Source organism: Streptomyces sp. NPDC087859 (genome assembly GCF_044742595.1).
Taxonomy (GTDB): domain Bacteria; phylum Actinomycetota; class Actinomycetes; order Streptomycetales; family Streptomycetaceae; genus Streptomyces; species Streptomyces canus_F.
In genome coordinates, this window is sequence record NZ_JBIUUU010000010.1 from 1 (window position 1) to 115343 (window position 115343).

The 115343-nt window shown below is 71.2% G+C and carries 99 protein-coding genes, 3 tRNA genes, 1 pseudogene and 1 riboswitch (1 of these 104 running past the window's edge); of the genes and pseudogenes, 69 read left to right on the forward strand and 34 right to left on the reverse strand.

Going from position 1 to position 115343, the window contains the following annotated elements; translation table 11 throughout:
- Window positions 1-192: 192 nt before the first annotated feature.
- Both ACIOHP_RS24615 and ACIOHP_RS24620 read right to left on the reverse strand, forming a co-directional pair.
- Complete coding sequence (locus ACIOHP_RS24615) at window positions 193-2343, reverse strand: OmpL47-type beta-barrel domain-containing protein (RefSeq protein WP_401891485.1); 2151 nt, start codon at window positions 2341-2343, stop codon at window positions 193-195.
- A 47-nt stretch (window positions 2344-2390) separates the two neighbouring features.
- Window positions 2391-4871 (reverse strand): ThuA domain-containing protein, encoded by a 2481-nt coding sequence (locus tag ACIOHP_RS24620; protein ID WP_401890857.1) that lies wholly within the window; start codon window positions 4869-4871, stop codon window positions 2391-2393.
- Between the two features lie 189 nt (window positions 4872-5060).
- Here ACIOHP_RS24620 and ACIOHP_RS24625 point away from each other — a divergent pair, with 189 nt between their 5' ends.
- Complete coding sequence (locus ACIOHP_RS24625; protein ID WP_361543392.1) at window positions 5061-6029, forward strand: multicopper oxidase domain-containing protein; 969 nt, start codon at window positions 5061-5063, stop codon at window positions 6027-6029.
- Here ACIOHP_RS24625 and ACIOHP_RS24630 read toward each other — a convergent pair.
- Window positions 6023-6889, reverse strand: a complete 867-nt coding sequence (locus tag ACIOHP_RS24630) for a hypothetical protein (protein ID WP_401890860.1) — start codon at window positions 6887-6889, stop codon at window positions 6023-6025. The two genes, ACIOHP_RS24625 and ACIOHP_RS24630, sit on opposite strands and share 7 nt — an antisense overlap.
- Window positions 6890-7027: 138 nt before the next feature.
- On the opposite strand from ACIOHP_RS24630, the gene ACIOHP_RS24635 reads away from it, so the two are divergent.
- A complete protein-coding gene (locus ACIOHP_RS24635; protein WP_361543386.1) occupies window positions 7028-8035 on the forward strand; it encodes a LacI family DNA-binding transcriptional regulator in 1008 nt (335 codons plus the stop codon).
- Here ACIOHP_RS24635 and ACIOHP_RS24640 read toward each other — a convergent pair.
- Both ACIOHP_RS24640 and ACIOHP_RS24645 read right to left on the reverse strand, forming a co-directional pair.
- On the reverse strand, window positions 8032-9516 hold the full coding sequence (locus tag ACIOHP_RS24640) for a HEAT repeat domain-containing protein (RefSeq protein WP_401890863.1): 1485 nt from the start codon (window positions 9514-9516) through the stop codon (window positions 8032-8034). The two genes, ACIOHP_RS24635 and ACIOHP_RS24640, sit on opposite strands and share 4 nt — an antisense overlap.
- Window positions 9517-9562: 46 nt before the next feature.
- On the reverse strand, window positions 9563-10348 hold the full coding sequence (locus tag ACIOHP_RS24645; RefSeq protein WP_401890866.1) for a VOC family protein: 786 nt from the start codon (window positions 10346-10348) through the stop codon (window positions 9563-9565).
- Window positions 10349-10589: 241 nt separating this feature from the next.
- Here ACIOHP_RS24645 and ACIOHP_RS24650 point away from each other — a divergent pair, with 241 nt between their 5' ends.
- Window positions 10590-10835 (forward strand): WhiB family transcriptional regulator, encoded by a 246-nt coding sequence (locus tag ACIOHP_RS24650; RefSeq protein ID WP_199924482.1) that lies wholly within the window; start codon window positions 10590-10592, stop codon window positions 10833-10835.
- Here ACIOHP_RS24650 and ACIOHP_RS24655 read toward each other — a convergent pair whose 3' ends face one another.
- On the reverse strand, window positions 10836-13307 hold the full coding sequence (locus ACIOHP_RS24655) for a hypothetical protein (RefSeq protein ID WP_401890868.1): 2472 nt from the start codon (window positions 13305-13307) through the stop codon (window positions 10836-10838).
- A 97-nt stretch (window positions 13308-13404) separates the two neighbouring features.
- On the opposite strand from ACIOHP_RS24655, the gene ACIOHP_RS24660 reads away from it, so the two are divergent.
- The 4 genes from ACIOHP_RS24660 to ACIOHP_RS24675 all read left to right on the forward strand — a co-directional run bounded on the left by ACIOHP_RS24660 (window position 13405) and on the right by ACIOHP_RS24675 (window position 16147).
- Window positions 13405-13476 (forward strand) — tRNA-Ser (locus ACIOHP_RS24660).
- Window positions 13477-13487: 11 nt separating this feature from the next.
- Window positions 13488-13559 (forward strand) — tRNA-Asp (locus tag ACIOHP_RS24665).
- Window positions 13560-13604: 45 nt separating this feature from the next.
- Window positions 13605-14957, forward strand: coding sequence for an SDR family NAD(P)-dependent oxidoreductase (locus tag ACIOHP_RS24670; protein ID WP_401890871.1), 1353 nt, complete (start codon window positions 13605-13607; stop codon window positions 14955-14957).
- Window positions 14954-16147: a ribonuclease inhibitor gene (locus ACIOHP_RS24675; RefSeq protein WP_401890873.1), complete on the forward strand. Its 1194-nt coding sequence runs from the start codon at window positions 14954-14956 to the stop codon at window positions 16145-16147. The genes ACIOHP_RS24670 and ACIOHP_RS24675 overlap by 4 nt, the downstream gene beginning before the upstream one ends.
- Before the next feature lie 3 nt (window positions 16148-16150).
- Here ACIOHP_RS24675 and ACIOHP_RS24680 read toward each other — a convergent pair whose 3' ends face one another.
- Window positions 16151-17950 (reverse strand): AAA family ATPase, encoded by a 1800-nt coding sequence (locus ACIOHP_RS24680; RefSeq protein ID WP_401890876.1) that lies wholly within the window; start codon window positions 17948-17950, stop codon window positions 16151-16153.
- The gene (locus tag ACIOHP_RS24685) at window positions 17951-19357 is read right to left on the reverse strand and encodes a hypothetical protein (protein ID WP_401890878.1); all 1407 of its coding nucleotides are present in this window, start codon (window positions 19355-19357) and stop codon (window positions 17951-17953) included. It lies immediately after the preceding gene.
- 90 nt (window positions 19358-19447) lie between these two features.
- On the opposite strand from ACIOHP_RS24685, the gene ACIOHP_RS24690 reads away from it, so the two are divergent.
- Window positions 19448-19523: transfer RNA gene (locus ACIOHP_RS24690), tRNA-Trp, on the forward strand.
- A 14-nt stretch (window positions 19524-19537) separates the two neighbouring features.
- On the opposite strand, the gene ACIOHP_RS24695 is transcribed toward ACIOHP_RS24690, so the two are convergent.
- The 4 genes from ACIOHP_RS24695 to ACIOHP_RS24710 form a co-directional block, all read right to left on the reverse strand.
- On the reverse strand, window positions 19538-20377 hold the full coding sequence (locus ACIOHP_RS24695; protein ID WP_401890881.1) for a hypothetical protein: 840 nt from the start codon (window positions 20375-20377) through the stop codon (window positions 19538-19540).
- 81 nt (window positions 20378-20458) lie between these two features.
- A complete protein-coding gene (locus ACIOHP_RS24700) occupies window positions 20459-21433 on the reverse strand; it encodes an acyl-ACP desaturase (protein WP_361543359.1) in 975 nt (324 codons plus the stop codon).
- A 216-nt stretch (window positions 21434-21649) separates the two neighbouring features.
- Complete coding sequence (gene ddaH / locus ACIOHP_RS24705; protein ID WP_361543356.1) at window positions 21650-22426, reverse strand: dimethylargininase; 777 nt, start codon at window positions 22424-22426, stop codon at window positions 21650-21652.
- Window positions 22427-22655: 229 nt separating this feature from the next.
- Window positions 22656-24278 (reverse strand): ABC-F family ATP-binding cassette domain-containing protein, encoded by a 1623-nt coding sequence (locus ACIOHP_RS24710; RefSeq protein WP_361494514.1) that lies wholly within the window; start codon window positions 24276-24278, stop codon window positions 22656-22658.
- A 292-nt stretch (window positions 24279-24570) separates the two neighbouring features.
- Here ACIOHP_RS24710 and ACIOHP_RS24715 point away from each other — a divergent pair, with 292 nt between their 5' ends.
- Window positions 24571-25221 carry a GPP34 family phosphoprotein gene (locus ACIOHP_RS24715; protein WP_401890885.1) on the forward strand — a complete coding sequence of 217 codons (651 nt, stop codon included), beginning with the start codon at window positions 24571-24573 and terminating at the stop codon, window positions 25219-25221.
- Window positions 25222-25334: 113 nt separating this feature from the next.
- The gene (locus ACIOHP_RS24720) at window positions 25335-26171 is read left to right on the forward strand and encodes an isocitrate lyase/phosphoenolpyruvate mutase family protein (RefSeq protein ID WP_401890887.1); all 837 of its coding nucleotides are present in this window, start codon (window positions 25335-25337) and stop codon (window positions 26169-26171) included.
- An 18-nt stretch (window positions 26172-26189) separates the two neighbouring features.
- Here the strand turns inward: ACIOHP_RS24720 and ACIOHP_RS24725 are convergent, their stop codons facing one another.
- Window positions 26190-26603 carry an SsgA family sporulation/cell division regulator gene (locus ACIOHP_RS24725; RefSeq protein WP_361543347.1) on the reverse strand — a complete coding sequence of 138 codons (414 nt, stop codon included), beginning with the start codon at window positions 26601-26603 and terminating at the stop codon, window positions 26190-26192.
- Window positions 26604-26850: 247 nt separating this feature from the next.
- Here ACIOHP_RS24725 and ACIOHP_RS24730 point away from each other — a divergent pair, with 247 nt between their 5' ends.
- Together ACIOHP_RS24730 and ACIOHP_RS24735 are read left to right on the forward strand one after the other, a co-directional pair.
- Window positions 26851-27951: a WD40/YVTN/BNR-like repeat-containing protein gene (locus ACIOHP_RS24730; protein ID WP_401890890.1), complete on the forward strand. Its 1101-nt coding sequence runs from the start codon at window positions 26851-26853 to the stop codon at window positions 27949-27951.
- Window positions 27952-28000: 49 nt separating this feature from the next.
- On the forward strand, window positions 28001-28324 hold the full coding sequence (locus tag ACIOHP_RS24735) for a plasmid stabilization protein (protein WP_401890892.1): 324 nt from the start codon (window positions 28001-28003) through the stop codon (window positions 28322-28324).
- Window positions 28325-28328: 4 nt separating this feature from the next.
- Here ACIOHP_RS24735 and ACIOHP_RS24740 read toward each other — a convergent pair whose 3' ends face one another.
- Window positions 28329-28625 (reverse strand): YciI family protein, encoded by a 297-nt coding sequence (locus tag ACIOHP_RS24740; protein WP_361543338.1) that lies wholly within the window; start codon window positions 28623-28625, stop codon window positions 28329-28331.
- A 36-nt stretch (window positions 28626-28661) separates the two neighbouring features.
- On the opposite strand from ACIOHP_RS24740, the gene ACIOHP_RS24745 reads away from it, so the two are divergent.
- Both ACIOHP_RS24745 and mmpA read left to right on the forward strand, forming a co-directional pair.
- Window positions 28662-29363: an endonuclease V gene (locus tag ACIOHP_RS24745; RefSeq protein ID WP_401890895.1), complete on the forward strand. Its 702-nt coding sequence runs from the start codon at window positions 28662-28664 to the stop codon at window positions 29361-29363.
- Between the two features lie 77 nt (window positions 29364-29440).
- Window positions 29441-29587, forward strand: coding sequence for a morphogenic membrane protein MmpA (gene mmpA / locus ACIOHP_RS24750; protein WP_368082973.1), 147 nt, complete (start codon window positions 29441-29443; stop codon window positions 29585-29587).
- A gap of 7 nt (window positions 29588-29594) precedes the next feature.
- Here the strand turns inward: mmpA and ACIOHP_RS24755 are convergent, their stop codons facing one another.
- On the reverse strand, window positions 29595-30773 hold the full coding sequence (locus ACIOHP_RS24755) for a saccharopine dehydrogenase family protein (protein ID WP_401890897.1): 1179 nt from the start codon (window positions 30771-30773) through the stop codon (window positions 29595-29597).
- A gap of 91 nt (window positions 30774-30864) precedes the next feature.
- On the opposite strand from ACIOHP_RS24755, the gene ACIOHP_RS24760 reads away from it, so the two are divergent.
- The 7 genes from ACIOHP_RS24760 to ACIOHP_RS24790 all read left to right on the forward strand — a co-directional run bounded on the left by ACIOHP_RS24760 (window position 30865) and on the right by ACIOHP_RS24790 (window position 39959).
- On the forward strand, window positions 30865-31245 hold the full coding sequence (locus ACIOHP_RS24760) for an MmcQ/YjbR family DNA-binding protein (protein WP_401890899.1): 381 nt from the start codon (window positions 30865-30867) through the stop codon (window positions 31243-31245).
- Between the two features lie 105 nt (window positions 31246-31350).
- Window positions 31351-32517 (forward strand): CaiB/BaiF CoA transferase family protein, encoded by a 1167-nt coding sequence (locus ACIOHP_RS24765; RefSeq protein WP_401890901.1) that lies wholly within the window; start codon window positions 31351-31353, stop codon window positions 32515-32517.
- Entirely contained in the window at window positions 32514-33656 is a 1143-nt protein-coding gene (locus ACIOHP_RS24770; protein ID WP_401890903.1) for an acyl-CoA dehydrogenase family protein, read from the forward strand. The genes ACIOHP_RS24765 and ACIOHP_RS24770 overlap by 4 nt, the downstream gene beginning before the upstream one ends.
- A gap of 45 nt (window positions 33657-33701) precedes the next feature.
- Complete coding sequence (locus ACIOHP_RS24775; protein ID WP_361543320.1) at window positions 33702-34916, forward strand: acetyl-CoA C-acetyltransferase; 1215 nt, start codon at window positions 33702-33704, stop codon at window positions 34914-34916.
- A 35-nt stretch (window positions 34917-34951) separates the two neighbouring features.
- The gene (locus ACIOHP_RS24780; RefSeq protein WP_401890905.1) at window positions 34952-37129 is read left to right on the forward strand and encodes a 3-hydroxyacyl-CoA dehydrogenase NAD-binding domain-containing protein; all 2178 of its coding nucleotides are present in this window, start codon (window positions 34952-34954) and stop codon (window positions 37127-37129) included.
- A gap of 354 nt (window positions 37130-37483) precedes the next feature.
- On the forward strand, window positions 37484-39112 hold the full coding sequence (locus tag ACIOHP_RS24785) for a thiamine pyrophosphate-binding protein (protein ID WP_401890907.1): 1629 nt from the start codon (window positions 37484-37486) through the stop codon (window positions 39110-39112).
- A 103-nt stretch (window positions 39113-39215) separates the two neighbouring features.
- The gene (locus ACIOHP_RS24790) at window positions 39216-39959 is read left to right on the forward strand and encodes an IclR family transcriptional regulator (protein ID WP_401890909.1); all 744 of its coding nucleotides are present in this window, start codon (window positions 39216-39218) and stop codon (window positions 39957-39959) included.
- 77 nt (window positions 39960-40036) lie between these two features.
- Here ACIOHP_RS24790 and ACIOHP_RS24795 read toward each other — a convergent pair whose 3' ends face one another.
- Genes ACIOHP_RS24795 through ACIOHP_RS24805 form a run of 3 tightly spaced genes read right to left on the reverse strand, consistent with a single transcriptional unit; the run spans window position 40037 to window position 43639 of the window.
- On the reverse strand, window positions 40037-41506 hold the full coding sequence (locus tag ACIOHP_RS24795; protein WP_401890911.1) for a sugar ABC transporter ATP-binding protein: 1470 nt from the start codon (window positions 41504-41506) through the stop codon (window positions 40037-40039).
- Window position 41507: 1 nt separating this feature from the next.
- Window positions 41508-42575 (reverse strand): sugar ABC transporter substrate-binding protein, encoded by a 1068-nt coding sequence (locus ACIOHP_RS24800; protein ID WP_401890913.1) that lies wholly within the window; start codon window positions 42573-42575, stop codon window positions 41508-41510.
- Window positions 42576-42610: 35 nt separating this feature from the next.
- Window positions 42611-43639, reverse strand: coding sequence for an ABC transporter permease (locus ACIOHP_RS24805; RefSeq protein ID WP_401890916.1), 1029 nt, complete (start codon window positions 43637-43639; stop codon window positions 42611-42613).
- 151 nt (window positions 43640-43790) lie between these two features.
- Between ACIOHP_RS24805 and ACIOHP_RS24810 the strand changes: the two genes are divergently transcribed.
- Entirely contained in the window at window positions 43791-44516 is a 726-nt protein-coding gene (locus ACIOHP_RS24810; protein ID WP_401890918.1) for an SDR family NAD(P)-dependent oxidoreductase, read from the forward strand.
- Here the strand turns inward: ACIOHP_RS24810 and ACIOHP_RS24815 are convergent.
- The gene (locus ACIOHP_RS24815) at window positions 44493-45227 is read right to left on the reverse strand and encodes a MerR family transcriptional regulator (protein ID WP_401890921.1); all 735 of its coding nucleotides are present in this window, start codon (window positions 45225-45227) and stop codon (window positions 44493-44495) included. The two genes, ACIOHP_RS24810 and ACIOHP_RS24815, sit on opposite strands and share 24 nt — an antisense overlap.
- A gap of 217 nt (window positions 45228-45444) precedes the next feature.
- Between ACIOHP_RS24815 and ACIOHP_RS24820 the strand changes: the two genes are divergently transcribed.
- The 4 genes and pseudogenes from ACIOHP_RS24820 to ACIOHP_RS24835 form a co-directional block, all read left to right on the forward strand.
- Window positions 45445-46911, forward strand: coding sequence for an amino acid permease (locus ACIOHP_RS24820; protein WP_401890924.1), 1467 nt, complete (start codon window positions 45445-45447; stop codon window positions 46909-46911).
- A gap of 40 nt (window positions 46912-46951) precedes the next feature.
- Window positions 46952-47440: a macro domain-containing protein gene (locus tag ACIOHP_RS24825; protein WP_401890926.1), complete on the forward strand. Its 489-nt coding sequence runs from the start codon at window positions 46952-46954 to the stop codon at window positions 47438-47440.
- Window positions 47437-48372 carry a PfkB family carbohydrate kinase gene (locus ACIOHP_RS24830; RefSeq protein WP_401890929.1) on the forward strand — a complete coding sequence of 312 codons (936 nt, stop codon included), beginning with the start codon at window positions 47437-47439 and terminating at the stop codon, window positions 48370-48372. Before ACIOHP_RS24825 ends, ACIOHP_RS24830 begins: the two co-directional genes overlap by 4 nt.
- Before the next feature lie 64 nt (window positions 48373-48436).
- Window positions 48437-48574: pseudogene (locus ACIOHP_RS24835) on the forward strand (DUF6766 family protein); the annotation flags it as partial.
- A 28-nt stretch (window positions 48575-48602) separates the two neighbouring features.
- On the opposite strand, the gene ACIOHP_RS24840 reads toward ACIOHP_RS24835, so the two are convergent.
- Window positions 48603-50105, reverse strand: a complete 1503-nt coding sequence (locus tag ACIOHP_RS24840) for a M1 family metallopeptidase (protein WP_401890932.1) — start codon at window positions 50103-50105, stop codon at window positions 48603-48605.
- 204 nt (window positions 50106-50309) lie between these two features.
- Between ACIOHP_RS24840 and ACIOHP_RS24845 the strand changes: the two genes are divergently transcribed.
- From ACIOHP_RS24845 to ACIOHP_RS24855, 3 genes are all read left to right on the forward strand, one after another.
- Complete coding sequence (locus ACIOHP_RS24845) at window positions 50310-52265, forward strand: Xaa-Pro dipeptidyl-peptidase (protein ID WP_401890934.1); 1956 nt, start codon at window positions 50310-50312, stop codon at window positions 52263-52265.
- Window positions 52262-53506: a M14 family metallocarboxypeptidase gene (locus ACIOHP_RS24850; RefSeq protein WP_401890937.1), complete on the forward strand. Its 1245-nt coding sequence runs from the start codon at window positions 52262-52264 to the stop codon at window positions 53504-53506. Before ACIOHP_RS24845 ends, ACIOHP_RS24850 begins: the two co-directional genes overlap by 4 nt.
- A 65-nt stretch (window positions 53507-53571) precedes the next feature.
- Window positions 53572-55275 carry a BCCT family transporter gene (locus tag ACIOHP_RS24855; protein ID WP_401890940.1) on the forward strand — a complete coding sequence of 568 codons (1704 nt, stop codon included), beginning with the start codon at window positions 53572-53574 and terminating at the stop codon, window positions 55273-55275.
- Window positions 55276-55365: 90 nt separating this feature from the next.
- Here the strand turns inward: ACIOHP_RS24855 and ACIOHP_RS24860 are convergent, their stop codons facing one another.
- Entirely contained in the window at window positions 55366-56316 is a 951-nt protein-coding gene (locus ACIOHP_RS24860; RefSeq protein WP_401890943.1) for an NAD(P)/FAD-dependent oxidoreductase, read from the reverse strand.
- 66 nt (window positions 56317-56382) lie between these two features.
- Here ACIOHP_RS24860 and ACIOHP_RS24865 point away from each other — a divergent pair, with 66 nt between their 5' ends.
- Window positions 56383-57405: an oxidoreductase gene (locus tag ACIOHP_RS24865; RefSeq protein WP_361543281.1), complete on the forward strand. Its 1023-nt coding sequence runs from the start codon at window positions 56383-56385 to the stop codon at window positions 57403-57405.
- 30 nt (window positions 57406-57435) lie between these two features.
- Here the strand turns inward: ACIOHP_RS24865 and ACIOHP_RS24870 are convergent, their stop codons facing one another.
- Complete coding sequence (locus ACIOHP_RS24870) at window positions 57436-58353, reverse strand: peptidoglycan-binding protein (protein WP_361543278.1); 918 nt, start codon at window positions 58351-58353, stop codon at window positions 57436-57438.
- A 208-nt stretch (window positions 58354-58561) separates the two neighbouring features.
- Here ACIOHP_RS24870 and ACIOHP_RS24875 point away from each other — a divergent pair, with 208 nt between their 5' ends.
- On the forward strand, window positions 58562-60202 hold the full coding sequence (locus ACIOHP_RS24875) for an ABC-F family ATP-binding cassette domain-containing protein (protein ID WP_361543275.1): 1641 nt from the start codon (window positions 58562-58564) through the stop codon (window positions 60200-60202).
- Here ACIOHP_RS24875 and ACIOHP_RS24880 read toward each other — a convergent pair.
- The 4 genes from ACIOHP_RS24880 to ACIOHP_RS24895 form a co-directional block, all read right to left on the reverse strand.
- Window positions 60199-61374 carry a serine hydrolase domain-containing protein gene (locus ACIOHP_RS24880; RefSeq protein WP_401890947.1) on the reverse strand — a complete coding sequence of 392 codons (1176 nt, stop codon included), beginning with the start codon at window positions 61372-61374 and terminating at the stop codon, window positions 60199-60201. The genes ACIOHP_RS24875 and ACIOHP_RS24880 overlap by 4 nt on opposite strands.
- Before the next feature lie 237 nt (window positions 61375-61611).
- Window positions 61612-64008 (reverse strand): Tex family protein, encoded by a 2397-nt coding sequence (locus ACIOHP_RS24885; RefSeq protein WP_361543269.1) that lies wholly within the window; start codon window positions 64006-64008, stop codon window positions 61612-61614.
- Window positions 64009-64088: 80 nt separating this feature from the next.
- Complete coding sequence (locus ACIOHP_RS24890) at window positions 64089-64220, reverse strand: LPFR motif small protein (protein ID WP_310432816.1); 132 nt, start codon at window positions 64218-64220, stop codon at window positions 64089-64091.
- Between the two features lie 662 nt (window positions 64221-64882).
- Window positions 64883-65752 carry a hypothetical protein gene (locus tag ACIOHP_RS24895; RefSeq protein WP_401890951.1) on the reverse strand — a complete coding sequence of 290 codons (870 nt, stop codon included), beginning with the start codon at window positions 65750-65752 and terminating at the stop codon, window positions 64883-64885.
- A gap of 114 nt (window positions 65753-65866) precedes the next feature.
- Here ACIOHP_RS24895 and ACIOHP_RS24900 point away from each other — a divergent pair, with 114 nt between their 5' ends.
- Window positions 65867-66826 (forward strand): GlxA family transcriptional regulator, encoded by a 960-nt coding sequence (locus tag ACIOHP_RS24900; protein WP_401890954.1) that lies wholly within the window; start codon window positions 65867-65869, stop codon window positions 66824-66826.
- A 332-nt stretch (window positions 66827-67158) separates the two neighbouring features.
- Window positions 67159-67794 (forward strand): DJ-1/PfpI family protein, encoded by a 636-nt coding sequence (locus ACIOHP_RS24905; RefSeq protein WP_401890957.1) that lies wholly within the window; start codon window positions 67159-67161, stop codon window positions 67792-67794.
- Here the strand turns inward: ACIOHP_RS24905 and ACIOHP_RS24910 are convergent.
- Window positions 67781-68530 (reverse strand): enoyl-CoA hydratase/isomerase family protein, encoded by a 750-nt coding sequence (locus tag ACIOHP_RS24910; RefSeq protein ID WP_401890959.1) that lies wholly within the window; start codon window positions 68528-68530, stop codon window positions 67781-67783. The genes ACIOHP_RS24905 and ACIOHP_RS24910 overlap by 14 nt on opposite strands.
- A 68-nt stretch (window positions 68531-68598) precedes the next feature.
- Here ACIOHP_RS24910 and ACIOHP_RS24915 point away from each other — a divergent pair, with 68 nt between their 5' ends.
- Both ACIOHP_RS24915 and ACIOHP_RS24920 read left to right on the forward strand, forming a co-directional pair.
- Window positions 68599-69222: an HdeD family acid-resistance protein gene (locus tag ACIOHP_RS24915; protein WP_361543253.1), complete on the forward strand. Its 624-nt coding sequence runs from the start codon at window positions 68599-68601 to the stop codon at window positions 69220-69222.
- 174 nt (window positions 69223-69396) lie between these two features.
- Window positions 69397-69906: an ATP-binding protein gene (locus ACIOHP_RS24920; RefSeq protein WP_401891486.1), complete on the forward strand. Its 510-nt coding sequence runs from the start codon at window positions 69397-69399 to the stop codon at window positions 69904-69906.
- 10 nt (window positions 69907-69916) lie between these two features.
- On the opposite strand, the gene idi is transcribed toward ACIOHP_RS24920, so the two are convergent.
- The 3 genes from idi to galE all read right to left on the reverse strand — a co-directional run bounded on the left by idi (window position 69917) and on the right by galE (window position 72764).
- Window positions 69917-70510, reverse strand: coding sequence for an isopentenyl-diphosphate Delta-isomerase (idi, locus tag ACIOHP_RS24925; protein WP_401890961.1), 594 nt, complete (start codon window positions 70508-70510; stop codon window positions 69917-69919).
- A gap of 198 nt (window positions 70511-70708) precedes the next feature.
- Complete coding sequence (locus tag ACIOHP_RS24930; protein WP_401890964.1) at window positions 70709-71650, reverse strand: cation diffusion facilitator family transporter; 942 nt, start codon at window positions 71648-71650, stop codon at window positions 70709-70711.
- A 148-nt stretch (window positions 71651-71798) separates the two neighbouring features.
- Window positions 71799-72764: a UDP-glucose 4-epimerase GalE gene (gene galE / locus ACIOHP_RS24935; RefSeq protein ID WP_401890967.1), complete on the reverse strand. Its 966-nt coding sequence runs from the start codon at window positions 72762-72764 to the stop codon at window positions 71799-71801.
- A gap of 284 nt (window positions 72765-73048) precedes the next feature.
- On the opposite strand from galE, the gene ACIOHP_RS24940 reads away from it, so the two are divergent.
- From ACIOHP_RS24940 to ACIOHP_RS25035, 20 genes are all read left to right on the forward strand, one after another.
- Window positions 73049-74842, forward strand: a complete 1794-nt coding sequence (locus tag ACIOHP_RS24940) for a DUF5941 domain-containing protein (RefSeq protein ID WP_401890970.1) — start codon at window positions 73049-73051, stop codon at window positions 74840-74842.
- Complete coding sequence (locus ACIOHP_RS24945) at window positions 74839-75591, forward strand: sugar phosphate nucleotidyltransferase (RefSeq protein WP_401890972.1); 753 nt, start codon at window positions 74839-74841, stop codon at window positions 75589-75591. The genes ACIOHP_RS24940 and ACIOHP_RS24945 overlap by 4 nt, the downstream gene beginning before the upstream one ends.
- Window positions 75579-76640, forward strand: a complete 1062-nt coding sequence (locus ACIOHP_RS24950) for an iron-containing alcohol dehydrogenase family protein (RefSeq protein ID WP_401890974.1) — start codon at window positions 75579-75581, stop codon at window positions 76638-76640. The genes ACIOHP_RS24945 and ACIOHP_RS24950 overlap by 13 nt, the downstream gene beginning before the upstream one ends.
- Complete coding sequence (locus ACIOHP_RS24955) at window positions 76618-77397, forward strand: CDP-alcohol phosphatidyltransferase family protein (RefSeq protein WP_307023568.1); 780 nt, start codon at window positions 76618-76620, stop codon at window positions 77395-77397. The genes ACIOHP_RS24950 and ACIOHP_RS24955 overlap by 23 nt, the downstream gene beginning before the upstream one ends.
- A gap of 5 nt (window positions 77398-77402) precedes the next feature.
- On the forward strand, window positions 77403-78275 hold the full coding sequence (locus ACIOHP_RS24960; protein ID WP_401891487.1) for a glycosyltransferase family 2 protein: 873 nt from the start codon (window positions 77403-77405) through the stop codon (window positions 78273-78275).
- Window positions 78276-78375: 100 nt separating this feature from the next.
- A complete protein-coding gene (locus tag ACIOHP_RS24965) occupies window positions 78376-79314 on the forward strand; it encodes an ABC transporter permease (protein WP_401890977.1) in 939 nt (312 codons plus the stop codon).
- Window positions 79307-80083 (forward strand): ABC transporter ATP-binding protein, encoded by a 777-nt coding sequence (locus ACIOHP_RS24970; RefSeq protein ID WP_046256351.1) that lies wholly within the window; start codon window positions 79307-79309, stop codon window positions 80081-80083. Before ACIOHP_RS24965 ends, ACIOHP_RS24970 begins: the two co-directional genes overlap by 8 nt.
- Before the next feature lie 384 nt (window positions 80084-80467).
- Entirely contained in the window at window positions 80468-81370 is a 903-nt protein-coding gene (hpnC, locus tag ACIOHP_RS24975) for a squalene synthase HpnC (protein ID WP_361543228.1), read from the forward strand.
- A complete protein-coding gene (hpnD, locus tag ACIOHP_RS24980; protein ID WP_361491459.1) occupies window positions 81367-82317 on the forward strand; it encodes a presqualene diphosphate synthase HpnD in 951 nt (316 codons plus the stop codon). Before hpnC ends, hpnD begins: the two co-directional genes overlap by 4 nt.
- Window positions 82317-82457, forward strand: a complete 141-nt coding sequence (locus ACIOHP_RS24985) for a DUF6380 family protein (RefSeq protein WP_361543223.1) — start codon at window positions 82317-82319, stop codon at window positions 82455-82457. The genes hpnD and ACIOHP_RS24985 overlap by 1 nt, the downstream gene beginning before the upstream one ends.
- Window positions 82454-83848, forward strand: a complete 1395-nt coding sequence (hpnE, locus tag ACIOHP_RS24990) for a hydroxysqualene dehydroxylase HpnE (protein ID WP_401890982.1) — start codon at window positions 82454-82456, stop codon at window positions 83846-83848. The genes ACIOHP_RS24985 and hpnE overlap by 4 nt, the downstream gene beginning before the upstream one ends.
- Window positions 83848-84975, forward strand: coding sequence for a polyprenyl synthetase family protein (locus ACIOHP_RS24995; protein ID WP_327720750.1), 1128 nt, complete (start codon window positions 83848-83850; stop codon window positions 84973-84975). The genes hpnE and ACIOHP_RS24995 overlap by 1 nt, the downstream gene beginning before the upstream one ends.
- A 117-nt stretch (window positions 84976-85092) precedes the next feature.
- Window positions 85093-87084 carry a squalene--hopene cyclase gene (gene shc / locus ACIOHP_RS25000; RefSeq protein ID WP_401890985.1) on the forward strand — a complete coding sequence of 664 codons (1992 nt, stop codon included), beginning with the start codon at window positions 85093-85095 and terminating at the stop codon, window positions 87082-87084.
- Window position 87085: 1 nt separating this feature from the next.
- Window positions 87086-87727, forward strand: coding sequence for a 1-hydroxy-2-methyl-2-butenyl 4-diphosphate reductase (locus ACIOHP_RS25005; RefSeq protein ID WP_401890988.1), 642 nt, complete (start codon window positions 87086-87088; stop codon window positions 87725-87727).
- 5 nt (window positions 87728-87732) lie between these two features.
- Entirely contained in the window at window positions 87733-88755 is a 1023-nt protein-coding gene (gene hpnH, locus ACIOHP_RS25010) for an adenosyl-hopene transferase HpnH (protein ID WP_046256357.1), read from the forward strand.
- Window positions 88756-88759: 4 nt separating this feature from the next.
- Window positions 88760-89917 (forward strand): flavodoxin-dependent (E)-4-hydroxy-3-methylbut-2-enyl-diphosphate synthase, encoded by a 1158-nt coding sequence (gene ispG, locus ACIOHP_RS25015; protein ID WP_401890990.1) that lies wholly within the window; start codon window positions 88760-88762, stop codon window positions 89915-89917.
- A 26-nt stretch (window positions 89918-89943) separates the two neighbouring features.
- Window positions 89944-91902 (forward strand): 1-deoxy-D-xylulose-5-phosphate synthase, encoded by a 1959-nt coding sequence (gene dxs, locus ACIOHP_RS25020; RefSeq protein ID WP_401890993.1) that lies wholly within the window; start codon window positions 89944-89946, stop codon window positions 91900-91902.
- Window positions 91899-93284, forward strand: a complete 1386-nt coding sequence (locus ACIOHP_RS25025; protein WP_401890995.1) for an aspartate aminotransferase family protein — start codon at window positions 91899-91901, stop codon at window positions 93282-93284. The genes dxs and ACIOHP_RS25025 overlap by 4 nt, the downstream gene beginning before the upstream one ends.
- 65 nt (window positions 93285-93349) lie before the next feature.
- A complete protein-coding gene (locus ACIOHP_RS25030) occupies window positions 93350-93961 on the forward strand; it encodes an XRE family transcriptional regulator (RefSeq protein WP_361543199.1) in 612 nt (203 codons plus the stop codon).
- Window positions 93958-94080, forward strand: coding sequence for a DUF6126 family protein (locus tag ACIOHP_RS25035; RefSeq protein WP_307023556.1), 123 nt, complete (start codon window positions 93958-93960; stop codon window positions 94078-94080). Before ACIOHP_RS25030 ends, ACIOHP_RS25035 begins: the two co-directional genes overlap by 4 nt.
- Window positions 94081-94095: 15 nt before the next feature.
- Here ACIOHP_RS25035 and ACIOHP_RS25040 read toward each other — a convergent pair whose 3' ends face one another.
- Window positions 94096-94893, reverse strand: coding sequence for a tyrosine-protein phosphatase (locus ACIOHP_RS25040; RefSeq protein WP_361543196.1), 798 nt, complete (start codon window positions 94891-94893; stop codon window positions 94096-94098).
- A 170-nt stretch (window positions 94894-95063) separates the two neighbouring features.
- Between ACIOHP_RS25040 and ACIOHP_RS25045 the strand changes: the two genes are divergently transcribed.
- The 8 genes from ACIOHP_RS25045 (at window position 95064) to ACIOHP_RS25080 (ending at window position 106961) form a co-directional block, all read left to right on the forward strand.
- Window positions 95064-97148: an alpha-galactosidase gene (locus ACIOHP_RS25045; RefSeq protein WP_401890999.1), complete on the forward strand. Its 2085-nt coding sequence runs from the start codon at window positions 95064-95066 to the stop codon at window positions 97146-97148.
- Window positions 97149-97464: 316 nt separating this feature from the next.
- A riboswitch (cyclic di-AMP (ydaO/yuaA leader) is annotated at window positions 97465-97622 on the forward strand.
- Window positions 97623-97626: 4 nt separating this feature from the next.
- On the forward strand, window positions 97627-98592 hold the full coding sequence (locus ACIOHP_RS25050; protein WP_401891002.1) for a peptidoglycan DD-metalloendopeptidase family protein: 966 nt from the start codon (window positions 97627-97629) through the stop codon (window positions 98590-98592).
- 195 nt (window positions 98593-98787) lie between these two features.
- Window positions 98788-101511, forward strand: a complete 2724-nt coding sequence (locus ACIOHP_RS25055) for a Tat pathway signal sequence domain protein (RefSeq protein WP_401891005.1) — start codon at window positions 98788-98790, stop codon at window positions 101509-101511.
- Window positions 101508-102539, forward strand: coding sequence for a GDSL-type esterase/lipase family protein (locus ACIOHP_RS25060; protein ID WP_401891008.1), 1032 nt, complete (start codon window positions 101508-101510; stop codon window positions 102537-102539). The genes ACIOHP_RS25055 and ACIOHP_RS25060 overlap by 4 nt, the downstream gene beginning before the upstream one ends.
- Window positions 102539-104437, forward strand: a complete 1899-nt coding sequence (locus tag ACIOHP_RS25065; protein ID WP_401891010.1) for a hypothetical protein — start codon at window positions 102539-102541, stop codon at window positions 104435-104437. The genes ACIOHP_RS25060 and ACIOHP_RS25065 overlap by 1 nt, the downstream gene beginning before the upstream one ends.
- Complete coding sequence (locus ACIOHP_RS25070) at window positions 104421-105143, forward strand: DUF6250 domain-containing protein (RefSeq protein ID WP_401891012.1); 723 nt, start codon at window positions 104421-104423, stop codon at window positions 105141-105143. Before ACIOHP_RS25065 ends, ACIOHP_RS25070 begins: the two co-directional genes overlap by 17 nt.
- A gap of 144 nt (window positions 105144-105287) precedes the next feature.
- Window positions 105288-106073 (forward strand): SGNH/GDSL hydrolase family protein, encoded by a 786-nt coding sequence (locus tag ACIOHP_RS25075; protein WP_401891488.1) that lies wholly within the window; start codon window positions 105288-105290, stop codon window positions 106071-106073.
- 132 nt (window positions 106074-106205) lie between these two features.
- Window positions 106206-106961: an SIMPL domain-containing protein gene (locus tag ACIOHP_RS25080; RefSeq protein WP_401891015.1), complete on the forward strand. Its 756-nt coding sequence runs from the start codon at window positions 106206-106208 to the stop codon at window positions 106959-106961.
- 33 nt (window positions 106962-106994) lie between these two features.
- Here ACIOHP_RS25080 and ACIOHP_RS25085 read toward each other — a convergent pair whose 3' ends face one another.
- The 3 genes from ACIOHP_RS25085 to ACIOHP_RS25095 form a co-directional block, all read right to left on the reverse strand.
- A complete protein-coding gene (locus tag ACIOHP_RS25085) occupies window positions 106995-107408 on the reverse strand; it encodes a hypothetical protein (protein ID WP_361543172.1) in 414 nt (137 codons plus the stop codon).
- Window positions 107409-107486: 78 nt separating this feature from the next.
- Window positions 107487-108107, reverse strand: a complete 621-nt coding sequence (locus ACIOHP_RS25090) for a TetR family transcriptional regulator C-terminal domain-containing protein (protein ID WP_361491428.1) — start codon at window positions 108105-108107, stop codon at window positions 107487-107489.
- 47 nt (window positions 108108-108154) lie between these two features.
- Window positions 108155-109333 carry a Glu/Leu/Phe/Val dehydrogenase dimerization domain-containing protein gene (locus ACIOHP_RS25095; RefSeq protein ID WP_401891019.1) on the reverse strand — a complete coding sequence of 393 codons (1179 nt, stop codon included), beginning with the start codon at window positions 109331-109333 and terminating at the stop codon, window positions 108155-108157.
- A gap of 154 nt (window positions 109334-109487) precedes the next feature.
- Between ACIOHP_RS25095 and ACIOHP_RS25100 the strand changes: the two genes are divergently transcribed.
- From ACIOHP_RS25100 to ACIOHP_RS25125, 6 genes are all read left to right on the forward strand, one after another.
- The gene (locus ACIOHP_RS25100; protein ID WP_361543163.1) at window positions 109488-110327 is read left to right on the forward strand and encodes an MOSC N-terminal beta barrel domain-containing protein; all 840 of its coding nucleotides are present in this window, start codon (window positions 109488-109490) and stop codon (window positions 110325-110327) included.
- A gap of 71 nt (window positions 110328-110398) precedes the next feature.
- Window positions 110399-111634 carry an MBL fold metallo-hydrolase gene (locus ACIOHP_RS25105; RefSeq protein WP_401891021.1) on the forward strand — a complete coding sequence of 412 codons (1236 nt, stop codon included), beginning with the start codon at window positions 110399-110401 and terminating at the stop codon, window positions 111632-111634.
- Between the two features lie 581 nt (window positions 111635-112215).
- Window positions 112216-114255, forward strand: a complete 2040-nt coding sequence (locus ACIOHP_RS25110; protein ID WP_401891024.1) for an ATP-binding protein — start codon at window positions 112216-112218, stop codon at window positions 114253-114255.
- A 68-nt stretch (window positions 114256-114323) separates the two neighbouring features.
- A complete protein-coding gene (locus ACIOHP_RS25115) occupies window positions 114324-114758 on the forward strand; it encodes a roadblock/LC7 domain-containing protein (RefSeq protein WP_307023541.1) in 435 nt (144 codons plus the stop codon).
- Window positions 114759-114760: 2 nt separating this feature from the next.
- Window positions 114761-115132: a DUF742 domain-containing protein gene (locus ACIOHP_RS25120; protein WP_361491419.1), complete on the forward strand. Its 372-nt coding sequence runs from the start codon at window positions 114761-114763 to the stop codon at window positions 115130-115132.
- Window positions 115110-115343 carry the beginning of an ATP/GTP-binding protein gene (locus ACIOHP_RS25125; protein WP_046257443.1) on the forward strand. Its footprint extends 366 nt past the window's final position, so 234 of the gene's 600 nt are visible here — the first part of the coding sequence; its start codon is at window positions 115110-115112; the stop codon falls past the right edge of the window. Before ACIOHP_RS25120 ends, ACIOHP_RS25125 begins: the two co-directional genes overlap by 23 nt.

The window sequence follows — 115343 nt, forward strand, 5'->3', positions numbered from 1 at the left end:
GCTCTTCCGCATGACACTCGTACGTGGGTACGGCACACCGCCGACACGCACCGCTTCCCCTCGTCGGGCGCCGTCCTCTCTCCGGCACCGCCCCCCCCCCCCCCCCCCCCCCCCCCCCCCCCCCGGGGGGGGGGGCCCCCCCCCCCCCCCCGGGGGGGCCCCCCACCCCTGGGAATCACCGCAGAGCGGCGCTCACAGCTCCTTGATCCTGACGTCCCGGTACGAGACCACGTCCGTGGTGCCGTGCACCTGGAGTCCGAGGTAGCCGGAGGCGAACCGTCGCCCGTCCGTGCCCGGGTCGTCCGAGCGGGGCGGGGTGAAGTCCTGGCCGCCGATGTTGTCGAACTCGTTGATCAGCACACCGTTGCGGTAGACCGAGTAGTGCTGGTCGACCACCCGGATCTCGTAGTCGTTCCAGGTGCCCTTCTGGGTCACGCCCGCGCCGGCCAGGCCCACGCGGTCGAAGCCGTAGACCGAGCCCGTCTTGTACATGTCGCCGTCGGGCCGGTCCAGGACCTGTACCTCGTGCCCGTACTTGATGGCGACCCACTCCGGCCTCGACTCCTCCGGATGGTCGTGGATCCACGGGAAGCGCACGAACACACCCGAGTTGGCGTTGCCGGTGCCCGGCGCGTCGTCCCGCCACTGGAGCCGCAGCGAGAAGTCGCCGTACTTGCGCTCCGGGAACCACAGCATGCCGAGCCCGTCCTTGGTCGTGCCGGAGGTGATCGACCCGTCGGCGTTCAGCGCGAACGAACCGCCGCCCACCTGCTGCCACTTGGCGAACGACTCGGCGCTGCCGTCGAGGATCTTCCGATAGCCCTCGGTCTGCCCGGGCTTGCCGACCCCGGACTGCCGGGCGGCCTTGTGGATCGCGTTGTACTCGCGCTGGTCGACGACCCCTTCCTTGAGGAGCTTGTCGAGGACCGTCTTCACGTGCTTGACGAACAGGGCGTGGGAGGTCCACTCCTTCTCGTCCTCGATCAACTCGTTGATACGGCACCGGCTGTTGGTGAGCCGGTTGGGCACACCCGAGTCGATCTCGCCGACGATCACCGTCAACCGCTCGTCGAACTCGGGGCAGTTGGGTGCGGGGACCTGGCTGGACACGACGGTGAAGGTCACCGTGCGAGCGGCGGCGGTGTTGCCCGCCTTGTCGGTGGCCCGGTAGGCCAGGGTGTGGGTGCCGGCACGGTCGACGATCACCGGTGTGGTGTAGGCGATGTACGGTCCGCCGTCGATCGAGTACTCGATCCGGTCGACACCGGAGCCGTGCTCGTCCGTCGCGCTCACGGTCACCTTGGCGTTGCCGACATAGGCCCCGGCCGAGTTCTTCGTGCCCTCGACGGTCGCACCCGTCACCGGCGGTGTGGTGTCCGGGGTGGGTGTCGCGACGACCGTGAACCGCACGCTCTTCTCGGCGGCGACGTTGCCCGCCTTGTCGGTGGCCCGGTAGCGCACGGTGTGGGTGCCGAGCTGGTGCACCATCACGGGCGCGGTGTACGTCTGCCAGGCGCCGTCGCCGACGGCGTACTCGATGGTGTTGACGCCGGAGCCGGTGTCCGAGGCGGACACGGTCACCGTCGCCATGTCGAGGTACGCCCCGTCCGCGTTCCGCTCGCCGGTCACCGTCGCCGAGGTGTCCGGGGGAGCGGTGTCGTCGGAGGGCGGCGGGACCACCGTGAACCGGACACTCTTCTCGGCGGAGACATTGCCCGCCTTGTCGAGCGCCCGGTACCGGATCGTGTGACTGCCGACCTGGTCGACGACGACCGGGGTGGTGTACGGCAGCCAGTCGCCCGAATCGCCGACCGCGTACTGGATACCGTCGACCCCGGACCCGCCCTCGTTGTCCGTCGCGCTGATCGCGACACTCGCCGAGCCGACGTACTCGCCCTGCGCGTTCTGTGTCCCGCTCACCTGCGCCGCTGTCGTGGGCGGGGTGGTGTCCTCGCCGGTGCCCTCGGTCACCACGAGGATGCCCTGCATCTGTCCGTGGCCCGGGATCGTGCAGTGGTAGAAGTACCGGCCCGGGGTGAGGGTGACCTCGGCGGTGTGGCGGCCGCCCATGTCGTCGTTCGGGTTGGCGAGGATGTTGAGCTGCACATCGCTGTTGAACTCGGGGTCCGAGGTCACGAACGTCAACGTGTGCGGCATGCCGGTGGTGTTGCCGGTCGCCACGCTGTTCTCGAAGACGATCGTCGCCTGACCCGCCACCGCGGTCGTCGGCGCCGAGTTGTACTTGGTGATGTCGTCGCCGGCCGTCCAGGTGAGTGTCTGGGCGGCGGCCCCCTGCGCCACGGGCTGCTGGGCGGAGACGGGTGCCGTCTGCAGCCCGAGCATGATCAGTACGGCGGCCAGCAGGGCCGTCCAGATTCTTCGTCGCTGTGTCACCGAGCGGCCCCCCTCGCCAGCTGACCGGCAGCCGGAGTGGGACCGCCGCCCTTGTAAGTGACCTGCCACAGCGCCGACTTGGCGTCCGAGGTGAAGAAGCCGCGGCCGTAGTCGAGCACGTACAGCGAACCGTCGGGACCGAACTTCCAGTCCATGAGGTTCTTGATGCCGTCGTTGCCGATCGGCACGATCTTCTTCAATGACTCGGAGTGCACGGGCAGTCCGCCGTCCCCGTGCGTCTTCGGGTCGGTGATGACGGCGTTGCGCGGCTGGTCGGCGTCGTAGAAGTCACCGACGAACCACTTGCCGTCCCAGTACGAGGGCCACTTGACCTCGCTGGCGCTCTCCGTGTCGTACCGGTAGACCGGTCCGTTCATCGCGGCCTGTCCGCCGCCCTTCAGCCACGGCAGCAGATACGTCGACTCCTCCTGCTTGTAGGAGGGGATGCCGTTCGCGTCGCGCGGGAAGTCCGGTGCGCCGCCCTGGGGCGAGTACCAGATGTTGTTGCCGGTGACCGGCGGAAGGTTGACGAGGCCGTCGTTGTTCGGGGACTCGTTCTTCGGGTGGTCGCAGTCGTACCAGCCCAGCGGCTTCGTCGGGTCGGGGAGGTTGCGGTCGCGGTAGGGCTGCTTGTTGCCCATGCAGTACGGCCAACCCCGGTTGCTCGCCTTGGTGATGACGGCGAACGTGTCGTACTTGGCCGGGCCCCAGGTCGTCGAGGGCGCCGAGGCGTCCGGGCCGACCCAGCCGGCGTACAGGATGTCGGTCTTCCGGTCGACGAAGATACGGGCGGGGTTCCTGACCCCCATCACATAGATCTCGCCGCGGGTCTTGCCGCCGCCCTCGTCGGTCTCCTGCCCGGTGAAGAGGTTCCCGGCGGGCAGGGTGTACGTCCCGTCCGGCTCCGGGTGGATGCGCAGGATCTTGCCGTTGAGGTTGTGGGTGTTGCCGGCGGTGCGCCGCGCGTCGGCGAAGGAGACGCCCTTGTAGTTGGGCTCCGGGTTGTTGCCCGAGTAACCACCGCTGAATCCACTGGAGTTGTTGTCACCGGTCGCGATGTACAGGTTGCCCTTCGAGTCCCAGGTCATCCCGCCGCCCGCATGGCAGCAACTGTGGATCTGCACCGGCCACTTCAGCAGCACCTTCTCGCTGCCCAGGTCCAGCTTGTTGCTGGCCAGGTCGAGGGTGAACCGGGAGACCCGGCGCTCGGCCATGCGCGTCTCGCGGTTGATCTGCGCGTGCGGTGTGTAGTGCAGATACACCCACCCGTTGTCCTCGAACCGCGGATCGAGCTCGATGCCGAGGAGCCCTTCCTCGACCTTGACCAGTTCGTCGCCGCCGCCCTTGTTGCCGAAGACCGTCAACGCCCCCGCGAGGGTGACCTTCCTGGTCTTCGGGTCGTAGACATGGATCTCGCCCTTGCCCTTGCCGATGTCGGGGTTGTTCCAGTCGGTGACCACGGGCTGCGAGGAGTCCGCGCCGCCCCGGCCGATGTAGAGCACCCGGCCGTCGGGCGCGGTGACCAGGCCGTGCGGCTCGCCGATCTGGTCGTTCTGCCCCGCCTGGTTGGGCTGGGTGAGGCGCTCCGCCTTGTAGTTGGCGGTGATGGTCGCCTTGCAGTCGGCCTGCACCAGCCGTGAGGTCCACAGCAGGGCACCGCGCAGATGCGCACGGAAGTCGGTCTCGTCGTACGACGACACCGTGCCGCCCATGCCGGTGTAGAAGGAACGGCCGCCGTCGTAGTCGCGGCACCAACTCACCGGATGGTCCCAGCCGTTCTTGCTCGCTCCCGGCTGATACGTCGACTCGCGGACCCGGGCCACGGTGTGGACCTCGCCGGAGGGGTTCTTGGCCCAGTTGAACCACTGGTCGGGCCGCTTCCACTGCACCGGCAGATCCTTGGTCGCCGGATGCCGGCGGTCCCCGACCTCGACGACGGCCCGTTGTACGGCCGTTGGGCTGGAGGCCGCCGGACGGGCGCCGACCAGGCCCGTGAACCAGTCCGAGTACGGCTCGGCGCGTGCCGCGTCATGGACGCCGACGAAACCGCCGCCCGCCTCCATGTAGGCCTCCAGGCCGGCCTCCTGCTCCGGATCGAGGATGTCACCGCCGCCGGTCAGGAAGACGATCGCGTTGTACCGCCCGAGCTTGGTCTCGTCGGTGAAGACCGACGCGTCGTCGGTGGCCACCGTCGTGAACCGCTGCTCCGTCGGCCCGGACAGGCCGATCCTCTCGATCGTCTCGATCCCCGCGTTCACGACCGGCGACTCCTCCCCGGCCGCAGCGGAACCGTAGAAGACCAGTACGCGTACATTCGCGCCGCCCGGCGGCGACTTCACGGACATCGTTGTCAGGGGTGGTTCCGGGGCCGGACGCGCGCTGGCGGCGGGACCCGACAGCAGTCCGGCGACGACGATCCCGGCGGTCACGCCCGCCACGCCGACCCGTCTTCTCGCGCTCAGTCCTCGTAAGTGCATGGGCACCTCCTCGGTCACAGCAACAGCGCGATGGAAGCTAGACCTCTTTGCGCAACTCGCCAATACCTATGACCGAGTTGGGGCCAACTTTGTCCTGAGCGTGGAAAAACAGCGGAACGGCCGGTACCGTCTCACAGGTTCATCACAGGTGCGTCTCCGCAAGTTCCGTATCAGGGTGGGGAGTTCCACGTGGACAGACGCGGGTTCAATCGACGGGTACTGCTGGGCGGCGCGGCCGTCGTGGGCAGCGGGGCTGTCGCGACATCGTTGTCGCTGGCGCCGGACGCTGCCAGCGCCGACGGGCCGGCCAGGACCGCACCGGCCGGGGGCGAGGTGAGACACATCAAGCTGTACGCCGAGAAGCTCGCCGACGGGCAGCTGGGCTACGGCTTCGAGAAGGGCAAGGCGACGATCCCCGGCCCGCTCATCGAACTCAACGAGGGCGACACGCTGCACATCGAGTTCGAGAACACCATGGACATCGCGGCCAGCCTCCACGTCCACGGCCTCGACTACGAAATCACCAGCGACGGCACCAAGTTGAACAAGAGCGACGTCGAGCCCGGCGGCACCCGCACCTACACCTGGCGCACCCATGCCCCCGGCCGCCGCAAGGACGGCACCTGGCGGGCGGGCAGCGCGGGCTACTGGCACTACCACGACCACGTGGTGGGGACCGAGCACGGCACCGTCGGCATCCGGAAAGGGCTGTACGGTCCGGTGATCGTGCGGCGCAAGGGCGACGTCCTCCCGGACAAGACGCACACGATCGTCTTCAACGACATGCTCATCAACAACAAGCCGGCGCACTCCGGGCCGAACTTCGAGGCCACGGTGGGCGATCGCGTCGAGTTCGTGATGATCACCCACGGCGAGTACTACCACACGTTCCACATGCACGGTCACCGCTGGGCCGACAACCGCACGGGCATGCTCACCGGCCCCGACGACCCGAGCCAGGTCATCGACAACAAGATCGTGGGCCCCGCGGACTCCTTCGGCTTCCAGGTGATCGCGGGGGAGGGCGTCGGGGCGGGCGCGTGGATGTACCACTGCCATGTCCAGAGCCACTCCGACATGGGGATGGTCGGGCTGTTCCTGGTGAAGAAGACGGACGGCACGATTCCGGGGTACGAGCCGCACGAGCACGATCACTGACGGGAGAGGTCGAACAGGGTCCATTCCGTGCCGGGTTGCTCCTGGAGGTAGAGGCGGGGGCCGCGGCAGACGACACGGCAGCCTCCGAGTCGGGTGCCGTCCGTGTGGGTGAGCCGGGTTATCTCCAGGGCCTCGACGGTGGTCGCGGTGAGCCGGCCGGTGACGAGCCGGTCGTGTGTGTCGCCGGGGCCGCCGAAGAAGGCGACCTGCCTGCCGTGGACGACGACGCCGTGGGCGTACCTGACCGGTGTGGTGCGGACGCGGGTCGGTCGGCCCTCCCGGACTTCCAGGAGAGGGAAGTCCGTGTACGGGTACGCCCAGGTGGCGCGGTGATCCACGTTGAGGGCGTAACAGTCGAGGACGGGCTGGTCGCCGGGAGCCGCGTCGTACTCCCACAGCGGCCTTCCCGCGCTGCTCCACCGACGTATGCCGGGCTCGCTGAGCCGGTCGCCCAGGACGCCTTGGTCGAAGTGGCCGACCCATACGTGCCCCGACGCGTCGGTCAGGAAGTGCTCGATGCCGTCGCCCACCCGGAACCTGCCCGAAGGGCGACCCAGCGCGTCGAATACCTGTACCTGGTCGTCCCCGGCCCGGCTGCGCACATCGGCCAGCAAGAATCCGCCGTCCGGCAGGGCGTCGATCATCGGGTGACGTGGCTCCACCGCGCTCAGACGCGTCTCGTCCGCGTAGCCGTCCTCCACGGTGACCACGAGTGCGTCGTACGGACCGTGCGGGCTCCGAGTGCCGCAGAGCAGCCAATGCGCACGGCCGAAGGCGTCGACGGTGCTGTGCAGTACCTCCCGGTCGCGGTACGCGCGGGGCAGGCGCGCGTACGGGGCCAGGTGGCGGTCAGCGGGCATGGGCCCTTCTCGTGGTCATACGCCGATGGTCTGGCCGTGTCGACCTCGGGAGCAACCGGATTCCGGTCCCCGGAGAGCGCTCTCACGACTCCTCCGGCCAGGGCTATCCTGATCCGCAACCGCGAGGAGGGCCCCGAAGTGACCGAGACAGCGCCGCGTCCCACGCTGGAGGCCGTGGCCGAGCGGGCCGGGGTCTCGCGGGCCACCGTGTCCCGGGTGGTGAACGGCGGGGACGGCGTGCGGGAACCGCTCGTCGAGCGGGTCCGGCGGGCGGTGGAGGAGCTGGGGTACGTGCCCAACCAGGCCGCCCGCAGCCTGGTGACGCGCCGGCACGACGCGATCGCCGTCGTCGTCGCCGAACCGGAGACCCGGGTCTTCGCCGACCCCTTCTTCGCGCTGCAACTCAGGGGAATCAGCAAGGAGTTGACGGCCCACGACAACCAGCTGGTGCTGCTGCTGACCGAGGGGCGCGACGACCACGCCCGGGTCGGCCGCTACCTCTCCGGCGGCCATGTCGACGGGGCGCTCGTCTTCTCCCTGCACCTCGACGATCCGCTGCCCGGACTGATCCAGCGGGCCGGTATCCCGACGGTGTTCGGCGGGCGGCCCGGGTGGAGCGACGGCAGCCGTGACGTGGTGTTCGTCGACAGCGACAACCGGGGCGGGGCACGGGACGCGGTACGCCATCTCCTGGGCCTCGGCCGCACGCGCGTCGCGCACATCACCGGTGCCCTGGACCAGACGTCGGCGGTGGACCGGCTGGAGGGGTACCGGGACGTCGTGGGGGACACCGGTCCGGAGCTGGTCGTCGAGGGGGACTTCACTCCCGGGGGCGGGGAACGGGCGATGCGGGAGCTGCTCGAGCGCTGCCCGGATGTCGACGCCGTGTTCGCCGCGAACGACCTCATGGCGTCCGGGGCGCTGCGGGTGCTGCGTGAGCGGGGCCGGCGCGTGCCCGACGACGTGGCCGTGATCGGGTTCGACGACATGCTGACGGTGGCGGAGCAGACCGATCCGCCGCTCACGACGATCCGTCAGGACATCGAGGAGATGGGGCGGTTGATGGCCCGGCTGCTGCTGGGGACGGCCGGCGCCGCGTCCAGCGTCGTGCTGCGGACGACGCTGGTGCGGCGGGCGTCCGCCTAGGTGTGGGCGTGCAGCTTGTCCAGCGTCAGCTCCAGGAGCGCCGCCCGGAAGTCGGGCTCCGTGTCGTCGCCGTCCTCGTGCTCGTTCGGCCGGTCGGTCCAGCCGCCCTGGCGCAGCGCCTCCAGCAGACGAGTCCATTGCGCGGTCACATCCTTCGAAGGCTGCTTTCCGATATCCAGGAAGAAGCCGACGGAGCTGATGAACCGGGCCTCGACATCGGGCCGTCGGAGCTCGGCCGTCAGCAGGTCGTACGCTCCGGGCTCGTCGCGGTGGAGTGCTCCGTCCACGCTCGCCACGCGCAGACCCGGGTCCGGCGATCCGGCCTGGCCCGCGAGTGCCGCGGAGGCGGCACGGGTATCGGCCTCCTCCGTACAGCGAATCGTGGCGAGGGCGTACGCCGCCGAGCGCACGACCTCGATGTCCGGGTCGTGCTCCATGGCCTCGATCAGGGCGGCGACGGCCCGTGACTCCTCGGGCAGTCCGGGCGCGATGGTGTCCAGCCCGGCCGCGGCGTTCGCCCGTACCAGCGGGTCGGGGTGACCGAGCGCCGCGAGGAACAGCTCGACCGGCGGGTCGTCCAGGCGTCGGTCGGCGTGGAGCGCGGCATAGCAGCTCAGGACCTCGCTGAAGGTGAACGGATCCTGGTCCGGCACGCAGAGACGGTCGAGCGTCTCGCGGACGACGTCGTGCAGGCACGCGTCGTGGACGTGGAGCATGATGGCGAGGGTCTCCACGCCCAGCGCCACGCGGTCCGGTGCGGCGCTCCCGCACAGGTCGAGTGCCTCCCTGATGCGCAGGGCGTCCAGCTGCCGGTCCGCCCAGGTCTCGTCATCCTGCCGTTCACAGAGGGAAACCAGCAGCCCGTAGCGGTCGTCGCTTTCCGCCGGGTGCGCGAGGGCCCGCTCCAGCGTCTCCCGGGTCGCGCGCCGCGCACGGTCGATGTCGTCCGCGGGAAGAGGAGCGTAGCGGCGTACGGCGTCATGAAGCAGTTCGACGGTCACGCCGAACGTGACCACGTAGTCGAGGGAGTCCGAGTCCGTCCCGGACAGTTCACGGAACTTTCCGCCCTGCTCACCCACGCGCCGCAGCCGAGCACCCACTTCGGCGGCCAACTCGTCGTCGACGGTGTCCAGCGCGGTCCCCGCCCCGAACTCCGCCAGGAAGGCGGTCCAGGCACGCACCAGGTCGGCCGGCGCATCGCCGTGCGCGGCGAACATCCGCTCCACGCGTTCCCGTACCACCCGATCACGGCACACGGCATCGCAGAACGGCCCCGCGACGCCGTCGAACCAGGCCGGAGACGGCTCCCGGTCCATCGCCTGAGCCAGTTCCCGTATCGCCCAGGCCGTGTCCCGCTCCTGGGCGATCTCGCCGGCGGCGGTCGCCCGCACCTCCGGCTCGGGCGACCTCAGCCGTACGGACAGCTCACGCTGCCGCTCCTGCTCTTTCCGAGCCCGGCGCTCGGTGAACGTCCTGAACATCCCGACAGGCTACGGGCGCGCACCGACCGGCCTCCTCGCGGCCTCGTCAACCCTGCCCGGGGTCGCTCTTGAGCACCGCGAACCGTGCACCGTACGGATCGGCCAGCTTGGCCACGCGGCCGACGCCCGCCACGTCCGTGGCGGGCATACGGACCGTGCCGCCGAGCTCCCGCGTCGTGGACACCACCGCGTCCGGGTCCGTGACCTCGAAGTACGGCAGCCAGTACGGATCCGTCTCCCCTGGTGCCTCGGCCAGGGGCACGATGCCGCCGAACATGGCGTCCTCGGACGCACCGGCGGGGTTGACGGTGGTGTACGTGCCGCCGGGGAAGTCGACGCCGTAGGTCTCCAGACCGAGGGCGGCGTTGTAGAAGAACGCGGCCGCGGGCTGGTCCGGTGTGTACAGCTCCAGCCAGCACAGCGAGCCGGGCTCCTGCACGACGTCGAGGCCCTTGTTCCGGGCGGGCTGCCAGATGCCGAAGGCGACCCCCGCCTTGTCGGCGAGGATCGCCATGCGGCCCTGGTCCATGACGTCCATGGGCTGCATCAGCACCGCGCCGTGCGCCTGCTCGGCGGCCTTCGCCGTGGCGTCCGCGTCCGGTGTCTGGAAGTACACCGTCCAGGAGGGCGGGCCCTGCTCCGGCGGGTTCTGCATGCCGGCCGCGGCCGTCCTCCCGTCGAGCTGGAAGAAGCCGTATCCGCCGGCCTCGGGCGGCCCCGGCTGGAACCGCCAGCCGAACAGCGCGCCGTAGAAGGAAGCGGCGCCGTCGATGTCGGGGGTGCCGAGATCGAGCCAGTTCGGGGCGCCGGTGACATAACGGGTGGTGAGCATCGTTGCCCTCCTTTGAAGGGTCCCGTCCACTGCACTGCCGAGTCTTGCACCGCCCACTGACAATCGCCCCGGGCAGTGACCATCCGTGTCCGGCAGGCCTCTCCCAGTTTTCCCGCGATTCCGCGCGCCGCCGTGCGCCACGCCGTGCGGCGGAGGACCATCGAGGCTGCCGGGGGCCTGCGCACGCGGCGTTGATCCCGCGTTGATCGAACGTTTTTCGCCGCCCGGCACGATCCTCACCATGCTCATCGAAACGATCACCCCGCCCGGCCTGGACTGGCAGGACGAGGCGTTGTGCGCGCAGACCGGTGGAGACTTCTTCTTCCCCGAGCCGGGCAGCTCCGTACGGGAGGCGAAGCGGATCTGCGGCCTGTGCCCGATCCGCTCCGCCTGTCTGGAGTACGCCCTCGACAACGACGAACGCTTCGGTGTCTGGGGCGGCCTGTCGGAGAAGGAACGCCTGGAGATCAGGCGTACATCTCACTGATCAGGCGTACGTCACACCGAACCGCCACGTCCCCGCCGGCACCCGCACGTCCTGGCCGGTCACGGCGAGCTCCTGCCCGTTCGCCTCGACCGAGCGCACCTCGCCGAACTGGCACGGATAGACGAACCGCACCCCTTCCGGCGCCTGGGTGATGTCCACGGTCACCGTCCGCGCGGCCGGGTCGTGGGCGAGCCGGTAGCCGAACGGCGAGCCGAAGAGCGTGGGGGCCTCGGCCACGGTGATCCGTTCGCCGCCCGGCACCCAGTGCGGTCGTACGCCGGGAGCGATGTACAGGTGCGGGTCGTGGTCCTCGTCGGCCTCGAAGAAGAGGATGTCGCGGATCAGCAGCAGATACTCGGCGGCCGCCCAGCCGTGCGGGATGTCGCCCATGTACCAGCGGCTGAACGGGGCTTCAGCGAAGTCGGACGCCACCGGGTACGCGTGCTGCTCGTTCCAGGCGCCCAGCGCCGCCGCGCGCCCGGCCACGCTCGGGAAGCCCGCGTCCATCGTCCAGCCGAGCAGCTCGTCCATCCGCCCCGGATCACCGGCGAGCAGACAGGCGTGCGCCAACTGCATGGTCAGATAGGGCCCGTACGCGTTCCAGGCGGCGTCGTGCCGGAAGCCGCCGGTGACGAAGTGCGCGTACATGGTGTCGAGCGTGAAGCGCGCCGCCCGGTCGATGTCGTCGCCCAGCTTGCTGCCCATGTGCAGACGCAGCGGGTGGAAGTAGGCGGCCGCGCCGATCATCGTCGAGTCGCGCCGTCCGACGTCGCCGGGACCGGTCGGGATGTACGTCTCCCAGGCACCGCGTCGCTGCTGCTCGCCCAGCACCCAGCGGATCGACTCGGCGGTGGCGCGCTTCAAGTCGTCGAAGGCGCACCACAGTTCACCGGCCTCCGGCGCACCGATGCGCTCGGCGAGCCGCGCTGCCTCGTAGAGCCCGGCCAGGCCCCAGAAGTCGTCCCAGTAGTGCGGCTTGTCGCGCTCGCCGAGATGCTCGGCGCTCCAGCCGCTGTGCAACAGGCCGTACTGGTCGCGGTTGTCCCGCAGCCAGCGGGCCGCGTCGCGCACATAGGGGACGTACAACTTGGCCCCGAACGCCGCCCGTCGGCCGCTCGTGCGGTCGAACCGGCCGATCGCCCACAGGGCTTGGCCGTTGCTGTCCCACTCGCGGTCGTCCTTCTCGTGCGGGCCGCCGTAGAAGCCGTACTCGGCGCACGGACCGATCCGGCCCGTCCCGCGGTTGAACTTGAGCGGGTAGTGGGTTCCCAACTGCCTTTCGGCCAGTGCCGAGTCACCGACGAGCGAGCATGCCGTCGCCTCGACGGAGGAGTCGCGGATCCAGAAGGAGTCGTAGACGGTCGGACCGGGATGGATCTCGCCGTGGTCGGACAGGATCAGCAGCTGTGAACGCGCCTGCCGGAACTGGTCGGCGAGGTGCGCCACCGGGCGCGGCAGCCCCGGCTGGAGGCCTTGCCCGAGGAGCTTCCCCGTCCAGAAGTCCCGGTTGGCGGACTCCAGTTCGGTGCCCGGCGTGCCCCTGAGTTCGGCGAGGTCGGTGGAGCCGGAGAACTGGTCGACGGGCAGGCGTACGTCGATCTCGAAGACCTCGTCCTCGGCGATCTGGAACGGCCACGCGAACACCGCGCTGCACAGCCCCGCCACCTGGTCCTGCGCCTCCAGGGCGCCGTTCAGCTTGCCGCCGACGGCCAGGTCGTGGAAGGCGCTGCGGGTGAGATACGAGGCGGGGTCGGAGGAGAAGTCCGGGTTGCCGTAGACCCCGTACTGCTGGGGCGCGGTGTCGAAGACCGGGCCCCAGCCCGCGTTGGTCTCCACCCGCTGCTCGTTCGGCAGATGCCGCAGGAACGTCAGCCGCCGGTCGGTGATCTGCCGTCCGTTGCGGTCGTGCCGCTGGAAGCCGCTGGGCCCGGCCGGCAGTACCGCCGCGCACAGCAGCCCGGTGCGCTCCTGTCCCGTCGGACTGCCCACGGTCACCCGCGTGACCACCAGGTCCCGTTGGCTCGCGCCGACGGTGCCGCCGAAGGTGCGCTGCACGAACTCGACGTCGTCCGCGGTGCGGAACGTCGTCAGCACGACCGGCAGATGCGGTGCCTCCAACCGCTGCTCCACCCGTCCACTGTCCGGGAGTTGGGGCAGCCGTACTTTGCCCGTGGCCGGATCGTGCAGGAAGAAGCAGAGGCTGTACTTGTCGTAGACCGGCTCGATCTCGCCCGCCTGGCCGATCAGGGACTCCTGCCGGTGGTCCTTGACGCCGACCATGTGCCAGTACCGGTACAGGGCGTTGGAGGCGAAGGCCGCCTCCTTGGACTCGTAGGTGCCGGAGTCGAAGTCGTCGCTCCAGCGTCGGAAGGCCTGCTGCGCCCACCAGGGCACCGGGTACGGGACCTGTTCCCGACCCGCCCAGGCGCGCCACATGACCTCGTAGAACATCCACTCATGGGTCTGGGCCATGGTGTGTCACCCCCTTCGGGCACCGTTGCACCGACGGGGCCTCCCGTAAATCGGTGCGACCGGCCGTTCGGGGTGCGGTTAGGATCCGGGGGCGCGTCCGGACGTAGCGCAGAGGCAGGCGCACCGCCTTGCTCAGGCGACCACGCCGGTTCGAATCCGGTCGTTCGGATGCGTGCGCGGGGTCCCGTAGAGCAGAGGCAGACTCGCCGCCTTGTCAGGGCGGATACGCCGGTTCGAATCCGGTCGGGACCGCGGTACGACGGTGACGGTCGGGGACGGGACAGGGGCGAGGCGATCATGGAGGCGGGACTGTCCGTTCCGGGGCACGAGGCGGTCACCGAGGCCGAACTGGCCGCCTTCCACGAGGTCATGGGCAAGTTGCGAGCCCTGCCCGTCGACGACCCGGTGCGGTTGCGCGCCGAGCAGGTCGCCGCCTCCTTCGCCCGCGACGGACGGCTGCGGCGGCGCAAGACGCGGGGCGCCGAAGCCTCCGCCGCCGACGCGCGGGCCATGGCCGCGACCGCGACCGGCGCGCTGAGCCGCCGCGAGGACGCGCCCCTGGCCGGGGCCGGCGATCCCGGTGTCTTCCGCAAGCCGCGCACCTGCTATGTCTGCAAGTCGCCCTATCAACAGGTCGATGCCTTCTACCACCGCCTCTGCCCCGCCTGCGCCGCCGACAACTCCGCCCGGCGGGCTCTGAGCGCCGACCTCGACGGGCGCCGCGTGCTGCTCACCGGCGGCCGGGTGAAGATCGGTTTCCAGCTGGCGCTGATGATGCTGCGCGACGGCGCGGAGGTCCTGGTCACCTCGCGTTTCCCGCACGACACCGTGCGCCGCTTCCGCGCCGAGCCGGGCAGCGGGAAGTGGCTCGACCGGCTGAGCGTGCTCGCCGTCGACCTGCGTGACCCGCGTCAAGTGCTGGGCTTGTGCGAGGAGTTGCGGCAGGAGGGCGAGCCGCTCGACATCCTCGTCAACAACGCCGCCCAGACCGTACGGCGGCCGCCCGAGTCGTACGCGCTGCTCGCCTCCGGGGAGTACGACACGCTGCCCGAGGGAGCGCGCAAGGCGCCCGGCTTCACGCCGATGCGGATGCTGGAGAGCGGCGCCGCGTCCCTGCCGGCGGCCCTGCGCGAGGCCGACGAGGCCGGACTGCTGCCCGATCCGTCCCCGGAGAACTCCTGGTCGGCGCGGCTCGGCGCCCTCGACCCGGCCGAGGTGCTGGAGACCCAGCTCGTCAACGCCCTCGCCCCGGCCCTGCTGTGCGACCGGCTGCTGCCCCTGCTGCTCGCCTCGCCGCGGCCGCGCCGGTACGTGGTCAACGTGACCGCGGTGGAAGGCCGCTTCGCCGTCCGCAACAAGATGGCCGGTCATCCCCACACCAACATGGCCAAGGCCGCCCTCAACATGCTCACCCGCACCAGCGCCGCCGAACTCGCCGAGCAGGGCGTCCACATGTGCGCCGTCGACACCGGCTGGATCACCGACGAGAACCCGGCGCCGAAGAAGGCGCGGATGGCGGAGGCCGGGTTCCGGACACCGCTGGACGTGGTGGACGGGGCGGCCCGGGTGTACGACCCGATCGTGCGGGGTGAGGCGGGCGACCCGGTGTCCGGGGTGTTCCTCAAGGACTATCGGGAGGCGCAGTGGTGACATCGGACGAGGGGAAACGGCCGGCGGCGGACGGGTTCGCCGGTGTGCCGTCCGTCGTGCCGCGCCCGGTCGCCGAACTCGCCCCGCTGCTGGACTGGTTGCGCGCCGGGCGCCCGGCGGGGGAACGGCTGGACTTCCCGGCGGGTACGGCGCTGCCCGACGGCCGCCTCGACCTGTGCAAGCAGGAGCTGGGCGCGGAGGGCGCCGCCCTGGTCGCCGAGGCGCTGGCCCAGGGGCCCTCTCCCGTACGGCATCTGCTGCTCGGCACGGACGGGCTGGGCGACACCGGGGCGGCCGTCGTGGCCGGGGCGAGCGAGGACGTCGAGACGCTCTACCTCGGCTGCAACGGGATCACCGCGGGCGGCGCCTGCCGGATCGCCGACCAGCTGCGGGCCTCTCCGCAGGTCGTCACCGGGGTGTGGCTCAAACGCAATCCGCTGGGCACCGGGGGAGGGCGGGCCGCGGCCGAACTCATCGAGTCCGCACGGTCCTTGCGCACCCTCGACCTCGTGCAGACCGGCCTCGACGCGGCCGGTGCCGTCGTCCTCGCCGACGCGCTGCTGGCGGCCGCCGGCAACGGGCGCCGTATCGAACGGCTCTTCGTCGGCGGCAACCCGCTGGGTGAGGCGGGAGCGGAAGCGCTCGGCGCGGTCGTGGCGGCGGGCGCGATCGACGAACTGTATGTGTCCGCCGCCCGGTTGGGGGACGCGGGAGCGCTCCGGCTGGCCGACGCCCTGGAGCGGGCGCCGCACGGACGGCTCACCCGTCTCGCCGTCGCCAGCAACGGCATCGGAGCGCGGGCCGCCGCCCGGCTGGTGACGGCGGCCACCACGGCCGGGGTCACCCTGCTGGACCTCGGCCGGGTACGCGCGGCGGCGGTCCTGGGCGCCGTGGACAACCACATCGACCTGACGGCCGCCGAGACGATGGCCGAGACCCTGGCCGCCGCCGAGCACCGGCTGACCCACCTGGTCCTGACCCACACCGGCATGCGCAGCCGCGAGGCCCACCGCCTCCTCGACACCGCACCCCGCGCCGTCACGGCCACGCGCTTCGTCCTCGGCCACGGCATCGCCGCCAGCGTCAAACGCCGCCTGGAGGCGCTCAGCGCCCACCTTCCGCGGCCGGCGGTCCCCTCCGACGTGGCCGCCGTGCGGAGCGTGCACAGGACGGCCCCGCCCGACGCCTGAGACTCACCGCTTCCGCATCCCCACGAACACCTCCGTCCAGAACCGCTGCTGCCGCTCCGACGCCCCCACGAGATACGTCGCCCGCAGCTTCGCCGGCAGCAGCGCGACCAGGCGTGCCACCACCGCGCGGTGCTTCTTCAGCTGGGACAGCTCCGCGTTGGCGAGGATCTGGTGGACGACGTCGCTGTCGTCGCCGCCCTCGTCGGAGTGCGCGGCGGCGCGACGCAGTCGGGCCTCCCACGCGTCGGCGTCACGGGCGAGCTCGCGCAGGCCCGTGACCTGGCGCCCCTTCAAGCGATCCATGAGGGCCGTGAGCGGAACCGGCGCGTACTCGCCGTCACCGAGATACACCGTGCCCATCTCCAGCGGCAGCCCGCGCCGGTGCAGCTTGATGAGCCGCTCCAGCGTGCGCTTGGTGATCCAGGCCCGGCCGTCGTCGTCGATGTCGTGCTTCCACCACTCCAGGACCGTCTCGGCGTCGGAGCCGTAGTGGGCGAGCAGCCACTCGTTGGCCGGGATGTCCTCCGGTTCGACGGTCAGCGAGGCCGTGAAGCGCGTCGCCTGGGCGATGTTGTTCCGGGACACCAGCAGCTTGCGGCCGAGGTGGTACGGCGGATTCTGGACGGCTATCTGGGCGCGCAGGTTCTCGATCCGCCGCCCGGCCAGCGACCACTCCTGGGTAATCTCCATGAGCTTGGCGAACGCGGCCTTGTCCTTGGGCCGGTTGTACTCGTCCCACACGATCACCTTCGGATCCGGACCCGTGAAGTGCGCGGCGAGCAGATTGTCCAGCGTGCCGTCCGCCGACGGGATCGGCGCGCACAGGTCCTCGACGTTGGTCACCGGCAGCGAGAAGTACAGCGCGTCCCGGCCGAGCCCCTCGCGCACCGTCTCCCGCACCAGCTCCGTCTTGCCGCACCCGGGAGGACCCTGGAGCAGCACCGTCCAGCGGTTGCGCAGCGCGGCGCGCACCACCTGCCGTACCGGGTCGGGAATCCTCGAGGGGTTGGCCACGCCCAGCGACTCGGCGATGCGGTCCAGGATCTCGTGCGTACGGTTCTGGCCGGGCTTGCCGTCCGGGCCCGGCTCCGCCAGCCGCAGCCGCTCACCGTCCACCAGGGGCAGGCCCCAGCGCAGCGGGAAGCCTTCCCTCGCGTTGGCCAGGACATGGTCGAGGGTGCGCGGGGAGAGTCGCTCGCGCAGGGCGGGGGAGAGGGACGCCCACAGCGAGAACACCGGACGCAGGTCCCACGGGCGGTACTTGGCCGCCAGGTGCCTGCGCCAGGACGTGTCGTTAGCCGTGATCCGCATCGTGACCATGCGGTCCAGGAGCGCGAGGTCCCCGCGCCGGGACGAGGTCTCCGCGAGTGACTCGTTGTCCGTCAGGAACACCCCGACGCAGCCCAGGGCCCGCAGATCGTGCTCGCCCAGCGTCCAGTTGCACGCGATCTGCATCAGCTGCGACTGGATGGTGTCGCCCGCCTGCAGCGAGTCGTCGATGAGCAGCACGAACGGTGTGCCGGGCTTCAGCTGGCTCATCACCAGCTGGCGCAGCACCAGTTCACCGGTGTGCGGATCGCGCACCGGCGCGTTGACGAGCAGGTCGTCCGGCGTCAGGTTCGCCGCCGGCACGTACACCAGCGCGGTGTCCGGGTGGGCGCGGGCGAGGTGCGAGAAGAACGTCGCCGTCTTGCCGATGCCGTGCTCGCCGAAGATCTGGCCCGTCTGGCCCATGTCGATCATCGCGTCGATGAAGGACTCGAGCCGCGAGACGGTCGTCGATTGCCTTGTTTCCGTGGTCATTTACCGCGATCCCGTGGTGACGCGATGGCAGTCCATCGCGGGTGTGTGCCTCTCGGGCCATTCGTCGCCGCCCTCCGTGATCAGCCAGATCCATTTGTCCGGCTCGGCGGGCGTGATCGTCGGCGCGTATCCGTCGGTGAGCACCACGACAGCGTCCGGGGTCTCCTCGAAACGCCGCCCGTTCACCTCCGTACGGCCCTCCACGTAGTCCGCGACGACCTGGAAGCTGGTGCCGCCTCCGCCGTAGACCCGCTCGCCCGGCACGAAGGGCATCACGACGGCGTCGAAGGACAGCCAGTGCGCCTGAACGCCGTCGATCCTGCCCACGAGTTCGGTGAGCCAGGTGATCACATGGTGCGGCATCGAGCCCGAGGTGTCGTACGCGACGACGAGCACCTTGTCCCGCACCGGGCCGCGCCGCGCCAGCATCGGATCCTGGCCGAGGGCCGCGAGGAGGGCGCCACGCTTCTTCGGGTACACCAGCCGCTCACCGTCGCGCAGTCTGGAACCGAGGACGTCGACCAGCCAGCGCTGCCACCAGTCGACCGTACGCGTGCGCGTGGTCTCGCCGCGCAGCATGCCCGCGCCCAGGTTCCCCCAGATCCGGGCCGCCCGGGCGTTGCCGTCCTGGGTCCGGTCCATGAGGTCGAGCAGCTCCCGCTCCGCGCCCGCGTGCCCGCGCCGGGCCGCCAGCAGGGAGTTGAGCAGCGCGGAGGAGGTCACCGCGTCGACGGTCTCCTGGTCGGCCGGGACGGGGGCGCCCTCCGCCAGACGCACGCACAGCCGGCGCTCCGGGACCGGCGGGCGGTGCATCCGCTTCAGCTCGCCGTAGACCCGCAGGTCCGTCTCGGTGAACGTCTCGTACGACACCGGCTCCAGGCCGTGGGCCGTGAGGTCCGCGCGGTAGCGCTCGTACACCCCACGCGGGTCGATGCCCGTCGGCCGCCCGTCCAGCAGCGGCAGTTCGCGCCTGTCGAGCCGGATCAGTGCCACATGGTTGATGGACACCTCGGCGGCCAGCTCGAAGACCGGGTCGTCGTGCAGCTCGGGGTCGGCGAACAGATGGCGGTGCACGAGGTGGCGGGCCTCGTGGAACAGGACGAACTTCACGCCGTCCAGGCCGAGTCCGACGAAGAAGTCCGGGTTGAACAGCAGCAGACAGGTGCCGTCGCCGGACGCCACCACGGCCGCCGTGTCGATCGCGGTCGTCGGGATCTGGTGGTGGCACTTGGCGTACAGCCAGGACGCCACCGCCGACTGCGTCAGCCCGAAGTCCAGCAGCGCGGCCTCCTTGAGCCGCCGCGCCTCCTCCACCACCTCCGGATCCGCCGGGCGGTACGCCTCCAGTGCCCTGCGGTCGCCGAGGTCGACCACCGGGGGACGCCGCCCCCGCTCTCCGTACGCCATCTCGTGCCCCCCGTACTGGCCTGCCCCCGTGCCTCATTGGTACCAGGGCGCACTGACATCGGGCCAAGGCATTACGATCTGGCGTCAAGGGCGGGGTCGTAGCGCAGAGGCAGGCGCACCGGTCTCCAAAACCAGAACACGCTGGTTCGAATCCAGCCGCCCCGCCCCCCTGGGCCTGGCCTAGGCGATGGCGCCGGCGGTCACCACCAGTTCCGGCACGTTCCCGTGGAAGCTCTCCATCAGCTGGGCCAGCACCGCCCACGCCTCCTCACGGTCGCCCAAGTGCTCCCGGACCAGCGGGCGGAGCGCGGCCTCCGCCTCCTCGACGCGGTTCGGGAACAGCACGTGCCCCATCGCGAGCACCTCGAGGACGCGGACGGCCGGCCCCTCGGACGTCACGTACTCGGCGGGACCGTCGTACACGCCCGCCTGGCGGAGCCGATGGGTGAACTTGGCGTGCGAGCCGAATCCCGCGCGCACGGAAGGCGGGCAGTCCGGGCGTACGGAGAGCGCCCAGCGCGTGTAGCCGGGCAGCGGGTGCTCGCCGTCGGCCTCGCCGACGGCCTGCCAGTCGGCGCGCGTCAGCACCATGGAGGCGGCGGCGCGTCCCGCGGCCATGGAATCCACCTCGCGCAGACTGCCGACGAGGCCATGGCGGACGTAGCTCTCGGGGATCTCCGGCTCCTGACCCGGCAGCGTGCGGTCGACGCGGATGGTCCCGGTGCGGCCGGGACCGAACGGCACGCCGCGCGCGACGGCCCTGCGCAGCCCCGAGTCGGTACCGAGGTACCTCCACACGACGGCGTTGAGCGCCGGATCGTCGTTCTCGAGAATCCACAGCGCCACCGAGGCCGGCAGCTGCGTCGCCCACGTCCATGCCCGTCGCAACCGCTCCGCGGTGGCCTTGGACCGCTCGGGAGAGGGCATCCCGATCCGTGCCCGTACCCGCTCGGCGGTCTCCCCGTCGACCAGGCCGAGCAGAGAGCCGACCGCCTGTTCCACCGTGCTGTTCTGCCGCATGGCCGCATGATGCCGCACGTGCAAGACGGCCCGCGCGGAAAATTTCTCCGCGCGGGCCGGCTCGTGTGTTTCCGGGTGACGTCAGCCGGCGGCGCGCGCCGCCATCCGCGCCTTGCGCGCGGCGAGCTTCTCGTCGAACTTGGAGGCCTCCGAGTCGAGAGCGCCCATGTACAGGCCGATCTCGTCCTGCGCCTTCTGTCCCTCGGGGCCGAGACCGTCGATGTCCATGACCTTCAGGAACCGCAGCACCGGCTGGATGACGTCGTCGTGGTGGATGCGCAGGTTGTACACCTCGCCGATCGCCATCTGCGCCGCGAACCGCTCGAAGCCGGGCATGCCGTGGCCGGGCATGCGGAAGTTGACGAGGACGTCGCGCACGGCCTGCATGGTCAGGTCGGGGGCCAGGTCGAACGCGGCCTTCAGGAGGTTGCGGTAGAAGACCATGTGGAGGTTCTCGTCGGTCGCGATGCGCGCCAGCATGCGGTCGCAGACCGGGTCGCCCGACTGGTGGCCGGTGTTGCGGTGCGAGACGCGGGTCGCCAGCTCCTGGAAGGCGACGTAGGCGACCGAGTGCAGCATCGAGTGCCGGTTGTCGGACTCGAAGCCCTCACTCATGTGGGACATGCGGAACGCTTCCAGCTTGTCCGGGTCCACCGCGCGCGAGGCGAGGAGGTAGTCGCGCATCACGATGCCGTGGCGGCCCTCCTCGGCGGTCCAGCGGTGCACCCAGGTGCCCCAGGCGCCGTCGCGGCCGAAGAGCGAGGCGATCTCGTGGTGGTAGCTGGGGAGGTTGTCCTCGGTCAGGAGGTTCACCACGAGCGCGATGCGGCCGATCTCGGTGACCTTCGACTGCTCCTTGTCCCAGGCCTCGCCGTCCTCGAAGAAGCCGGGGAAGTTACGGCCGTCGCTCCACGGCACGTACTCGTGCGGCATCCAGTCCTTGGTGACCTTGAGGTGCCGGTTGAGTTCCTTCTCGACCACTTCCTCCAGGGCGTACAGCAGCTTGGCGTCGGTCCAGACGGAAGGGCTGCCGAGGTGAGGGGTGGCGATCGTCACGGGGACTCCAGGGGGACGTGTGACAAAGCTGAACAAACCGGCGAGCGGTTGCCGGATCCTACGGAACTTACGAAAGCGTAGGCTACGAATCCGTAGGTTACGAGACCGTAGGTTAAATGCGCTGTAAAGATCCCTGATCAGCCAGTGTTCCGGGGCCTACGCCAAAGGCCCCAGGACCGCAGGTCCCGGGGCTGAACGGGTGATCCGCTCACTCGGTCAGGCGTACAGCTCCCGCATCCGGACCGAGAGGCATGTCACACATCCCTCGAGCTTCTCGAACTCGCTGATGTCGACGACGACCGCCTCGTGGCCGAGGTCGGCGAGCAGTTCCGTCGTCTTCGGCGCGCTCGCCGAGATGAGCAGCTTATGGCCACCGAGCAGCACGACGTGGCCGCCGGCCTCCTCGGGCACCGACAAAAAGCGCGGGAAGAGCGAGGGCCGGTCCACCTTCGGGATGTGTCCGATCACGGTGCCGTCCGGGAGTGCCGTGACCGCCGACTTCAGGTGCAGCACCTTGCTCACCGGCACCGCGACGACCCGCGCCCCGAGCGGCTCGAAGGCGGCCCGCAGCTGCTGTACGCCGGCCGCGTTGGTCCGGCCGCCGCGCCCGACGTAGATCGTGTCGCCGACCTTCAGGACGTCGCCGCCGTCGAGTGTGCCGGGCTCCCACACCCAGTTCACCGAGCAGCCGAGCGAGGCCACCGCCTCCTCGACGCCCGCGGTCTCCCGGCGCCGGGACTCGGCGCCGGGCCGGGTGATGAGCGCGACGTTCTTGTACATGACGACCGTGTCCTCGACGAACACGGAGTCCGGGCAGTCGTCGGCCGGATCCACCTCGACCGTGTCCCAGCCGTGCGCGCTCAGGGTCTCGACGTAGGCCTCCCACTGCTCGACCGCGAGATCGAGGTCGATCTTCTCGCGCTCGATGTGCGTCACCAGTCCTTCGGCGAGGCGCGGGCTGGGGCGGCGGACGAGGGCCTTCTTGCTGGGCACAGGGACTCCGTAACGGCGGCATGGACGGCACCCCGGAAAAGCGGCACCGGTCAGCCATCATGCAGGGCGCTCCCGCGTGCACAAAACCCCCGGTGCCAGGCTGTGGCCCTCCTGAGATACGCGGCGGTAACCGAGCCCGGCGCCGCGAGAAGATCCCGCGGCGCCCCCTCGAAGATCACTTCGCCCCCTCCGGCCCCAGGCCGACGGGAAATCGGGCACCCGCCCGACGCTAGGCGGGATACCCGACAGCCTCCGGCGTGGTTTCCTGCAGTTCCCCGTCCAGCAGCAGCCAGCGGGTGATGCCGATCGACTCCAGGAACGGCAGGTCGTGGCTGGCCACGATCAGCGCCCCCTCGTACGACTCCAGCGCGGTCGTCAGCTGCCGCACGCTCGCCATGTCGAGGTTGTTCGTCGGCTCGTCCAGCATCAGCAGCTGCGGTGCCGGCTCGGCCAGCATCAGCGCGGCCAGCGCCGCCCGGAAGCGTTCGCCGCCGGACAGGGTCGCCGCCTGCTGGTCGGCGCGGGCGCCCCGGAACAGGAAGCGGGCGAGACGGGCCCGCACCCGGTTGTTGGTGGCGCCCGGCGCGAACCGGGCCACGTTCTCGGCGACGGTGAGCTCGTCGTCGAGAACGTCCAGACGCTGGGGCAGGAAACGCAGCGGCACATGGGCCGTCGCCTCGCCCGCCACCGGCTCCAGCTCCCCGGCGACGGTCCGCAACAGCGTCGTCTTGCCCGCGCCGTTGCGCCCGATCAGCGCGATCCGTTCGGGTCCGCGCAGGTCGAAGCCGCCTCTCACCCGGGCCCCGTACGCCAGTTCCAGATCCATGAGGGTCAGGACGTTCCGGCCCGGCGGTACGGCTGTGTACGGCAGCTCGACGCGGATCTCGTCGTCGTCCCGTACGGCCTCCACCGCCTCGTCCAGCCGTTCCCTGGCCTCGGCGAGCCGCTCCTCGTGCATGATGCGGTGCTTGCCCGCGGACTCCTGCGCCGCGCGCTTGCGTGCACCCATGACGATCTTCGGCTCGCGCTTCTGGTCCCACATCTTCTGCCCGTACCGCTTGCGGCGGGCCAACTTCATCTGGGCATCGGACAATTCGCGCTTCTGCTTCTTCAGATCCGCCTCGGCGACCCGCATCATCCGCTCCGCGGCCTCCTGTTCGACGGCGAGAGCCTCCTCGTAGGCGGAGAAGGTGCCGCCGTACCAGGTGACCTCGCCGGAACGCAGATCGGCGATCTGGTCCACCAGGTCCAGGAGTTCCCGGTCGTGGCTGACCACGATCATGACGCCCGGCCAGGACGCGACGGCCCCGTAGAGCCGCCGGCGGGCGTACAGATCCAGGTTGTTCGTCGGCTCGTCCAGGAGCAGTACGTCCGGGCGGCGCAGCAGCAGCGCGGCCAGCCGCAGGAGCACCGACTCGCCGCCGGACACCTCGCCGATCGTCCGGTCCAACCCGATGTGGCCGAGGCCGAGTTCACCGAGTGTGGCCAGGGCGCGCTCCTCGACGTCCCAGTCGTCGCCGACCGTCTCGAAGTGCGCCTCCGCCACGTCGCCCGCCTCGATGGCGTGCAGCGCGGCACGCCGGTCGGCGATACCGAGCGCCTCGTCGACCTTCAAAGCGGTGTCGAGCGTGACGCTCTGCGGGAGGTAGCCCACCTCGCCCGCGACGCGTACGGCGCCGTCGGCGGGGGTGAGTTCACCGGCGATCAGCTTCAACAGGGTGGACTTGCCCGACCCGTTGACGCCGACCAGTCCGGTCCGGCCCGGGCCGAAGGCGATGTCCAGGTCCTCGAAGACGGGGGTGCCGTCGGGCCAGGCGAAGGAGAGGGACGTGCAAGTGAGGGAAGTAGACATACAGGCCTCGCGGTTGCTCGATGCGACAGGGGGCAAACGCGTATCGAGACACCTGGGACCAAGGAGGAGCCGGACTCCGCGGGCATGAGAAGAGCCCTGCACCGGAGGACGGCTCGAACGCCGAGGTCGCACGCAGCGCACACACAGGTGGTGTGTGACGCGGTGTCTCAGGACCTCAGACGAGCAACGTCCTTCTCCAATCGGCGGCAACAGGACCGTCATACACCGTAGGAGAGGGCGTGAAGGCTGTCAACGAATTAACGTGAGACCCGATCGCACTTGAGGAGGCCCCGTGCCCAACGGCTCGCTGTCGCTGCCCGCCCGGCTCTATCTGCTGGCCTGGGACACCACGAGGAACGAGCTCGCCGGCACCCCCCACCTGGTACGGGCCGGCGCCCTCACCGAGCTGGCCCAGCGCGGTCTGCTCGTCGACGACGACGGCATCGCCACCCCGGTCGACATGGACTCCCGCACCGGTGACGCCGTCCTCGACGGGCTCCTGGAACTCGTACGCGAGTCCAGGCCGCACCGGTGGCGCGGCTGGGTGCCGCTGCACGCGCGCGTGACGGCGGAGGCCGTACGGGAACAGCTCGCCGCCGAGGGGTACCTGAGGGCGGACAAGCGCCGGGCCCTCGGACTCTTCCCGACCGTCGAGTACGCCCTGGAACGGGTCGCCGTCGTGGACGCGCTGCGCGAGGAGGCGCGGGAGGTCCTCGAAGGGCCCGTGCGGCCCGCGGACGTCTCCGAGCGGGACGCGGCCGTCGTCGTGCTGGCGGCCGCGGCCGGGGTGAGCGCCCTGGTCGCCCGCAAGGAGCGCGGACAGTACCAGGAACGGCTGGCGGACCTGGGGGAGCGCAGTGGTGCGGCGGCGCCGGGGCTGCGGAAGATCATGGACGAGCTGGGTACGGCGCTGACGGCGACCGCCATGCCGACGGGGGTCTGAGGGGGTCGGCCGGCGCCCGGGCCCTTCCAGGCGGTGGACCGTGTCGAGGCGTAGGAACGTCCATGTCGGATTCCTGCCGGACCCTCCCGGCTCCCGCTGCTTGGCTGGACGTCATGACGAACCGGACCTCGCCCCGTGACCGCGCCCTCGCCTTCCACGCCCTGCACGTGCCGGGGCGGCCGCTGGTCCTGCCCAACGCCTGGGACACCGCGAGCGCCCGTGTCGTCGAGGACGCCGGTGCAGCCGCCGTGGCGACCACCAGTGCGGGGCTCGCCTGGGCGCTGGGCGCGGCGGACGGCGACCGGGTGGAGCGGGAGCGGGCGCTGGGTGTCGTCGCGGACATCGTGGCCGCCGTCGGCGTGCCCGTCAGCGCGGATGTCGAGAGCGGCTACGCCGAGGATCCGGCGGGTGTCGCCGCCACCGTCCGCGCGGTGCTCACGGCGGGAGCGGTCGGTGTGAACATCGAGGACGCGCTGTACGGGGAGGGCACCGGGCCGCTGCGGGACGTGGCCGCACAGGCCGAGCGGATCACCGCCGCCCGGGAGGCCGCCGACGCCGAGGGCGTGCCGCTGTTCGTCAACGCCCGCATCGACACGTTCCTGCGGGGCGCCGGGGACGTGGACCTCACCCTGGAGCGGGCCGCCGCCTTCCGGGCCGCGGGCGCCGACGGGATCTTCGTCCCCGGGGCCGTCGACCCGGGAACCGTCAAGCTGCTCGTCGACGGCATCGACGGCCCGCTGAACGTCATGGCCGGCCCGGGCGCCCCGCCGGTCGCGGAACTGGCGGCGCTCGGCGTCGCGCGCGTGAGCGCCGGTTCGGGCATCGCGCAGGCCGCGCTCGCCCTGGTGCACCGCGCCGCGAGGGAGCTGCTGGGTGCGGGCACGTACGAGTCGCTGGAGGGCGGTCTCGACTACGGCAGGCTCAACGAGCTGCTGGGGGCGGCACGCTAGACGCACCTCCGCGGAGCGTCACGCGTCCCGCATCAACTCCGCCAGCTGCTCGTCCAGGTCGAGCTGAAGGTGCTCCAGCCCGACCGGCACCAGCTCGGCCGTGGCCTGAAGGAACCGTCGTATCTCCCCCGAACGCACATGCACGACGGCCGTGCCCTCGGGCGCGTGGAACTCCAGGACGGTGCGGTCGTACCCGTACGGCCGCACCCGCACGTCGCCGTGCCCCTCGGCGGTCTGGAGGCCCGCGGTGAGGAGCTCGCGGGAGAAGGTCCAGCAGACCTCCACCCCCTCCAGCGTGGCCGGAGCCGGGAAGGTCATGCGGACGGCGAACGGATCGCGCCGGTCGTAGTGCAGCGTGGCGGGAATGCTCGGCATCCGCGGCGCGGCGGCGACGAGACGGGCCTCAACGGGCTGCTCGATGACAGTGGACAACGCGTTGCTCCCTAGTGACGGCTGGACTGACTTCCGGGCGGATGGGGCCGGGTACTGGTAGAGACGACGGAATCGGCCAATCCGTGTACATGAAAGTCGAGTGACCTCGGTCACCGTTTTTCATGCACGCAAGTGGCGCAGGCCACCTTCCGTGCCGCGAAGGGCACATGTGTCGACCGCCGCCCCGTCCCGGCGGCGGTCTGGACGGCCACGGGCGCGTGGACTAGCTTCGCCCGCCATGAGGCGCATGGGGAGCACGCGACGCACGCGACACAGGGGACGTACCGGCAGAGGGCTCGCCGCGGGGGTGGCGTGCGCGGCGGCGCTGGCCGCGCTGACGGCCGTACCCGCACAGGCGCAGCCGCAGCACCGGGCGCCGCACTGGGAACTCAAGGACAGCGGGACCCCGGAGGTGCGCTTCCGCGGTCTGTCGGCCGTCAGCCGGACCACCGCCTGGGTCTCCGGCACGCAGGGGACGGTCCTGCGCACCACGGACGCCGGCGCGACCTGGCGGAACGTCTCTCCGCCCGGCGCCGGCGAGCTCCAGTTCCGGGACATCGAGGCGTTCGACGCACGCCGGGCCGTCGTGCTGGCCATCGGTGAGGGCGAGGCGTCCCGGGTGTACCGGACCGACGACGGCGGAGCAACCTGGACCGAGTCCTTCCGCAACACCGACGCCCGCGCCTTCTACGACTGCCTCACCTTCCTCGACCGCAAGCACGGTCTGGCGATGAGCGACCCGGTGGACGGGAAGTTCCGCATCCTGTCGACGAGCGACGGCGGCCGCTCCTGGAAGGTGCTGCCGAACGACGGCATGCCCGCCGCGCTCGAGGGCGAGGCCGGGTTCGCGGCCAGTGGCCAGTGCCTGGTCGCCTCCGGCCCGAAGGACGTCTGGCTGGCCACCGGCGGAGCGGCACGCGCACGCGTGCTGCACTCCTCCGACCGCGGCCTGACCTGGACGGCCACCGACACGCCGATCCCCGCGGGCGACCCCGCCAAGGGCGTCTTCGCGCTCGCCTTCCGCGACCGTACCCACGGCCTGGCGGTCGGCGGCGACTACCGCCCCGACCAGGCGTCCCCGCGGGCCGGCGCCGTGACCCGGGACGGTGGCCGCACCTGGCTGCCCGCGGCGACACCGCCGCCCGCCTACCGCTCGGGCGTCGCCTGGCTCCCGCACAGCCGCACCGCCGGCCTCGCGGTCGGCCCCACCGGCACCGACCTGACGACGGACGGCGGCCGCACCTGGCGCACGGTCGACACGGGTTCGTACGACACCGTGGACTGCACCTCCGACCTCGGCTGCTGGGCGGCCGGCGAGAAGGGGCGGGTGGCCCGGCTGGAGAGCTGAGCCGGAATGGGGGTACCCGGTCGCCGAGCGCGGAAGGAGTGATCCCCCCATGCCACGTGGTTCGAGCCCGAAGAGGGAACGCCAGTACGAGCACATCAAGGAGAGCGCCCAGGACCGGGGCGAGAGCAAGAAGCGCGCGGAGGAGATCGCCGCGCGGACGGTCAACAAGGAACGCGCCCGCTCCGGGGAGTCGAAGTCCGCGAGCCGCACCTCGACCCAGGACATGTCGTCCGGGAAGAGGGGCGGCCGGCGGTCCGGGAAGGGCTCTCAGGGTCCGACCTACGACCAGCTCTACGAGGAGGCCAAGCGCCGCAACATCAGCGGCCGTTCGGACATGAACAAGAGCCAGTTGCAGCGGGCGCTCGGCACGTGACGCTTCAGGAGGGCGACTCGCGGTACCGCTCCAGCTCCGGTGCGGTCTTCGTGGCCGTGAACTCCGTGATGCGGTAGGCGCAGACGCCGGCCGTGACGAACGGGTCGGTCGCCGCGATCCCCTCGATGCGCGCACGGTCCCCCGCGACGGCGAGGATCACTCCGCCGTCGCGGGGGTTCTTGCGCCCGGAGGCGAGGAAGACACCCTGCTCGTACTGTGCGTCGAGCCACGCCACATGCGCCTCCAGCACGGCGTCGACCTGATCGAGCGGGGCGGTGTACGACAGCTCCAGTACGAACATGATCGCGAGCCTACGCCGACGTAGGCTCGTCCCACCATGAGGACAGTGAGCATTCCCGCGGGCTGGCCCGCGACCGAGGAGCAGGCCCGCGCCGTCCAGGACGAGTTGCGGACGCAGGTGGTGCTCGACGAGCCGGGCCCGCCGCCCGGCACGGGGCACGTGACCGGGGTGGACGTGGCGTACGACGACGAGCGGGACGTCGTGGCGGCCGCGGCGGTCGTGCTGGACTCGGCAACCCTCGAAGTGGTCGCCGAGGCCACGGCGGTCGGCCGGATCTCGTTCCCGTACGTCCCCGGCCTGCTCGCCTTCCGCGAGATCCCCACGGTCATGGCCGCGTTGGACGCCCTCCCGTGTCCGCCCGGCCTGGTGGTCTGCGACGGCTACGGCCTCGCCCACCCCCGCCGCTTCGGCCTCGCCAGTCACCTCGGAATCCTCACGGGCCTCCCCACGATCGGCGTCGCCAAGAACCCCTTCACCTTCATCTACGACGACCCGGACACCCCACGCGGCAGCGCCTCCCCGCTCCTCGCGGGCACCGAGGAGGTCGGCCGCGCGCTCCGCACCCGCGAGAGCGTCAAGCCGGTCTTCGTCTCCGTCGGCCACCGAGTGACCCTGGACAACGCCTGCGCCCACACACTGGCGTTGACCCCGCGGTACCGCCTGCCGGAGACGACCCGCCGAGCGGACTCACTGTGCCGGACAGCGCTGAAGGAGGCGGCGCGGGCACCGGCCGACTGAGTACCCGATCTGAGTATCCGTACGGATGTGAGCGCCCCGCCCCGGTCGGCAGGCTGTGCCCCATGACGACGCACCGCATGCCCCGGCACCGGTCCCCGAAGCCGCTAGCCGACCCGAACCGCCCCGTCGAGCGGGCGGTGATGGCCGCGCTCATCCTGGCCGTGCTCGCGGGGCTCGCGTGGATCTGCGGGATGATCTACACCGTGGCGACCTGGCCGCTGTAGGGCGCTGTCAGCGGCTCCTGGCCACCCGGAAGACGATCCCCGCGCGCCGCAGCCGCTCGGTCAGCGCGTCGCCCATCGCCACCGCCGTCGTGACCTGGCCGGAGGTGGGCGGGAGGTCGTCGAAGGCCAGGGACAGGGCCGCCTCGGCGAAGATCTTCGCCGTCTCGTCATAGCCCGGGTCGCCGCCCGCCACTTCGGTGAACACCTTGCGGCCGCCGCCCTCGCCGACGAAGCGGATCCTGAACCAGCTCTTGGCGCGCTTCTCGGCGCTCGGCCCGTCCCCGGGCTTGAGCCGGTCCGACAACCAGCGCCGCGCGGGCGGCAGTTGGGCCGCGGCGAACAGTGCGCCCACGGCCGCCACCCCGCCCACGGCGACCGGCAGCCGGCGTACGGCCGCGTAGTGGCGGTAGCGGAAGTCGGGGCCGTAGCGCTCGAGCGCGCGGGCCGACCGCCCCACGATCTGCGGGTCGATCGTCGGCAGCGGCAGCGCCCACGAGTCGACCTCCCCGACATACCGCGGGGCGCCGCTCGGGGTCGACGCCCGCCGCCCCACCAGCCGCGGCTCGTGCCGGCCACGGTCCCGCGCGGCGGCGATCATCTGCCGCCCGCGCGCGAACTGGCCCAGCGCCGAGGCGAACGTGCCGCCCGAGAAGGTCGCGTCCGCCGTCACGAAACCGTCCACCCGGAGCGGCACCCCCTCCGGCAGCTGCCGCACCGTGAAGTACACGCCCAGGTCGTGCGGCACCGAGTCGAAGCCACAGGCGTGCACCAGCCGTGCACCGGTCTCCCGCGCGCGTGCGTCGTGCCGGACGTACATCCGGTCCACGAACTCCGGCTCACCGGTGAGGTCGAGATAGTCCGCCCCACTCTCCGCGCAGGCCGCGACCAGTTCCTCGCCGTAGGCCACGTAGGGGCCCACCGTCGTGGCCACCACGCGCGCGTGCCCGGCGAGTTCCCGCAGCGAGGCCGGATCGGCGACGTCCGCCCGCAGCACCCCGACCTCCGCGCCGCCCGGCAGCCGCTCCCGCAGCGCCTGGAGCTTCTCCTCGCTGCGACCGGCGATCGCCCAGCGCAGCCCCTCGGGCGCGTGCGCGGCGAGGTACTCGGCGGTGAGCGCCCCCACGAACCCGGTGGCTCCGAAAAGCACGATGTCGTACGGACGCTCCGACCTGTTCAGCCTGCTCATGACACCCCTCGGTTCCGCACCACGCGCCGTTGTCGGTGGCCGAGGCTAGCGTGAGGAGTGCGGAGCCCGACGACGAGGCCGGAGGTGCGCGGTGGCCGTGCCCAAAAATGCCCTGAAGAAGTGGGAAAAGGTGCGCGAGTTCGCCCTCGGGATGCCGGGTGCCGTCGAGGAGTTCCCCTGGGGTGAGTCGGTCGCCAAGGTCAACAAGAAGGTGTTCGTCTTCCTCGGCGTCGACGACGGCAGCTATCCGCTGGGCGTCACGCTGAAGCTCAAGGACGACGAGACGCATGCGCACGCCCTGACCTGCCCCGGCGCCGAACCCGCCGGATACGGGCTGGGCAAGGCGGGCTGGGTGCGCGTCCCGCTGGCGGAGAAGGGCGCCCCGGCCGCGGAGCTGCTGTGCGACTGGGTGGAGGAGAGCTATCGCGTGATCGCGCCGAAGCGGCTGATAGCGGAGCTGGACGCGCAGTGAGAGGCTGATTGTCTAAGCGCTTGCTCGTTCAGGTCTTGTGCCCGGTGGAACAGGTTCTTAGCATCACTGGTGTTACATCGGTTGTGTCACGCCAATGGGGGCTGGATGACGACGGCAACGACGCCGGGGCAGGGCCCGCTCACCGGCGTGCGCGTACTCGAGCTGGCGGGTATCGGACCGGGCCCGTTCGCCGCCATGCTCCTCGCCGACCTGGGCGCCGACGTGGTCCGCGTGGACCGGCCGGGCGGCCCCGGACTCGCCATCGACCCCGAGTTCGACATCACCAACCGCAACAAGCGCTCGGTGATCATCGACCTCAAGGCCCCGGACGGCGCCGCCCGCGTCCTCGACCTCGCCGAACGTGCCGACGTCCTGATCGAGGGCTACCGCCCCGGCGTCGCCGAGCGCCTCGGCATCGGCCCCGAGGCCTGCCACGCCCGCAACCCGCGGCTCGTCTACGGCCGGATGACCGGCTGGGGGCAGGAGGGCCCCCTCGCCCAGCGCGCCGGCCACGACATCGCGTACATCGCCCTCACCGGCACCCTCGGCATGATCGGCAGCCCCGACGGGCCCCCACCGGCCCCCGCCAACCTCCTCGGCGACTACGCGGGCGGCTCCCTCTACCTCGTCGTGGGCGTCCTCGCCGCCCTCCACCACGCGCGCGCCACCGGTACCGGCCAGGTCGTCGACGCCGCCATCGTCGACGGCACCGCCCACCTCTCGGCGATGATCCACGGCATGCTCGCCGCCGGCGGCTGGCAGGACCGGCGCGGCGCCAACCTCCTGGACGGCGGCTGCCCGTACTACGGCACCTACGAGACGGCCGACGAGAAGTACATGGCGGTCGGGCCGCTGGAGCCGCAGTTCTACGCCGAGTTCGTCCGCCTGCTCGACCTGGAGGAGCACGCCGGGGCCCGCAAGGACTGGACCCGCTGGGGCGAGCTGCGCGAGGCCGTCGCCGCCCGCTTCAAGTCCCGTACGCGGGACGAGTGGACGGCCGCCTTCGACGGCACGGACGCGTGCGTCGCCCCCGTCCTGTCGCTGCGCGAGGCCCCGCACCACCCGCACCTCGCCGCGCGCGGCACCTTCACCGACCACGGCGGCCTCACCCAGCCCGCGCCCGCCCCGCGCTTCTCCGCGACCCCGACCGCCGTACGCACCGGCCCCGCCCGGCCCGGCGCCGACACCGGGGACGTGGCGCGCGACTGGGACGTACCCGATCTCCTGAAGGGCCCCGATCCGGACGGCCCCGCGACGAAGGGCCTTGCATGAAGCGGCAGATCTTCGCCCCCGAGCACGACGCGTTCCGCGAGACCGTGCGTGCCTTCCTGGCCAGGGAGGTGCAGCCGTACTACGCCCAGTGGGAGAAGGACGGCATCGTCTCGCGCGAGGCCTGGCGCGCGGCCGGCAAGCAGGGTCTGCTCGGGCTCGCCGTGGACGAGGAGTACGGGGGCGGCGGCACCGCCGACTTCCGCTACAGCGCCGTCCTCGCCGAGGAGTTCACGCGCGCGGGCGCACCCGGTCTAGCTCTCGGCCTGCACAACGACATCATCGGCCCGTATCTGACCGGCCTGGCCACCGAGGAGCAGCGGCGGCGCTGGCTGCCCGGTTTCTGCGACGGCACCCTGATCACCGCCATCGCCATGACCGAACCCGGCGCCGGCTCCGACCTCCAGGGCATCCGCACCCACGCCGAGGACCGTGGCGACCACTGGGTCCTGAACGGCTCCAAGACCTTCATCTCCAACGGCATCCTCGCCGACCTGGTGATCGTGGTCGCGAAGACGACCCCCGAAGGCGGCGCGCACGGCCTGTCGCTGCTCGTCGTCGAGCGCGGCATGGCAGGCTTCGAGCGCGGCCGCAACCTCGACAAGATCGGCCAGAAGGCACAGGACACGGCCGAGTTGTTCTTCCACGACGTGCGCGTGCCCAAGGAGAACCTCCTGGGCGAGCTCGACGGCGCGTTCGTCCACCTGATGACGAACCTCGCGCAGGAGCGCCTGAGTATCGCCGTCTCCGCGATCGCCGCCGCCGAACACCTGCTGGAGATCACCACGGAGTACGTCAAGGAGCGCGAGGCCTTCGGCCGGCCGCTGGCGACCAAGCAGCACATCCGTTTCGAGATAGCGGAGATGGCCACCGAGTGCGCCGTCACCCGCACGTTCCTCGACCGCTGCATCGAGGATCACTCGAACGGGCAGCTCGACGCCGTCCACGCCTCCATGGCCAAGTGGTGGTCGACCGAGCTGCAGAAGCGGGTAGCCGACCGCTGTCTGCAACTGCACGGCGGCTACGGCTACATGAGCGAATACCCCGTCGCCCGGGCCTTCACCGACGGCCGCATCCAGACCATCTACGGCGGGACGACCGAGATCATGAAGGAGATCATCGGGCGTTCCCTGCTCGGCTGAAAAGCCCTTCCGCACGGCTGACCCTCACCCCCGAAAGGCCTCCCTGTGAGCACCGAAGCGTACGTGTACGACGCGATCCGCACCCCGCGCGGTCGCGGCAAGGCGAACGGCGCCCTGCACGGCACCAAGCCCATCGACCTGGTCGTCGGACTCATCCACGAGATCCGCGACCGTTTCCCGGGCCTGGATCCGGCCGCCATCGACGACATCGTGCTCGGCGTGGTCGGCCCCGTCGGCGACCAGGGCTCCGACATCGCCCGGATCGCCGCCGTGGCCGCCGGACTCCCGGACACCGTCGCGGGCGTACAGGAGAACCGCTTCTGTGCGTCGGGTCTCGAGGCGGTCAACATGGCCGCCGCCAAGGTCCGTTCCGGCTGGGAGGACCTGGTCCTCGCGGGCGGTGTGGAGTCCATGTCCCGGGTGCCGATGGCCTCGGACGGCGGCGCCTGGTTCAACGACCCGATGACCAACCTGTCCGTGAACTTCGTGCCGCAGGGCATCGGCGCCGACCTCATCGCCACCATCGAGGGCTTCTCCCGCCGGGACGTCGACGAGTACGCGGCGCTGTCGCAGGAGCGGGCGGCGACGGCCTGGAAGGAGGGCCGCTTCGACCGTTCCGTCGTGCCGGTGAAGGACCGCAGCGGCCTGGTGGTACTGGACCACGACGAGTACATGCGCCCCGGCACCACCGCCGACTCCCTCGCCAGGCTCAAGCCGTCCTTCGCGGACATCGGCGACCTGGGCGGCTTCGACGCCGTCGCGCTCCAGAAGTACCACTGGGTCGAGAAGATCGACCACGTCCACCACGCGGGCAACTCCTCCGGCATCGTCGACGGCGCCTCGCTCGTCGCGATCGGCTCCAAGGAGGTCGGCGAGCGCTACGGCCTGACCCCGCGCGCGCGGATCATCTCCGCGGCCGTCTCCGGCTCCGAGCCGACCATCATGCTCACCGGCCCCGCCCCGGCCACCCGCAAGGCGCTCGCCAAGGCCGGGCTGACCATCGACGACATCGACCTCGTCGAGATCAACGAGGCCTTCGCGGCGGTCGTCCTGCGCTTCGTGAAGGACATGGGCCTGTCCCTGGACAAGGTCAACGTCAACGGCGGCGCCATCGCGCTGGGCCACCCCCTCGGCGCGACCGGCGCGATGATCCTCGGCTCGCTCGTCGACGAACTGGAGCGCCAGGACAAGCGGTACGGCCTCGCCACGCTCTGTGTGGGCGGCGGCATGGGCATCGCCACCATCGTCGAGCGCATCTGACCCCCCTCCCGACGGATCACACGGAGCACCTCCACATGAGCACTGAGTCCACCACCATCCGCTGGGAACAGGACCGGTCCGGCGTCGTCACCCTCGTCCTCGACGACCCCTCCCAGTCCGCGAACACCATGAACCAGGCGTTCCGCGACTCCCTCGCCGTCGTCACCGACCGCCTGGAGGCCGAGAAGGACTCCATCCGCGGCATCATCCTCACCTCCGCCAAGAAGACCTTCTTCGCCGGCGGTGACCTGCGCGACCTCATCCGGGTCACCCCGGAGACCGCCCAGGAGCTCTTCGACGGCGGCCTCGCGATCAAGCGCGACCTGCGCCGCATCGAGACCCTCGGCAAGCCGGTCGTCGCCGCGATGAACGGTGCGGCCCTCGGCGGCGGCTACGAGATCGCCCTCGCCTGCCACCACCGCATCGCCCTGGACGCGCCCGGCTCCAAGATCGGCTGTCCCGAGGTCACCCTCGGCCTGCTCCCGGGCGGAGGCGGTGTCGCCCGCACGGTCCGCCTCCTCGGGATCACCGACGCCCTGCTGAAGGTCCTCCTCCAGGGCACCCAGTACACCCCGCAGCGCGCCCTCCAGAACGGCCTGATCCACGAAGTGGCCGCCACCCAGGAGGAACTGCTCGCCAAGGCCCACGCCTTCATCGAGGCCAACCCCGAGTCGCAGCAGCCCTGGGACAAGCCCGGCTACCGCATCCCCGGCGGCACCCCCGCCAACCCCAAGTTCGCGGCGAACCTCCCCGCCTTCCCGGCCAACCTGCGCAAGCAGACGGGCGGCGCCCCCTACCCTGCCCCGCGCAACATCCTCGCCGCGGCCGTCGAGGGCTCCCAGGTCGACTTCGAGACCGCACAGGTCATCGAGGCGCGCTACTTCGTGGAGCTGGCGGCCGGCCAGATCTCGAAGAACATGATCCAGGCGTTCTTCTTCGACCTCCAGGCCGTCAACTCCGGTGCCAACCGCCCCCAGGGCATCGAGCCGCGCGAGGTCCGCAAGGTCGCCGTCCTGGGCGCCGGGATGATGGGCGCGGGCATCGCGTACTCGTGCGCCCGCGCGGGCATCGACGTGGTCCTGAAGGACGTGTCGGCGGAAGCGGCCGCCAAGGGCAAGGCCTACTCCGAGAAGCTCTGCGCCAAGGCGGTCTCCCGGGGCCGTACGACACAGGAGAAGGCGGACGCGCTGCTGGCCCGCATCACACCGACGTCCGACCCCGCCGACGTCGCCGGCTGCGACGCGGTGATCGAGGCCGTCTTCGAGAACCCCGAGCTCAAGCACAAGGTGTTCCAGGAGATCCAGCACGTCGTGGAGCCGGACGCGCTGCTGTGCTCCAACACCTCGACCCTGCCGATCACCGTGCTGGCGGAAGGCGTGGAGCGCCAGGCGGACTTCATCGGTCTGCACTTCTTCTCGCCGGTCGACAAGATGCCGCTCGTCGAGATCATCAAGGGCGAGCGGACGGGGGAGGAGGCCCTGGCCCGGGCCTTCGACCTGGTACGGCAGATCAAGAAGACGCCGATCGTCGTGAACGACTCGCGCGGCTTCTTCACCTCCCGCGTCATCGGCCACTTCATCAACGAGGGCGTCGCGATGGTCGGCGAGGGCATCGAGCCGGCGTCCGTCGAGCAGGCGGCGGCGCAGGCGGGCTACCCGGCGAAGGTGCTGTCCCTGATGGACGAACTCACGCTGACGCTCCCGCGCAAGATCCGCAACGAGTCCAAGCGGGCCGTCGAGGAGGCGGGCGGGGTGTGGCCCACGCATCCCGCCGAGGCCGTCATCGACCGCATGGTCGACGAGTTCGGCCGCACGGGCCGCGGCGGTGGCGCCGGGTTCTACGAGTACGGCGAGGACGGCAGGCGGACGGGCCTGTGGCCGGGCCTGCGCGAGCACTTCACCAAGCCCGGCGCCGAGATCCCCTTCGCGGACATGCAGGAACGCATGCTCTTCTCCGAGGCCCTCGACACGGTGAAGCTCCTGGAGGAGGGCGTCCTGACCTCCGTCGCCGACGCCAACATCGGCTCCATCTTCGGCATCGGCTTCCCGGGCTGGACCGGTGGCGTCCTCCAGTACATCAACGGCTACGAGGGCGGCCTCCCGGGCTTCGTGGCACGCGCACGCGAACTCGCCGAGCGCTACGGGGACCGCTTCACGCCGCCGGCGCTGCTGGTGGAGAAGGCGGAGAGGGGGGAGCGGTTCGGGGACGCGTGACGGGGCGCCGACGAGGTTTCCTCGCCCCCGCCGCCCCTACCCGTCCCATCCCAGGGGGCTGCGCCCCCAGACCCCCGCTTCGGCCCTGAACGGGCCTCGTCCTCAAACGCCGGACGGGCTGGGTTTTTCAGCCCCTCCGGCGTTTGAGGAGCGGGGGTCCAGGGGGCAGCGCCCCCTGGGAGCGGGGTCGAAGGGGCGGCACGCCCCTGGGGATGGGAACGGGTAGGGGCGGCGGGGGCGAGAAACCGTCCCGGGCACCCCGTACCGCTGAGCGACACGACGCCCTTGCTCCCCGGGGGCGGAACGCCGACGCTGACCCGCGAACCGGTCCCCGTCCCCACCGAGGAGCCCCCCATGGGAACCCGTCCCGCCCTCGCCTTCCTGGACATCCTCCGCGGCGAGGGCGTGGACCGGGTCTTCGGCAACCCCGGCACCACCGAACTCCCCTTCCTGGCCGCGCTCGGCGAGACCGAGGACGCCCCCGAGTACGTCCTCGGCGTGCACGAGGGCGCCGTCGTCTCGATGGCCGACGGCTACGCCCGCGCCACCGGCCGCCCCGCCTTCGTGAGCCTGCACGTCGCGGCCGGCCTCGCCAACGGCCTCATCGGTCTCCTGAACGCCCGCCGCTCCCGCACCCCCCTCGTGGTGACGGCCGGCCAGCAGGACCGCCGCCACCTCCAGCAGGACCCCATGCTCAGCGGCGACCTCGTCGGCCTCGCGACGCCCGCGGTGAAGGCGGCGTACGACGTCCAGCACGCCCGCGACCTGCCGCTGGCGCTGCGCCGCGCCTTCGCCCTCGCCGTACGCCCGCCCGCGGGACCGGTGTTCCTGTCCATCCCGATGGACGTGTTCGCCGAGGACATCGAGGTCGAGGTCCCGGCCCGCACCCCGCCGCCCCCGCCGGGACCGGCCCCCGGCATCGAACGCGCCGCCGTCCTGCTCGGCGGCGCCGCCCGCCCCGCGATCGTCGCCGGCGACGGCGTCGGCCGCGAGGACGCCGTCGCCGCCCTGGTCCGCGCGGCGGAGGCCTGCGGCGCGACCGTGCACCACCAGCCCATGGCCGACTGCCTGAACTTCCCGACCACCCATCCCCTCTACGCCGGGATGCTGCCACCCCGCCACGACGCCATCCGCACCGCACTCGCTCCCTACGACGTCCTGCTGATCGCGGGCGCCCACGCCTTCACCCCGCACCACTACACCCCGGGCCCCGCCCTGCCGCCCGGCGTCACCGTCGTCCAACTCGACTCCGACCCCGACGAGATCGGCCGCAACTTCCCCGCCGAGGCCGGGCTGGTCGGCTCCCTCGGCCCCTCCCTGCACCGCCTCGCCGACCTCCTGCGCGACCGCGTGCCCGACCACACCGCCAAGGGCCGCGTCCTGCGCGCCGGCGAACAGCACGCCGCGGACCGCGACCGCGCCGAGTCCGCCGCCCGCGCCGCGTACTCCCCGGCCCCGCTCGCCCCCTGGGCCGCCGCCCACGCCGTCGCCCGGGGTCTGCCGCCCGGCGCGGCGATCGTCGAAGAGGCCATCACCACCGGGCTGTTGCTCCGTCGTCTCGTACGCCTGGACCGCCCCGGCAGCTACACCCACACCGTCGGCGGCGGGCTGGGCTGGGGCATCGGTGCCGCCGTCGGTCGCGCGCTCGCCGAGCCGGGGCGCCCCGTGGTCGCCGTGCTCGGCGACGGCTGCGCCCTGTTCGGTCTCCAGGGACTGTGGAGCGCCGCACGGCAGTCGGCGCCCGTCCTGTTCGTCGTGATGGGCAACGGCGCCTACCGCACTCTTCAGGACACCTACGAGGCGATGGGCGGCTCCGGCCTGTGCCCCGGCACCGAGCTGGGCCCCCTGGACTTCACCCGGGCGGCCGCCTTCTTCGGCGTCGACGCGGTCCGCGCCGAGAGCGCGCAGCATCTGCGCGAACTGGTCGCCGGGGCAGGGAAGTTGAAGGGCCCGATGCTGGTCGACGTACCGCTGCGGAAATGAGCCCCACCGCGGGGGGAACCACGCCCGCGGCCGAGGCGATGATCCGCCACTCACAGCGACGCACACCTTGCCACCCGCACACCCAGGCATCACCATTCGGTCCATGACGGACGACGGTCCTCTGCCCAAGTCGGTGCTCGCACGCGGAGTGACCCTGCTGCGTGCCTGCGGGGACTCCGGGACCGCCCTCACCCTCGCCGAACTCGCCCTGCGCACCGGGCTGCCGAAACCCACCGCGCACCGGCTGATCGGCGAACTGGTCCGGCTCGGCCTGGTCGAGCGCACCCCGGACGGCCGCTACCGCATCGGCCTGGGGCTCTTCGTCCTCGGGCAGTCCGCGCCGTCGGTGCGCGAACTGCGGGACGCGGCGCTGCCGTACCTGGGCGACCTGCACGAGGCCACCCACGAGAACGTCCACCTCGCCGTCCCGGACGGTACCGACACCCTGTTCCTGGAGAAGATCACGAGCCGCAGCGCCACCCCGATCGTCTCCCGCACCGGCGGCCGCCTGCCCGCCCACTGCACCGCCACCGGCAAGGTCTTCCTCGCCCTGGACCCCCGCCCGCCGCACCGCACCCTGCACCGCCTGACCCCCCGCACCCTGGTCCTGCCGGGCCAGCTGGCCCGGGACCTGGCCCTGACCCGCGCCCGGGGTTTCGGCGTCAACCTGGAGGAGGCCGAGATCGGCGTCTCGGCGGTCGCGGCCCCGGTCTACGCCCACGACCGCGACCCCCGCCCGATCGCGGCGATCTCGGTGACGGGAGGCACCCGCCGCCTGGACGTGGACCGGGTGGGCGCAAGGGTCTGTGCGGCGGCGAGGGCGCTGACGCGGGCCCTGTCGGCGTGAGCGGTCGGCAGACCCGTGCCGTCGCCGCGCCACATGAGCGCGGTCGACCGCCGCCCGGTGTGGGACACATCCGCCGGCTAGCGGGAGGTCGACGCCCCCTGCTGCATCGCCACCGCCAGCGTGTGCTCCGTCAGGTGGGCCCCGTGCACCTCTCCCGTCAACCGGCCCCGCACGAAGACCAGCACCCGGTCGCAGACCTCCGTCAGTTCCGCCAGGTCCGTCGACGCGATCAGTACCGCCGCACCGCCCGCGGCCAACTCGCCCACGATCCGGTGCATTTCGGCCCGCACGCCGACGTCCACGCCTCGCGTCGGGTCGTCGAGCACCACGATCCCGGGTTCGGTCGCGAGCCACTTGGCGAGGACGACCTTCTGCTGGTTGCCGCCGGACAGCCGGGCCACCACGTCGTGCGGACCGCCGCGCAGCCGTAGCCGTTCGGTCAAGTCAACGGTACGGCGGACCAGTTCCGACCGTGATGGCGCGATGCCGCCCCGCCCGAGCCCGAGCCAGCTCACCGACGTCGTGTTCTCCCACACCTCCCGGTCGACCATCAGCCCGTACCGCTTCCGGTCGCTCGGCACGAAGGCGACCCCCGACCGCACCGCGTCCCGCAGCGAGCGCGGCAGGCCCCGGCCCCCGACGTCGACCCGGCCCGCGGAGATCGCCGTACGGCCGCACACCACCTCCAACGCGCTGAGATGGCCCGCCCCTTGCAGCCCCCCGACCCCGACCACCTCACCCGCCCGGACCGTGAACGTCACGTCCGTGAGCCTGCCCGGCACGCTCACCCCCGACAGCACCACGGGCGGCGGAAGATCGACCACGGTCCGCGTCCGGCGTGTCCGCTGCTCGGGCCGGCCGCCCAGCATCGCCGTCACCAGCTCGGGCACGTCGACCTCCTCGCGGCGCACCCCGGCGAGTGCGACCCGTCCGTCCCGCAGCACCGTCACGCGCTGCGCGAACCGCATCACCTCCTCCAGGAAGTGGGTGACGTACAGGACGGCGATACCCCGCCCGGTCAGCGTGCGCAGGACGCCTTCGAGGCGGTCGACGGCGGCGGCCGGCAGTGCCGACGTCGGTTCGTCGAGGATCAGCAGCCGGGGACGGCGCAGCAGGGCCCGGGCGATCTCCGTCAACTGCTGATCGGCCAGGGGAAGTTCTCCGATCTCCGTGCCGAGGTCCACGTCGAGGCCCAGCTCGGCGAGGACCGGCCGGGCCGCCCGGTCCATGGCGCCCCGGTCGAGCAGGCCGAGGCGGCGCGGTGGCTGGTGGGGGAAGAGGTTCTCCCGGACGGTGAGGTCGGGGAACAGGCTCAACTCCTGGGAGACGGTGGCGATCCGGGTGTTCTTCGCCAGCCACATCGTCCCCTCCTCCGCCGCCGGCGTCCCCGACACGATCCGCACCAGCGTCGACTTGCCCGCGCCGTTCTCCCCGACCAGCGCATGCACCTCGCCGCCCCGCAGCCGGACCCCGGCCCCGTCCAACGCCCGCACCCCGCCGTATGACTTGACCAGGCCCTGGGCCACGAGGATGTCACCGTGCGCCATCTCAGCGCGCGTCCTTCAGGGGGTGCAGCTGTCCCTCCTGGTCGCCGAGGAGCTTGTCGATGGTCGGCTTGTACCAGTCGTAGGCCGCCTCCGGGGACTTCTGCCGGGTGATGATCTCGTCGATGTTGGACGAGTCGACGACCCCGCCGGGGGAGAGGAACCAGCCGTCGGGCAGTGTGCCGTCGTTCTCGCGCACCGACGCGATCAGGATCGCCGTGGACAGATAGCCCTTGAGGAAGTGCTGCGGGTCGATGGCGACGAAGTTCGAGCCGTCCTCGACCGCGTCGAGGGTCTTGGGGTCGACGTCGAAGCCTGCCGTCAGCCACGCCCCCTTCTCCGACTTCTTGATCTTGGCGAGGTTGTAGCTGTCGGCGTCCCCGACACCCAGGAACGCCAGCGCGTCCGGATGCGCGTTGACCTGCGCCGACCAGGAGCTGTAGTTCTGGCCGGGATCGCTGTACGTCTGGAAGGGGCCGAGCACCTTCACGTGCGGCGCCTCTTTGCCGAACGTGTCCTTGATGCCCGCCGCCCGGTTGTCCAGCACCGGCGTCCCCGGGTTCGGCACCCCGATGACGATCTCGCCCTTCGGATCGTCGCCCAGCCGCTTCAGCGCCTCCTTCGCCATCAGCTCACCGAGCGCGTAATTGTCGTTGCCCACATAGAAGTTCACCTTGCTGCCGTCGGTGGGGGAGGTGTCCAGGGCGACGATCGGGATGCCCTTGTCCACGGCCCGGGCGGCGGGGCGGGTGAAGATCGGCGGGTCGAGGTTCTCCAGGACGATGCCGTCCTTGGCGGTCGTCTGGAGGTTCTGGAACAGCTGGACCTCGGCCGGCCCGTCCGTGTTGGGCGGGCCGACCGCCTGGAAGTCGACGTTCCCGGCGCGCTCCGCGGCGCTCTCGGCGCCGAGCACCATCTCGTGGGCGAAGTTGAGGGAGATGTTGGCCACCGCGATGCCCATGTCCAGCCTGCCGCCCTTGCCGCCGGACCCCTCGCTCTCACCGCACCCGGAGGCGCCCAGCAGTGCCAGGACGCCGAGGGCGGCGGCCACCGTACGGAATCGAGGATGCATCAGGGGCCTCCAGGAGCCATGTGCCGACCGGATGTTCACCGCCGCCGCCGTCCCGTGCGGCGCAGCGCGCTGTCCGCCGCGACCGCGACGAGAATGACCCCGCCGGTCGCGAACGACGTCCAGTTGATGGGTACTTCGAAGAACACGAGCCCCGCGGCCACGACCGCCAGGATCATCGCCCCCGCCACCGCTCCGACCACCGAGCCGCGCCCCCCGGCCAGTGGTGTCCCGCCGATGATGCACGCGGCGATGGCCTGGAGCTCGTAGCCCTGCCCCAGGGTCGGGTCGCCGGCGCCGTAGAACGCGAGGGCCAGTACGGCGGCGCAGGCCGTGGTGAGGCCGGAGAGCGCCAGGGCCTGGACGCGGGTACGCACGACCGGGATGCCGCTGAACGCGGCGGCGTCCGGATTGGAGCCGATGGCCCGGACCCGGGCCCCGAACCGGGTACGGGTGAGCACCACGGCCAGCACGGTGACCACCGCGAGCAGGATCCACAGGGCGAACGGCACCCCGCCCGGATCCCCGCCCGCGAAGGTGAAGAAGGAGTCGTCCAGCGGCAGGTCGGTGATCTGCCTGCCGTCGGCCAGCGCGAGCCCGACACCCCGGAAGAGCATCAGCGTGCCCAGCGTGACGATGAACGACGGCAGCGCGAGCAGGGTCGTCACCAGCGCGTTGAACATCCCGCAAGCGATCCCGGTGAGCAGCATCACCGGCACCGCCGACCAGGGTGCCCAGCCGTCCCGCACCAGGAGCGCCCCGACGACCAGCACCATCGCGTAGGTGCCGCCCACCGACAGGTCGACCTCGCGCATGGCGAGCGCGAAGACCATGCCGCACGCCATCAGCGAGATGTAGACCGAGTTGTGCGCGGTGGACAGCAGGTTGTCCGCGTCGAAGAAGTCCGGGTACGGGATGCCGATCGCCAGCACGAGCAGCCCCAGCACGAGCAGGACGCCCAGCTCGTCTCGTACCAGCCGGCGCGGCAGCGGCCACCGCCGTCGGGGTGCGGGGTCCTGCTCGCGGGCGCGCTCGGCGTCGTCCACGGCACGCTCGGTCTCGGTCATCGGGCACGGCTCCCGTACGGCAGCAGCTGAAGGCCGCCCCCACGGGCGACTGGCCGCAGCGTCGGCCCCACGGGCGCGGGCGGCAACACGGGCGTTCCAGCGAGTGGAATGCGCGCTTGCCGGGCGCCTGACGGGTCATCACACTCGCTCCATGGAGACACGTACCGCCCTGGTGACCGGAGCGGCACAGGGCCTCGGGCAGGAGTTCGCCGTCGCGCTGGCAAGGCGTGGCTACCGGGTCGCGGGGCTCGATCTCGTCCCGCAGCCACAGACCGCGGGCCGGATCCTCGACTATGTGGAACTGGTGGGCGACGTCACCGACGAGGAGGTCGTACGGGCCGAACTGGAGCGTGTCATCGACCGGTTCGGCACCCTGCACGTCGTCGTCAACAACGCCGGCGTCTACCCGTCGAAGCCCTTCGAGGAGACGACCGCCGAGGAGTGGCGGCACGTCCTGCGCGTCAACCTGGAGGCCCCGTTCCTGGTGACGCAGGCCGCGCTGCCCTATCTGAAGGCGGCCGGGTGGGGCCGTGTCGTCAACATCGCCTCCGCGGCCGTGTTCACCGCGCCGCCCACGATGGTCCCCTACGTCGCCTCGAAGATGGGCCTGATCGGCTTCACCCGCGCACTCGCCGCCGCGCTCGCCCCGTACGGGATCACCGTCAACGCCATCGCCCCCACCATGGTCCGCACCGCCACCGCCGAACGGACGGTCGGCGCGGACGGCGGCTTCGCGTTCGTGCGCGACCGCCAGGCCGTCACCCGCACCCAGGAACCCGCCGACCTGGTCTCGACGCTGCTGTACGTGGTCGACCAGGGCAGCGGCTTCCTGACCGGGCAGACCCTCAACGTGTCAGGAGGATCGGCCTACTTGTGAGGGACCGGACGAGGACGGAACCCATTCGCTGAGCTCCTCCCGCAACGACCGCTGGAAGGTGGTCAGCAGCGCCTGCACCACGATCGGATGCATATGGGCGGACAACGACCTCACGTCCTGCGTGTCCCGCTCCGACACCTCGCCCCGGAACAGCTCCGCCAACTCGTGCGCCGCGGCCCGCGCATGCTCGACGAGCACGCCGCGCGCCGCGAGGATCGACTCCAAGGACAGCGGCACGTCGAGCAGTTGGACGCCGAGCCGCAGCAGCCCCGAGTCGAAGTGGTAGCCGTCGCCCTCCGCCCGTACGACGTTCATCGCGGCCAGCCGCTCCACGTCCGTGTCGGTGAGCGACCGCCCCGCCCGCTGCTCCAGCTCCACCCGTGTGGCGCTCTGCGCGGTGTCCGGCGCCCAGGAGGCCACGACCGCACGGTGGATCGCGAGGTCGTGCGGGCTCAGGCCCGGCGGCAGCTGCCGCAGATACCGCTCGATCGCCGCCAGCGTCATGCCCTGGTGCTGGAGCTCCTCGATCAGCGCCAGCCGGGAGAGGTGCTCCTGCCCGTAGTGCCCCACCCGCCGCGGACCGATCACCGGCGGCGGCAGCAGCCCCTTGGTGCCGTAGAAGCGGACCGTGCGGACCGTGACGCCCGCCCGCGCGGCCAGCTCGTCGATCGTGAGGTCGGTCGCGTCGATCTCGGTCGGTTCGGTCGTCATGTGCAGCAGTATCGCTGTCTCACCAGTGCTGTGAAACCTCGCGAGCACCTCTGTCGATCATGTGAGACGCCCGCTGTGTGAGGTCCGCCACCGCGTGACCGGTACGGGACGGGGAAGGCGGCCTCTTGGTCTGTGCCTGTACCGAGGGCACAGGCCGTACGTACGTCCGGACAGCCGAGCGCGACCCGCTCGGGCGCACCAGAGAGCGGTACCACTCGTGAGCAAGGACGCCGTGGACACGGCACAGGCCGCCCGCCCCAGCCCGGCGGACGGGACACCCGCGGACGCGGGCGACGCCGGCTACAGCAAGGACCTCAAGGCCCGCCACGTCAACATGATCGCCATCGGAGGCGCGATCGGCACCGGCCTCTTCCTCGGCGCCGGAGGACGCCTCCACAACGCGGGCCCGGCGCTCGCGCTCGCCTACCTCGTCTGCGGGATCTTCGCCTTCTTCGTGGTGCGCGCCCTCGGCGAACTCGTCCTCTACCGCCCGTCGTCCGGTTCCTTCGTCTCGTACGCGCGCGAGTTCCTCGGCGAGAAGGGCGCGTACGTCGCCGGCTGGATGTACTTCCTGAACTGGTCGACGACCGGCATCGCCGACATCACCGCGATCGCGCTCTACACGCACTACTGGAGCCTGTTCACCGACATCCCGCAGTGGACGCTGGCCCTGATCGCCCTCGCGGTCGTCCTGGCGGTCAACCTGATCTCGGTGAAGATCTTCGGCGAGATGGAGTTCTGGTTCGCGATCATCAAGGTGGCCACGCTGGTCGCCTTCATGTGCGTCGGCATCTTCCTGCTCGCCACCCGGCACGAGGTCGGCGGCCGGACCCCGGGCCCGGGTGTGATCACCGACAACGGCGGTGTCCTCCCGCACGGCCTGATGCCCGTCGTCCTCGTCATGCAGGGCGTGATCTTCGCGTACGCCGCCCTGGAGCTGGTCGGTGTCGCCGCGGGCGAGACCGCCGAGCCGGAGAAGGTCGTCCCGCGCGCGGTGAACTCGATCATGTGGCGGGTGGGCCTGTTCTACGTCGGCTCGGTCGTCCTTCTGGCCCTGTTGCTGCCGGGCTCGGCCTACTCGGGCGACGAGAGCCCCTTCGTCACGGTCCTGTCGAAGATCGGCGTCCCGGCGGCGGGCGACGTGATGAACCTGGTGGTCCTGACCGCGGCGATGTCCTCGCTGAACTCGGGCCTCTACTCCACCGGCCGCATCCTGCGCTCGATGGCCATGGCCGGCTCGGCCCCGAGGTTCACGGCGAGGATGAACCGCAGCCAGGTCCCCTACGGCGGCATCCTGCTCACCTGCGCGGTCTGCGTCCTCGGCGTCGCCCTGAACTACCTCATGCCGAGCCAGGCCTTCGAGATCGTGCTCAACGTGGCCTCTCTGGGCATCATCTCGACCTGGGTCATCATCATGATCTGCCACCTGGCCTTCGTCCGCCGCGCCAGGGCCGGCCTGCTCACCCGCCCCGCCTTCCGCCTCCCCGGCAGCCCGGTCACGGAGCTCACCACGATCGCCTTCCTCCTGGCCTGCCTCGGCATGATGGCGAACGATCCCGAGGTCGGCCGCAAGACCCTGCTGCTGATCCCCGTGATCGCCGCCATGCTGATCGCCGGCTGGTACGCCATCCGTCACCGGTCGACGAAGACCGAGGACCGAGAGCTGTCCGGCCTCGGCGAATAAGGCCAACCCCACTGTCAGTGGCAGCGCCTACGGTGGCGTCATGTCGGAGATCACTTATGTCCGGGGTGACGCCACCGCACCGTCGGTGAAGGGCGTCAAGGTGATCGCCCATGTCTGCAACGACATCGGGGGATGGGGAAAGGGCTTCGTGCTCGCGCTGTCGCGGCGCTGGCCGGCGCCGGAGAAGGCGTACCGCGCCTGGCACCGCGACCGCGCGTCCAACGACTTCGGTCTGGGCGCCGTCCAGTTCGTGCGGGTCGAGCCGTACGTGTGGGTGGCCAACATGGTCGGGCAGCGCGGGACACGCACCGGCAGCAAGGGTGTGCCGGTGCGTTACGAGGCCATCGACGCGGCACTGGAGAAGCTCGCGGCGAAGGCCACAGAACTCGGCGCCTCCGTGCACATGCCACGGATAGGGTGCGGACTGGCCGGAGGCAAGTGGTCCCGGGTCGAGCCGCTCATCGGTGAGCGGCTGGTCGGGAAGGGGATCGCGGTCACGGTCTACGACCATGGGGAGGGCCGGAGTTGAGCAGGGACACCGACGTTCTGGTACTGGGCGGCGCGGGCGTCGACACCATCGTGTACGTGCCTCGGCTGCCGTTGCCGTACGCCGACAGCTACATGATCGACTCCGGGATCCGCACCCGCGCGGGCCAGACCGGGGACTTCGTCGCCGTCGCCCTCGGCGCGCTCGGCCTGCGCACCCACCACATCGACATGCTCGGCGACGACCCCGAGGGCGACCTCGTCCGCGCCCTGCACCGCGACAAGGGCATCGCTCTCACCGCCGTCCCGCAGCCGGCCGGCACCAAGCGGGCGGTCAACCTCGTCAGCCCCGACGGCCGTCGGCTGTCTCTGTACGACACCAGCCGCGGCCACCCCGACGACCGGCTGCCGGAGGTGACCGTCCGGGAACTCGCCACGGCCAGCCGGCACGCACATGTGTCGATCACCCAGCCCTGCGCCCACGCGCTGCCCGCACTGCGCGACTGCGGCGTGAGCATCTCGACCGACCTGCACGACTGGGACGGCGAGAACCCGTACCACGAGCCGTTCGCGTACACGGCCGACGTGGTCTTCCTCTCCGCCACCGCCCTGACCGACCCCGAGCGCACCATGCGCCGCATCGCCGAACGCGGCCGCGCCGAGGTCGTCGTCGCCACCGCGGGCGCCGGGGGCGCGTATCTGCTGGCCGACGACGAGCTGACCCGGATCCCCGCCGTCACACCGACCGCCCCGGTCGTGGACTCCAACGGAGCGGGCGACGCCTTCGCGGCCGCGTTCCTGTACGGCAGGCTGTCCGGCGAGCCCCCGCACCGGTGCGCCCTGTACGGCGCGGTCGCCGGCGCCCACGCCTGCACGGTGCCCTCGACGGAGACGGACGCGATCGACCGGGACGCACTCCACGCCCGTGTGGCCGGTTCTTTGCCCGCGGACGGATCGGGTGCCCGGGCCCTGTGAGAAAGGTGCGCCGCCTCGGCACGCCGGTAATCGTGTCGTCCGACTTCAGCAGGTGGGCCGCTACCGGGCCCTGCGGAACTGGCGGTCCGAGTTCCTCGCCGTGGCGTCCATGGCCATCCTGTCCGTCAAGCTCCGCCGGCGTGGCTCGCCGGAGTCCAGGCCGGTCGGGGCGGCCCACACCTCGACCGGAGTCGAAGGATGACAGGGACCGCCCCGCCGTACTTGGGAAACTAGTGCTCGTGCACGTCGTTCGTCGCGGCGATCTTCTTCCACGACTTCGGCTGCACCGGCGCCGCCCCGGCCCCGGCCGTCCTGGCGATGGACGCGTCGGCCGCCGCGGGGGCGGCAGGCTTCGTCGGCTGGAACAGCCAGGTGTCGAAGAGCGCCGACAGCGACTGCCCCGACACCTCCTCGGCGTACGTCCGGAAGTCGGCGACCGTCGCGTTGCCGTACGCGTACTTCTGCGGCCAGCCCTTCAGGACCGCGAAGAAGGCGTCGTCGCCGATCTCGTTGCGCAGCGCCTGCAGGGCCAGCGCGCCCCGGTCGTAGACGGCGATGTCGAACTGGTTCTCCGGGCCCGGGTCACCGGGCTTCACCGTCCAGAACGGGTCGTCGGCCGGGTGCGAGGCGTACACGTAGTCCGCGATCTCCTGTGCCGTGCCCTCGTCCTCGTGCTCGGACCACAGCCACTGCGCGTACCGGGCGAAGCCCTCGTTGATCCAGATGTCCTTCCAACCGGCGACGGAGACGAGGTCGCCGTACCACTGGTGGGCCAGTTCGTGCACGACCACGGAGGTGTTGGAGCCGTTCGCGAACTGGCGCGGGCTGTAGAAGGGCCGGGTCTGCGTCTCCAGCGCGTACCCGGTGTTCGTGTTCGGCACGTACCCGCCGAGCGCGTTGAAGGGGTACGGCCCGAAGTACTCGCTCAGCCAGTCGGCGACCTCCCCGGTCCGCTGGATGCTCGCCCGCGCCGCACCGGCGTTGTCGCCGAGGTCCTTGCTGTAGGCGTTGACGACCGGGATCCCGCTCTCGGTCCGGCCCGTGGTGATGTCGAACTTCCCGACGGCCAGCGTCGCCAGATAGGTGGCCTGCGGCTTGTTGGACCGCCAGTTGAAGCGGGTCCAGCCGAGTCGTGAACTCGTCGACTGGAGCGTGCCGTTGGAGATGGCCTGGGTGCCGTCCGGCACCAGCACGGACACGTCGTAGGTGGCCTTGTCGAGCGGGTGGTCGTTGCTGGGGAACCACCACCAGGCGGCCTCGGGCTCGTTGGCGCCGACCCCGCCGTCCGGGGTGCGGTGCCAGCTGGTGAAGCCGTACGCCTGCTTCGACGACGGCACCCCGCTGTAGCGCACCACGACGGTGACGGCCGTGCCCTTCGCCAGCGGTGTCTTCGGCGTGATCTCCAGCTCGTGCTCGCCCGACGTGGCGAACGACGCCTTGGCGCCGTTGACCCGCACCTCGTCGACGTCCAGCAGGAAGTCCAGGTCGAAGCGCGACAGATCCTGGGTGGTGCGGGCCAGGAGGGTTGCCGTGCCCTCCAGTTCGTCCGTCGCCGGCTGGTACTTCAGCCGCAGGTCGTAGTGGGAGACGTCGTATCCGCCGTTGCCGTAGGCCGGGTAGTAGGGGTCGCCGATGCCCGGAGCGCCGGGGGAGTGGCTCGCGGCCGACGCCGGGATCGCCAGCAGGACGGACGCGGCGGCCAGTGCGCCGGGCGCGATGAATCTGCGGTGCACGAAAGCTCCAAGTCGTAGGGTCACGAAGTCTGTTCGGAGCCTATTCATCACCTGTGGGCGCAGGCGTGTCCACAGCCGCCCCTGTCACACGATCGCCATTCGGCCGTCATGAGCGATCACGTCCCACGCACCTTTCCAGCCACATCCCGCCCGCCCCGATCGGCCCTCTTTTGCACGGGAGTTGACCGCTGTACCGTCCGCGCCATGCCGATACGCACGCGCTTCACGATCTGGAGAACGCTCGCTACGGCGGCCACCGCCGCCCTGCTGGCCACGTTCCTCACGCCCGTCGTCGCACAGGCCGCCCCGCGTGAGAGCCGACCCGTCTATTCGTACGAGAACGCCGTCCGTGAGGCCGTCTGGGTCGACACCGGACTCGACGGGGACGGTGACGGCAGGAGCGACCGCGTGGCCGTCGACATCGTCCGCCCCCGCGAACTCGCCCAGCAGGGCCGCAAGGTGCCGGTCGTCATGGACGCCAGCCCGTACTACTCCTGCTGCGGGCGCGGCAACGAGAGCCAGCGCAAGACGTACGACGCGAACGGCGACGTCGTCCAGATGCCGCTGTTCTACGACAACTACTTCGTGCCGCGCGGCTACGCCTTCGTCGGAGTCGACCTCGCCGGCACCAACCGCTCCGACGGCTGCGACGACGTCGGCGGCCGCTCGGACGTCCTGTCGGCCAAAGCGGTGGTCGACTGGCTGAACGGCCGGGCCACCGCCTACACGAGCCGCACCGGGAGCGCCAAGGCCAAGGCCGGCTGGACCAACGGCAGGACCGGCATGATCGGCAAGAGCTGGGACGGCACCATCGCCAACGGCGTCGCCGCCACCGGCGTCAAGGGCCTCAAGACGATCGTCCCGATCAGCGCCATCTCCTCCTGGTACGACTACTACTTCCAGCAGGGCGCGCCGCTCTACGACTCCGGCCCCGACTGGCTGTCCGACTACGTCAACAGCCCTGACGCCCGCGCCAAGTGCGACGCCGTCCAGCAGAAGATCGTCGACGGCGCCCCGCGCACCGGCGACTGGACGGACTTCTGGACCGAGCGCGACTACCTCAAGGACGCCTCCAAGGTGCGGGCCAGCGTCTTCGCCATCCACGGCCAGCAGGACCTCAACGTCCGGATGAAGCACCTCGGCCAGTGGTGGGACGCTCTCGGCAGGCACGGCGTCGAGCGCAAGATCTGGCTCTCCCAGACCGGTCACGTCGACCCCTTCGACTTCCGTCGCGCCGAGTGGGTCGACACCCTGCACCGCTGGTTCGACCACGAACTCCTCGGCTACGACAACGGCATCGACCGCGAGCCGATGGCCGACATCGAACGCCACCCCGACCAGTGGGTCACCTCCAAGACCTGGCCCCCGCGCGGCACGAGCACCGCGACCCTGCGCCCCGCCCAGGGAACCCAGCCCGGCGTCGGCACCCTCGGCCTGACCCGCGACCGCGGCACCGAGACCTTCACCGACGACCCGGCGCTGAGCGAGACCGACTGGTCCGCGCGGATCGACACGTCCACCCCCGAGAAGGCGGGCTTCACCACCGGCGCCCTCACCAAGGACCTGCGGCTGGCCGGCTCCTCGAAGGTGACCGTCACCGCCACCCCGACCACCTCGACGGCCCACCTGTCCGCCGTCCTCGTGGATCTCGGCCCCGCCACCATCCGCGACTACGCGAGTGCCGGCGAGGGCATCACCACGCTCACCGACCGCACCTGCTGGGGCGCGAGCACCGCCGGTGACAGCGCCTGCTTCAAGCAGACGCAGGCCAAGACCGCCGACGTCGACTACGAGGTCGTCAGTCGCGGCTGGGCCGACCTCGGCACCTACGCCGACCCCGGCAAGGGCGTCCCGCTCACCCCGGGCAAGGCGTACACGATCACCGTCGACCTGGCGGCCACCGACCACGTCGTCCCCGCCGGTCACCGCCTGGCGCTGATCGTCGCGGGCACGGACAAGGACCTGATCGACCCGCCGTCGACCACCCCGACGCTCACGATCGACCTGTCCCGCACCTCGGCCCGCGTCCCGTTCGTCGGCGGCGCCTCGGCGTTCGCGCACGCCACGAAGGGCGCCGCCACCGCCGTACCGCAGACCGCGCCGCTCGACGGCGTGACGGCACCGCGGACCCTTCAGCGCGTCCCGGGAGCGGGCCGATGATCCGAGCCCTCACCCTGAGCACGGCGGCCCTGGCCGCATCCCTGGTCGCCGTGCCGGCCCACGCGGCCGACGCCCCGCCGCGCACCGGTTTCGAGCAGTCCCACGGGGCCCGCTGGACCGGCGGGACGGAGGAACAGGACTTCCTGGCGGCCGTCGACGCGGGGAGCGACCGGGTCTCCCTCGCCCGCATCGGTACGACGAAGCAGGGCCGCCCCCTGCAACTGGTCCGCCTGGGCAGGCAGGGCGCCCCGAACACGCTGCTCCTCGTCTGCAGCCAGCACGGCGACGAGCCGTCCGGCCGCGAGGCCTGTCTCACCACGGTCCGCGACCTGGCGTACGCGAAGGACCCCGGCACCCGGCGCTTCCTGGACCGCACCACCGTGCTCGTCGTGCCCACCGCCAACCCCGACGGCCGGGCCGCCGACACCCGCGGCAACAGCGACGGCATCGACGTCAACCGCGACCACCTGGCCCTGCAGACGGCCGAGGGGCGGGCCCTGGCCGCCGTGATCCGCGACCACCGGCCCGATGTCATCTACGACCTGCACGAGTACGGCGCCACGCCTCCGTACTACGACAAGGACCTCTTCGACCTGTGGCCCCGCAACCTCAACACGGACGAGGCGGTCCACGACGAGGCCGAGACCCTGTCCCGGGCGTACGTCCGCCCCGCCGCGCAGCACGCCGGGTACACGACCGGCACGTACGGCATCTGGACCGACCCCGTCACGGGCGATCCGATCAGACAGACCGCCGGTGACGGCCAGGAACGCATCCTGCGGAACATGTCCGGCATCAAGCACGCGGTCGGCCTGCTCATCGAGAGCCGCGTCGACGCGCTCGCGGACGTCGACGAGGCGACCAACAACCGGCGCCGGGTCAGTTCCCAACTGGGGGCGCTGAAAGGTCTGTTCGGCTTCGCCGACGAGCGTCGCGGGCGAATCGAGGCGGCGACCGGCACGGCCCGTCACCAGGGCTGGGTCGACACCGGACCCGTCTACGTCGGCGGCGCCGACAATGATCCGCCCGAACCCGCCGAGGTGATTGAGAACCCGCCGTGCGGGTACCGGCTCACCGACGCCCAGTACGCGGAGGTCAAGGACGAACTCGCCCTGCACGGAGTGCGGACCAAGGGCACCTACGTCCCCCTCCGCCAGCCCCTGCGCGCGCTCGTCCCGCTGCTCCTCGACGAACGCGGCCCGTACCACCTCACGGTCGGGGAGCCCGACACCGACTGCTGAAGCGGCATCGATCAGCGGCACCTGTGGTAGTCCGTACCCATGGTTTTCGGGAGAAGGTGCCGCAAATGACGGAAGACTTGAAGAAAAGGGGTGGTCGGGAAGGTCCCACGGACGTTCCCGGCCCCCACACCACCGACCGCGTGGTGTTCGGCGTCACCGCCGTCATCACCGTGGCATTCGTGATCTGGGGCTCGACGGCGACGGACTCGCTGGAGAGCGTCTCCACGAAGATGCTCAACGGCCTGATCCACAACGGTGGTTGGGCCTTCATGCTGGCGGCCTCCTGCTTCGTCGTCTTCGCCCTGTGGCTCGCGGTCAGCCGTTACGGCCGTATCCACCTCGGCGCGGAGGGCGAGGAACCCGAGTTCAAGACGGTGTCCTGGGTCGCGATGATGTTCAGCGCCGGCATGGGCATCGGTCTGATGTTCTACGGCGTGAGCGAACCGCTCTCGCACTACACGACCCCACCGCCCGGCACCACCCCCGCCGACTCCGCGGAACGCATGGAGACGGCGATGGCCACCACCCTCTTCCACTGGACGCTGCACCCCTGGGCGATCTACGCGGTGGTCGGCCTCGGCATCGCCTACAGCACCTACCGCAAACGCCGTCGCCAGACCATCAGCGCCGTCTTCACCCCGCTCATCGGTGAGAAGCACGCCAACGGCACCGCGGGCCGGGTGATCGACATCCTCGCGATCATCGCCACCATCTTCGGCTCGGCGGCCTCGCTGGGTCTGGGCGCGCTCCAGATCGGCTCCGGATTCCAGGAGCTGGACTGGATGGACGACGTGAGCGAGGGGCTGCTCGTCGCCATCATCGCCGTGCTGACCCTGGCCTTCGTGGCCTCGGCGGTCTCCGGCGTGGAGAAGGGCATCCAGTGGCTGTCGAACACCAACATGGTGCTCGCCCTGATCCTCGCCGTGTTCGTGTTCATCGCGGGCCCCACGATCATCGTCCTCGATCTGCTCCCCACCTCGATCTTCGCCTACCTCGGCGACCTGCCCCAGCTCGCCGGCCGCACCGAGGCCAGCGGTGGCGAGGGCGTCGCGGACTGGCTCGGCAGCTGGACCGTCTTCTACTGGGCCTGGTGGATCTCCTGGACGCCGTTCGTCGGCATGTTCATCGCCCGCATCAGCCGCGGCCGCACCATCCGGCAGTTCGTCGGCGGGGTCATCCTCGTGCCCAGCACGGTCAGCCTGGTCTGGTTCGCGGTCTTCGGCGGTACGGCGATGAAGCTGAAGGAGGGCGGCGCGCTCCGCGGTGCCGACACCCCCGAGGGGCAACTCTTCGGGGTCCTCCAGGAGTTCCCCATCGCGACCGCCACCAGCCTGCTCGTGATGATCCTGGTCGGCATCTTCTTCGTCTCGGGCGCCGACGCCGCCTCCATCGTGATGGGCACGCTCTCCCAGCGGGGCGCCCTCGAACCCGCCCGCTTCGTCGTCGTGTTCTGGGGCATCGTGACCGGGGCCGTCGCCGCCATCATGCTGCTCGTCGGCAGCGGCCAGGGTGACGCCCTCACCGGTCTGCAGAACCTCACGATCCTGGCCGCCGCGCCCTTCGTCCTCGTGATGATCGGCATGTGCGTCGCCCTCATGCGCGACCTGCGCCGCGACCCGGTCATCGTGCGCGGCGAGATGGGTTCCGAGGCCGTGGAACTCGCCGTGATCGAGGGCCACAAGAGGTATGACGGCGACTTCGAGATCAGGGTCGGCCCGGGCGCCGGCACGGAGACGGAGGGCGACCCACTGGGCCACGACCACGGTTAGGCGCCGCCGGGAGAGCGGTGGCGACACGGCCCCGCGCCCCTCTCGGGGTGCGGTACCGCACCGGAACGCACCAGGACCGCTGGGCCGGACTCAGGAGGCGGCCAGCCCCGCCGCCTCCTCCGCGCAGCCCCACGCCACCGTCACCCCGCCCCCACCGTGCCCGTAGTTGTGCACCAGAGCCCTTCCGTCCGGCAGCGCCACCCGCTCCAGACGCACCGCGTCCCGCACCGGCCGCAGCCCCACCCGGTGCCCCAGCACCCGCGCCCCGGCGATCTCCGGCCGCAGCGCCGCACACCGCCGTACGATCGCCTCGGCGACCGCCGGATCAGGCTCCGTCGACCAGGCCCCGTCGTCCGCCGTGCCGCCGAGCAGGAGCCGGTCCGGATGCGGGAAGCAGTACGCCATCTCCCCGTCGGCGCCGGTCGACACGATCCATGTCCGGATGCCGGGATTCGCCACGACGACCAACTGTCCTCGCACCGGCTGCACGGAGGCGTCCGGCACCAGCTCCCGCGCGCCCAGCCCCGTGCAGTTGACCACCACCGGCGCCCCGACCGACACCAGGTCGGACACCGCTCGCTTCTCGACCGTCCCGCCCGCGTCCAGCAACCGCTGCCGCAGCCAGGGCAGATGGACCGCCATGTCGACGAGCGGCAGCCGCGCCCACACCCCCGGCCCGGCGTACTCCGCGGCCGTGGCGGCCCGCAGCCCCGGCAGCCGCCGACCCGCCCAGGCCGTGGCCTCGTCCAGGTCCGCCTCGCCGAGTACTCCTTCGACCATGCGTACGCCGGTACGGTCCGGGTCCGCCGCGAGCGCCTCGTACACCTCCAGCGAGCGCAGCGCCCACGCGCGGACCGACGCGACCGGATCGATCCGGTGCGGCCACCACAGCGCGCCCGCAACCCACGAGGTGGTGCGCTCGACGGGATCCCGGGTCCACACCCGCACCCGCCTGCCGCGCTCGGCCAGGACCACGGCCGTCGTCAGCCCGATCACCCCACCGCCGACCACCACGACATCGCTGCTCGGATCACCGTCCACACCGGGACGTTAGCGGAATGTCGCATGCCGTGCGCAGAGCGCGCTTGCTGCGGGAATACTCGCAGCATGTCTGCCGAGTACGCGACCTTCGGTCTGGCACCGGCGATGCGTGCCGGTGGAGTTCTTGTCAACGGTGAGTTCCAGGTCCACCGGGACTTCATGGACTTCATCGTCGACGGACGACCGCTGCTCTTCCAACTCTCCGACCTCGACGCCGTCTCCCCGCTGGCCTCCGACGTACCGCCCTCGATCTTCACCGCGCAGGTCCGCAGCCTGCTGCTGGAGACGGACGCTCCGCTTCCGGGCGGGCGCTACGTCATATACGGCTGTCCCGAGTGCGAGGACCTCGGGTGCGGTGCCGTCACCGCCGTGATCGACAAGGAGCACGGCGACTTCATCTGGCGGGACTTCGCCTGGCAGACCGACGAACACGCCGACCTCGAGCGCAACGGCTACCACGGCATCGGCCCCTTCCGCTTCCGCGGCCCCGAGTACCGACAGGCCCTGGACTCCTTGCTCGGCCCCGACTCCGCGGGCCCGCGCCGCCGCGTCCTGCTGATCGGCGCCCGCGTCGCCCTCCTCGCCAAGCTCGCCGCCGCCCTGCGCACCATCGGCATCGGCGCGGACATCACCCAGGACGCCGAGGGCGTGCCCGCCGACGAACTGCGCGCCTACGGTGCCGTCGCCTTCGGCCGTGCGGTCGCTCAGCAGGAACGTGCCGCCGTACGCCGGTCCTTCGAACGCGCAGGCGTCGAGGTGGCCTATGTCGACGGCCTCGCCCCGATAGTGCCCCTCCTCGTCGCCCAGATCGAGCACGCCCTCGACCGCAGCCCGCAGGAACTGCGCCGCCTGACCCGGCTGGTCGCCGCCGACGGCGAGGCGGGCATCGAGGTCACCTCGCCGTGCCGGGTCCGACTCACGGCGTACCGCCTCGACCGGCTCTTCCGCACCCACGCCCAGGAGGTCTTCGACGGGGTTCTGGAGGCGGGCCGGCATCGCATCGCGCTGGACGCGAGGGCGGTGAAGGGGGAGTCGTTCGTGGTGGCGCGGACGTCGGGGGGCGTGCTGGTCGAGGCGATGGCGCACTGAGGGCCCCCGCCTCGGCGGGGGCCCGGGCACTCAGGAGAACAGCAGGCGCCAGGTCAGCGGACCGGGGATGCCGTCGGCGTCGCCGCGCAGCTCCTTGCGCGACTTCTGGAAGGCCCGCACGTTGAGCTGGTCCGCCTCGCCCCACGTCTTGCTGGGGCCGACCTTGTAGTGGTCGCCGAAACCGCGCTTCACCAGCTGCTTGCCGAGCTGGAGGACGTACTTGTTCGAGGCGCCGGTCACGAAGTACTTGCGTCCCGGGAACGCGGGGACCTTCGGCTTGGCGGGCGTGGTGGGCGCGGGGGTGTCGTCGTCCACGTCCAGCTCGGCCTTGGCGTACTTGAGGAGTGCGGCGAAGTCGATCGCCCCCGGGTCGCCGTGGTCGTTCTCGACGACATGGAGGTGCCCGCAGATCCCCTTGAACCTGTTCCACTTCGCGGCCGTCATCCGGGCCCCGTTGCCCTTGCCGAACGAGCCCGGGTACGCGGGCCACTCCGTCGGCCCCGACAGCGGCACGCCGTGCTGCTCGTGCATCCAGGCCAGGAACGCGGCGACGGCCTGCAGCGCCCAGTCCGGGGCGTCGGGCCAGTAGATGTGTTTCTGGCCCGCGGCCTTCCACTTCTCGTGCGTCTTGGGGTCGCAGGTGCCGACCAGCTCGACCTGGCACACGTTCGCGGTGTTGGTCTCCGCGCCGCCCCGCAGATTGACCAGCGCCCTGGACGAGGTCTCGATGTCGAAGTGCTGGTACCACTTCAGCTTCCTGGCGCCGAAGTCCGGCACCGCCGTCAGGTTCGGAGCGGAGCCACCGCCGCCGTAGCCGGGCAGGCTACGACCCTCGGTGGTGTGCAGGACGACGACGTTGACCTCCATCGGATCACCGCCGAAGTCGTCCTGATACCAGTTCGCCCGACTCGCGCCCGGATAGCGCTGGGGACCCGTCTTCGTGCTCATCGCGGAACTCCTGAAGGGGTGATGTGGGTCGGATGACCGTGCGGTGCAAGGAAGTTGACCGCAAAAGTACATCCCGCGGGGGGAGATCCGCGCGAGTCCGTGCAGCTTCGCCGTCCTCGCGTCGTCGCCCCCCCGTGGCACCGGCTCGGCCCCCGGCACGGAATCCGCGGGAAGCCTCCTCCGGCACCTCGCTAGGATCGATCCCCTCATGACTGCCACACTCGTCGCCAAGAACCTCGCCGCCGGCCACGGCGACCGCTCCCTGTTCGCCGGGCTCGACCTCGTCGTCGCGCCCGGTGACGTCATCGGGCTGGTCGGAGCCAACGGCGCGGGCAAGTCCACCCTGCTCAGGCTGCTCGCCGGGCTGACCACGCCGGAGGAGGGCGAGCTCCGTCTCTCCCCGCCGACGGCGACCGTCGGCCACCTTCCCCAGGAGCCGGAGCGCCGCCCCGGCGAGACGGTCCGGGAGTTCCTGGCCCGCCGCACCGGCGTCGCCGAGGCCCAGCGGGACATGGACGAGGCGACCCAGGCCCTGGTCGACGGGGCGCCGGGCGCGGACGACGCGTACGCCACGAGCCTGGAGCGCTGGCTCGACCTCGGCGGCGCGGACCTCGACGAGCGCGCCGCCGAGGTCGCCGACTCACTGGGCCTGGCGGTGGACCTGGACCAGCCGATGACGTCCCTGTCCGGCGGCCAGGCGGCACGGGCGGGGCTCGCGTCGCTGCTGCTCTCCCGCTACGACGTCTTCCTCCTCGACGAGCCGACCAACGACCTCGACCTGGACGGCCTGGAGCGCCTGGAGCGCTTCGTGAGCGGCCTGCGCGCGGGCACGGTCGTCGTCAGCCACGACCGCGAGTTCCTCACCCGCACGGTCACCAAGGTCCTCGAACTCGACCTGGCGCAGGGACAGATCAATATCTACGGCGGCGGTTACGAGGCCTATCTGGAGGAGCGCGACGTGTCCCGCCGGCACGCTCGCGACGACTTCGAGGAGTACGCGGACAAGAAGGCGGCCCTCCAGGACCGGGCCCAGACCCAGCGCTCCTGGATGGACAAGGGCGTCAAGAACGCGCGCCGCAAGGCAAGCAACGACAACGACAAGATCGGCCGCAAGTTCCGCAGCGAGGCCAGCGAGAAGCAGGCTGCGAAGGCCCGGCAGACCCAGCGCATGATCGAACGCCTGGAGGTCGTCGAGGAGCCGCGCAAGGAGTGGGAACTGCGCATGGAGATCGCCTCGGCGCCGCGCTCGGGGTCGGTGGTGGCGACCCTGCGGGAGGCGGAGGTCCGGCGCGGTGACTTCGTGCTCGGCCCGGTGACCCTGCAGATCGACTGGGCGGACCGGGTGGCGGTCACCGGTGCGAACGGCGCCGGCAAGTCGACCCTCCTCGGTGCCTTGCTGGGCCGCGTCCCGGTCGACGCGGGCACCGCCTCGCTGGGCTCCGGCGTCCTGGTCGGCGAGGTCGACCAGGCCCGCAAGCTGTTCCACGGCACAGAATCACTGCTGGACGCCTTCTGCGCCGCGGTCCCCGACACCGAACCGGCCGAGGTCCGCACCCTGCTGGCCAAGTTCGGCCTGAAGGCGAACCACGTCCTGCGCCCGGCGGCCACGCTCTCCCCGGGCGAACGCACGAGGTCCGCCCTGGCCCTTCTCCAGGGCCGGGGCGTCAACCTCCTGGTCCTCGACGAACCGACCAACCACCTCGACCTCCCCGCCATCGAACAGCTGGAGTCCGCGCTCGACGCCTACGAGGGCACGCTGCTCCTGGTGACGCACGACCGCCGCATGCTGGACGCGGTCCATGTCACCCGCCGTCTGGAGGTCGCGGACGGCAAGGTCACCGAACGCTAGGACCGGTGGCGCAGCAGCGCGCAGACGAGGTTCTCCTGCACGGCGCGCATCCGGCGCAGCAGGTCGGGCTTCTGGGCCTGGTTGATCTGGGTGGTGACCGAGAACGTCAGTGACCGCTGCCCGTCCGGCGTCGCCGCGATCAGCTGGGTGTAGCCGAGGGTGTTGCCGGTGTGCCCCAGCACCACGCCGCAGCGGGTGGTGTAGCGGAAGATGCCGAGCCCCGCGTCGTTGCGCCCGGGCCCCTTGGGCTCGGAGTTGCCGGGGATCCAGTCGCGCTGCTGGTCCACGACCTGCGGGCCGTAGAGCCGCCCTTCGGCGTAACCGCGGATGAAGCGCGTCATGTCGGAGGGCGTGGAGACGATTCCGCCCGAGGCCCACACGCCGGACATGCCCAGGACCTCACTCACGTCCACGGGCGGGTCGGGCGGGCTCACGTCGTAGCCGTGCAGATACGGCTTCGGCATCCGGTAGCCCTGCGGCAGGCTGGTGTCCCGCAGGCCGAGCGGCCGGTACACCAGCTTGCGCAGCAGTTGTTCGTACGGGATGCGGGTGGCCGCCTCCGCCATCAGGGCCACGGCGATGTTGTCCGAGTTGGAGTACTCGTACCGGGAGCCCGGCTCGAACCGCAGGGATTCGCCGGCGGCGAAGTCCAGCAGCTTGCGGGAGTCGAAACGGTGCCGGGGGTCGGCGAGGACGATCTTCAGGAACCCGGGGCTCCGCGAGTAGTCGGGCAGGCCGCTGGTGTGGTGCAGCAGCTGGCGCAGTGTCACGGCATGCCAGGCCTTGGGCAGGTGCGGCAGCCGCTCACCGAGGGTGTCGTCGAGGTCCAGGGTGTTCCAGTCGACGAGGGACAGCGCGACCGCGCCGCTGAAGGCCTTGGCCGTACTGGCGATACGCATGTGGTCGTGGGGCGCGGGCCGGCGGCCGGTGTCGAGATCGGCGACACCGGCCCTGAGGACCCGGCTGTTCCTGCCGTCCCGGAGCACGGCGATGACACCGGGCGGACCGCCGGGCGCGTCGACCAGGTCCTGGAGCTGCTGCTGGAGCCCGGTGCCGGGGCGCGGTCCGGGAGGCGTGGTGGTGGCGACGGCGGTCGGCGACAGTGCGGCCAGAGAGGCCGCGAGCAGGGCGACAGCCAGACGGCGACGGGATCTGACGGATCGGACAGGCATGGGCTCTCCGGGCGGACGGGACGGGGTTGGACTGACCCGCCCAGCTTCGCCCCGCCCGGATCGGGCGTTCCGCTCGAGCTACTGCACCTGGCCCAACGCGCTGTGTCCTCAACCCTGCGCCATCTCCTGGGACGACCCCGTCGGAAGGGCGCGAAGCGCCTCTTCCAGGGGCGCGGGGAACTGCGCGACCAGCCACGACGGACGCGCAGTCTCCCCACGACCCGAACGGCGAAGCCGTCAGCGCTTGCCCTTCTTCGGATCGAGTAGCCCCGCCTTGCGCAGAGCATCCGCCATCGCGCTGTTGGCAGGCGGTGCCGCCTGGCGCGAACCGCCCCCCTGACCACCACGGCCACCGCCCTGCCGCTGCTGGCCCTGCTGCTGCCGCTGCTGAGGAGGACGCCCGCCCCGCTGCTGTCGGCGCTCAACGCCGGAGGCTTCGGCTTCGTCGTCCAGCCGCAGCGTCAGCGAGATCCGCTTGCGCGGGATGTCGATGTCGAGGACCTTCACCTTGACGATGTCACCCGGCTTCACCACGTCCCGCGGGTCCTTCACGAAGGTCTTCGACAGCGCCGAGACATGCGCCAGACCGTCCTGGTGGACACCGACGTCGATGAACGCCCCGAAGGCCGCCACGTTGGTGACGACGCCCTCGAGCACCATCCCGGACGTCAGGTCGGAGATCTTCTCGACGCCCTCCTTGAAGGTGGCCGTCTTGAACGCGGGCCGCGGGTCGCGCCCCGGCTTCTCCAGCTCCTTGAGGATGTCGCTGACCGTCGGGAGGCCGAACGTCTCGTCCACGAAGTCCTGCGGCCGCAGCGACCGCAGCACCCCCGTGTTGCCGATGAGCGCGGCGACCTCCTGACCCGCCGTCTTCACCATGCGCCGGACCACCGGATACGCCTCGGGGTGCACGCTGGACGCGTCCAGCGGGTCGTCGCCGCCGCGGATCCGCAGGAACCCCGCGCACTGCTCGTAGGCCTTCGGACCCAGCCGGGCCACCTTCTTCAGCGCGGTGCGCGAAGTGAAGGGACCGTTGGCGTCGCGGTGCGCCACGATGTTCTCGGCGAGGCCGGAGGTGATGCCGGAGACGCGGGCGAGCAGCGGGGCCGACGCCGTGTTGACGTCCACCCCCACGCCGTTCACACAGTCCTCGACGACCGCGTCCAGCGAACGCGACAGCTTCACCTCGGACAGGTCGTGCTGGTACTGGCCGACACCGATGGACTTCGGGTCGATCTTCACCAGCTCGGCCAGCGGGTCCTGGAGACGACGGGCGATCGACACCGCGCCGCGCAGCGACACGTCCATGTCCGGCAGCTCCTGCGAGGCGAAGGCCGACGCCGAGTACACGGACGCGCCCGCCTCGGACACCATCACCTTGGTGAGCTGCAACTCGGGGTGCTTGGTGATGAGTTCACCGGCGAGCTTGTCGGTCTCGCGGGAGGCCGTGCCGTTGCCGATCGCGATCAGGTCGACCGCGTGCTCCTTGGCGAGGCGGGCCAGCTTGGCGATCGCCTCGTCCCACTTGTTGGCCGGGACGTGCGGGTAGATGACGTCGGTGGCGACGACCTTGCCGGTGGCGTCGACGACGGCGACCTTCACGCCCGTCCGGAACCCGGGATCCAGGCCCAGCGTCGAACGCGTGCCGGCGGGGGCGGCGAGCAGCAGGTCGCGGAGGTTCGCCGCGAAGACGTTCACCGCCTCGTCCTCGGCGGCGGTGCGCAGCCGCAGCCGCAGGTCGATGCCGAGGTGCACCAGGATGCGGGTGCGCCAGGCCCAACGGACGGTGTCCGTGAGCCACTTGTCGCCGGGGCGGCCGCGGTCGGCGATCCGGAACCGGTGGGCGATGATCCCCTCGTACGAGGACGGGCCGGGCTGCTCGGAAGGCTCCTCCGGCTCCAGGACGAGGTCGAGGACCTCCTCCTTCTCGCCGCGCAGCATCGCCAGGACGCGGTGCGAGGGCAGCTGCTTGAAGGGCTCGGCGAAGTCGAAGTAGTCGGCGAACTTGGCGCCCGCCTCCTCCTTGCCGTCCTTCACCTTGGCGGCGAGCCGCCCGCGCACCCACATGCGCTCGCGCAGCTCGCCGATCAGGTCGGCGTCCTCGGAGAACCGCTCGGTGAGGATGGCCCGTGCGCCGTCGAGCGCGGCCTGCGGATCGGCCACGCCCTTGTCGGCGTCGACGAACGCGGCGGCGGCGGCCAGCGGTTCGACGTTCGGGTCCGCGAGCAGCCCCTCCGCGAGTGGCTCCAGACCGGCCTCCCGGGCGATCTGGGCCTTGGTCCTGCGCTTCGGCTTGTACGGCAGGTAGATGTCCTCGAGGCGAGCCTTGGTCTCCGCGCCGCGGATCCGCGCCTCCAGTTCCTCGGTGAGCTTGCCCTGCTCGCGCACCGACTCCAGGATCGCCGTCCGCCGCTCCTCCAGCTCCCGCAGATAGCGCAGCCGCTCCTCGATCGTGCGCAGCTGCGCGTCGTCGAGCATCTCGGTCGCTTCCTTGCGGTAGCGGGCGATGAAGGGCACCGTCGAACCGCCGTCGAGCAGCTCCACGGCGGACTTGACCTGCCGCTCCCGAACGCCGAGCTCCTCGGCGATCCTTCCTTCGATGGATCCGATGTCGATGGGCTCGCGTGTCGTCACGATGCCGTACCGCCTTCTCACTGAGGTTGCGCGGCAATTGTGGCAGGTGGCACCGACACTCGGGGATCAGGGCGCGGGCATCAGGCCCGACGACTCCGTGTGGAACTCGAGGCCCCGCCGAACAGCCGGGCCACCGCCCGGAAGGGCAGCGTCACGACGGTGGCGACGGCGCCGCCGATCTGCCGGAGTACGTCTGCGATCGCTCGGAACACGAACTTCCCCTTTCGTCACCCCGGCCACGCGACCGGGGAAGCCCGAGTACCTCATGACCTCCCCGGCATGCGTCCGGTGTTCACAGTGCGCCGGGCGGGGATGCTCCTGAGCTCCGGGCGCGGGTGCCGTCTCCACGCGCTGGGCCGGTCTCAGGGCGGCGCTCCGTACAAGGCGCCGCCGCGTCATGGACCAGGCGCGCAAGGGCTCCGCCGTCAGGCCTGCCCGATGCTCAACGACGCCGCCGACATGCCCCGGCGTTCACAGCAGGGCGTCTCGCCCCGCACGCCCAGTCGGCAGGCCCGCCCCCGCAAGGCGCCCACGCCTGCGGACTCGCCCCGGCCCGCGCCCATCCCACAGGCCTCGACAGGCGCTCGACCCTTGGCCCCGCCGGACATGCACCCAGTCAACAGGCCCGCCCCGACATGCGCCCGACCCGCCGGCCCGCCCCGACCAGGGCCCAATGCTCGGATCCGTCCCGGCAAGGGCTCAGTGCTCAGGCCCACTCGGATAAGGCCCACCCCTCCGGCCCGCCACGACAAGGCCCAGCGACCAGGCCCCCCACACGGCCCGCCAAGTGCGCCCCGGCATGCGCGCAACCGTCAGGCGCGCCCCCGCCACGCCCCGCTGCCAAGGCACACCGCCCAGCCGCGCCCCCCGACACTCACCCCTTGCCGATCAGGTCCGCCGGATACGCCCCCGCTGCCAGCGCCGCCCGCGCGAAGCCCGCTCCGAGTTCCGTCAGCCGTGCCACGCCCGCGGTGCCGAGGTGTTCGTACGGGGCCCGGTCCAGTCGGTCCGTCTCGTTCTCGATCTCCTCGCGCAGGGCCGCACCCCGCTCGGTCAGCTCACCGGCCGCGTCCAGGAGCCCGCGGTTCCGGAGCCGTCCGACCGCCGCGTCCCATTCGTCCTGGCTCCAGCCGCGGGTGGTGAGCACCCACTTGGGGCTCATGCCCTTGCCGGTCGCCGTGTGGGCCACCATGGCCTCCAGGCCGCCCAGCTCCGCGGCCGTCAGCGCGGCGAGGTGACCGTCGCCCCGGTGCTCGCGCAGCAGGGTCGCGGCGTGGAAGTACGCCAGGTGCGGTTCCTCGGGCACCGGCAGGTCCGCGTGCGCCGCGTACAGCGGACGAGCACCGCGCGAACAGGCCTCGGTGGCGCGCAGCGCCAGCTCCGCGGCCTCCGCCATCTCCGGGGACTCGAGCGTCCGCGTGCCGAGCAGCCGCCGCAGCGCCGCGTCGACGCCACGCACGCGTGCCGCGAGGACGGCCTCGGGCGAGGCCGTGGCCCACACCGCGGGGACATACCGGGCCACGAGCTCGTGCTTGTAGTTGGAGAACGTCGCCGTCACCGTCCCGGCGCCCACCGGCCCCATGGCGGCGGCCCGCACCGCGAAGTTGGCGGCCCTGGGGTGCGTGATCCCGATCCCGGCCAGTTCCTTGCCCAGTTCGGGCGCGAAGTAGGAGGTGGCGTGCAGGGAGTTGAGCACATTCGCGCAGCGGCGGACGGTCCGGAGCTCGATGAGGGCGGTAGTCATGCCCGGCAGGTTACCAACCGCTTGGTATGCCGCTCCGGGGTGACGGGGGACGTGGCAGGAAAGGTGGGGTACTCGTCATTGCGGCCGTCCGCTCGCCCGCCCAGACTCGAGTGCATGACGCAGCGAACCGTCCTCGTCGTCCTCTTCGACGACGTGCAGAGCCTCGATGTCACCGGCCCCGTGGAGGTGTTCGCCGGGGCCGAGACACACACCCCGGGCACGTACCGCATCCGTACGGCCTCCCCGGACGGCGCCCCCGTGCGCACCTCCAGCGGCCTGACCCTCGTACCGGACCTGGCTCTCGCGGACGCGCCCGCCCCGCACACCCTCCTGGTCCCGGGCGGTCAGGGCACCCGCCGTCCCGACCCGCGCCTGACGGACTGGCTGCGCGAGAACGGACCGCGCGCCGAGCGCCTCGTCTCCGTGTGCACCGGCGCGATCCTGCTCGCCGAGGCGGGCCTGCTCGACGGCCGCCGCGTGACGACCCACTGGGCGTACTGCGACAGGCTCGCCCGCGACCACCCGGCGATCGACGTCGAACCCGACCCGATCTACGTCCGGGACGGAACGGTTGCCACCTCCGCGGGGGTCACCTCCGGAATCGACCTCGCCCTCGCGCTGGTCGAGGAGGACCTGGACCGGGAGGTCGCCCTGGTCATCGCCCGCCATCTGGTGGTCTTCCTGCGCAGACCGGGCAACCAGGCCCAGTTCAGCGCCCAGCTGGCCGCCCAGACCGCGCGGCGGGAGCCCCTGCGGGAGGTCCAGCAGTGGATCACCGAGCATCCGGGCGGCGACCTGAACGTCGAGTCGCTCGCCGCCCGCGCCCGCCTCTCGCCCCGCCACTTCGCCCGCGCCTTCCAGGCGGAGACGGGCATGACCCCCGGCCGCTACGTCGACCGGGTCCGCCTCGAACACGCCCGCCGTCTCCTGGAGGACACCGCCGACGGCGTCGAGGAGATCTCCCGAGCCAGCGGCTACGGCACCTCCGAGACCATGCGCCGCGCCTTCGTCAAAGCCCTGGGAACACCACCGGCCGAGTACCGCCGCCGATTCCGCCCGGCACCTGCCCACTGAGGGCGCGGTTCGTCTTCTCCGACATCCGCCCGCTGGGGCGCCGGTCGGTTCCCTCCGCCACCTGTCCGCTGAGGTGCCGGTCGGTTCCCTGCGCCACCTGTCCGCTGGGGCGCCGGTCGGTTCCCTGCGCCACCTGTCCGCTGAGGTGCCGGTCGGTTCCTCTCCGGCATCCGCTCGCTGTATGCCGGTCGGTTCCCCTCCGGCAGCCGCCCGCTGAGGTGCCGGTCGGTTCCCTCCGCCGCGTGTCCGCCGATGCGCCGGTCGGTTCCTCGCCGATGTCCGCCCACCAAGACACCGGTCGCCTCTTCCGGCGGCCCATCGAAAGGATCCCGATGCAGATCGCCATCGTCCTGTTCGACCGCTTCACCGCCCTCGACGCCGTGGGGCCCTACGAGACCCTCGGCCGCCTCCCGGACGCGGAGCTGTTCTTCGTCGCCGAGCGGACGGGTCCCGTCCGCGCCGACACCGGCAACCTCGCCATCACCGCCGACCGCACGCTCGCCGACGTGCCGAGCCCGGACATCGTGGTGGTCCCCGGTGGCCCCGGACAGACCCCGCAGATGGAGAACGAGACCCTCCTGGACTGGCTGCGCGCCGCCGACGCCACCAGTACCTGGACGACGTCCGTGTGCACCGGATCGCTGCTGCTGGCCGCCGCCGGACTCCTCGACGGGCGCCGCGCGACCTCCCACTGGCTCGCCCTGGACCATCTGAAGCAGTTCGGGGCCGAGCCCACGGAGGAGCGGGTCGTCCTCGACGGCAAGTACGTCACCGCGGCCGGCGTCTCCTCCGGCATCGACATGGGGCTCACCCTGCTGGGCCGGATCGCCGGCGACGAACACGCCCAGGCCGTCCAGCTGTTGACGGAGTACGACCCGCAGCCGCCCTACGACGCCGGCTCGCCCCGGAAGGCCCCCGCGCACCTCGTCGAGGAGTTCCGTTCCCGGAGCCGGTTCATCCTGAAGTAGTCCAGGTGAAGCGCGGCTGCCGGCGCTCCAGGAACGCGGCGACGCCCTCCGCGGTGTCGCCGTTGCCGCGTGCCTGCTCGGCCCAGTGACCGTCCCGGTCCGCGACCCCGTTCGCGAACTCCTTCGCCGCCGCCTGCGTCAACTGCGAACGGGACGCCAGGATCCGGGTGAACTCCGCCACCCGCTTGTCCAGTTCGCCCTCCGGCAGCACCTCGTCGACCAGCCCGCTGCGCAGCGCCCGTTCGGTGTCGATCAACTCGCCGGAGAACAGCAGGTACTTGGTGGTGGCCGGACCCACCAGCGCCACCAACCGCCTGGTGGAGGAGGCCGCATACACGATCCCCAGCTTGGCCGGGGTCACCCCGAACAGCGATCCCTCCTGCGCGAACCGCAGATCGCAGGCCGCCGCGAGCTGTGAACCGCCGCCCATACAGTGCCCGCGGATCGCCGCCAACGTCGGCTTCGGGAAGGCGGCGAGTGCCTCCTCGGCCGCGATCGCGAGCCCCTGAGCCTCGTCCGGCGACCCCCGCAGCGTGGAGATGTCGGCCCCGGCGCAGAACGTCCCGCCCTCCCCGGTGAGCACCAGGGCCCGTACGTCCGGGTCGGCGGCGAGGGTGTCGAGCAGCGGCGGCAGCGCCCGCCACATCGCGGCCGTCATCGCGTTGCGCTTGGCCGGATGGTGGATGACGACGGTGGCGACCGAATCGGTCACGCTGTACAGCAGCTGGGGCTCCATGGCCGGATGCTAACCGCCCCCGACGCTCGTACGATCGGGGAGGGGTCCGCCCGAGCGAGGAGACGCCGATGGCCAAGGACGAGACCGCCAGGATGAGCCGGGACTTCGGCCTGCTGGCCGCGCTCGGGGTGATCCTGGTGCTCGCCGGACTCGTCGGGCTCATCTACACCGGGGTGGCCACGCTCACCTCGATGCTGCTGTTCGGCTGGCTGCTGCTGATCGGCGGCGTCGTCGGCCTGCTGCACGCGATCCAGGCGCGCGGCACCAACTTCTTCTGGCTCGGCGTCGTGGTCGCGGCCCTGAACATCGCGGCCGGTGTGGTCGTCATCCGCCGACCCGAGGCGGCTGCCGAGGCGCTGACCATGTTCGCCGCGCTGCTCTTCCTGACCGGCGGGGTGTTCCGGCTCGTCGGCAGTCTGGTGGTGCGTGGTACGCAGTTCGGCTGGACGCTAGTGCAGGGCGCCTTCGGCCTGCTCCTCGGCATCCTCGTGCTGGCCTCCTGGCCGAGCAGCAGCAAGTACGTCATCGGCTGCTTCTTCTCGTTGGCGCTGCTCTTCGACGGACTCGGCCTGATCGCCACGGGGTTCGGCGGGCGGCGGATCGTCGGCATGGTCTCCGAGCGGCTCGCCGCCGAGGACGGGGCGCGGCGCGAAACGGACGAGGCGGTCGCCAAACCCGTACAACCCGAATAGTTCACGAACACGGCAAAAGCGGGACAGGGGCAGTCTCATAGTCGACCGTGTCATGCGAGAGCGATCACAAACGCTCGATATCTGCTGACTTCTGTTCAGTCATCCGGCGCGGAGCGACTCGCTGCCAACACTCGACGTGTGGTGACAATCGAGCGCGAGGGTGGCGACCGGACAATGGAGAACCATGGGCGCGGGTCCGGCCCACGCCCAGCGGCCGACGAGGTCGAGGAACCGGCCCCCGATCCGCCCGGGCCGCTGCCGTACGAGGGCGTCTGGCGGTTCACCGCCCCCGCCGTCGACGTCTCGGTCCCGCAGGCGCGGCACGCCGTGCGGGATCTGCTGCTGCGCCAGGGCGTACCGGTCTCGGACGACCTGGTGCAGGGACTCCTGCTGATCGTCTCCGAACTGGTCACCAACGCGGTACGGCACGCGGCCCTGCTGTCGCCGATGCTCGCCGTGGAGGTCGCCGTCGGCGCCGAGTGGGTGCGGGTGTCGGTGGAGGACAACCACCCCTACCGCCCGACCGCCCTGGAGGCCGACCACGGCCAGACCGGCGGCCGCGGGCTGCTGCTGGTGCGCGAGGTCACCCGCGAGGCGGGCGGCGTCTGCGATGTCGAGCACACGGCGAACGGCGGCAAGGTGATCTGGGCCGCCCTGCCGCTCGTACCCGCGCGGGTCTCCTAGGAAGCGGGCGTCACCAGCCGGCGGACGGGCCCGTCAGCTCCCTGACCGCGGGACGGGCCGCGTCCAGCACCGTCATGAACCAGGACGAGAAGGTGTCCTTGGCATGCCGCTCCGCCAGCTCGGCGGGCGTCACGAAGACCGTCTCGCCGATCTCCTCCGGATCCGGACGCAGCGGCGACTGCAGCAGGCCCACGAAGAGGTGGTTGTACTCCTGCTCCACCAGGCCCGAGGCCGGGTCCGGGTGGTTGTAGCGGACCGTGCCCGCCTCGGCGAGCAGCGACGGGGAGGCGCCGAGCTCCTCGTAGGTCCGCCGGGCGGCCGCCGCGAAGGGCGCCTCGCCCGGATAGGGGTGGCCGCAGCAGGTGTTGGACCACACGCCGGGGGAGTGGTACTTGCCCAGCGCGCGCTGCTGGAGCAGCAGCCGGCCCCGCTCGTCGAAGAGGAACACGGAGAACGCGCGGTGCAGCTGCCCCGGCGCCTGATGGGCGGCGAGCTTCTCCGCGGTGCCGATGGTGACGCCGTCCTCGTCGACGAGTTCCAGCAGAATCGCGTCAGCTGTGCCGCTCGACGGACTGTGTGTCGCCGTGGCAGGTGTGATCGGCATACCCATCCTTCGCATCGGTTTTTCGCGCACCAAGTGTGCCGCACAAATACGGCACTACCGGCAGGTGATCGTGCCCGGCGCGGCGGACGGGGAACCGTCCGGGGTGGTGCTGTGGGGTGGAGGACGCAGCCGGTCACCGGATCGCTGCATTCCGGCTGAAACGTACTTTCGGGACGTTCGAGCGTGCTTGCGGGAGTCTCAGTGGCAGAGCTTCGCCTCGTGCTCCGCGTGCCCGACCGGCTCCAACTGGAAGGTGCAGTGCTCCACGTCGAAGTGGTCGCCGAGACAGCCCTGGAGCTCGTGGAGCATCTTCTCGTGACCGATCGCGTTCAGCACGTCCGAACGCACCACCACGTGCGCGGACAGCACCGGCATCCCGGAGGTGATCGTCCAGGCGTGCAGGTCGTGGACGTCCTCGACGCCGTCGAGGGCCAGTATGTGGGCCCGTACGTCGTCCATGTCGACGTTCTTCGGGGCCGCCTCCAGCAGTACGTCTAGGGTCTCCCGCAGCAGCTTCCAGGTGCGCGGCACGATCATCAGCCCGATGAGCAGGGAGGCGACCGGGTCGGCGGCCTGCCAGCCGGTGGTCAGGATCACCACCGCGGAGATGATCACCGCGAGCGAGCCGAGCGCGTCCGCCGCGACCTCCAGGAAGGCGCCCCGCACGTTCAGGCTCTCCGCCTGTCCGCGCACCAGCAGCGACAGCGAGATCATGTTCGCGACCAGGCCGATCGCGCCGAACACGATGGTCAGCCCGCCCTCGGTGCCGACGGGCGTGATGAACCGCTGGATCGCCTCGTACAGGACGTATCCGCCGACGCCGAGCAGCAGCAGACAGTTGGCGAGCGCGGCGAGGATCTCCGCGCGGGCGTAACCGAAGGTGCGCTTCCCGCTCGGCGGCAGACCCGCGAAGTGGATCGCCATCAGGGCCATGCCGAGACCCAGCGCGTCCGTCGCCATGTGCGCCGCGTCCGCGACCAGGGCGAGCGAGTCCGCCATGATGCCGCCGACGATCTCGACCACCATGACGGTGAGCGTGATCGACAGCGCGACCCGCAGCCTGCCACGGTACGCCGCGGTCGCCGTACCGCCGGCCGGCGCATGCGAGTGCGCGTGCCCGTGATCGTGCCCAGCCCCCATGGAAGCCGCCTCCTGTGCGTCGGTCCGGAACACCTGTCCGGAGCCACAGTGAACTACGGGTGGGGGGTATGGGGCAACGCGGCACTGAACACCGTTGTCGTGTGCCCTGACCTGCGGAAACGATCCCGCAGGTCAGAACGCTCCCGCCTCACTTGGCGTGGTGCAGCTGCCAGCCCCGCCACGCCGACTCGATCATCTCGTGCACCCCGCGGCGTGCCGTCCAGCCGAGTTCCGCGGCGGCCCGGGCGGCCGAGGCCACCGAGACCGGGGCGTCGCCGGGGCGCCGGGGTTCCACGACGGCGGGCCGCCGGTCGCCGGTGACCTCGCCGATGACGGTGACCATCTCGCGCACGGAGACGCCCTCGCCGCGGCCGATGTTGACGGTCAGGTCCCCGCCGCGGTCCCCGAGCCCCTGTGCGGCCGCCAGATGCGCCTCCGCCAGGTCGGCGACATGGATGTAGTCACGGATGCAGGTGCCGTCCGGCGTCGGATAGTCGTCGCCGAAGATCCGCGGGGCCTCGTCGCGGGTGAGCCGGTCGAAGACCATCGGCACGATGTTGAAGACACCGGTGTCCGCCAGTTCCGGCACGGCCGCGCCCGCCACGTTGAAGTAGCGCAGGCACACGGTCGAGATGCCGTGCGCCCGCCCGGCCGCCCGCACCAGCCACTCACCGGTGAGCTTCGTCTCGCCGTACGGGTTCACCGGGGCGCACGGGGTGTCCTCCGTGATCAGCTCCGCGTCGGGGTTGCCGTAGACGGCGGCGGACGAGGAGAAGAGGAAGCGCTCGATCCCGGCCTCGGCGACGGCTTCGAGGAGCGTCGCCAGTCCGCCGACGTTCTCCTGGTAGTAACGCGTCGGCTGGGCGACGGACTCGGCGACCTGCTTGCGCGCGGCCAGGTGCACCACCCCGGTCACCTCGTGCTCGGCGAGCACCCGCTTCAGCAGACCGGCGTCCAGCGACGAACCCCGTACCAGCGGCACGTTCGCCGGCAGCCGCGCCGGGAACCCGGCGGACAGATCGTCCAGCGCGAGGACCCGCTCCCCGGCGTCCGTCATGGTCCGCGCCACGTGGGCCCCGATGTATCCCGCTCCGCCTGTGATCAGCCATGTCATGGTCGCCCACCCTATGCCGAGGCGATGGTGGGCCCCGCAATGTCCGGGATGCCCGGTCCGGTGGCCCGCGGTTTGTGGGCGAGGCCCGTGATCACCCATGATGATCGCGGCAAAGGCCGGGGGAGACGGCGTTGATCGGCCCATGAACGGGCGGTGAACGCGGGCTTCCCGGCATCCGATAGCCTCTGCCGACATGCCGCCCGGGCGCGCCGAGCCACGCCGAGGGGCGCCCCCACCATGCAGATGACCGGCGCCCCGCGTCGGCACCCAGGGAGTGAGTTCGGTTGTCGACCGCCATCCTCACCGGTCAGCCGGTCCCCGGATCGTCGATCGAGGGCGATCTGCGGTCGCTCGGCTTCGATGTCCGGGTCGCCTCGGACGCCGCCGACGCCGAGACGCTCCTCGCCCAGGTCCCGGGCGACCAGCGGGTCGCCGTGGTCGACGCCCGCTTCGTGGGCCACCCGCACGCCCTGCGCCTCGGCCTCACCGACCCGCGCTTCCCGCTCGCCGCGATCTCCGGCGCCGTCACCGCCCAGCCGGCCGGGCGGCAGGCCCTGACCCGTGCGATGGCCCGGGAGAGCAGCGCCGGCGGCGGGACGACGGTCGCCGTCGACAGCCTCGCCGACCGCATCGTCACCGCGCTGGACGCCGAGAACGCCGGTGTCCACCACCCCGAACTCGGCAGCCTGGTCGCCGCCGTGCCCGCCGACCCGCAGGCCCGCAACGAGGCACGGCAGGCCGTCGCGGACGTCGACGACGAAGCCGTACGCCTGAAGTCGGCCGTGAAGTCCCGCGACGGGTTCTTCACCACCCACTTCATCAGCCCGTACTCCCGCTACATCGCCCGCTGGTGCGCCCGCCGGGGCCTGACCCCGAACCAGGTCACCACCGCCTCCCTGCTCACCGCACTGATCGCGGCGGGCAGCGCGGCCACCGGCACCCGGGCCGGCTTCGTCGCCGCCGGCGTCCTGCTGATCGCGTCCTTCGTCCTGGACTGCGTCGACGGCCAGATCGCCCGCTACTCCCTCCAGTACTCGACGCTCGGCGCCTGGCTCGACGCCACCTTCGACCGGGCCAAGGAGTACGCCTACTACGCCGGCCTCGCCCTCGGAGCCGCCCGCGGCGGCGACGACGTATGGGCACTGGCGCTCGGCGCGATGATCCTGCAGACCTGCCGGCACGTCGTCGACTTCTCCTTCAACGAGGCGAACCACGACGCCACCGCCAACACCAGCCCCACCGCCGCGCTCTCCGACAAGCTCGACAGCGTCGGCTGGACGGTGTGGATCCGCCGGATGATCGTGCTGCCGATCGGCGAGCGCTGGGCGATGATCGCGATCCTGACGGCGGCCACGACCCCCCGGATCACCTTCTACGCCCTGCTCATCGGCTGTGCCTTCGCGGCCACGTACACCACGGCGGGCCGGGTGCTGCGCTCGCTGACCCGCAAGGCCAAGCGGACGGACCGCGCGGCACAGGCCCTGGCGGACCTCGCCGACAGCGGGCCGCTGGCCGAGGGGATAGCGCGCTTCCTGCCGGGCTCGCCCCGTCCCACGGCCCCCCTCAGCGCCGCCGCCGGCGCTCTCATGGTGACGCTCGGGGCCTGGGTGTGGGGACCGAGCTGGTGGGTCGTACTGATGGCCGGCGCCTACATCATGGCGTCCGCGGAAGCCATCGAGCGTCCCCTCAAGGGCGCCCTCGACTGGTTGATCCCCCCGTTCTTCAGGGCGGCCGAGTACTGCACCGTCCTGGTCCTGGCGGCCAAGGCCGATGTGAACGGAGCCCTTCCCGCGGCTTTCGGGCTGGTGGCCGCGGTCGCCTACCATCACTACGACACGGTGTACCGCATCCGCGGCAACGCCGGCGCGTCCCCGGCCTGGTTGGTGCGCGCCATCGGGGGGCACGAAGGGCGGACACTGCTCGTCACCGTCCTGGCCGCCGCGCTCACCGCCTCGCAGTTCACGGTCGCGCTCACGGCTCTCGCCGTGGCCGTCGCCCTGCTGGTGCTCGTCGAGAGCATCCGCTTCTGGGTGTCCTCCGGGGCGCCCGCCGTACACGATGAAGGAGAACCCGCATGATCGGCCTCGTGCTGGCGGCCGGCGCCGGACGGCGTCTGCGCCCCTACACCGACAGCCTTCCCAAGGCTCTGGTGCCGGTGGGTCCCGCGGGCATAGAGGGCGAACCCACGGTTCTCGACCTCACTCTCGGCAACTTCGCCGAGATCGGGCTGACCGAGGTCGCGATCATCGTCGGCTACCGCAAGGAAGCCGTGTACGAGCGCAAGGCGGCCCTGGAGCAGAAGTACGGCCTCAAGCTCACCCTCATCGACAACGACAAGGCCGAGGAGTGGAACAACGCCTACTCCCTGTGGTGCGGCCGTGACGCCCTCAAGGACGGCGTGATCCTCGCCAACGGCGACACCGTGCACCCGGTCTCCGTCGAGAAGACGCTGCTCGCCGCCCGTGGCGAGGGCAAGAGGATCATCCTCGCCCTGGACGACGTGAAGTCGCTCGCGGACGAGGAGATGAAGGTCGTCGTGGAGCCCGGCAAGGGCGTCCGGAAGATCACCAAGCTGATGGACCCGGCCGAGGCCACCGGTGAGTACATCGGTGTCACCCTGATCGAGGGCGACGCCGCCGCCGAACTGGCCGACGCGCTGAAGACGGTCTGGGAGACGGACCCGCAGCAGTTCTACGAGCACGGCTACCAGGAGCTCGTGAACCGCGGTTTCCGGATCGACGTGGCGCCGATCGGCGACGTCAAGTGGGTCGAGATCGACAATCACGACGATCTCGCCCGCGGACGGGAGATCGCGTGCCTCTACTGACCCGACTCATCCCCGCTCCGGTCGTCGTCGACATCCGCGCGGGTGCCCTCGACGACCTGGTGGGCGTCCTCGCCGACGAGCGCATCTCGCACTCCGGCAGGCTCGCCATCGCCGTCAGCGGTGGCTCCGGCGCCAGGCTGCGGCAGCGGCTCGAACCCTCGCTGCCCGGCGCCACCTGGTACGAGGTCGGCGGCGGCACCCTCGACGACGCCGTACAGCTGGCCAGTGACATAAAGGCCGGCCACTACGACGCGGTCGTGGGTCTCGGCGGCGGCAAGATCATCGACTGCGCCAAGTTCGCCGCGGCGCGCGTCGGCCTGCCGCTGGTCGCCGTACCGACGAACCTCGCGCACGACGGCCTGTGCTCCCCGGTCGCGACCCTCGACAACGACGCGGGCCGCGGTTCGTACGGTGTGCCGAACCCGATCGCGGTCGTCATCGACCTCGACGTCATCCACGAGGCCCCGGCCCGCTTCGTGCGCGCGGGCATCGGCGACGCCGTCTCCAACGTCTCCGCGATCGCGGACTGGGAGCTGGCCAACCGCGTCAAGGGCGAGAAGATCGACGGCCTGGCCGCCGCGATCGCCCGCCAGGCCGGCGAGGCGGTTCTCCGGCACCCCGGCGGCATAGGGGACACGGACTTCCTCCAGGTGCTCGCCGAGGCGCTCGTGCTCAGCGGTATCGCCATGTCGGTCTCGGGTGACTCCCGCCCCTCCTCGGGTGCCTGCCACGAGATCAACCACGCCTTCGACCTGCTGTTCCCCAAGCGCGCCGCCGCCCACGGCGAACAGTGCGGACTGGGCGCCACCTTCGCGATGTTCCTGCGCGGTGCCCACGAGGAGTCGGCGCACATGGCCTCCGTGCTGCGCCGGCACGGACTGCCGGTGCTGCCGGAGGAGATCGGCTTCACCGTGGACGAGTTCGTCCGCGCCGTGGAGTTCGCTCCGGAGACCCGGCCCGGCCGGTACACGATCCTCGAACACCTCGACCTCAAGCCCGACCAGATCAAGGATCTCTACGTCGACTATGTCAAGACCATCGGTAGCTGAACTCCGTCCGGTCGTGCACCCCGCAGGGGTCAAGGACCGGCGCAGCGGTGAGCACTGGATGGGGCGCCTCTACATGCGCGAGGTGTCCCTGCGGATCGACCGCTACCTGGTCAACACCAGGGTCACGCCCAACCAGCTCACGTACCTGATGACCGTCTTCGGTGTCCTCGCGGCCCCGGCACTTCTCGTGCCGGGGATCCCGGGGGCCGTGCTCGGTGTGGTCTGCGTGCAGATGTATCTGCTGCTGGACTGCGTCGACGGCGAGATCGCCCGCTGGAAGAAGCAGTACTCCCTCAACGGCGTCTACCTGGACCGGGTCGGCGCCTACCTGACCGACGCCGCCGTGCTGGTGGGCTTCGGTCTGCGCGCCGCCGACCTGTGGGGCAGCGGACGCATCGACTGGCTGTGGGCGTTCCTCGGCACCCTGGCCGCGCTCGGCGCCATCCTGATCAAGGCGGAGACCGACCTCGTCGGTGTCGCCCGGCACCAGGCCGGCAAGCCGCCGGTCCAGGAGTCGGCGTCGGAGATGCGCTCCTCCGGCATGGCCCTGGCCCGCAAGGCCGCCGCCCTGCTGAAGTTCCACCGGCTGATCCTCGGTATCGAGGCGTCCCTGCTGATCCTGGTCCTGGCGATCGTCGACCAGATGCGCGGCGACCTCTTCTGGACCCGGCTCGGCGTCGCGGTCCTCGCGGGCATCGCGCTGCTCCAGACCCTGCTGCACCTCGTGTCCATCCTCGCCTCCAGCAGGCTGAAGTGAGCGGCATGAAGGTCGGCGCGGTCATCATCACCATGGGCAACCGCCCCGACGAACTGCGGGCCCTGCTCGACTCGGTCGCCAAGCAGGACGGCGACCGCGTCGAGGTGGCCGTCGTCGGCAACGGCTCGCCCGTCCCCGAGGTCCCCGAGGGCGTGCGCACCGTCGAGCTGCCCGAGAACCTCGGCATCCCCGGCGGCCGCAATGTCGGCATCGAGGCCTTCGGCCCCAGCGGCCGCGACGTCGACATACTGCTCTTCCTCGACGACGACGGCCTGCTCGCGAACCACGACACCGCCGAGCTGTGCCGCCAGGCCTTCGAGGCCGACCCCGAGCTCGGCATCATCAGCTTCCGCATCGCCGACCCGGACACCGGCGAGACCCAGCGCCGCCACGTCCCCCGGCTGCGCGCCGCCGACCCGATGCGCTCCTCCCGGGTCACCACCTTCCTCGGCGGCGCCAACGCCGTACGGACGAAGGTCTTCGCCGAAGTCGGCGGTCTCCCGGACGCATTCTTCTACGCCCACGAGGAAACCGACCTGGCATGGCGGGCTCTCGACGCGGGCTGGATGATCGACTACCGGTCCGACATGGTGCTGTACCACCCCACGACCGCGCCCTCGCGGCACGCGGTCTACCACCGCATGGTCGCCCGCAACCGCGTCTGGCTCGCCCGCCGCAACCTCCCCGCCCTCCTGGTCCCGGTCTACCTCGGGGTCTGGATGCTGCTCACCCTGCTGCGCCGCCCCTCGCGGCCCGCGCTGAAGGCGTGGTTCGGCGGGTTCCGGGAGGGGTGGAGCACCGCCTGCGGCCCCCGCAGGCCGATGAAGTGGCGTACGGTGTGGCGGCTGACCCGACTGGGCCGGCCCCCGGTCATCTGACAAGCTCGAAACTGAGAGCACCACCGGGCCCGGCCCAGGACCCCGGTTCCTGCCCCCAGCCCGCACAGGCTGCGCATCTCGAAGACGAAAGTTTCCCCTGGTGAGTAGTGAGACAACGCATGACGGCGGAGTCGCGGTGACCGCGCCTCCGTCGCCCGACGAGGGCCTCACGGCGGCACAGCTCGCCGACAAGTACGGGCTGTCCGTGAGCGGCGCCCGCCCCTCGCTCGTCGAATACGTCCGCCAGCTCTGGGACCGCCGTCACTTCATCCTCGCGTTCTCGCGGGCGAAGCTGACCGCCCAGTACAGCCAGGCCAAGCTCGGCCAGCTGTGGCAGGTGGCCACGCCGCTGCTGAACGCGCTCGTGTACTTCTTCATCTTCGGTCTGCTGCTGGGCGCCCGGAAGGGCATCCCGCACGACATCTACGTGCCGTTCCTGGTCACGGGCGTCTTCGTCTTCACCTTCACGCAGAGCTCGGTCCTCGCCGGCGTGCGCGCCATCTCCGGCAACCTCGGCCTGGTCCGCGCCCTGCACTTCCCGCGCGCCTCGCTGCCGATCTCGTTCGCGCTCCAGCAGCTCCAGCAGCTGCTGTACTCGATGATCGTGCTGGTCGTGGTCATGGTGGCGTTCGGCAGCTACCCCAGCCTGTCCTGGCTGCTGGTGCTGCCCGCGCTGGTCCTGCACTTCGTCTTCAACACCGGCCTCGCGCTGACCTTCGCCCGCATGGGCAGCAAGACCCCCGACCTGGCCCAGCTGATGCCGTTCGTGCTGCGGACCTGGATGTACGCCTCGGGCGTCATGTTCAGCATCCCGGCGATGCTCGCCGACAAGGACATGCCGGGCTGGGTCACCGAGGTCCTGCAGTGGAACCCCGCCGCGATCTACATGGACCTGGTCCGCTTCGCGATGATCGACGGATACGGCTCGGAGTACCTGCCCCCGCACGTGTGGCTCTTCGCCCTCGGCTGGGCGCTGCTCGCCGGTGCGTTCGGCTTCGTGTACTTCTGGAAGGCCGAGGAGAGGTACGGCCGTGGCTGAGCAGCAGCGGGACCCCCGCCCCACCGTCATCGCGGACGACCTCCACATCGTCTACCGCGTCAACGGCGCCAAGTCCGGCAAGGGCAGCGCCACCGCCGCGCTGAGCCGCATCGTCAAGCGCGGCGAGGAGCGCGGCGTCCGCAAGGTGCACGCCGTGCGCGGTGTCTCCTTCGTCTCCTACCGCGGTGAGGCCATCGGCCTGATCGGCTCGAACGGCTCCGGCAAGTCGACGCTGCTGCGCGCCATCGCCGGCCTGCTGCCCGCCGAGAGCGGCAAGGTCTACACCGACGGCCAGCCCTCGCTGCTCGGCGTCAACGCGGCCCTGATGAACGACCTCACGGGCGAGCGGAACGTCATATTGGGCGGGCTCGCCATGGGCATGTCCCGGGAGCAGATCAAGGAGCGCTACCAGGAGATCGTCGACTTCTCCGGCATCAACGAGAAGGGCGACTTCATCACCCTCCCGATGCGCACCTATTCCTCCGGCATGGCGGCCCGTCTGCGTTTCTCCATCGCCGCGGCCAAGGACCACGACGTCCTGATGATCGACGAGGCCCTGGCGACCGGCGACCGCAAGTTCCAGAAGCGCTCCGAGGCGCGCATCCGCGAACTGCGCAAGGAAGCCGGCACGGTGTTCCTGGTCAGCCACAACAACAAGTCGATCCGTGACACCTGCGACCGGGTCCTGTGGCTGGAGCGCGGGGAGCTGCGCATGGACGGCCCGACCGAAGAGGTCCTCAAGGAGTACGAGAAATTCACGGGCAAGTAGTCCACCCGGGCCTGGACGTACCGGGCCACGACGCTTCGCAGGGCCCCGCCGGAACTGCTCCGGCGGGGCCCCGCGTCTGCAAAGGAAACGTCAACTTCGGTACGGCGTAGGAATCTTGAAGCCAATCGGTGTGTTGTTGTGATGTCCAGGACACCCCGACTCACCACGTTGAGTTGTACAACGTAAGCTGTACCGGTCCCGAATCGCGGCAAGTGGGGCGATAATGCCCGACACCTTCAATTGGAGCGGCTGCGCGGAAGGCTGGGCGGCGTGTCCGAAATAGTGCGTATTGGGTCGGCGGTGTAGAACGGGAGATGTGACGGCTATGGCTACGGAAACTCCCCAGCTCAACGCGTGTGCCGTCCCCGCTCCGGGCGGTCCGCGGTGACGGGAACCGACACGGTGGGCGCTCCCGATCCGGAGCGCGGCACGCTGGACAAGGCCGCGGGTGAGAACTTCCCCGTGGCTCCCTTCTTCCTGCCCCGGGCCTGGCGCACCGATCTCATGGCGGTGTACGGGTTCGCGCGCCTTGTCGACGACATCGGCGACGGCGACCTCGCCCCCGGCGGCGCCGACGCCCGTCTGCTCGGCGTGCCGGCCGAGGACGCCGAGGACCGGCTGCGCCTGCTGGACGCCTTCGAGGCCGACCTCGAACGGGTCTTCTCCGGAGAGCCCCGCCACCCCCTGCTGCGCCGTCTGCGGCCTACGGTCCGCCGCTGCTCGCTCACCCCCGAGCCCTTCCTCGGCCTGATCGCCGCCAACCGCCAGGACCAGCTGGTCAAGCGGTACGAGACCTACGACGACCTGCTCGCCTACTGCGAGCTGTCGGCCAACCCCGTGGGCCGCCTGGTCCTCGGCGTCACCGGCACCTCGACCCCCGAGCGGATCCGGCTGTCGGACGCGATCTGCACGGCCCTGCAGATCGTCGAACACCTCCAGGACGTCGCCGAGGACCTCGGCCGCGACCGCATCTACCTGCCCGCCGAGGACATGAAACAGTTCCATGTCCAGGAGGCGGATCTCGCCACGAAGACCGCAGGCGCATCGGTGCGCGCACTGGTCGCGTACGAAGCACAACGCGCCCGCGGTCTCCTGAATGAAGGCGCCCCCCTGGTGGGTAGCGTCCACGGCAGGCTGAAGCTGCTGCTCGCGGGGTTCGTGGCGGGGGGAAGGGCGGCGATCCATGCGATTGCCGCCGCCGAATACGACGTACTTCCCGGCCCGCCCAAGCCCGGCAAGCTCCAGTTGCTGCGCGAGGTGGGCGTGACTCTGCGAGGAGAGGGGTGATCCGGACCGTGGAGGCCGAACCACGCGTGTCCGCACCGGTACTCGCCGCCTACAGCTATTGCGAGGCCGTCACCGGACAGCAGGCCCGTAACTTCGCTTACGGCATCAGGCTCCTGCCGATGCCCAAGCGCCGCGCGATGTCCGCGCTCTACGCGTTCTCGCGCCGCGTCGACGACATCGGCGACGGCGCGCTGGACCACGATGTGAAGGCCGTCAGACTCGAGGACACCCGGGCGATGCTGGCCCGGGTCCGCGAGGGCGCGGTCGACGAGGACGACACCGACCCGGTCGCGGTCGCCCTCGCCCATGCCGCCGAGACCTTCCCGATCCCGTTGACGGGCCTGGACGAACTCATCGACGGCGTCCTGATGGACGTACGCGGCGAGACCTACGAGACCTGGGACGACCTGAAGGTCTACTGCCGCTGTGTCGCCGGCGCCATCGGGCGGCTCTCGCTCGGTGTCTTCGGCACGGAACAGGGGGCGCGCGGCGTCGAGCGCGCGCCGGAGTATGCCGACACGCTCGGTCTCGCGCTCCAGCTCACCAACATCCTGCGGGACGTCCGCGAGGACGCCGAGGGCGGGCGCACCTACCTGCCGGCCGACGACCTCGCGAAGTTCGGCTGCTCGGCCGGGTTCAGCGGGCCGACGCCACCGGAGGGCTCCGACTTCGCGGGTCTCGTGCACTTCGAGGTGCGCCGGGCCCGCGCCCTTTTCGCCGAGGGCTACCGGCTGCTCCCCATGCTCGACCGGCGCAGCGGTGCCTGTGTCGCCGCCATGGCCGGCATCTACCGCCGCCTCCTCGACCGTATCGAGCGCGATCCCCAGGCGGTGCTGCGCGGCCGGGTCTCGCTGCCCGGACGCGAGAAGGCGTACGTCGCGGTGCGCGGCCTCTCCGGCCTCGACGCCCGGCATGTGACGCGGCGGACCGTCAGGAGGCGCGCCTGATGGACAATTCGGTCCAAGGTGATGCCGCTGGGGAAAAGTGGCACGCAACCCTCCGCTCAGGGAGCGCGTCCCTGACTGCAACGGTCGGCTGTGCACCGTTCAAGTACCACGGCGGCCGGGCAGGGGAGGGCGCACGATGACCGACGGCAATCAGTCGGGGCGGGACGCGGTCGTGATCGGCGGCGGACTCGCCGGCATCACCACGGCGCTCGCCCTCGCCGACGCGGGTGTCCGCGTCACGCTGCTCGAAGGCCGGCCGCGCCTGGGCGGGCTCGCCTTCTCCTTCCAGCGCGGCGAGCTGACCGTCGACAACGGACAGCACGTCTATCTGCGCTGCTGCACCGCCTACCGCTGGTTCCTCGACCGGATCGAGGGCACCGCGCTGGCGCCGCTGCAGGACCGTCTCGACGTGCCCGTGGTCGACGTCGACAAGCCCGAGGGACGGCGGCTCGGCAGGCTGCGGCGCGACGCGCTGCCGGTGCCCCTGCATCTGGGGCGCAGCCTCGCCACGTATCCGCATCTCTCGCTCGCCGAACGGGCCAAGGTGGGCCGGGCCGCGCTCGCGCTCAAGGGGCTCGACCTCGCCGATCCGAACCTGGACGCACAGAGCTTCGGCAGCTGGCTGACCGCGCACGGTCAGTCGGCGCGTGCCGTCGAGGCCCTGTGGGACCTGGTCGGGGTCGCCACCCTCAACGCGGTCGCGGGCGACGCCTCGCTGGGGCTCGCCGCGATGGTGTTCAAGACCGGTCTGCTGTCCGACCCGGGCGCGGCCGACATCGGATGGGCGCGCGTCCCGCTGGGTGAACTGCATGACCGGCTGGCCCGCAAGGCGCTCGACTCCGCGGGCGTGCGTACCGAGGTCCGTACACGCGTCACCTCCATCTCTACTGACGAGAACGGGACTTGGAGCGTTCAGGTTCCCGGCGAGACGCTGCGCGCGGACGCGGTCGTCCTCGCCGTACCCCAGCGCGAGACGTACGACCTGCTGCCGGACGGCGCCCTGGACGCCCCCGAACAGCTGCTCGCGATCGGCACCGCGCCGATCCTCAACGTGCACGTCGTGTACGACCGCAAGGTGCTGAACCGTCCCTTCTTCACCGCCCTCGGCACTCCGGTGCAGTGGGTGTTCGACCGCACCGACGCCTCCGGGCTCAGGGAGGGGCAGTACCTGGCCCTGTCCCAGTCGGCCGCGCAGGACGAGATCGACGAGCCGGTCGCCGTCCTGCGCGAGCGCTATCTGCCGGAGCTGGAGCGGCTGCTGCCCGGCGCGCGCGGTGCCGAGGTGAGGGACTTCTTCGTGACCAGGGAGCGGACGGCGACGTTCGATCCCGCCCCCGGCGTCGGACGGCTGCGGCCCGGCGCCCGCACCAGAGCCCCCGGCCTGTACCTGGCCGGTGCGTGGACCGCCACAGGGTGGCCCGCGACCATGGAGAGTGCGGTCCGCAGTGGTGTGAGTGCGGCGGACGCCGCGCTGAGCGCCCTGGGCCGGCCCCGCCCCAGCCGCCTCTTCGACATCGAGGAGGCGGCCTGATGCTCGATCAGCACGCGGCAGGCCCCCGCACCCCCGGTACCGCAACAAGAGGAGAGACTGTGCCCACTGTGCCCCCGGCCTCGACGGCTGCCGAGGCGGTGGACGTGACCGCGCTGCTGGAGCGTGGCCGAACCCTGGCCACTCCGGTGCTGAGGGCGGCGATCGACCGCCTGGCCGCTCCCATGGACACCGTTTCCGCCTACCACTTCGGCTGGATCGACGCCGAGGGCAACCCGACCGCCGGCGACGGCGGCAAGGCCGTGCGCCCCGCACTCGCGGTGCTGTCCGCCGAGGTCACCGGTGCCGCACCCGAGGTCGGCATCCCCGGCGCCGTCGCCGTGGAACTGGTCCACAACTTCTCGCTGCTGCACGACGACCTGATGGACGGCGACGAGCAGCGCCGCCATCGCGACACCGTCTGGAAGGTGCACGGCCCGGCCCAGGCCATCCTCGTCGGCGACGCCCTGTTCGCGCTGGCCAACGAGGTGCTCCTCGAACTCGGCACCGTCGCGGCGGGCCGCGCCACCCGGCGCCTCACCTCCGCCACCCGCGCCCTCATCGACGGACAGGCCCAGGACATCTCCTACGAGCACCGCGACCGCGTCAGCGTCGAGGAGTGCCTGGAGATGGAGGGCAACAAGACCGGCGCCCTGCTGGCCTGCGCCAGCTCCATCGGCGCGGTGCTCGGCGGCGCGGACGACCGCACCGCCGACACCCTGGAGAGGTACGGCTACCACCTCGGCCTCGCCTTCCAGGCCGTCGACGACCTGCTCGGCATCTGGGGCGACCCGGTCTCCACCGGCAAGCAGACCTGGAGCGACCTGCGTCAGCGCAAGAAGTCCCTGCCGGTCGTGGCCGCGCTCGCGGCGGGCGGCTCCGCCTCCGACCGGCTCGGCGAGATCCTCGCCGCGGACGCCAAGAGCAGCGACTTCGAGAACTTCTCCGAGGAGGAGTTCGCGGCCCGCGCCGCCCTCATCGAGGAGGCGGGCGGCCGGGACTGGACGGCCGGCGAGGCCCGCCGTCAGCACACCATCGCCGTCGAGGCGCTCGACGCCATCGACATGCCCGACCGGGTGCGGGACCGGTTCACCGCGCTCGCCGACTTCGTCGTCGTACGAAAGAGATGATCACTATCGGTCGAATAGCCCTCGCGTAGTCGCCGGCCGGTGTCGCGGGAAACCGAGCACCGGCCGACGGCGGACCCACAGCAGAGCACCACATGCACACTGCACGAAGGGGAAGCCATGACAGCGACGACCGACGGAAGCACCGAGGCCTTGCCGCCCCGGACTGCCGCGGCCAGCGAAACCGACATCGAGATCCCCGCGGCGGCCGGGGTACAAGAAGCCGCCGTACGCGCCGTGCAACGCGCCACGGAGTACCTGCTCGCACGGCAGGACTCGCAGGGCTGGTGGAAGGGCGACCTGGAGACCAACGTCACCATGGACGCCGAGGATCTGCTGCTCCGTCAGTTCCTGGGTATCCGCGACGAGTCCACCACCCGGGCGGCCGGCCAGTTCATCCGTGGCGAGCAGCGTGAGGACGGCACCTGGGCCTCCTTCTACGGCGGACCCGGCGAACTCTCCACCACCATCGAGGCGTACGTCGCCCTCCGGCTGGCCGGTGACGCACCGGACGAGCCGCACATGGCGAGGGCGTCGGAGTGGATCCGTGCCCGGGGCGGTATCGCCTCCGCCCGCGTCTTCACCCGGATCTGGCTCGCCCTGTTCGGCTGGTGGAAGTGGGAGGACCTGCCCGAACTGCCGCCCGAGCTCATCTACTTCCCCAAGTGGGTGCCGCTCAACATCTACGACTTCGGCTGCTGGGCCCGGCAGACCATCGTCCCGCTGACGATCGTCTCGGCGAAGCGGCCGGTACGGCCCGCCCCCTTCCCGCTCGACGAACTGCACACCGACCCGGCCGACCCCAACCCGGCCAAGCCCCTTGCTCCGGCGGCGAGTTGGGACGGTGCCTTCCAGCGTCTGGACAAGGCGCTGCACCAGGTGCGCAAGGTGGTGCCACGTCGGCTGCGCAAGGCGGCCATGAGCACCGCCGCCCGCTGGATCATCGAGCGGCAGGAGAACGACGGCTGCTGGGGCGGTATCCAGCCGCCGGCCGTGTACTCGGTCATCGCCCTCCATCTGGTCGGCTACGACCTCGAACACCCCGTCATGCGGGCGGGGCTGGAGTCGCTGGACCGTTTCGCCATCTGGCGCGAGGACGGGTCCCGGATGATCGAGGCCTGTCAGTCGCCGGTGTGGGACACCTGTCTCGCCACCATCGCGCTCGCCGACGCCGGAGTGCCCGCCGACCATCCGCAGCTCGTCAAGGCCGCGGACTGGATGCTCGGCGAGGAGATCGTCCGGCCGGGGGACTGGGCCGTCAAGCGGCCCCAACTTCCCCCGGGTGGCTGGGCGTTCGAGTTCCACAACGACAACTACCCCGACATCGACGACACCGCGGAGGTCGTCCTCGCCCTGCGTCGCGTCAGGCACCACGACCCGGACCGGGTGGAGAACGCGATCGGGCGCGGGGTGCGCTGGAACCTCGGCATGCAGTCGAAGAACGGTGCCTGGGGCGCCTTCGACGTCGACAACACCAGCCCGTTCCCCAACCGGCTGCCGTTCTGCGACTTCGGTGAGGTCATCGACCCGCCGTCCGCCGACGTCACCGCCCATGTGGTGGAGATGCTGGCCGTCGAGGGACTCGCGCACGACCCGCGCACCCGCCGCGGCATCGAGTGGCTGCTCGCCGAACAGGAGCAGGACGGCTCGTGGTTCGGGCGCTGGGGCGTCAACTACATCTACGGCACCGGGTCCGTGGTGCCCGCGCTCACCGCCGCCGGCCTGCCCGCCGCGCACCCGGCGATCCGGCGGGCCGTGGGCTGGCTGGAGTCCGTCCAGAACGACGACGGCGGCTGGGGCGAGGATCTGCGCTCCTACAAGGAGGCGAAGGTGTGGAGCGGCCGTGGCGCCTCGACCGCCTCGCAGACGGCCTGGGCGCTGATGGCCCTGCTGGCCGCCGGCGAGAAGGACTCCAAGGCGGTCGAGCGGGGCGTCGCGTGGCTCGCGGCCACCCAGCGGGAGGACGGCTCCTGGGACGAGCCCTACTTCACCGGCACCGGCTTCCCGTGGGACTTCTCCATCAACTACCACCTCTACCGGCAGGTCTTCCCGCTCACGGCACTCGGCCGGTACGTCCACGGGGAGCCGTTCGCCCAGGCGGGGGAGGTGTGAGATGAGCACCCGGCCGGCCTCCGCCCCGCTGCTGATCGCCTGCGCGCTCGGCATCGAGCACCTCGCCCTGCGCAGCGGCGATCGCGCCGGCGCCGACGGGCCGGTCACCGTGCTCCGCACCGGCATGGGCCCCAGGGCGGCAGAGCGGGCCGTCACCCGCGCCCTCACCGATTCCGCGCTCGCCGACGCCGCGGTACTGGCCACCGGCTTCTGTGCGGGGCTCGCCCCCGGTATGCACCCCGGCGATCTCGTCGTCGCCGAGGAGACCCGGGATCCGGACGGAACCGTTCCCTGCGTCGGGACCGACCTACTCGTCAAGGAGCTCCTGCGGGCGGTCCCCGGACGCACCGTCCACACCGGACCGCTCACCGGCTCCGATCACGTCGTACGCGGTCACGAGCGGTCCGATCTGCTGGCGACCGGCGCGATCGCGGTCGACATGGAGTCCGCGGCCACACTCCACAGCGCCGTGCGGTCGGGGGTACGCCCCGTTGCGGCCGTCCGGGTGGTCGTGGACGCTCCAGAACATGAACTCGTCCGGATCGGCACGGTGCGCGGTGGAATATCAGCTTTCCGCGTCCTTCGTTCCGTCCTTCCCGCTTTCTATGAATGGCACCGTTCCTTGCTGCTCCCCAGGAGGTGAGCCAGATGGCCATGCCGCTGCGTCAGTCCATCAAGGTCGCTACATACTTGGCCGAACAGAAGCTCCGCAGGCGGGACAAGTTCCCGCTCATCGTGGAACTGGAACCCCTCTTCGCGTGCAACCTCGCGTGCGAGGGCTGTGGCAAGATCCAGCACCCGGCGGGTGTGCTCAAGCAGCGCATGCCGGTGGCGCAGGCCGTCGGGGCGGTGCTGGAGTCCGGTGCGCCGATGGTGTCCATCGCCGGCGGTGAGCCGCTGATGCACCCGCAGATCGATGAGATCGTGCGGCAGCTGGTGGCGAAGAAGAAGTACGTCTTCCTCTGCACCAACGCCATGCTGCTGCGCAAGAAGATGGACAAGTTCACGCCCTCGCCCTATTTCGCCTTCGCCGTGCACATCGACGGGCTGCGTGAGCGGCACGACGAGTCGGTGGCGAAGGAGGGTGTGTTCGACGAGGCGGTGGAGGCGATCAAGGAGGCCAAGAAGCGCGGCTTCCGGGTCACCACCAACTCGACCTTCTTCAACACGGACACCCCGCAGACCGTCATCGAGGTGCTCAACTACCTCAATGACGACCTGCACGTCGACGAGATGATGATCTCGCCCGCGTACGCCTACGAGAAGGCGCCCGACCAGGAGCACTTCCTGGGTGTGGAGCAGACCCGCGAGCTCTTCAAGAAGGCCTTCGCGGGCGGCAACCGCAAGAAGTGGCGGCTCAACCACTCGCCCCTGTTCCTCGACTTCCTGGAGGGCAAGGTCGACTTCCCGTGCACGGCGTGGGCGATCCCGAACTACTCGCTGTTCGGCTGGCAGCGCCCCTGCTACCTGATGAGCGACGGGTACGTGCCGACGTACCGCGAACTCATCGAGGAGACCGACTGGGACAAGTACGGCCGCGGCAAGGACCCGCGCTGCGCCAACTGCATGGCGCACTGCGGCTACGAGCCCACCGCCGTCCTCGCCACCATGGGTTCGCTGAAGGAGTCGCTGCGCGCGATGCGCGAGACGGTCTCCGGAAACCGGGAGTGAGGACATGACCGCCGTCTCCTTGGGCGTCCCCGAGGTACCGGTCCGGCCGATCGCCGAGCGGCGCCTGTCGCGGCAGATCCAGGTCGGGCCGGTGGCGGTCGGGGGCGGGGCCCCGGTGTCGGTGCAGTCGATGACGACGACCCGCACCTCCGACATCGGCGCCACCCTGCAGCAGATCGCGGAACTCACCGCGTCCGGCTGCCAGATCGTCCGCGTCGCCTGCCCCACGCAGGACGACGCGGACGCCCTCGCGACCATCGCCCGCAAGTCGCAGATCCCGGTGATCGCGGACATCCACTTCCAGCCCAAGTACGTGTTCTCGGCGATCGAGGCCGGCTGTGCGGCCGTACGCGTCAATCCCGGCAACATCAAGCAGTTCGACGACAAGGTCAAGGAGATCGCGCGGGCCGCCGCGGACCATGGCACGCCGATCCGGATCGGCGTCAACGCCGGGTCGCTGGACCGCAGGCTCCTGCAGAAGTACGGGAAGGCGACACCGGAGGCGCTCGTCGAATCGGCGCTGTGGGAAGCGTCGTTGTTCGAGGAGCACGGCTTCAGGGACATCAAGATCTCGGTCAAGCACAACGACCCCGTGGTCATGGTGAACGCCTACGGGCTGCTGGCCGAGCAGTGCGACTACCCGCTGCACCTGGGGGTCACGGAAGCCGGTCCCGCCTTTCAGGGCACGATCAAGTCGGCGGTGGCCTTCGGGGCGCTCCTCAGCAGGGGCATCGGCGACACGATCAGGGTCTCGCTGTCCGCGCCGCCCGCCGAGGAGGTCAAGGTCGGCATCCAGATCCTGGAGTCGCTGGGTCTCAGGCAGCGGCGTCTGGAGATCGTGTCGTGTCCGTCCTGCGGGCGCGCCCAGGTCGACGTCTACAAGCTGGCCGACGAGGTCACGGCGGGTCTGGAGGGCATGGAAGTGCCCCTGCGGGTCGCGGTGATGGGATGTGTGGTCAACGGTCCCGGCGAGGCGCGGGAGGCGGACCTCGGGGTCGCCTCCGGCAACGGCAAGGGACAGATCTTCGTCAAGGGCGAGGTCATCAAGACCGTCCCCGAGTCGAAGATCGTGGAGACCCTCATCGAGGAGGCGATGAAGATCGCCGAACAGATGGAGCAGGACGGCGTCGCGTCGGGGGAGCCGGCCGTCACCGTGAGTTGAACAGCACGGACCGAAGGGGGCCCGACGTGACGATTCTGGAGAACATCCGGGGACCACGTGACCTGAAGGCGCTGTCCGAGGCGGAACTCGGTGAACTGTCCGAAGAGATAAGGGAGTTCCTGGTCCACGCCGTGGCCAGGACCGGCGGACACCTCGGGCCCAATCTGGGGGTGGTGGAACTCTCCATCGCGCTCCACCGGGTCTTCGAGTCGCCGGTCGACCGCATTGTGTGGGACACCGGTCATCAGAGCTATGTGCACAAGATCCTGACGGGACGTCAGGACTTCTCGAAGCTGCGCGGCAAGGGCGGTCTGTCCGGCTACCCCTCGCGTGAGGAGTCCGAGCACGACATCGTGGAGAACAGCCACGCCTCCACCGCGCTCGGCTGGGCCGACGGGCTGGCCAAGGCCCGCCAGGTCCAGGGCGACAAGGGGCATGTGGTCGCGGTCATCGGCGACGGCGCGCTCACCGGCGGTATGGCCTGGGAGGCGCTGAACAACATCGCGGCCGCCAAGGACCGGCCGCTGATCATCGTCGTCAACGACAACGAGCGCTCCTACTCCCCGACCATCGGGGGCCTCGCCAACCATCTGGCGACCCTGCGGACCACCGACGGCTACGAGAAGGTCCTGGCCTGGGGGAAGGACGTACTGCTGCGGACCCCGGTCGTGGGCAGCACGATCTACGAGTCGCTGCACGGTGCGAAGAAGGGCTTCAAGGACGCGTTCGCTCCGCAGGGCATGTTCGAGGACCTCGGGCTGAAGTACGTCGGCCCGATCGACGGGCATGACATCGGGGCCGTCGAGTCGGCGCTGCGGCGCGCGAAACGCTTCCACGGGCCGGTCCTCGTCCACTGTCTGACGGAGAAGGGGCGCGGTTACGAGCCCGCCCTCGCCCACGAGGAGGACCACTTCCACACCGTCGGTGTGATGGACCCGCTCACCTGCGAGCCGCTCGCGCCCTCCAACGGGCCCTCCTGGACCTCGGTGTTCGGGGACGAGATCGTCGCGATCGGGGAGGAGCGCGAGGACGTCGTGGCGATCACGGCGGCCATGCTGCACCCGGTGGGGCTCGGCAAGTTCGCCGCGCGGTTCCCGGACCGGGTGTGGGACGTCGGCATCGCCGAGCAGCACGCGGCGGTGTCCGCGGCCGGGCTCGCGACCGGCGGGCTGCATCCCGTGGTCGCCGTGTACGCGACCTTCCTCAACCGTGCCTTCGACCAGCTCCTGATGGACGTGGCCCTGCACCGCTGCGGAGTGACGTTCGTGCTGGACCGGGCCGGTGTCACGGGTGTGGACGGGGCCTCGCACAACGGCATGTGGGACCTGTCGATCCTCCAGGTCGTCCCCGGCCTGCGGATCGCCGCGCCCCGCGACGCCGACCAGCTGCGCTCGCAGCTCAGGGAGGCCGTGGCGGTGGACGATGCGCCGACGCTCGTCCGCTTCCCCAAGGAGTCGGTGGGCCCGCGGATCCCCGCGGTGGACCGCGTGGGCGGTATGGACGTGCTGCACCGCGGTGAGCGGCCCGAGGTGCTTCTGGTGGCCGTCGGTGTGATGGCGCCCGTCTGCCTCCAGGCCGCCGAGCTGCTTCAGGCCCGCGGTATCGACTGCACGGTCGTGGACCCCCGTTGGATCAAGCCCGTCGACCCGGCGCTGCCCGGCCTCGCCGCCGAGCACCGGTTGGTCGCCGTCGTCGAGGACAACAGCCGTGCCGCCGGGGTCGGTTCCGCGGTGGCCCTCGCGCTGGGCGACGCCGAAGTCGACGTACCGGTGCGGCGGTTCGGGATTCCGGAGCAGTTCCTCGCGCACGCCAAACGCGGCGAGGTGCTCGCCGACATCGGGCTCACGCCGGTGGAGGTCGCCGGACGGATCAGCGCGAGCCTGGCGGTCAAGGAGGCCGAGGAGACGCTGGCCGCCAAGGAGGCCGAGGGAACATCGGCCGTCGGCGGGCAGACCGGCGGCCCTGTCAGGGAGAAGGCTGAATGACCACGGAGTTCGACCTCGGCAGACTCCTCGCCGAGCGCGGAGCCGAGCGCTACGAGCTGCACTCGAAGTACCTGAACCACCAGCTCCCGCGCATGCTGCACACCATCGGCTTCGACAAGGTCTACGAGCGGGCCGAGGGCGCCTACTTCTGGGACGCGGACGGCAACGACTACCTGGACATGCTCGCCGGGTTCGGCGTGATGGGCCTGGGCCGTCATCACCCCGTCGTCCGCAAGGCGCTGCACGACGTCCTCGACGCCGGGCTCGCCGACCTCACCCGCTTCGACTGCCAGCCGCTGCCCGGGCTGCTGGCCGAGAAGCTCCTCGCGCACAGCCCGCACCTGGACCGGGTGTTCTTCGGGAACAGCGGGACGGAGGCGGTGGAGACCGCGCTGAAGTTCGCCCGGCGCGCCACCGGCAGGCCGCGGATCCTGTACTGCGACCACGCCTTCCACGGACTCACCACGGGCTCGCTGTCGGTCAACGGCGAGGACGGCTTCCGTGACGGCTTCGCCCCGCTGCTGCCCGACACGGCCGTACCCCTCGGCGATCTCGACGCCCTGGCGAAGGAGTTGAAGAAGGGCGACGTCGCCGCCCTGATCGTCGAGCCCATCCAGGGCAAGGGCGTCCACGAGCCCCCGCCCGGCTATCTGCGCGCCGCCCAGGAACTGCTGCACCGGCACAAGGCGCTGCTCATCGCGGACGAGGTGCAGACAGGACTCGGGCGGACCGGCGACTTCTACGCCTACCAGCACGAGGACGGCGTCGAACCGGACCTCGTGTGCGTGGCCAAGGCGCTCTCCGGCGGTTATGTACCGGTCGGCGCCACGCTCGGCAAGGACTGGATCTTCAAGAAGGTCTACTCGTCGATCGACCGCGTCCTGGTCCACTCGGCGAGCTTCGGGTCCAACGCGCAGGCCATGGCGGCCGGGCTCGCCGTGCTGTCCGTCATGGAGAGCGAGCAGATCACCGCGAACGCCCGCGCCACCGGCGAGCTGCTCAAGAACCGGCTCGCGGCACTGGTCGACAAGTACGAGCTGCTCGCCGACGTCCGCGGCCGGGGTCTGATGGTCGGCATCGAGTTCGGCCGGCCCAAGTCGCTGGGCCTGCGCAGCCGTTGGACCATGCTCCAGGCCGCCCGCAAGGGGCTGTTCGCGCAGATGGTCGTCGTACCGCTGCTCCAGCGCCACCGGATCCTCACCCAGGTCTCCGGCGACCACCTGGAGGTCATCAAGCTGATCCCGCCGCTGACCGTCGGGGAGCGGGAGGTGGACCGGTTCGTCGACGCCTTCACGGACATCATGGACGACGCGCACGGCGGGGGCGGGCTGATGTGGGACTTCGGGAAGACCCTGGTCAAGCAGGCGGTGGCGAACCGCTAGCCGACGTGGTTTGCCTCTGAGGCAAGAAAATTGCCCTGGAGGCAAATCTCCGGCTGAATGGAGGCATGAGCTCTCCGGAACCCGAGCCGGCCGACGCCCTCACCGTCGTCGCGCCGCAGCTCCGCGCGCTGCGGCGCCGCGCCTCCCTCACCCTGGAGGCCGCGGCCCGTGCCGCCGGGCTGTCGCCCGCCCATCTCTCCCGGCTGGAGACCGGGCAGCGCCAGCCCTCGCTGCCGATGCTGCTCGCCCTCGCCCGTATCTACGGTACGACGGTCTCGGAACTGCTCGGTGAGACGGTCGCCGAACGGGACGCCGTCGTGCGCGCCGCCGACATGGAACCGACCGCCGCGGGCGGCTGGACCTACTGGCAGGCCGGTGCGCCCGGACGCGGCATGCAGGCGCTGCGCGTGCACGTCCCCCACGGCTCGCAGGGCGACATCGTGCGGGTCCACCCCGGCGAGGAGTGGCTGTACGTCCTCGGAGGACGGCTGCGGCTGCGCCTCGGGGACACCACCCACCGGCTCGACCCGGGCGACAGCGCGCACTTCGACTCGCTGACTCCGCACCGCATCGCGGCTCAGGACCCCGACGGGGTCGAGCTGCTCTTCGTCCACACCCTGCTGCAGAGCCCCACGGCCACGCTGTGCCTGGGCCCCACCCCTGGAGAGACGTCATGAAGGACATGGAGGAGAGGTTCCCGCGCGGCATCTGGGTGCGGCTGATCATCTACATCGCGGTGGGCCACCTCTTCGCGGCCTTCATCTACCTGCTGTTCGAGCTCGGGGCCCAGCAGTAGAACCGACGGCGGCGCTCAGTCGAGGAGCCGCTCGCGCAGCCGGTCCCGGAGGTCCGGGGTCAGGCCGAGCCCCTGCTCCAGATAGGTGTCGACGTCGCCCCAGGTCTCCTCGATCGTCTCGAACGCGGCCTGGAGATACTCGGCGCGCGCGTCGAAGAGGGGGCCGAGCAGCTCCATCACCTCGGGGGAGTAGGCGGCGATGGACTTGCTGCTGCGGTGCACCTTGTAGCGGCGGTGCTTGGCGTTCGACTCCAGGTAGTCCGCGACGATCGCCTCCCGCTCCACACCGAGGGCGAGCAGCGTCACGGCGACGGACAGGCCCGCGCGGTCCTTGCCCGCCGCGCAGTGCATCAGCGCGGGGACGCTCTCCTCGGCGAGGGAGTGCAGGACGCGGGAGTGCTCGGCGGTGCGCTCCTTCACGATCTTGCGGTACGAGGCGATCATCCGGTTCGCCGCCTTGTCGTCGCCGAGGATCTCGCGCAGCTGCTCGATCTCGCCGTCCCGGACCATCTTCCAGAACTCCGAGCCGTCCGCCGGGTCGCTCAGCGGGAGGTTCACATTGCGCACGCCCGGCAGCTCGACGTCGGGGCCCTCCAGCTTCTGGTCCGACGCGTTGCGGAAGTCGAAGATCGTGTGCAGCCCCAGGGAGGAGAGGAAGGCGGCGTCCTCGTCGGTCGCGTGCGCCAGGTGACCGCTGCGGAACAGCACCCCGTACCGCACCCGCCGTCCGTCCACCGTCGGCAGACCGCCGACGTCCCGGAAGTTGCGCACTCCGGTCAGCTCGGGCTCGGTCGACGGGATCTGCTGCGTCACGGGGGCTCCTCCCAGCCGGTCCCGCCGCCACGGCTCGTCAGCGGGCACCTCCCCGACGATACGACATCGGTTCCTGGGGCAATCAGTTGTCCACAGGCGTTGCACCCAGGGCTCGTGGCCGTTGATGATGTTGGCACTTGAGCGCACCTGTTTGTATCTGTGAGGATTTGATGCTGGAGATCTCCGAAACCGGCCGTACCTGGCTTCTCTCCGGGCCTGCCAGCAGTTATGCCGTCCACCTCACCGCGGACGACGTCCTGTTGCACCTGCACTGGGGCCCGAGGATCGAGCTCGCCGACGCCGAGGAACTCGCCGCCCGCCCGCTGCCCGCCGAACGCGGCTTCGAGTCCCCGCTCGACGGTCGCGAGGAGTACCCCGTCGAGGGCGGCCCCCGCTTCGTGCGGCCCGCGCTGTCGGTACGCACCGACGAACGGCGCGGCACCGAGTGGACCTTCGAGTCCCACGAGACCTCCGGCGACACGGAGGGCGCCGAGCTGCGGCTCCGGTTCCGTGACGGCGGGCTGACGATCACGCTGCACTACCGGATGCGCGGTGACGTGGTGGAGCGCTGGGTGACCCTGGACAACCAGGGGCCCGAGACCGTGGAGCTCCTGCGCGCCGACTCCGCCACCTGGACCCTGCCCGACCGCGAGGACTGGCGGCTGTCCCATCTGCACGGCCGCTGGGCCGCCGAGTCCCGGCTGACCGGCGCGCCGCTCACCTACGGCGAGAAGGTCATCGGCAGCCGCCGCGGGCACACCGGGCACCAGTACCTGCCGTGGGTGGCGCTGGACACGGACGCCACCGAGGAGCGCGGCGAGGTCTACGGCTGCGCCCTCGGCTGGTCGGGCTCCTGGCGCATCGCCGTGGCCCAGCTCTCCGACGCGCGCGTGCAGATCACCGGCGGCGTCGGGCACGACGAGTCGGGCCTGCTGCGGCTGGCGGCGGGGGAGTCCTTCACGACGCCCGTCTTCGCCGGCCTGTGGAGCGACGGCGGCTTCGGCGGGGCGAGCCGGACCTGGCACGCCTACCAGCGGGCGTACGTCATCCCGGACGCCGACCGGGACCGGCCCGTGCTGTTCAACTCCTGGGAGGCCACCGAGTTCGACATCTCCGAGGAGCAGCAGGGCGCCCTCGCCCGGCGGGCCGCGGCGATCGGCGTCGAGCTGTTCGTCGTCGACGACGGCTGGTTCGGGACGCGCACCAGCGACCGCGCCGGCCTGGGCGACTGGACGCCCAACCGCGACCGTTTCCCGGGCGGTCTGAAGCCCCTCGCCGACTCCGTGCACGCGCTCGGCATGCAGTTCGGCATCTGGGTCGAGCCCGAGATGGTCAACCCGGACAGCGAGCTGTACCGGACGCACCCGGACTGGGTTCAGTACCAAGAGGGACGAAAGCGGACGGAATTCCGCAATCAGCTCGTACTGAACCTCGCGCGCGAGGACGTCCAGGAGTACCTCTGGGACCACCTCGACGCACTCCTGAGCAGCGCCCCGATCGACTATGTGAAGTGGGACTTCAACCGCAGCTTCACCGACGCAGGCTGGCCGGGCGAGGCCTACCCGCAGCGGCTCTGGATCGACCATGTGCACGCCTACTACGCCTTGTTGGACCGGCTGCGGGCCGCCCATCCGGGGGTCGCGTTCGAGTCCTGCTCGGGCGGGGGCGGCCGTATCGACCTCGGTGTCATGGGCCGTACGGACCAGGTGTGGACCTCCGACAACACCGACCCGCTCGACCGGCTCTCCATCCAGCACGGCTTCGGCCAGATCCATCCCGCGCGCGTGATGGCCGCCTGGGTCACCGACAGTCCGAACGCCATGCTCAACGGCCGGGTCAGCTCGCTGCGGTTCCGGTTCGTCAGCGCCATGGCCGGGGTGCTCGGCGTCGGTGGCGACCTCACGCGGTGGAGCGAGGAGGAGCTCGCCGAGGCCCGTGAGTGGGTGGAGCTCTACAAGGAGATCCGGCCCGTGGTGCAGCGCGGTGACCTCCATCGGCTGCGACCGCCGCGGGGCGGGCTCAGTGCCGTCCAGTACGTCCTCGGGGGTGAGACCGTCGTGCTCGCCTGGCTCCAGGCGCAGAGCTACGGCGAGCCCGTACCGGCGCTGCGGCTGCGCGGGCTCGACCCGACGGCGTCGTACGAATGCCTCGAAACGGGCGAAGTTCACAGGGGTGCCGTATTGCTGCATCACGGACTTCGCATCGGATTGCGCGGCGACCTGGATGCGGCAGTTCTCCGACTGCGTCGTATCTGAGCTTTCTGTCCGAATTGGCGCCTTCCTCATCCTTCATTCCAACTCGCTCTGGAATAAGGGGAGCTGTGAATGTGCCACGTGAGGAGCGTCATACCCGTGACCGTGCGTCGCCCGTCATGTCCACGTAATTCCCGTTCTTTTTCAGGGGTTTTGCATGGCGGGAGGCGTGCGCAATTCACGCAGGGTGACCGGTAATTCTCACAGGGGATCAAGAGGAACGCATGCACCTGGAACCTCTCACTTGTCCCTTTGCGTCTTGCTCGCTTACGTTCGCCATCAATCCGGACGGACGCCCAATCCTGCCGCCGCCCGGGGACCGCACAACTCACCCGTGAACGGCAGGAGCGGGGGACCCACAGGTACAACCGCCTGTTCCGGTCTCCGGAACGGCTAGGGGTTAAGCCGCACCTCGGTGCGGCCGGGCATCTCCAGCCCGAACCCGACAGCTCACCTCGCAGGCGCCGGAGAGGAATTCGCCATGCCCGCGAAGGGTAAGCACCGCCGTCCGAAGGCCCAGCGCCTCACCCGCTCGATCGCCGTCGCCGGCACCGGTGGCGCCGCACTCGCCCTCCCGCTGATGGGTGCCGCAGGCGCCCACGCGGCCACCCCGCAGTCCGTTCCGGAGAAGGCCGTCCAGTCCCTTCCGGTCGCCGGGAAGACGGTCACCGAGAAGAAGACCGCGGAGAAGAGCGCCGCCAACACCACGACCGCGCGCACCTATTCGGTGCGGTCCGGTGACTACCTCTCGAAGATCGCCGACGAGCAGAACGTCAGCGGTGGCTGGAAGAAGCTCTACTCCGACAACCGTGAGGCCGTCGGTTCCGACCCGTCGCTGATCCACCCCGGTCTGAAGCTCACCCTCGGCAAGAAGGCCGCGGCGAGCACGGAGAAGTCCGCGGGCACGCGGAAGTCGGCGGAGACGCAGAAGTCCTCTTCGTCCGCGTCCTCGGAATCCGCCGAATCCTCGAAGTCGTCCTCGTCGAACACGACGGCCGCGACGCAGAGCAGCGAGACGACCGGCACCAGCAGCTCCAGCGGCTTCACCCTCCCCGTGGCCGGCGCCACCGTCGGTACCCCGTACCGGATGTCCGGCAGCATGTGGTCCAGCGGCTACCACACGGGCGTCGACTTCGTCGTCCCGACCGGTACCTCGCTCAAGGCCGTGGGCGCGGGCACGGTCGTCTCCGCGGGCTGGGGCGGCGCGTACGGCAACCAGGTCGTCATCAGGCTCGCCGACGGCTACTACGCCCAGTACGCCCACCTCTCCTCGCTCTCGGTCTCGTCCGGCCAGACCGTCACCGAGGGCCAGCAGGTCGGCCTCTCCGGCGCGACCGGCAACGTGACCGGCCCGCACCTCCACTTCGAGATCCGCACCACGCCGGACTACGGCTCGGACGTGGACCCGGTCGCCTACCTCCGCGCGAAGGGCGTCTCCGTCAGCTGACGCCACCCCCTGTGCCACCGAAGGCCGGATCCCGATCCCCGGGTCCGGCCTTCGGTGTTCGCTCTTGCGAGTTCATGATCACTTTATTGCGTTCTTGTGGCACGACTGTCCAAAGCGTCGACAGTGAGGGGAAGGTGGGGACACAGTGATCTCCGTAGCGATGCAAGCGCTTTCTATCCGCATCCGGAGGTCCCCGTGCCCGGCGTCGACCGACGCACCGTCATCAAGGGCGCCGCAGCCGCGGCCGCCGCGGCCCAGTTTTCCTGGGCCCAGTCCCGCACCGCCGACGCGGCCGAAGCGGACGACACCGAACTCCGCTGGCTGGAGGGCGCGACGCCCGACGCCCACGCCGGCACCACCTGGGGCGTGCCATGGGCCCGCGGGGCGTACCCGCCGGAGCAGAGGTTCCGGCTGACGACCGCCGCCGGCGACGACGTCCCCGTCCAGAGCTGGGTCACCGGCCACTGGCCCGACGGCTCGGTGAAGTGGACCGCGCACGCGATCGCGCCCGGCGCCCCGAAGGCCACCGCGTACAAGCTCGCGGCGGGCAGCCCGGCGGCCCCCGAGCGGAGGGTCACCGTCACCCGGTCCGGCGGCCGGGTCGAGGTGTCGACCGGTGTGATCACGGCCGTGTTCGGCGCCAAGGGCTCCGACACCGTCGTGCGCAGCGTGCGGCGCGGTGCGGCCGAGATCGCGCGGGACGGGAAGCTGGTCGCCCTGCGACAGGAGTCCGTGCAAGAGGGCGCGGACGTCGAGAGCTTCGCCGGCCGGGTCGAGAAGGTCGAGGTCGAGCAGGACGGCCCGGTCCGGGCCGTCGTCCGCGTCGAGGGCCGGCACCGCAAGGGCGGCCGGAGCTGGCTGCCGTACACCCTGCGCTTCTCCTTCTTCGCCGGCGCGGATTCCTTCCGCCTCGTGCACACCTTCGTCTGGGACGGCGAACAGAAGCCCGGCTCCGACCAGGGCGACTTCCTGCGCGGCCTCGGGGTCCGCTTCACCGTTCCGCTGAGCGATCAGCCCTACGACCGGCACATACGCTTCGCCAACTCCGGCGGCGGACTGTTCAGCGAGGCCGTCCAGGGCATCACGGGGCTGCGCCGCGACCCGGGCGCGGCGGTCCGCGGCGCCCAGATCGCCGGAGAGAAGCTGCCCGACACCGCCACCTGGGACACCCGCGTCTCCAGCCGCCTCGCTTACATCCCGACCTGGGGCGACTACACACTCACCCAGCCCAACGCCGACGGCTACACCGTCCGCAAGCGCACCAAGGCGGGTTACGGCTGGATCCACGCGGCGGCCGGACGGCGCGCCGGCGGCTTCGGCTACGTCGGCGGCGCGAGCGGCGGACTCTCCTTCGGCCTCAGGGACTTCTGGCAGCGTCACCCGGCCCAGCTGGACGTCCGGGGCGCCCACACGGAGGCCGCCGAGGCCACCGTGTGGCTGTACTCGCCCGAAGCGCTCCCGCTCGACCTGCGCTTTTACCACGACGGGCTGGGGCAGGACACGTACGAGAAGCAGTCCGACGGTGGTCTGGAGATCACCTACGAGGACTACGAGCCCGGCTTCGGTACGCCGTACGGCATCGCGCGGACCAGTGAACTGACCTTCTGGGCCGTGGAGAAGACACCATCGGCCGGTGTGCTCGCCGCGCAGGCCACCGCCACCGCGACGCCGCCGCTCCTCACCGCCACGCCTGAACGGCTGCACGCGGCCGGGGTGTTCGGCGACTGGGCGCCCGTCGACCGTTCCGACAAGGCTCGGGCGGCCGTCGAGGATCGCCTCGACGAGCTGTTCGCCTACTACGTCGGTCAGCGTGAGCAGCACCGCTGGTACGGCTTCCTGGACTACGGCGACGTCCAGCACACCTACGACAACGACCGGCACGTCTGGCGCTACGACATCGGCGGATACGCCTGGGACAACTCGGAGTTGGGCACCGACCTGTGGCTCTGGTACCACTTCCTGCGCACCGGCTCCGCCGAGGTCTTCCGGTTCGCGGAGGCCATGACCCGGCACACCGGCGAGGTCGATGTCTACCACCTCGGCAGATGGGCGGGCCTGGGCACCCGGCACGGCGTGCAGCACTGGGCGGACAGCGCCAAGCAGGTCCGTATCTCCACGGCCGCCAACCGCCGCTTCCACTACTTCCTCACCGGTGACGAGCGCACCGGTGACCTGCTGAGCGAACTCGTCGACGTGGAGCGGACGTTCCTGGAGGTCGACCCGCAGCGCAAGGTCCGCACCGACGGTTACACGCCCGGCGACCGGCACGCGTTGTCGGTCGGCTTCGGCACCGACTGGGGCGGCATCTCGGCGGCCTGGCTGACCGAGTGGGAGCGGCAGGGGCCGAACGCCGCGGAGGCGAAGGCCAAGCTGGTCAACTCGGTGCGGACGATCGCCGCTCAGCCGAACGGCTTCTTCACCGGGACGGGGCTGCTCGACGCGGACACCGGCACGTTCGCCGTCACGACCAGCACCGCCGTGAGCGTGTCGCATCTGAGCGCCGTCTTCGGGCTCGTCGAGACCAACAGCGAACTCGTGTCGCTGTTCGGGGACGAGGAGCCCGAGTTCCGTACCGCGTGGCTGAACTACGCGCGGTACTACAACGGCACGGACGCCCAGAAGCGGCAACTCACCGGCTCCACCTGGAAGTCGGCGCTGCCCGCCGCCCACTCCCGGATCACTGCCTACGCGGCGCACCACCAGGACGATGCCACGCTCGCCAAGCGCGCGTGGAACGAGTTCTACACCGGCAGTGACACCTACTTCCCGTCCAACGACTGGAACCCGGTCACCGTCAGGACGCCGGCCGTCCTGCGCACCACCGAGGAGATCCCGTGGATCTCCACCAACTCCTCGGCGCAGTGGGCCCTCGCCGCGATCCAGAACCTCGCCCTGATCGGAGACCGGATCCCGTCATGAGACGTGCCTGCTTGATCGCGGCGGTGACCGCGGGGCTGGTCATGGGGGCGGTGCGGCCCGTGGCGGCCACCGGCGATGTCGTACGTCCCGACGACCGGCGCCTGGCCTACGAGGGTCACTGGGGCCGCAGCGCCGAGGCGGCGACCACCGTCAACTCCGGTGCGCGGCTGCGCTTCCGCTTCGCCGGTGACAGCGTCCACGCCCTCTTCGACGTCTCGTCGGTCACCGTGCCCGCGCAGATCTGGGTATCGGTCGACGGTGGTCCGAAGCGGTTGTACGCCGTCGACCGGAACGACCTGGAGATCAGAGCGGCCGGGCGGGGGCCGCACACCGTCGAGCTGTCCGTGAAGGACGTCTTCTCGCGGGCGGAGAGATGGACACCGCCGCTGGAGACCGGAGTGGTGCTCACCGGCGTGCGCGGGCGACTTCTGGACCAAAGAGCCTCCAAGGCAAGGCAGTTGGCGTTCTACGGCGACTCCATCACCCAGGGCGTCATGGCCCTGTGCGACGTGAACACCTCCGACTGCGCCGACGGTACGGCCGCTTATCCCACGCTGGTCGCCGACGCCCTGCACGCCTCGCTGACCCAGGTCGGCTTCGGGCGCCAGGGAGTCCTCCAGACCGGCAACGGGGGAGTGCCGGCCGCGTCGGACGCGTACGGCTGGAACTACGCGGGCTCGAAGGCGGATGCGGACCGCAAGGCCGATGTGATCGTGGTGAACCAGGGCACCAACGACACCGCGTGGGGCCCGGACGAGTTCCGTGCCGCCTACCGCACCTACCTCGACAGGCTGCGGGCCGCGGCACCGCGTGCGCGCATCCTCGCGCTGCGGCCGTTCAACGGCGCGCACGCCGAGGACATCGCCGCCGTCGTCGCCGAACTCGCTGACCCCCGGACGGAGTTCGTCGACACGACCGACTGGCTCTCCCCGACGGACGGGGACTTCAACGGGACCGTCCACCCGAGCTCCCGGGGCCATCGCAAGGTGGCCGACCGACTCATCACCCTTCTCGCAAAGGAGCACTAGTGCACCGCCCGTACCGCCGAAGAACCGTCGCCGTCGCCTCGGCGGCCCTGCTGGCCGGGTTGTTCTCCGCACCCGCCGGACACGCCGCGGAAGCCCCGCGCCGGGTCGTCGAGAACCTCGACCGCGGTCTCGTCGCCGTACCCTCCGGAGAGGGCACGTTCCTCAGTTGGCGCTTGCTCGGCACCGAGTACGCGCGCCACGGCAACGCCATCGCCTTCAACGTGTACAAGAACGGGCGGCGGCTGAACCGTACGCCGGTCACCAAGTCCACGACCTACCAGGACAACACGCCCGGCAAGGGCACCTACACCGTCCGAGCCGTCGTCAACGGGCATGAGCAGAAGCGGAGTCCGGCCGCGCTCGACTTCGCGCAGGGCTACGCCGAGATCCCGCTCGCGACCGCCGACGGCTACACCGTGCAACATGCCTGGCCTGGTGACCTCGACGGCGACGGGCGGTACGAGATCGTCGTCAGCCGGCTCTCCGGGACCCGCGACAAGCCCGATCTGCTGGAGGCGTACACGCTGACCGGCGAGCGGCTGTGGCGCGTCGACCAGGGGCCCGGCTCGTACACACAGGTCGGCGGGAACGGCGCCAACGACCCGGCGCCCGCGGCGATCAGCGGCTCCACGGCGATCGGCGGCTACCGCAACGACGACAACGTCACGGTGTTCGACCTGGACGGTGACGGCAAGGCCGAGGTGCTGGTGCACACGGCCGACGGCACCACCTTCGCGGACGGCTCCAAGGTCACCGCGGCCTCGCCCGCGAACCAGTTCGTCTCCGTGATCGACGGCCCGACCGGCACCGAGCGCACCCGGCAGCCCGTCCCGGACGACTTCGTCGCCGACGGACCCTCCGGCGGCCACTTCGGCATCGCCTACCTCGACGGCGAACACCCCAGCCTGGTCACCAAGTCGGTCACCAGAGTCGGGGCCAAGCGCGGAACCTTCCGGATCCTCTTCCAGACCTGGGACTTCGACGGCGCCGACCTGACACCGCGGTGGAAGTACGTTGTCCCCGCCGCCGGCGGCGCGACCAGCTTCCACCAGATCCGCACCGTCGACGTCGACCTCGACGGCAAGGACGAGATCGCCGACGGCAACTACGTCGTCAACGGCGACGGCACGCTCCGGTACGTCGTCGACGGCGCCGGGCACGGCGACCGCTTCCACATCGCCGACCTCGACCCCGACCGCCCCGGTCTGGAGGGATTCGCCATCCAGCAGGCCGAGTTGGGTGTGATCCCGAACTTCCCCTGGTACTACTACGACGCCGACACCGGCGAGCGGCTGGTCACCGGACAGCACCCGGCGGACTGGGCCGACGACACCGACATCGACGTCGGCCGCGGCAGCACCGGCGACATCGACCCGGACCACCCGGGCTACGAGTACTGGACCTCCACCGCCGACGTCACCGCCCCCGGCGCCGGCGTCCGCAACGTCCAGGACGGCAAGGTCTCCACGACCACGCCCAGCGTCAACTTCCGCATCTGGTGGGACGGCGACAAGGCCTCGGAGAACCTCGACTTCACGTACGTGGAGAAGTGGGACCCGGCGACCGAGACCACCTCGAAGATCTTCGAGCCGTCCGGCGTGGTCTCCGGCGCCCGCAACGCCACCCCGTTCTACGGCGACATCCTGGGCGACTGGCGCGAGGAGATCCTCGCCGAGACCGCCGACCACACCGCGCTGCGGCTCTACACCACCACCGAGCCGACGAGGACACGCATCTACACGCTCGCGCAGAACGCCGAGTACCGCCTCGGCTGGACCGTGCGCGGCTATCTGCAGTCGACGTACACCGACTACTACCTCGGCACCGAGACCCGCCGTGTGCCGAAGCCCTCGATCACCCTCCCGGAAGGAGCCGTCCGCAGTGACGACCACGCGTAGAGCCTTCGGAACACTCGCGGCAGGAGCCGCGCTGACCGCCCTCGCCCCCGCCACGACCGCCAGTGCCCACTCCTCGCACCGGCGCGGCCGTCTCATCGCCCACGACGACTTCCGCCACGGCCTCGGTCAGTGGGCCGTGGAGCTGGAGAAGGGCGGCACCGTCACCGCCTCCCGCGGCACCCTGGAGGTCGAGGTACCGGCCGGCGCGACGATCTGGTTCAAGAAGCGGCTCGAGGGCCCCTACGTCATCGAGTACACGGCCACGCCCGTGTCCGAGGGCGGCGTCAACGACCGGGTCTCCGACCTCAACAACTTCTGGAACGCGGTCGACGTCCGTTCCCCCGAGGACCTCTTCGCCACCCGGCGGGGCGGGGCGCTGGCCGAGTACGACTACCTCAAGACGTACTACGTCGGCTACGGCGCCAACACCAACACCACGACCCGGCTGCGGCGCTACGTCGGTGAGGCCGGCGTCCGTCCGCTGATCTACGACTACACGGAGCCGCTGCTCGTGGCGAACGCGCCCCACCGGGTCCGGATCGTCTCCGACGGCTCCACCCAGCGGTGGTGGAACAACGGGCGCCTCGTCTTCGACCACACCGACCCGGAGCCGTACACGAGCGGGCACTTCGCCTTCCGGACGACGTGGAGCCACTTCCGTCTGAACGACTTCCGAGTGTGGCGGCTGAGCCCTCAACATCGCTGATCGGAGAGGTATTCCGGGCTTGGCCAACACTTTAGGAGTGGCTTATCTCACCGCACGTCAACCCTTCCTTACGGTCGCGTAAGTCACATTCGAAGGTGAATCATGCCGGGTGTGGCAGACGATTCGAAGAGTGACAGCAGAAGAGTGATCGGGTCGTACGTTGCGGTGGGGGACAGCTTCACCGAGGGCGTCGGCGACCCCGGACCCGACGGGGCGTTCGTCGGCTGGGCCGACCGGTTCGCGGTACTTCTCGCGGACCGGCGGCCCGAGGGCGCCTTCGTGTACACCAACCTCGCCGTGCGCGGAAAGCTGCTCGACCAGATCGTGGAGGACCAGCTTCCCAAGGCCGTGGAACTCGCCCCGGACCTGGTCTCCTTCTGCGCCGGCGGCAACGACATCCTCCGGCCGGGAACCGACCCCGACGAGGTCGCCGAGCGCTTCGAGCGGGCCATCGCCCGGCTCTCCGAGGCGTGCGGGACCGTGATCGTGACGACCGGCTTCGACACCCGTGGTGTGCCCGTGCTCAAGCACCTGCGCGGCAAGATCGCCACGTACAACGGACATGTGCGGGCGGTCGCCGACCGCTACGGCTGTCCCGTCCTCGACCTGTGGTCCCTGAAGACCATCCAGGACCGCAGGGCCTGGGACGGCGACCGGCTCCACCTCTCCGCCGACGGGCACACGCGCGTGGCGCTGCGCGCCGGTCAGGTGCTCGGCCTGGAGGTCCCGGCCGACCCGGACCAGCCGTGGCCTCCGCTGCCGCCGCGCGGCACGCTCGACGTGCGGCGCGACGACGTGCACTGGGCGCGCGAGTACCTGGTGCCGTGGATCGGGCGGCGGTTGCGCGGCGAGTCCTCGGGCGACCATGTGACGGCCAAGGGTGTGCTGTCGCCGGACGACATCAAGATGCGGATCGCCTCGGTGGCGTGACGGCGGTACGGGCCGCGCGGTGGCGGCTCGACCAGTGAGGTGACCGCACGGGAGTGGTGCGCGGTCCGGTTCCGGGGCCGGTGCTGGGATGACGGCACATCGTCACCCGACCCCCGGAAGGACCGGACGCGCATGCCCGTTCCCCGTACGACCGTCACGGCGGTCGCCGTCGTCCTCCTGGCCCTGGGCGCGCCCGCCGTCGCCGCACCCGGGGCTGCCGCCGCGGGCCCTGCCGTTTCCGCGGCGCGTGTCATGTCGGCGCCCGCGACCGTCACCGTGACCGGTGAGGGCAGCGCCGTCGCGAAGCCCGACATCGCCGTGGTCGGCGCCGGGGTGGAGGTCACCGCCAAGACCACCCAGGCCGCGCTGAACGCGCAGAACGAGGCGGCCGCCGCACTGCTGAAGGCGGTGCGTGCGCAGGGGATCGCCGACGCGGACATCCGTACCGAGAACGTCTCCCTCAGCCCCGTGTACGACTACCAGGACGGCGAGTCGACGCTGAGGGGCTACCGGGCCGCGCAGTCCTTCTCGATCAAGGTGCGTGAGGTGGCGGCCACCGGCGCCCTGATCACGGCCGTCACCGAGGCCACGGGCGACGCGGGCCGCATCGACTCCGTCGTCTTCGACCTCGAAGACCGCCGCCCGCTCCAGGCCCGCGCCCGCAAGGCCGCGTACCGGGACGCCCACGCCAAGGCCACGCAGTACGCCGAGCTCGGCGGCCACCGCCTCGGCCGCCTCGTCTCGCTCAGCGAGGGCGGCACCGGGTATGTCCTCCCGGTGCCGCCGGTCGCCGGGGACGCGCCGGGCGCGGGCATCGGCGCGGTACCCCTCGCACCGGGGGAGATCAGGGCGACGGCCTCGGTCACGGCCGTGTACGCACTGGACTGACGAACCGTCCGGGTGCGGACGGGCCCGGGACGGCTACGCCCGGATCCAGCGCCGCAGCGCCTCGACCGTGTTCTCCGGCGACGAGTTGAAGCACAACCGGATCCCCGGCGCCTCCTCGGTGAGCACGTTGACCAGCCGTTCGAACAGCACGGTGTGCTCCGGCGCCATCCGTACGCCGCCCCCGATCATCGCCAAGCCGAACACGTCCGCTCGCAGCTGTTCCCGGACGGCCGCCTCGGAGCGGTCCGGATCGGTGTCGATCAGACAGGGGACCACATCGAACCCGGCCTCGCGCAGCGCCGTGTGCGCCGCCTCGATCCGGGCGGTGAAGGCCGCCTCGTCGACACCTTCGGGCATCCGGCTGTAGTCGAGCACCCGCGGGTGCAGTCCGACGGACAGCACCTTCGTCGTGCCTGGCAGGGGAGGTGAGGCAGTCGGCAAGACCACGGGCGGGGCCCTCTCTGCGGACGGGGTCGGATCCGGCTCTGCGGGGCGCCGCTCCCCGCGCGGGGCCGGTGCGGCCCCTCAGCGCTCCTGTGCGCTCAACGTCTCGGCTCCCAGGCCGAGTTCCCGGGCCAGGGCCTCGTCCACCCACTGCTGGGCGCGGGAGCGGGACACGGCCCCCGGGTAGGACGTCAGCTGTACGGCGAGACCGTCGAGCAGGGCGGTGAGGCGCAGGGCCGTGCCGTCCGGGTCGGGGCAGTGGAACTCACCCGCGGTCATGCCTTCCCTGACGACCTCGGTGATCGCCGCCTTCCACCGCCGGTCGAGGTCCCGGGTGACCTCCTGCAGCGCGGGCTCGCGCAGCGCCGCCGCCCAGCCCTCGATCCACAGCCGCCAGCCCTTGGCCTGGCCGGTCGGGGCGTACCAGCGCACGGCGGACCGCAGCCGGCGCAGCGCGGTCGTGCGGCGGCCGAGCAGCTTGCGCAGCTGTGCGAGGTCGTCCTCCGCGGCGTGCCGGAACGCGGCGGCGACCAGCTTCTCCTTCGTCGAGAAGTGGTAGAGCACCAGCGCGTTGCTGACCCCGAGCGCCGAGGCCACGTCGGCGATCCTGACCGCCGCCACGCCCCGCGCCTCGATCTGCTCGACGGCGGCCCGCAGCAGCTCCTCGCGCCGCTCGGCCACACTCAACCGCACTCTCGCCACGCGGCCACCCTATCCAGGGCGTCCCCCGGGCGGCCGAGCGACCGCTGTCACCGGTACCACCCGAACCGTTCCGCGATCACCGGCAGCCGGTCCGAGACGATCGCGTGTGCGGCGGCGCGCGGTGACGATCCGTCGGCCTCCGCGCGGGCCAGCATCAGCTCGACGAGCGCCCGCATGGCGCGGCGGGTGTGCGCGAACGCCTCCTCCGCGTCGGCGCCGATGTCACCGAACAGGGTCCACCACCACCAGGCGTTCGTCCCGGAGTTCACGACCACGTCGGGCAGCACGGTGACGCCCCGCGCGGCCAGCAGCGCCTCCGCCGCGGGCAGGACGGGCATGTTCGCGGCCTCCACGATCCAGCGGGCCGTGATCCGACCCTGGTTCGAGGTGTCGATCGCGTACGACACCGCCGCGGGCACCAGCACCTCCGCGTCGGCGGACAGCCAGGCGTCGCCCGGCAGTTCACGGTCGCCGGGACGCAGCACGGCACGGTCCACGGTGCCGTAGGTGTCCCGCGCGGCGAGCAGCGCCTCGACGTCGAGGCCGGCGGGGTTGGCGATCGTGCCCTTGATGTCGGCGACGGCCACGACGTGGAGTCCCGCGCGCGCGAGGAACCGTGCCGTGGCTCCGCCCATCGTGCCGAGCCCCTGCACCGCGACCCGCGTCCCCGCGTACGGCACCCCGGCCCGGTCCAGGGCGGCGAGCACCGACTCGGCGACCCCGCAGCCGCCCGCCAGTTCGTCGAGCCCGATGCCGTCCACCTCGACCGCGAACGCCTCCGCGAGCCGTCGCCGGGCCGCCGTCTCGTCGTCGAGCAGCGGATACACGGCCTGGATCGAGGAGACGAGCCCCGCCTCGGTCGCCGCCCGGTCCACGAGGTCCTGGGTGAGGCCGAGGTCCTCGCCGGTGGTCCAGAAACTCTCGACGTACGGTCGCACGGCGCGCAGGAATCGCACGAGGATGCCGTACGCCGCCGGGTCCCGGGGATCGCAGTCGATGCCGCCCTTCGCGCCGCCCAGGGGGATGTAGCGGCCCTCGGGGTCGTAGTGCAGCGCCTCCTTCATCGTCATGCCGCGGGCCAGCCCGGTGACCTCCTCCAGGGTGCAGCCCTCGCGCATGCGCAGCCCGCCGCTGGACACGCCGCGTACCAGCCGGTCGACGACCAGGAAGCCCTGGCGGCCGGTGACATGGTCGGTCCAGGTGAGCGACAGCAGGGGGGTGGTCATGAAGGCTTCTCCCGGTCGATTACTGAATGGTGAGTCAGTATCGGGAGGCGGTCGGGGCGCTGTCAACGCGAGGGGAAACCGGTTGACGGGTTCGGATCCGGGGCTGTTACGTTCCCTTGGGGAACGTACTGGTCGGCGGGATGGGGGCGGGGGCGTGGCGAACGTCGTCGAGTTGTCGTACTACCCGGTGAAGGGATGCGCCGGGATCTCGGCGAGCGAGGCGATCGTGACGCCGGCCGGGCTCGCCCACGACCGCGCCTTCATGGTCGTGAGCGACGAAGGGGTCTTCCGGACACAGCGGCGCGACCCGAGACTCGCGCTGATCCTGCCCGGCATCGACGCCGCGGGCGAGCGGCTCACGCTGCGCGCGCCGGACCATGGCGAGGTGGCCGTCGACGTCGACACCACCGGAGCGCGCCGGCCCGTCGAACTGTTCGGGAACCCGTTCCGGGGCATCGACCAGGGCGACTCCGCGGCGCAGTGGCTCACCGACGTGCTCGGCGTCCCGAGCAGGCTCGTCCGGGTACCGCCGGACCACGACCGGGTGACCGACGGCAGAACACCGGGCACCGCCGGCTGGGCGGACAGCGGCGCGCTGCACGTCCTGTCGCGCTCCAGCCTCGACCTGCTCAACGAGAGGATCGCCGAGCGTGGCGGGGAACCCCTGTCGATGAACCGCTTCCGCCCCAACATCGTGATCGGCGGCTGGGACACCCCGCACACCGAGGACCGCGCCCACCGCATGCTGATCGGCGGCACCGAGCTCGCCTACGCGAAGCTCGCCGTCCGCTGTGCCGTCACCCTGGTCGACCAGGAGCGCGGCGCCAAGGGCGGACCGGAACCCATCCGCACCCTGGCCGGCTACCGCCGCGGCGACGTCGGCACCGTGTTCGGCGTGAAGTTCTCCGTGCTGCGGCAGGGCAAGATGGCGGTCGGCGACGAGGTGGACGTCACGGCGTGGGGAGCCGCCGAGGTGGAATTCACGCGGTCGTGACCAGGGCGATCCTGGTTTGTCGGAGCGGCCGACCATAATGGAACGCCTCACCGACTCCACCTGGAGGTACCGTGTCCGGTTTCCGTTCCCTGAGCTCCGGGCTCCGCGCGCTGCAGCCCGCGGCCTTCGGCGTGGACCCGAGCGGTGAGCGCCTCGCGCGCATCCGTAGATCCCCGCACTTCAAGGACGGGGTCTTCCAGAACCCGGGCGGCTTCGCCCGCACCCGGCCCTCCGGCTCGACGGTGGAGTTCGCGAAGGTCTTCTTCGACAAGGACGAGCGGCCCCGCCGCGCCCCCGAGGGCCGGATCCCCGTGCACCCCACCACCCTCGCCGACATCGCCCGGCCGCCGGCCACCGGACTGCGGCTGACCTGGATGGGGCACTCCAGCGTGCTCGCGGAGATCGACGGACAGCGGGTGCTCTTCGACCCGGTGTGGGGCGAGCGCTGCTCCCCGATCCCCTTCGCGGGCCCCAAGCGCCTCCACCCGGTCCCCCTGCCGCTGGCCGCGCTCGGCCCGGTCGACGTGGTCGTCATCTCGCACGACCACTACGACCACCTGGACATGCCCTCCATCAAGGCGCTGGCCGGCACCGACACCCTCTTCGCGGTACCGCTCGGCGTCGGCGCCCACCTGGAGCACTGGGGCGTCTCCGCCGACCGGCTGCGCGAGCTGGACTGGCACGAGACCACCAAGGTCGGCGGCCTCACCCTGACCGCCACCCCGGCCCGTCACTTCTGCGGCCGCGGCCTGCGCAACACCCAGCACACCCTCTGGGCCTCCTGGGTCGTCGCCGGCGAGGAGCACCGGGTCTTCCACAGCGGCGACACCGGCTACTTCGAGGGCTTCAAGGACATCGGCGCCGAGCACGGCCCGTTCGACGCCACGATGATCCAGATCGGCGCGTACAGCGACTTCTGGCCCGACATCCACATGACACCCGAGGAGGGCATGCGCGCCCACCTCGACCTCCAGGGCGGGCCGTCGGCCGGGCCGATGCTGCCGATCCACTGGGCGACCTTCAACCTGGCCACGCACGCGTGGGCGGACCCGGGGGAGGGCAGCCTCGCGGCCGCCCGCAGGGCAGGGGCCCGAGTCGCCCTGCCCCGGCCGGGCGAGCCCTTCGAGCCCACCGCCGAGACCGTGCCGGGCGAGCCGTGGTGGCGAGGTGTCGCGGCGGTGCCGGCGGGCGGGTGGCCGGCGGACGGCGTGGGCAGCGAGGCGGGCCCGGCGACCGACACGGCCCGTGACATTCCCGGTGCCGCGACCGAGGGCACCGGGGAGCCCGAAACCGTGCCCGCGGGCTGATCCCGGGCCGAACAGCCACGGACGGCGAGGGCCGGAGAGCGTCACGCTCTCCGGCCCTCGCCGTCTTCTCGTGACCGCTTCTGACCAGGTCCGATCGAAGTCCGCTCGTTCCCGAACGGACGTCCGAGGGCTTATCGGGCTGTCGTACGAAGCCTCATACCAGAGCGGGATGCTCCGCGTACGAGTTTGTCAACTGCCCACCGCACCTGATGCGTTGCCGACTACTGTGAGTGTCCGTCGGGCGACGCAGGGCCGCTTTTTTCGGCGCTCTCGACCGACGCCGCGATGGCGCACACCCCGCCGGGGGGCGTCAGGGGAATCCGACCGGATCAGGGAGCGGGGTCTGGCACGTGCAGCCGCGAGCCGGAGGAGGGAGTCGACGCGATGGGGAGCCCCCCAGCTCGACCGCAACCGGGCACCGGGGGAAGCCGGTGACCGACGACCGCGTCGGAGTGCGCGCCGCCCGCGGCGAGCGCACCAGGGAACCGGCGGGAGCACGCACTGGACCACGGGAACCCGCCCGCGGGCATCCGGGCCCGCCCGGCGACCAGGCCCGACGGACCACCAGTACGAGGACACCGATGGCTCAGCTCCGCGCACCGGCGACACGCGCAGACCGCCGCGAAGGGGGCCGGCACGGAAGGCCGGCCGCCCGGCCCGCACCCGCGCTGCCCGAGACGCACCTGCGGCCACAGCTGCTGCGGCTCGCCGTGCTGCCGCCCGTCGCGGTCGGCCTCAGCGGCTCGGCAGCCGTCCTCTTCACGGTCCGCTCCACCGGCGCACAGCCCGGCCTCACCCTGTGGGGCGTCCTGGCCGGCGCCTTCTCGGTCGCCCTCGCCGGCATCCTCATCGCCGCCGTGGCCGCCGACCGCGCCGCCCAGGCGGTCAGCGACCGCATCGGCGCCCTGCGCCGCACCAGCGCGCGCGGCGAGGCCGATCTGCGGGCGCTCGTCGAGGCGCTGCGCCGCGGCGACGGACCGCCCCAGCGCAAGCCGCGCGGCGGTCCCCCCGAGGACGCCGACGACTTCGAACTCCTCGCCGCCGACCTGGCCCGCGCCCACGACGGCGCCGTCACCGCGGTGGTCCACGCGGCCCAGCTCTCCAGCCAGGCGGGCAGCGAGCAGAAGCTCGAGGTCTTCCTCAACCTCGCCCGACGCCTCCAGTCACTGGTGCACCGCGAGATCTCCATCCTCGACGAGCTGGAGAACGAGATCGAGGACCCCGACCTGCTCAAGGGCCTCTTCCACGTCGACCACCTCGCCACCCGCATCCGGCGGCACGCCGAGAACCTCGCCGTGCTCGGCGGCGCCGTCTCCCGCCGCCAGTGGAGCCACCCCGTCTCCATGACCGAGGTGCTGCGTTCCGCCATCGCGGAGGTCGAGCAGTACTCCCGGGTCAAGCTCGTGCCGCCCATCGACGGAACCCTGCGCGGGCACGCCGTCGCCGACGTCATCCACCTGCTCGCCGAACTGGTCGAGAACGCGACGGTGTTCTCCGCGCCGCACACCCAGGTCCTGCTGCGAGCCAACCTCGTCACCTCCGGGCTCGCCGTCGAGGTCGAGGACCGCGGCCTCGGCATGCCCGTGGGCGAGCAGAACAAGATGAACGCCCTGCTCGCCGACCCCGACCAGGTCAACGTGGGCAGCCTGCTGGCGGACGGGCGCATCGGCCTGTTCGTGGTCTCGCAGCTCGCCCGGCGGCACGGCATCCACGTCCGGCTCCAGACGAACATCTACGGCGGCGTACAGGCCGTACTCGTCGTACCGCAGGGGCTGTTGGGCGCGGATCCGGACGCCCCGGGCGCCGTGCCGCGGTCACCGGGCGGGACCGGAGCGCCGGACACGGGCCCGGGCGTGCCGGGTCCGCCCGTGCCGCCTCAGGGTTCGACGGACAGGACAGGGATCTCCGTACCGCCGCCACCGCAGCAGTACCCGTACGCCGGAGCCGGTGCGGGTGCCGGTGCCGCCGCCGACACCGGGGCGCAGCGCGTCGTACCCTTCGCGCCCCGTCGGCAGCCGGACGCCCCCCGGGCCGGCGCCCCGGCGCCCGACAGCGGCGCGGCGGTACCGCTTCCCGTGCGCGGCACCCACCACGCCCGGCCCAACCCGGCGGAGGCCGTCCCCGGCATCCGCCCCGACGACCGGCACCGCACCCCCGTGCCGCCCGGCCCGCGCACCGGCACCGTGCGAGGCACCATGGGCAAGCCCCAACTGCCCCGCCGCCGCGCCCAGGAACACATCGCACCCCAACTGCGCGACGGCCCGGCGGCACCGCGTCCCGAGACGGACCACCTCGCCGGTCACGACCCGGGTCTCATGGCGGCCTTCCAACGCGGCGTCGGCCTCGCCGAGGCGCAGCAGCACCTGGAGGCCGAGCACACGGGGGCGCCCCACCCGGACGCGGGCCGCCAGGAAGCCCCGCACATGGAGGCCGTGCGCTTCGACACGGACCGGACGGGGTCCACCTACCTCGGCGTACCGCACCCCGCCCCGGCGCCCCAGGACGCCCCCACCAGGGACCAGGGCCGGATAGCCGAGGTGCGCGGCGCGCACGACGGCGGGACCGCGGCCCGCCCCGACCACACCCCCACCCGGCACGACGGGAGCGCAACAGCCGGATGACCACCCCCGTTTCCACCCCACCCCCCAGCGCTCCCGCAGACCTTCGTACCTCAAGGAGTCGATCCACCATGGCGAGCGAAGCGCCGACCGGCCATGTATCCGATCTCGACTGGCTGATGAGCGGCCTCGTGCAGCGTGTCCCGCACACCACCAGCGCGGTACTCCTGTCCTGCGACGGGCTCGTGAAGTCGGTCCACGGTCTCGACACCGACAGCGCCGACCACATGGCCGCCCTGGCCTCCGGCCTGTACTCCCTCGGCCGCAGCGCCGGAGTCCGCTTCGGGGACGGCGGAGACGTCCGCCAGGTGGTCGTCGAACTGGACGCGACCCTGCTGTTCGTGACCACCGCGGGCTCCGGTACCTGTCTCGCGGTGCTCGCGGGCCGCGAGGCCGACGCCGCCGTCCTCGGCTACGAGATGGCGATGCTGGTCAAGAGCGTGCGCCCCTATCTGGTGACCGCACCGCGGCAGCACGCAGGCGAACCGACGGCGATGAGGCCTTGAGCGTGGCGGCGGCCGGTGACGGGCCCTGGCTCGACGACGCGGCCGGACGCCTGGTGCGCCCCTTCACGGTCAGCAACGGCCGCACCAGGCCCACCATCGCGCTCGACCTGCTGTCGCAGGTGAGGGTCACCGGAGCCACCCCCCTCGGCTATCTCGGCCTCGAACACACCCAGGCACTCGACCTGTGCCGGGCACCTGTCTCGGTCGCCGAGATCGCCGCCCATCTGAAGCTGCCGGCAGCCGTCACCAAGGTGCTGCTGTCCGACCTCGTCGACTGCGGGGCGCTCACCACCAAGCCCCCCGAGTTCACCCACAACCCGACTGACCGGGCCCTTCTGGAGGCAGTGCTCGATGGACTACGACGACAGCTCTGACCCCTTCCCCACCGCACTCAAGATCCTGGTCGCGGGAGGGTTCGGAGTAGGCAAGACCACCTTCGTGGGCGCGGTCAGCGAGATCGCGCCGCTCAGCACCGAGGAACTGCTCACCACGGTCAGCGCCGCGACCGACAACCTCGACGGGATCGAGAACAAGGTCGAGACGACCGTGGCCATGGACTTCGGCCGTATCACCCTCGACCCGGAA

Coding starts and splice junctions, on each gene's coding strand:
- ACIOHP_RS24615 (WP_401891485.1), bottom strand. CDS start 2,343: ATGCTCGGGCTGCAGACGGCACCCGTCTCCGCCCAGCAGCCCGTGGCG.
- ACIOHP_RS24620 (WP_401890857.1), bottom strand. CDS start 4,871: ATGCACTTACGAGGACTGAGCGCGAGAAGACGGGTCGGCGTGGCGGGC.
- ACIOHP_RS24630 (WP_401890860.1), bottom strand. CDS start 6,889: ATGCCCGCTGACCGCCACCTGGCCCCGTACGCGCGCCTGCCCCGCGCG.
- ACIOHP_RS24640 (WP_401890863.1), bottom strand. CDS start 9,516: ATGTTCAGGACGTTCACCGAGCGCCGGGCTCGGAAAGAGCAGGAGCGG.
- ACIOHP_RS24645 (WP_401890866.1), bottom strand. CDS start 10,348: ATGCTCACCACCCGTTATGTCACCGGCGCCCCGAACTGGCTCGATCTC.
- ACIOHP_RS24650 (WP_199924482.1), top strand. CDS start 10,590: ATGCTCATCGAAACGATCACCCCGCCCGGCCTGGACTGGCAGGACGAG.
- ACIOHP_RS24655 (WP_401890868.1), bottom strand. CDS start 13,307: ATGGCCCAGACCCATGAGTGGATGTTCTACGAGGTCATGTGGCGCGCC.
- ACIOHP_RS24670 (WP_401890871.1), top strand. CDS start 13,605: ATGGAGGCGGGACTGTCCGTTCCGGGGCACGAGGCGGTCACCGAGGCC.
- ACIOHP_RS24680 (WP_401890876.1), bottom strand. CDS start 17,950: ATGACCACGGAAACAAGGCAATCGACGACCGTCTCGCGGCTCGAGTCC.
- ACIOHP_RS24685 (WP_401890878.1), bottom strand. CDS start 19,357: ATGGCGTACGGAGAGCGGGGGCGGCGTCCCCCGGTGGTCGACCTCGGC.
- ACIOHP_RS24695 (WP_401890881.1), bottom strand. CDS start 20,377: ATGCGGCAGAACAGCACGGTGGAACAGGCGGTCGGCTCTCTGCTCGGC.
- ACIOHP_RS24710 (WP_361494514.1), bottom strand. CDS start 24,278: ATGTCTACTTCCCTCACTTGCACGTCCCTCTCCTTCGCCTGGCCCGAC.
- ACIOHP_RS24720 (WP_401890887.1), top strand. CDS start 25,335: ATGACGAACCGGACCTCGCCCCGTGACCGCGCCCTCGCCTTCCACGCC.
- ACIOHP_RS24730 (WP_401890890.1), top strand. CDS start 26,851: ATGGGGAGCACGCGACGCACGCGACACAGGGGACGTACCGGCAGAGGG.
- ACIOHP_RS24735 (WP_401890892.1), top strand. CDS start 28,001: ATGCCACGTGGTTCGAGCCCGAAGAGGGAACGCCAGTACGAGCACATC.
- ACIOHP_RS24740 (WP_361543338.1), bottom strand. CDS start 28,625: ATGTTCGTACTGGAGCTGTCGTACACCGCCCCGCTCGATCAGGTCGAC.
- ACIOHP_RS24745 (WP_401890895.1), top strand. CDS start 28,662: ATGAGGACAGTGAGCATTCCCGCGGGCTGGCCCGCGACCGAGGAGCAG.
- mmpA (WP_368082973.1), top strand. CDS start 29,441: ATGCCCCGGCACCGGTCCCCGAAGCCGCTAGCCGACCCGAACCGCCCC.
- ACIOHP_RS24755 (WP_401890897.1), bottom strand. CDS start 30,773: ATGAGCAGGCTGAACAGGTCGGAGCGTCCGTACGACATCGTGCTTTTC.
- ACIOHP_RS24765 (WP_401890901.1), top strand. CDS start 31,351: ATGACGACGGCAACGACGCCGGGGCAGGGCCCGCTCACCGGCGTGCGC.
- ACIOHP_RS24770 (WP_401890903.1), top strand. CDS start 32,514: ATGAAGCGGCAGATCTTCGCCCCCGAGCACGACGCGTTCCGCGAGACC.
- ACIOHP_RS24780 (WP_401890905.1), top strand. CDS start 34,952: ATGAGCACTGAGTCCACCACCATCCGCTGGGAACAGGACCGGTCCGGC.
- ACIOHP_RS24785 (WP_401890907.1), top strand. CDS start 37,484: ATGGGAACCCGTCCCGCCCTCGCCTTCCTGGACATCCTCCGCGGCGAG.
- ACIOHP_RS24790 (WP_401890909.1), top strand. CDS start 39,216: ATGACGGACGACGGTCCTCTGCCCAAGTCGGTGCTCGCACGCGGAGTG.
- ACIOHP_RS24795 (WP_401890911.1), bottom strand. CDS start 41,506: ATGGCGCACGGTGACATCCTCGTGGCCCAGGGCCTGGTCAAGTCATAC.
- ACIOHP_RS24800 (WP_401890913.1), bottom strand. CDS start 42,575: ATGCATCCTCGATTCCGTACGGTGGCCGCCGCCCTCGGCGTCCTGGCA.
- ACIOHP_RS24805 (WP_401890916.1), bottom strand. CDS start 43,639: ATGACCGAGACCGAGCGTGCCGTGGACGACGCCGAGCGCGCCCGCGAG.
- ACIOHP_RS24810 (WP_401890918.1), top strand. CDS start 43,791: ATGGAGACACGTACCGCCCTGGTGACCGGAGCGGCACAGGGCCTCGGG.
- ACIOHP_RS24815 (WP_401890921.1), bottom strand. CDS start 45,227: ATGACGACCGAACCGACCGAGATCGACGCGACCGACCTCACGATCGAC.
- ACIOHP_RS24825 (WP_401890926.1), top strand. CDS start 46,952: ATGTCGGAGATCACTTATGTCCGGGGTGACGCCACCGCACCGTCGGTG.
- ACIOHP_RS24845 (WP_401890934.1), top strand. CDS start 50,310: ATGCCGATACGCACGCGCTTCACGATCTGGAGAACGCTCGCTACGGCG.
- ACIOHP_RS24850 (WP_401890937.1), top strand. CDS start 52,262: ATGATCCGAGCCCTCACCCTGAGCACGGCGGCCCTGGCCGCATCCCTG.
- ACIOHP_RS24855 (WP_401890940.1), top strand. CDS start 53,572: ATGACGGAAGACTTGAAGAAAAGGGGTGGTCGGGAAGGTCCCACGGAC.
- ACIOHP_RS24865 (WP_361543281.1), top strand. CDS start 56,383: ATGTCTGCCGAGTACGCGACCTTCGGTCTGGCACCGGCGATGCGTGCC.
- ACIOHP_RS24870 (WP_361543278.1), bottom strand. CDS start 58,353: ATGAGCACGAAGACGGGTCCCCAGCGCTATCCGGGCGCGAGTCGGGCG.
- ACIOHP_RS24875 (WP_361543275.1), top strand. CDS start 58,562: ATGACTGCCACACTCGTCGCCAAGAACCTCGCCGCCGGCCACGGCGAC.
- ACIOHP_RS24880 (WP_401890947.1), bottom strand. CDS start 61,374: ATGCCTGTCCGATCCGTCAGATCCCGTCGCCGTCTGGCTGTCGCCCTG.
- ACIOHP_RS24895 (WP_401890951.1), bottom strand. CDS start 65,752: ATGACTACCGCCCTCATCGAGCTCCGGACCGTCCGCCGCTGCGCGAAT.
- ACIOHP_RS24900 (WP_401890954.1), top strand. CDS start 65,867: ATGACGCAGCGAACCGTCCTCGTCGTCCTCTTCGACGACGTGCAGAGC.
- ACIOHP_RS24905 (WP_401890957.1), top strand. CDS start 67,159: ATGCAGATCGCCATCGTCCTGTTCGACCGCTTCACCGCCCTCGACGCC.
- ACIOHP_RS24910 (WP_401890959.1), bottom strand. CDS start 68,530: ATGGAGCCCCAGCTGCTGTACAGCGTGACCGATTCGGTCGCCACCGTC.
- ACIOHP_RS24915 (WP_361543253.1), top strand. CDS start 68,599: ATGGCCAAGGACGAGACCGCCAGGATGAGCCGGGACTTCGGCCTGCTG.
- ACIOHP_RS24920 (WP_401891486.1), top strand. CDS start 69,397: ATGGAGAACCATGGGCGCGGGTCCGGCCCACGCCCAGCGGCCGACGAG.
- idi (WP_401890961.1), bottom strand. CDS start 70,510: ATGCCGATCACACCTGCCACGGCGACACACAGTCCGTCGAGCGGCACA.
- ACIOHP_RS24930 (WP_401890964.1), bottom strand. CDS start 71,650: ATGGGGGCTGGGCACGATCACGGGCACGCGCACTCGCATGCGCCGGCC.
- galE (WP_401890967.1), bottom strand. CDS start 72,764: ATGACATGGCTGATCACAGGCGGAGCGGGATACATCGGGGCCCACGTG.
- ACIOHP_RS24945 (WP_401890972.1), top strand. CDS start 74,839: ATGATCGGCCTCGTGCTGGCGGCCGGCGCCGGACGGCGTCTGCGCCCC.
- ACIOHP_RS24955 (WP_307023568.1), top strand. CDS start 76,618: ATGTCAAGACCATCGGTAGCTGAACTCCGTCCGGTCGTGCACCCCGCA.
- ACIOHP_RS24960 (WP_401891487.1), top strand. CDS start 77,403: ATGAAGGTCGGCGCGGTCATCATCACCATGGGCAACCGCCCCGACGAA.
- ACIOHP_RS24985 (WP_361543223.1), top strand. CDS start 82,317: ATGGACAATTCGGTCCAAGGTGATGCCGCTGGGGAAAAGTGGCACGCA.
- hpnE (WP_401890982.1), top strand. CDS start 82,454: ATGACCGACGGCAATCAGTCGGGGCGGGACGCGGTCGTGATCGGCGGC.
- ACIOHP_RS24995 (WP_327720750.1), top strand. CDS start 83,848: ATGCTCGATCAGCACGCGGCAGGCCCCCGCACCCCCGGTACCGCAACA.
- shc (WP_401890985.1), top strand. CDS start 85,093: ATGACAGCGACGACCGACGGAAGCACCGAGGCCTTGCCGCCCCGGACT.
- ACIOHP_RS25005 (WP_401890988.1), top strand. CDS start 87,086: ATGAGCACCCGGCCGGCCTCCGCCCCGCTGCTGATCGCCTGCGCGCTC.
- hpnH (WP_046256357.1), top strand. CDS start 87,733: ATGGCCATGCCGCTGCGTCAGTCCATCAAGGTCGCTACATACTTGGCC.
- ispG (WP_401890990.1), top strand. CDS start 88,760: ATGACCGCCGTCTCCTTGGGCGTCCCCGAGGTACCGGTCCGGCCGATC.
- ACIOHP_RS25025 (WP_401890995.1), top strand. CDS start 91,899: ATGACCACGGAGTTCGACCTCGGCAGACTCCTCGCCGAGCGCGGAGCC.
- ACIOHP_RS25030 (WP_361543199.1), top strand. CDS start 93,350: ATGAGCTCTCCGGAACCCGAGCCGGCCGACGCCCTCACCGTCGTCGCG.
- ACIOHP_RS25035 (WP_307023556.1), top strand. CDS start 93,958: ATGAAGGACATGGAGGAGAGGTTCCCGCGCGGCATCTGGGTGCGGCTG.
- ACIOHP_RS25045 (WP_401890999.1), top strand. CDS start 95,064: ATGCTGGAGATCTCCGAAACCGGCCGTACCTGGCTTCTCTCCGGGCCT.
- ACIOHP_RS25050 (WP_401891002.1), top strand. CDS start 97,627: ATGCCCGCGAAGGGTAAGCACCGCCGTCCGAAGGCCCAGCGCCTCACC.
- ACIOHP_RS25060 (WP_401891008.1), top strand. CDS start 101,508: ATGAGACGTGCCTGCTTGATCGCGGCGGTGACCGCGGGGCTGGTCATG.
- ACIOHP_RS25080 (WP_401891015.1), top strand. CDS start 106,206: ATGCCCGTTCCCCGTACGACCGTCACGGCGGTCGCCGTCGTCCTCCTG.
- ACIOHP_RS25095 (WP_401891019.1), bottom strand. CDS start 109,333: ATGACCACCCCCCTGCTGTCGCTCACCTGGACCGACCATGTCACCGGC.
- ACIOHP_RS25110 (WP_401891024.1), top strand. CDS start 112,216: ATGGCTCAGCTCCGCGCACCGGCGACACGCGCAGACCGCCGCGAAGGG.
- ACIOHP_RS25115 (WP_307023541.1), top strand. CDS start 114,324: ATGGCGAGCGAAGCGCCGACCGGCCATGTATCCGATCTCGACTGGCTG.